This window comes from Streptomyces sp. NPDC002784 (genome assembly GCF_053592135.1).
This window is the reverse complement of sequence record NZ_JBSFVD010000004.1, coordinates 1-110,546: the sequence shown is the minus strand read 5'-3', so window position 1 is coordinate 110,546 and position 110,546 is coordinate 1. Positions and strand designations below refer to the sequence as shown.

Annotated in this window: 111 protein-coding genes, 1 tRNA gene and 1 rRNA gene (1 of these 113 running past the window's edge); 55 read left to right on the top strand and 58 right to left on the bottom strand. The window is 71.7% G+C overall.

Going from position 1 to position 110,546, the window contains the following annotated elements:
- Window positions 1-894 carry the 3' portion of an NAD(P)-binding protein gene (locus ACWD1Z_RS10450; RefSeq protein ID WP_451117334.1) on the top strand. It extends 267 nt beyond the left edge of the window, so only the last 894 of its 1,161 coding nucleotides appear in the window; its start codon lies beyond the left edge, outside the window; the stop codon is at window positions 892-894.
- 74 nt (window positions 895-968) lie between these two features.
- Entirely contained in the window at window positions 969-1,949 is a 981-nt protein-coding gene (locus tag ACWD1Z_RS10445) for a zinc-binding dehydrogenase (RefSeq protein ID WP_451117332.1), read from the top strand.
- A 155-nt stretch (window positions 1,950-2,104) separates the two neighbouring features.
- Here the strand turns inward: ACWD1Z_RS10445 and ACWD1Z_RS10440 are convergent, their stop codons facing one another.
- Entirely contained in the window at window positions 2,105-3,508 is a 1,404-nt protein-coding gene (locus tag ACWD1Z_RS10440; protein ID WP_451117330.1) for an NAD(P)/FAD-dependent oxidoreductase, read from the bottom strand.
- Between the two features lie 96 nt (window positions 3,509-3,604).
- On the opposite strand from ACWD1Z_RS10440, the gene ACWD1Z_RS10435 reads away from it, so the two are divergent.
- The gene (locus ACWD1Z_RS10435) at window positions 3,605-4,411 is read left to right on the top strand and encodes an aminoglycoside phosphotransferase family protein (protein WP_451117328.1); all 807 of its coding nucleotides are present in this window, start codon (window positions 3,605-3,607) and stop codon (window positions 4,409-4,411) included.
- 9 nt (window positions 4,412-4,420) lie between these two features.
- Window positions 4,421-4,894, top strand: a complete 474-nt coding sequence (locus ACWD1Z_RS10430; RefSeq protein ID WP_451117326.1) for an N-acetyltransferase family protein — start codon at window positions 4,421-4,423, stop codon at window positions 4,892-4,894.
- Here the strand turns inward: ACWD1Z_RS10430 and ACWD1Z_RS10425 are convergent.
- Window positions 4,878-6,539, bottom strand: a complete 1,662-nt coding sequence (locus tag ACWD1Z_RS10425; RefSeq protein ID WP_451117325.1) for an HEXXH motif domain-containing protein — start codon at window positions 6,537-6,539, stop codon at window positions 4,878-4,880. The genes ACWD1Z_RS10430 and ACWD1Z_RS10425 overlap by 17 nt on opposite strands.
- The gene (locus ACWD1Z_RS10420; protein ID WP_250071863.1) at window positions 6,536-6,712 is read right to left on the bottom strand and encodes a hypothetical protein; all 177 of its coding nucleotides are present in this window, start codon (window positions 6,710-6,712) and stop codon (window positions 6,536-6,538) included. The genes ACWD1Z_RS10425 and ACWD1Z_RS10420 overlap by 4 nt, the downstream gene beginning before the upstream one ends.
- 180 nt (window positions 6,713-6,892) lie before the next feature.
- Between ACWD1Z_RS10420 and ACWD1Z_RS10415 the strand changes: the two genes are divergently transcribed.
- The 3 genes from ACWD1Z_RS10415 to ACWD1Z_RS10405 all read left to right on the top strand — a co-directional run bounded on the left by ACWD1Z_RS10415 (window position 6,893) and on the right by ACWD1Z_RS10405 (window position 9,944).
- Window positions 6,893-7,849 carry an effector-associated domain 2-containing protein gene (locus ACWD1Z_RS10415; protein ID WP_451117323.1) on the top strand — a complete coding sequence of 319 codons (957 nt, stop codon included), beginning with the start codon at window positions 6,893-6,895 and terminating at the stop codon, window positions 7,847-7,849.
- A gap of 119 nt (window positions 7,850-7,968) precedes the next feature.
- Entirely contained in the window at window positions 7,969-8,145 is a 177-nt protein-coding gene (locus ACWD1Z_RS10410; protein ID WP_451117321.1) for a hypothetical protein, read from the top strand.
- Window positions 8,146-8,162: 17 nt separating this feature from the next.
- Window positions 8,163-9,944, top strand: a complete 1,782-nt coding sequence (locus tag ACWD1Z_RS10405) for an HEXXH motif domain-containing protein (RefSeq protein WP_451117319.1) — start codon at window positions 8,163-8,165, stop codon at window positions 9,942-9,944.
- Between the two features lie 6 nt (window positions 9,945-9,950).
- On the opposite strand, the gene fxsT is transcribed toward ACWD1Z_RS10405, so the two are convergent.
- The 3 genes from fxsT to ACWD1Z_RS10390 all read right to left on the bottom strand — a co-directional run bounded on the left by fxsT (window position 9,951) and on the right by ACWD1Z_RS10390 (window position 15,865).
- Window positions 9,951-13,889: an FxSxx-COOH system tetratricopeptide repeat protein gene (gene fxsT / locus ACWD1Z_RS10400; RefSeq protein WP_451117317.1), complete on the bottom strand. Its 3,939-nt coding sequence runs from the start codon at window positions 13,887-13,889 to the stop codon at window positions 9,951-9,953.
- Window positions 13,890-14,242: 353 nt separating this feature from the next.
- Window positions 14,243-15,673 (bottom strand): VMAP-C domain-containing protein, encoded by a 1,431-nt coding sequence (locus ACWD1Z_RS10395; protein WP_451117315.1) that lies wholly within the window; start codon window positions 15,671-15,673, stop codon window positions 14,243-14,245.
- A gap of 118 nt (window positions 15,674-15,791) precedes the next feature.
- Window positions 15,792-15,865, bottom strand: a tRNA-Thr gene (locus ACWD1Z_RS10390).
- Window positions 15,866-16,070: 205 nt separating this feature from the next.
- On the opposite strand from ACWD1Z_RS10390, the gene ACWD1Z_RS10385 reads away from it, so the two are divergent.
- From ACWD1Z_RS10385 to ACWD1Z_RS10375, 3 genes are all read left to right on the top strand, one after another.
- Window positions 16,071-17,207, top strand: a complete 1,137-nt coding sequence (locus ACWD1Z_RS10385; RefSeq protein WP_451117313.1) for an ABC transporter ATP-binding protein — start codon at window positions 16,071-16,073, stop codon at window positions 17,205-17,207.
- A gap of 191 nt (window positions 17,208-17,398) precedes the next feature.
- Complete coding sequence (locus tag ACWD1Z_RS10380) at window positions 17,399-17,854, top strand: hypothetical protein (protein WP_451117312.1); 456 nt, start codon at window positions 17,399-17,401, stop codon at window positions 17,852-17,854.
- Window positions 17,855-17,961: 107 nt separating this feature from the next.
- Window positions 17,962-18,693, top strand: coding sequence for a nucleotidyltransferase family protein (locus tag ACWD1Z_RS10375; RefSeq protein WP_389418073.1), 732 nt, complete (start codon window positions 17,962-17,964; stop codon window positions 18,691-18,693).
- Between the two features lie 115 nt (window positions 18,694-18,808).
- Here ACWD1Z_RS10375 and ACWD1Z_RS10370 read toward each other — a convergent pair whose 3' ends face one another.
- The 6 genes from ACWD1Z_RS10370 to ACWD1Z_RS10345 form a co-directional block, all read right to left on the bottom strand.
- Window positions 18,809-20,416, bottom strand: a complete 1,608-nt coding sequence (locus ACWD1Z_RS10370) for a DoxX family membrane protein (RefSeq protein ID WP_451117310.1) — start codon at window positions 20,414-20,416, stop codon at window positions 18,809-18,811.
- A 117-nt stretch (window positions 20,417-20,533) separates the two neighbouring features.
- Entirely contained in the window at window positions 20,534-21,475 is a 942-nt protein-coding gene (gene rlmB, locus ACWD1Z_RS10365) for a 23S rRNA (guanosine(2251)-2'-O)-methyltransferase RlmB (RefSeq protein ID WP_451117308.1), read from the bottom strand.
- Window positions 21,476-21,563: 88 nt separating this feature from the next.
- On the bottom strand, window positions 21,564-22,964 hold the full coding sequence (gene cysS / locus ACWD1Z_RS10360) for a cysteine--tRNA ligase (RefSeq protein ID WP_451117306.1): 1,401 nt from the start codon (window positions 22,962-22,964) through the stop codon (window positions 21,564-21,566).
- A 52-nt stretch (window positions 22,965-23,016) separates the two neighbouring features.
- Window positions 23,017-23,514 (bottom strand): 2-C-methyl-D-erythritol 2,4-cyclodiphosphate synthase, encoded by a 498-nt coding sequence (gene ispF, locus ACWD1Z_RS10355; protein ID WP_451117304.1) that lies wholly within the window; start codon window positions 23,512-23,514, stop codon window positions 23,017-23,019.
- Window positions 23,504-24,265, bottom strand: a complete 762-nt coding sequence (ispD, locus tag ACWD1Z_RS10350; RefSeq protein ID WP_451117302.1) for a 2-C-methyl-D-erythritol 4-phosphate cytidylyltransferase — start codon at window positions 24,263-24,265, stop codon at window positions 23,504-23,506. The genes ispF and ispD overlap by 11 nt, the downstream gene beginning before the upstream one ends.
- A gap of 283 nt (window positions 24,266-24,548) precedes the next feature.
- On the bottom strand, window positions 24,549-25,031 hold the full coding sequence (locus tag ACWD1Z_RS10345) for a CarD family transcriptional regulator (RefSeq protein ID WP_003953493.1): 483 nt from the start codon (window positions 25,029-25,031) through the stop codon (window positions 24,549-24,551).
- 636 nt (window positions 25,032-25,667) lie between these two features.
- Between ACWD1Z_RS10345 and ACWD1Z_RS10340 the strand changes: the two genes are divergently transcribed.
- The gene (locus ACWD1Z_RS10340) at window positions 25,668-26,351 is read left to right on the top strand and encodes a DUF461 domain-containing protein (RefSeq protein ID WP_451117300.1); all 684 of its coding nucleotides are present in this window, start codon (window positions 25,668-25,670) and stop codon (window positions 26,349-26,351) included.
- A 71-nt stretch (window positions 26,352-26,422) separates the two neighbouring features.
- Here ACWD1Z_RS10340 and ACWD1Z_RS10335 read toward each other — a convergent pair whose 3' ends face one another.
- Window positions 26,423-27,103 (bottom strand): response regulator transcription factor, encoded by a 681-nt coding sequence (locus ACWD1Z_RS10335; RefSeq protein WP_127179272.1) that lies wholly within the window; start codon window positions 27,101-27,103, stop codon window positions 26,423-26,425.
- Window positions 27,100-28,377: a sensor histidine kinase gene (locus ACWD1Z_RS10330; RefSeq protein ID WP_451117297.1), complete on the bottom strand. Its 1,278-nt coding sequence runs from the start codon at window positions 28,375-28,377 to the stop codon at window positions 27,100-27,102. The genes ACWD1Z_RS10335 and ACWD1Z_RS10330 overlap by 4 nt, the downstream gene beginning before the upstream one ends.
- A 233-nt stretch (window positions 28,378-28,610) precedes the next feature.
- On the opposite strand from ACWD1Z_RS10330, the gene phoU reads away from it, so the two are divergent.
- The 3 genes from phoU to ACWD1Z_RS10315 all read left to right on the top strand — a co-directional run bounded on the left by phoU (window position 28,611) and on the right by ACWD1Z_RS10315 (window position 29,946).
- Window positions 28,611-29,300, top strand: coding sequence for a phosphate signaling complex protein PhoU (gene phoU, locus ACWD1Z_RS10325; protein ID WP_351982500.1), 690 nt, complete (start codon window positions 28,611-28,613; stop codon window positions 29,298-29,300).
- 102 nt (window positions 29,301-29,402) lie between these two features.
- Complete coding sequence (locus tag ACWD1Z_RS10320) at window positions 29,403-29,567, top strand: hypothetical protein (RefSeq protein WP_451117295.1); 165 nt, start codon at window positions 29,403-29,405, stop codon at window positions 29,565-29,567.
- 130 nt (window positions 29,568-29,697) lie between these two features.
- Entirely contained in the window at window positions 29,698-29,946 is a 249-nt protein-coding gene (locus tag ACWD1Z_RS10315) for an SCO4226 family nickel-binding protein (protein ID WP_451117294.1), read from the top strand.
- A gap of 87 nt (window positions 29,947-30,033) precedes the next feature.
- Here the strand turns inward: ACWD1Z_RS10315 and ACWD1Z_RS10310 are convergent, their stop codons facing one another.
- Complete coding sequence (locus ACWD1Z_RS10310) at window positions 30,034-30,795, bottom strand: phosphoglyceromutase (protein ID WP_451117292.1); 762 nt, start codon at window positions 30,793-30,795, stop codon at window positions 30,034-30,036.
- 151 nt (window positions 30,796-30,946) lie between these two features.
- On the opposite strand from ACWD1Z_RS10310, the gene ACWD1Z_RS10305 reads away from it, so the two are divergent.
- Window positions 30,947-32,203, top strand: coding sequence for an MDR family MFS transporter (locus tag ACWD1Z_RS10305; RefSeq protein ID WP_451117290.1), 1,257 nt, complete (start codon window positions 30,947-30,949; stop codon window positions 32,201-32,203).
- Between the two features lie 16 nt (window positions 32,204-32,219).
- Here ACWD1Z_RS10305 and ACWD1Z_RS10300 read toward each other — a convergent pair whose 3' ends face one another.
- Entirely contained in the window at window positions 32,220-32,663 is a 444-nt protein-coding gene (locus tag ACWD1Z_RS10300; protein ID WP_308293237.1) for a DUF2000 domain-containing protein, read from the bottom strand.
- 49 nt (window positions 32,664-32,712) lie between these two features.
- On the opposite strand from ACWD1Z_RS10300, the gene ACWD1Z_RS10295 reads away from it, so the two are divergent.
- Window positions 32,713-33,525, top strand: a complete 813-nt coding sequence (locus ACWD1Z_RS10295) for an AraC family transcriptional regulator (RefSeq protein ID WP_451117288.1) — start codon at window positions 32,713-32,715, stop codon at window positions 33,523-33,525.
- Here ACWD1Z_RS10295 and ACWD1Z_RS10290 read toward each other — a convergent pair.
- Together ACWD1Z_RS10290 and mshA are read right to left on the bottom strand one after the other, a co-directional pair.
- Window positions 33,522-34,019 carry a YbjN domain-containing protein gene (locus ACWD1Z_RS10290; RefSeq protein WP_451117286.1) on the bottom strand — a complete coding sequence of 166 codons (498 nt, stop codon included), beginning with the start codon at window positions 34,017-34,019 and terminating at the stop codon, window positions 33,522-33,524. The genes ACWD1Z_RS10295 and ACWD1Z_RS10290 overlap by 4 nt on opposite strands.
- Window positions 34,012-35,349 (bottom strand): D-inositol-3-phosphate glycosyltransferase, encoded by a 1,338-nt coding sequence (gene mshA / locus ACWD1Z_RS10285; RefSeq protein WP_451117284.1) that lies wholly within the window; start codon window positions 35,347-35,349, stop codon window positions 34,012-34,014. The genes ACWD1Z_RS10290 and mshA overlap by 8 nt, the downstream gene beginning before the upstream one ends.
- 250 nt (window positions 35,350-35,599) lie before the next feature.
- Between mshA and ACWD1Z_RS10280 the strand changes: the two genes are divergently transcribed.
- The 4 genes from ACWD1Z_RS10280 to ACWD1Z_RS10265 all read left to right on the top strand — a co-directional run bounded on the left by ACWD1Z_RS10280 (window position 35,600) and on the right by ACWD1Z_RS10265 (window position 39,725).
- Window positions 35,600-36,004, top strand: coding sequence for a CPCC family cysteine-rich protein (locus ACWD1Z_RS10280; RefSeq protein ID WP_451117282.1), 405 nt, complete (start codon window positions 35,600-35,602; stop codon window positions 36,002-36,004).
- 19 nt (window positions 36,005-36,023) lie between these two features.
- The gene (locus tag ACWD1Z_RS10275) at window positions 36,024-36,845 is read left to right on the top strand and encodes a class I SAM-dependent methyltransferase (protein WP_451117281.1); all 822 of its coding nucleotides are present in this window, start codon (window positions 36,024-36,026) and stop codon (window positions 36,843-36,845) included.
- Between the two features lie 185 nt (window positions 36,846-37,030).
- Entirely contained in the window at window positions 37,031-38,104 is a 1,074-nt protein-coding gene (locus ACWD1Z_RS10270) for a C40 family peptidase (RefSeq protein ID WP_451117279.1), read from the top strand.
- A 283-nt stretch (window positions 38,105-38,387) separates the two neighbouring features.
- Complete coding sequence (locus ACWD1Z_RS10265) at window positions 38,388-39,725, top strand: PP2C family protein-serine/threonine phosphatase (RefSeq protein WP_451117277.1); 1,338 nt, start codon at window positions 38,388-38,390, stop codon at window positions 39,723-39,725.
- Between the two features lie 27 nt (window positions 39,726-39,752).
- On the opposite strand, the gene ACWD1Z_RS10260 is transcribed toward ACWD1Z_RS10265, so the two are convergent.
- From ACWD1Z_RS10260 to ACWD1Z_RS10230, 7 genes are all read right to left on the bottom strand, one after another.
- The gene (locus ACWD1Z_RS10260) at window positions 39,753-40,088 is read right to left on the bottom strand and encodes a DUF2516 family protein (protein WP_389418053.1); all 336 of its coding nucleotides are present in this window, start codon (window positions 40,086-40,088) and stop codon (window positions 39,753-39,755) included.
- 132 nt (window positions 40,089-40,220) lie between these two features.
- Window positions 40,221-40,877, bottom strand: coding sequence for a hypothetical protein (locus ACWD1Z_RS10255; RefSeq protein WP_451117275.1), 657 nt, complete (start codon window positions 40,875-40,877; stop codon window positions 40,221-40,223).
- Window positions 40,878-40,963: 86 nt separating this feature from the next.
- The gene (locus ACWD1Z_RS10250) at window positions 40,964-41,470 is read right to left on the bottom strand and encodes a helix-turn-helix domain-containing protein (RefSeq protein ID WP_451117274.1); all 507 of its coding nucleotides are present in this window, start codon (window positions 41,468-41,470) and stop codon (window positions 40,964-40,966) included.
- Window positions 41,471-41,558: 88 nt separating this feature from the next.
- On the bottom strand, window positions 41,559-42,458 hold the full coding sequence (locus tag ACWD1Z_RS10245) for an RNA polymerase sigma-70 factor (RefSeq protein ID WP_451117845.1): 900 nt from the start codon (window positions 42,456-42,458) through the stop codon (window positions 41,559-41,561).
- A gap of 28 nt (window positions 42,459-42,486) precedes the next feature.
- Window positions 42,487-43,686: an NAD(P)/FAD-dependent oxidoreductase gene (locus tag ACWD1Z_RS10240; RefSeq protein ID WP_451117843.1), complete on the bottom strand. Its 1,200-nt coding sequence runs from the start codon at window positions 43,684-43,686 to the stop codon at window positions 42,487-42,489.
- Window positions 43,687-43,824: 138 nt separating this feature from the next.
- A complete protein-coding gene (locus ACWD1Z_RS10235) occupies window positions 43,825-44,748 on the bottom strand; it encodes an RNA polymerase sigma-70 factor (RefSeq protein ID WP_451117272.1) in 924 nt (307 codons plus the stop codon).
- Window positions 44,749-44,892: 144 nt separating this feature from the next.
- A complete protein-coding gene (locus ACWD1Z_RS10230) occupies window positions 44,893-45,231 on the bottom strand; it encodes a winged helix-turn-helix transcriptional regulator (protein ID WP_451117270.1) in 339 nt (112 codons plus the stop codon).
- Between the two features lie 42 nt (window positions 45,232-45,273).
- Between ACWD1Z_RS10230 and ACWD1Z_RS10225 the strand changes: the two genes are divergently transcribed.
- Window positions 45,274-46,167 (top strand): NAD(P)-dependent oxidoreductase, encoded by an 894-nt coding sequence (locus tag ACWD1Z_RS10225; RefSeq protein WP_451117268.1) that lies wholly within the window; start codon window positions 45,274-45,276, stop codon window positions 46,165-46,167.
- Between the two features lie 18 nt (window positions 46,168-46,185).
- On the opposite strand, the gene ACWD1Z_RS10220 is transcribed toward ACWD1Z_RS10225, so the two are convergent.
- The 5 genes from ACWD1Z_RS10220 to ACWD1Z_RS10200 all read right to left on the bottom strand — a co-directional run bounded on the left by ACWD1Z_RS10220 (window position 46,186) and on the right by ACWD1Z_RS10200 (window position 52,828).
- On the bottom strand, window positions 46,186-48,195 hold the full coding sequence (locus ACWD1Z_RS10220) for a HelD family protein (protein WP_451117266.1): 2,010 nt from the start codon (window positions 48,193-48,195) through the stop codon (window positions 46,186-46,188).
- Between the two features lie 40 nt (window positions 48,196-48,235).
- A complete protein-coding gene (locus ACWD1Z_RS10215; protein ID WP_451117265.1) occupies window positions 48,236-48,853 on the bottom strand; it encodes a TetR/AcrR family transcriptional regulator in 618 nt (205 codons plus the stop codon).
- Window positions 48,854-48,882: 29 nt separating this feature from the next.
- Window positions 48,883-51,051, bottom strand: a complete 2,169-nt coding sequence (locus ACWD1Z_RS10210) for a phosphotransferase family protein (RefSeq protein WP_451117263.1) — start codon at window positions 51,049-51,051, stop codon at window positions 48,883-48,885.
- Between the two features lie 179 nt (window positions 51,052-51,230).
- Window positions 51,231-51,977, bottom strand: a complete 747-nt coding sequence (locus ACWD1Z_RS10205) for an HAD family hydrolase (RefSeq protein ID WP_451117261.1) — start codon at window positions 51,975-51,977, stop codon at window positions 51,231-51,233.
- On the bottom strand, window positions 51,977-52,828 hold the full coding sequence (locus ACWD1Z_RS10200; RefSeq protein WP_451117841.1) for a winged helix-turn-helix domain-containing protein: 852 nt from the start codon (window positions 52,826-52,828) through the stop codon (window positions 51,977-51,979). The genes ACWD1Z_RS10205 and ACWD1Z_RS10200 overlap by 1 nt, the downstream gene beginning before the upstream one ends.
- Before the next feature lie 178 nt (window positions 52,829-53,006).
- Here ACWD1Z_RS10200 and ACWD1Z_RS10195 point away from each other — a divergent pair, with 178 nt between their 5' ends.
- Complete coding sequence (locus ACWD1Z_RS10195) at window positions 53,007-53,195, top strand: hypothetical protein (protein WP_451117259.1); 189 nt, start codon at window positions 53,007-53,009, stop codon at window positions 53,193-53,195.
- Between the two features lie 36 nt (window positions 53,196-53,231).
- Here ACWD1Z_RS10195 and ACWD1Z_RS10190 read toward each other — a convergent pair whose 3' ends face one another.
- The 3 genes from ACWD1Z_RS10190 to ACWD1Z_RS10180 form a co-directional block, all read right to left on the bottom strand.
- The gene (locus ACWD1Z_RS10190; RefSeq protein WP_451117257.1) at window positions 53,232-54,140 is read right to left on the bottom strand and encodes a GntR family transcriptional regulator; all 909 of its coding nucleotides are present in this window, start codon (window positions 54,138-54,140) and stop codon (window positions 53,232-53,234) included.
- 275 nt (window positions 54,141-54,415) lie between these two features.
- The gene (locus ACWD1Z_RS10185; RefSeq protein WP_451117255.1) at window positions 54,416-55,660 is read right to left on the bottom strand and encodes a GNAT family N-acetyltransferase; all 1,245 of its coding nucleotides are present in this window, start codon (window positions 55,658-55,660) and stop codon (window positions 54,416-54,418) included.
- A 73-nt stretch (window positions 55,661-55,733) separates the two neighbouring features.
- On the bottom strand, window positions 55,734-56,345 hold the full coding sequence (locus tag ACWD1Z_RS10180; protein WP_451117253.1) for an RsiG family protein: 612 nt from the start codon (window positions 56,343-56,345) through the stop codon (window positions 55,734-55,736).
- 159 nt (window positions 56,346-56,504) lie between these two features.
- Here ACWD1Z_RS10180 and dtd point away from each other — a divergent pair, with 159 nt between their 5' ends.
- Window positions 56,505-56,930: a D-aminoacyl-tRNA deacylase gene (dtd, locus tag ACWD1Z_RS10175; protein ID WP_451117252.1), complete on the top strand. Its 426-nt coding sequence runs from the start codon at window positions 56,505-56,507 to the stop codon at window positions 56,928-56,930.
- Between the two features lie 11 nt (window positions 56,931-56,941).
- Here dtd and ygfZ read toward each other — a convergent pair whose 3' ends face one another.
- From ygfZ to ACWD1Z_RS10145, 6 genes are all read right to left on the bottom strand, one after another.
- A complete protein-coding gene (gene ygfZ, locus ACWD1Z_RS10170; RefSeq protein ID WP_451117250.1) occupies window positions 56,942-57,907 on the bottom strand; it encodes a CAF17-like 4Fe-4S cluster assembly/insertion protein YgfZ in 966 nt (321 codons plus the stop codon).
- A 10-nt stretch (window positions 57,908-57,917) separates the two neighbouring features.
- Entirely contained in the window at window positions 57,918-58,367 is a 450-nt protein-coding gene (locus ACWD1Z_RS10165) for a Fur family transcriptional regulator (protein ID WP_451117248.1), read from the bottom strand.
- A gap of 32 nt (window positions 58,368-58,399) precedes the next feature.
- Window positions 58,400-58,975, bottom strand: coding sequence for an FABP family protein (locus ACWD1Z_RS10160; RefSeq protein ID WP_451117247.1), 576 nt, complete (start codon window positions 58,973-58,975; stop codon window positions 58,400-58,402).
- Window positions 58,976-59,181: 206 nt separating this feature from the next.
- The gene (locus tag ACWD1Z_RS10155) at window positions 59,182-60,042 is read right to left on the bottom strand and encodes a hypothetical protein (protein WP_451117245.1); all 861 of its coding nucleotides are present in this window, start codon (window positions 60,040-60,042) and stop codon (window positions 59,182-59,184) included.
- Window positions 60,039-60,683: a hypothetical protein gene (locus ACWD1Z_RS10150; RefSeq protein ID WP_451117243.1), complete on the bottom strand. Its 645-nt coding sequence runs from the start codon at window positions 60,681-60,683 to the stop codon at window positions 60,039-60,041. Before ACWD1Z_RS10150 ends, ACWD1Z_RS10155 begins: the two co-directional genes overlap by 4 nt.
- 1,073 nt (window positions 60,684-61,756) lie before the next feature.
- A complete protein-coding gene (locus tag ACWD1Z_RS10145; protein ID WP_451117241.1) occupies window positions 61,757-62,518 on the bottom strand; it encodes a hypothetical protein in 762 nt (253 codons plus the stop codon).
- Between the two features lie 102 nt (window positions 62,519-62,620).
- Between ACWD1Z_RS10145 and ACWD1Z_RS10140 the strand changes: the two genes are divergently transcribed.
- Window positions 62,621-62,983 (top strand): DsrE family protein, encoded by a 363-nt coding sequence (locus ACWD1Z_RS10140; protein ID WP_451117239.1) that lies wholly within the window; start codon window positions 62,621-62,623, stop codon window positions 62,981-62,983.
- Between the two features lie 33 nt (window positions 62,984-63,016).
- Here ACWD1Z_RS10140 and ACWD1Z_RS10135 read toward each other — a convergent pair whose 3' ends face one another.
- The 8 genes from ACWD1Z_RS10135 to ACWD1Z_RS10100 form a co-directional block, all read right to left on the bottom strand.
- Entirely contained in the window at window positions 63,017-63,283 is a 267-nt protein-coding gene (locus tag ACWD1Z_RS10135; RefSeq protein ID WP_451117237.1) for a DUF3099 domain-containing protein, read from the bottom strand.
- An 86-nt stretch (window positions 63,284-63,369) separates the two neighbouring features.
- On the bottom strand, window positions 63,370-63,657 hold the full coding sequence (locus tag ACWD1Z_RS10130; RefSeq protein ID WP_315885701.1) for a DUF1416 domain-containing protein: 288 nt from the start codon (window positions 63,655-63,657) through the stop codon (window positions 63,370-63,372).
- Between the two features lie 34 nt (window positions 63,658-63,691).
- Entirely contained in the window at window positions 63,692-64,537 is an 846-nt protein-coding gene (locus tag ACWD1Z_RS10125; RefSeq protein ID WP_451117236.1) for a sulfurtransferase, read from the bottom strand.
- A 125-nt stretch (window positions 64,538-64,662) separates the two neighbouring features.
- Window positions 64,663-64,743 (bottom strand): Ms5788A family Cys-rich leader peptide, encoded by an 81-nt coding sequence (locus ACWD1Z_RS10120; RefSeq protein ID WP_350751515.1) that lies wholly within the window; start codon window positions 64,741-64,743, stop codon window positions 64,663-64,665.
- Window positions 64,744-64,941: 198 nt separating this feature from the next.
- Window positions 64,942-65,667: an LmeA family phospholipid-binding protein gene (locus tag ACWD1Z_RS10115; protein ID WP_451117235.1), complete on the bottom strand. Its 726-nt coding sequence runs from the start codon at window positions 65,665-65,667 to the stop codon at window positions 64,942-64,944.
- A gap of 116 nt (window positions 65,668-65,783) precedes the next feature.
- The gene (locus ACWD1Z_RS10110; protein ID WP_451117233.1) at window positions 65,784-66,965 is read right to left on the bottom strand and encodes a hypothetical protein; all 1,182 of its coding nucleotides are present in this window, start codon (window positions 66,963-66,965) and stop codon (window positions 65,784-65,786) included.
- Window positions 66,966-66,968: 3 nt separating this feature from the next.
- Window positions 66,969-67,223: a MoaD/ThiS family protein gene (locus ACWD1Z_RS10105; RefSeq protein WP_451117231.1), complete on the bottom strand. Its 255-nt coding sequence runs from the start codon at window positions 67,221-67,223 to the stop codon at window positions 66,969-66,971.
- Window positions 67,224-67,281: 58 nt separating this feature from the next.
- Window positions 67,282-68,154 carry an alpha/beta hydrolase gene (locus ACWD1Z_RS10100; RefSeq protein WP_451117229.1) on the bottom strand — a complete coding sequence of 291 codons (873 nt, stop codon included), beginning with the start codon at window positions 68,152-68,154 and terminating at the stop codon, window positions 67,282-67,284.
- A gap of 173 nt (window positions 68,155-68,327) precedes the next feature.
- Here ACWD1Z_RS10100 and ACWD1Z_RS10095 point away from each other — a divergent pair, with 173 nt between their 5' ends.
- The 7 genes from ACWD1Z_RS10095 (at window position 68,328) to ACWD1Z_RS10065 (ending at window position 75,873) form a co-directional block, all read left to right on the top strand.
- Window positions 68,328-69,107, top strand: coding sequence for a response regulator transcription factor (locus tag ACWD1Z_RS10095; RefSeq protein WP_451117227.1), 780 nt, complete (start codon window positions 68,328-68,330; stop codon window positions 69,105-69,107).
- Window positions 69,108-69,191: 84 nt separating this feature from the next.
- On the top strand, window positions 69,192-70,214 hold the full coding sequence (locus tag ACWD1Z_RS10090; RefSeq protein ID WP_451117226.1) for a LacI family DNA-binding transcriptional regulator: 1,023 nt from the start codon (window positions 69,192-69,194) through the stop codon (window positions 70,212-70,214).
- Window positions 70,215-70,296: 82 nt separating this feature from the next.
- A complete protein-coding gene (locus ACWD1Z_RS10085; protein WP_451117224.1) occupies window positions 70,297-71,283 on the top strand; it encodes a S1C family serine protease in 987 nt (328 codons plus the stop codon).
- 10 nt (window positions 71,284-71,293) lie between these two features.
- On the top strand, window positions 71,294-71,467 hold the full coding sequence (locus ACWD1Z_RS10080) for a hypothetical protein (RefSeq protein ID WP_451117222.1): 174 nt from the start codon (window positions 71,294-71,296) through the stop codon (window positions 71,465-71,467).
- Between the two features lie 81 nt (window positions 71,468-71,548).
- Complete coding sequence (locus ACWD1Z_RS10075) at window positions 71,549-72,286, top strand: response regulator transcription factor (protein WP_451117220.1); 738 nt, start codon at window positions 71,549-71,551, stop codon at window positions 72,284-72,286.
- Entirely contained in the window at window positions 72,283-73,716 is a 1,434-nt protein-coding gene (locus ACWD1Z_RS10070; RefSeq protein WP_451117218.1) for a sensor histidine kinase, read from the top strand. Before ACWD1Z_RS10075 ends, ACWD1Z_RS10070 begins: the two co-directional genes overlap by 4 nt.
- A gap of 81 nt (window positions 73,717-73,797) precedes the next feature.
- A complete protein-coding gene (locus tag ACWD1Z_RS10065; RefSeq protein ID WP_451117216.1) occupies window positions 73,798-75,873 on the top strand; it encodes a pectinesterase family protein in 2,076 nt (691 codons plus the stop codon).
- A 95-nt stretch (window positions 75,874-75,968) separates the two neighbouring features.
- Here ACWD1Z_RS10065 and ACWD1Z_RS10060 read toward each other — a convergent pair whose 3' ends face one another.
- Window positions 75,969-77,783 carry a bifunctional metallophosphatase/5'-nucleotidase gene (locus ACWD1Z_RS10060; RefSeq protein ID WP_451117214.1) on the bottom strand — a complete coding sequence of 605 codons (1,815 nt, stop codon included), beginning with the start codon at window positions 77,781-77,783 and terminating at the stop codon, window positions 75,969-75,971.
- A 167-nt stretch (window positions 77,784-77,950) separates the two neighbouring features.
- Between ACWD1Z_RS10060 and mshD the strand changes: the two genes are divergently transcribed.
- The 13 genes from mshD to pstB all read left to right on the top strand — a co-directional run bounded on the left by mshD (window position 77,951) and on the right by pstB (window position 91,051).
- Window positions 77,951-78,877: a mycothiol synthase gene (gene mshD, locus ACWD1Z_RS10055; RefSeq protein ID WP_451117213.1), complete on the top strand. Its 927-nt coding sequence runs from the start codon at window positions 77,951-77,953 to the stop codon at window positions 78,875-78,877.
- A 99-nt stretch (window positions 78,878-78,976) separates the two neighbouring features.
- On the top strand, window positions 78,977-79,363 hold the full coding sequence (locus ACWD1Z_RS10050; protein WP_389418014.1) for a GntR family transcriptional regulator: 387 nt from the start codon (window positions 78,977-78,979) through the stop codon (window positions 79,361-79,363).
- Window positions 79,360-80,262 carry an ABC transporter ATP-binding protein gene (locus ACWD1Z_RS10045; RefSeq protein WP_451117211.1) on the top strand — a complete coding sequence of 301 codons (903 nt, stop codon included), beginning with the start codon at window positions 79,360-79,362 and terminating at the stop codon, window positions 80,260-80,262. Before ACWD1Z_RS10050 ends, ACWD1Z_RS10045 begins: the two co-directional genes overlap by 4 nt.
- On the top strand, window positions 80,259-81,254 hold the full coding sequence (locus ACWD1Z_RS10040; protein WP_451117209.1) for an ABC transporter permease: 996 nt from the start codon (window positions 80,259-80,261) through the stop codon (window positions 81,252-81,254). The genes ACWD1Z_RS10045 and ACWD1Z_RS10040 overlap by 4 nt, the downstream gene beginning before the upstream one ends.
- A gap of 89 nt (window positions 81,255-81,343) precedes the next feature.
- Entirely contained in the window at window positions 81,344-81,559 is a 216-nt protein-coding gene (locus ACWD1Z_RS10035; protein WP_451117207.1) for a hypothetical protein, read from the top strand.
- Window positions 81,556-82,455: a hypothetical protein gene (locus tag ACWD1Z_RS10030; RefSeq protein WP_451117205.1), complete on the top strand. Its 900-nt coding sequence runs from the start codon at window positions 81,556-81,558 to the stop codon at window positions 82,453-82,455. The genes ACWD1Z_RS10035 and ACWD1Z_RS10030 overlap by 4 nt, the downstream gene beginning before the upstream one ends.
- A 320-nt stretch (window positions 82,456-82,775) precedes the next feature.
- On the top strand, window positions 82,776-85,007 hold the full coding sequence (locus tag ACWD1Z_RS10025) for an RNA degradosome polyphosphate kinase (RefSeq protein WP_451117203.1): 2,232 nt from the start codon (window positions 82,776-82,778) through the stop codon (window positions 85,005-85,007).
- Window positions 84,988-86,118 carry a CHAD domain-containing protein gene (locus ACWD1Z_RS10020; RefSeq protein ID WP_451117201.1) on the top strand — a complete coding sequence of 377 codons (1,131 nt, stop codon included), beginning with the start codon at window positions 84,988-84,990 and terminating at the stop codon, window positions 86,116-86,118. Before ACWD1Z_RS10025 ends, ACWD1Z_RS10020 begins: the two co-directional genes overlap by 20 nt.
- Window positions 86,119-86,164: 46 nt before the next feature.
- The gene (locus tag ACWD1Z_RS10015) at window positions 86,165-86,596 is read left to right on the top strand and encodes an NUDIX hydrolase (protein WP_451117199.1); all 432 of its coding nucleotides are present in this window, start codon (window positions 86,165-86,167) and stop codon (window positions 86,594-86,596) included.
- Window positions 86,597-86,909: 313 nt separating this feature from the next.
- Window positions 86,910-88,034 carry a phosphate ABC transporter substrate-binding protein PstS gene (pstS, locus tag ACWD1Z_RS10010; protein ID WP_451117197.1) on the top strand — a complete coding sequence of 375 codons (1,125 nt, stop codon included), beginning with the start codon at window positions 86,910-86,912 and terminating at the stop codon, window positions 88,032-88,034.
- Window positions 88,035-88,138: 104 nt separating this feature from the next.
- Complete coding sequence (pstC, locus tag ACWD1Z_RS10005) at window positions 88,139-89,143, top strand: phosphate ABC transporter permease subunit PstC (protein ID WP_451117195.1); 1,005 nt, start codon at window positions 88,139-88,141, stop codon at window positions 89,141-89,143.
- Window positions 89,140-90,192, top strand: a complete 1,053-nt coding sequence (gene pstA, locus ACWD1Z_RS10000; RefSeq protein ID WP_451117193.1) for a phosphate ABC transporter permease PstA — start codon at window positions 89,140-89,142, stop codon at window positions 90,190-90,192. Before pstC ends, pstA begins: the two co-directional genes overlap by 4 nt.
- Window positions 90,193-90,274: 82 nt before the next feature.
- The gene (pstB, locus tag ACWD1Z_RS09995; protein ID WP_383310389.1) at window positions 90,275-91,051 is read left to right on the top strand and encodes a phosphate ABC transporter ATP-binding protein PstB; all 777 of its coding nucleotides are present in this window, start codon (window positions 90,275-90,277) and stop codon (window positions 91,049-91,051) included.
- Between the two features lie 171 nt (window positions 91,052-91,222).
- On the opposite strand, the gene ACWD1Z_RS09990 is transcribed toward pstB, so the two are convergent.
- Together ACWD1Z_RS09990 and ACWD1Z_RS09985 are read right to left on the bottom strand one after the other, a co-directional pair.
- Window positions 91,223-92,221: an anion permease gene (locus ACWD1Z_RS09990; RefSeq protein WP_451117190.1), complete on the bottom strand. Its 999-nt coding sequence runs from the start codon at window positions 92,219-92,221 to the stop codon at window positions 91,223-91,225.
- 9 nt (window positions 92,222-92,230) lie between these two features.
- On the bottom strand, window positions 92,231-92,851 hold the full coding sequence (locus ACWD1Z_RS09985; protein ID WP_030043659.1) for a DUF47 domain-containing protein: 621 nt from the start codon (window positions 92,849-92,851) through the stop codon (window positions 92,231-92,233).
- Between the two features lie 188 nt (window positions 92,852-93,039).
- Here ACWD1Z_RS09985 and ACWD1Z_RS09980 point away from each other — a divergent pair, with 188 nt between their 5' ends.
- On the top strand, window positions 93,040-93,372 hold the full coding sequence (locus ACWD1Z_RS09980; protein ID WP_451117188.1) for a metal-sensitive transcriptional regulator: 333 nt from the start codon (window positions 93,040-93,042) through the stop codon (window positions 93,370-93,372).
- Between the two features lie 9 nt (window positions 93,373-93,381).
- Here ACWD1Z_RS09980 and ACWD1Z_RS09975 read toward each other — a convergent pair whose 3' ends face one another.
- Window positions 93,382-93,570, bottom strand: a complete 189-nt coding sequence (locus ACWD1Z_RS09975) for a hypothetical protein (protein ID WP_451117187.1) — start codon at window positions 93,568-93,570, stop codon at window positions 93,382-93,384.
- Window positions 93,571-93,668: 98 nt separating this feature from the next.
- Window positions 93,669-94,484, bottom strand: a complete 816-nt coding sequence (locus ACWD1Z_RS09970) for a hypothetical protein (RefSeq protein WP_451117185.1) — start codon at window positions 94,482-94,484, stop codon at window positions 93,669-93,671.
- A gap of 473 nt (window positions 94,485-94,957) precedes the next feature.
- On the opposite strand from ACWD1Z_RS09970, the gene ACWD1Z_RS09965 reads away from it, so the two are divergent.
- Complete coding sequence (locus tag ACWD1Z_RS09965; protein ID WP_451117184.1) at window positions 94,958-96,487, top strand: FAD-binding oxidoreductase; 1,530 nt, start codon at window positions 94,958-94,960, stop codon at window positions 96,485-96,487.
- 9 nt (window positions 96,488-96,496) lie between these two features.
- Here the strand turns inward: ACWD1Z_RS09965 and ACWD1Z_RS09960 are convergent, their stop codons facing one another.
- Entirely contained in the window at window positions 96,497-97,207 is a 711-nt protein-coding gene (locus ACWD1Z_RS09960) for a phosphatase PAP2 family protein (protein ID WP_451117182.1), read from the bottom strand.
- 149 nt (window positions 97,208-97,356) lie between these two features.
- Window positions 97,357-98,301, bottom strand: coding sequence for a C40 family peptidase (locus ACWD1Z_RS09955; RefSeq protein WP_451117838.1), 945 nt, complete (start codon window positions 98,299-98,301; stop codon window positions 97,357-97,359).
- Window positions 98,302-98,554: 253 nt separating this feature from the next.
- Here ACWD1Z_RS09955 and ACWD1Z_RS09950 point away from each other — a divergent pair, with 253 nt between their 5' ends.
- Window positions 98,555-98,908, top strand: coding sequence for a DUF1330 domain-containing protein (locus ACWD1Z_RS09950; RefSeq protein WP_451117180.1), 354 nt, complete (start codon window positions 98,555-98,557; stop codon window positions 98,906-98,908).
- Here ACWD1Z_RS09950 and ACWD1Z_RS09945 read toward each other — a convergent pair.
- The gene (locus ACWD1Z_RS09945) at window positions 98,905-99,663 is read right to left on the bottom strand and encodes a PIG-L deacetylase family protein (RefSeq protein ID WP_451117179.1); all 759 of its coding nucleotides are present in this window, start codon (window positions 99,661-99,663) and stop codon (window positions 98,905-98,907) included. The two genes, ACWD1Z_RS09950 and ACWD1Z_RS09945, sit on opposite strands and share 4 nt — an antisense overlap.
- Before the next feature lie 22 nt (window positions 99,664-99,685).
- Window positions 99,686-100,591 (bottom strand): oxidoreductase, encoded by a 906-nt coding sequence (locus ACWD1Z_RS09940; protein ID WP_451117177.1) that lies wholly within the window; start codon window positions 100,589-100,591, stop codon window positions 99,686-99,688.
- Window positions 100,592-100,689: 98 nt separating this feature from the next.
- On the opposite strand from ACWD1Z_RS09940, the gene ACWD1Z_RS09935 reads away from it, so the two are divergent.
- From ACWD1Z_RS09935 to ACWD1Z_RS09900, 8 genes are all read left to right on the top strand, one after another.
- The gene (locus ACWD1Z_RS09935) at window positions 100,690-101,283 is read left to right on the top strand and encodes a TetR/AcrR family transcriptional regulator (protein ID WP_451117176.1); all 594 of its coding nucleotides are present in this window, start codon (window positions 100,690-100,692) and stop codon (window positions 101,281-101,283) included.
- A gap of 84 nt (window positions 101,284-101,367) precedes the next feature.
- Window positions 101,368-102,432: a hypothetical protein gene (locus tag ACWD1Z_RS09930; RefSeq protein WP_451117174.1), complete on the top strand. Its 1,065-nt coding sequence runs from the start codon at window positions 101,368-101,370 to the stop codon at window positions 102,430-102,432.
- Between the two features lie 353 nt (window positions 102,433-102,785).
- Window positions 102,786-103,094: a hypothetical protein gene (locus ACWD1Z_RS09925; protein ID WP_019526682.1), complete on the top strand. Its 309-nt coding sequence runs from the start codon at window positions 102,786-102,788 to the stop codon at window positions 103,092-103,094.
- 166 nt (window positions 103,095-103,260) lie between these two features.
- The gene (locus ACWD1Z_RS09920; protein ID WP_451117172.1) at window positions 103,261-104,070 is read left to right on the top strand and encodes a hypothetical protein; all 810 of its coding nucleotides are present in this window, start codon (window positions 103,261-103,263) and stop codon (window positions 104,068-104,070) included.
- On the top strand, window positions 104,060-105,385 hold the full coding sequence (locus ACWD1Z_RS09915) for a hypothetical protein (RefSeq protein ID WP_451117170.1): 1,326 nt from the start codon (window positions 104,060-104,062) through the stop codon (window positions 105,383-105,385). Before ACWD1Z_RS09920 ends, ACWD1Z_RS09915 begins: the two co-directional genes overlap by 11 nt.
- Window positions 105,382-106,941 (top strand): SCO6880 family protein, encoded by a 1,560-nt coding sequence (locus tag ACWD1Z_RS09910; protein WP_451117168.1) that lies wholly within the window; start codon window positions 105,382-105,384, stop codon window positions 106,939-106,941. The genes ACWD1Z_RS09915 and ACWD1Z_RS09910 overlap by 4 nt, the downstream gene beginning before the upstream one ends.
- Before the next feature lie 6 nt (window positions 106,942-106,947).
- A complete protein-coding gene (locus ACWD1Z_RS09905; protein ID WP_451117166.1) occupies window positions 106,948-108,357 on the top strand; it encodes an ATP-binding protein in 1,410 nt (469 codons plus the stop codon).
- A 13-nt stretch (window positions 108,358-108,370) separates the two neighbouring features.
- Entirely contained in the window at window positions 108,371-109,834 is a 1,464-nt protein-coding gene (locus ACWD1Z_RS09900; RefSeq protein ID WP_451117164.1) for a type IV secretory system conjugative DNA transfer family protein, read from the top strand.
- Between the two features lie 2 nt (window positions 109,835-109,836).
- On the opposite strand, the gene ACWD1Z_RS09895 is transcribed toward ACWD1Z_RS09900, so the two are convergent.
- Both ACWD1Z_RS09895 and rrf read right to left on the bottom strand, forming a co-directional pair.
- Window positions 109,837-110,382: a GNAT family N-acetyltransferase gene (locus ACWD1Z_RS09895; RefSeq protein WP_451117163.1), complete on the bottom strand. Its 546-nt coding sequence runs from the start codon at window positions 110,380-110,382 to the stop codon at window positions 109,837-109,839.
- Between the two features lie 71 nt (window positions 110,383-110,453).
- Window positions 110,454-110,546: ribosomal RNA gene (gene rrf / locus ACWD1Z_RS09890) — 5S ribosomal RNA — on the bottom strand; the annotation flags it as partial.

Sequence of the window (110,546 nt, the reverse complement as noted above, 5' to 3'; positions counted from 1 at the left end):
CACAAGGGCGCGCTGCGCCGCACCCCGCCCTTCGGCATGCTCAAGCTGCTGCGCCGCGGGCTGCCCCAGGCACCCGTCGACGTGGACTTCCTGACCTGGGCGACCGAGATCGCCGGTGAAGAGGGCGCCCGCGCCGCCGCCCACTATTCGGCCGTGGCCCTCTTCCACCACGACCCCGGCGCGCTGTCCGCCGCCTTCGTGCAGGAGCGGCTGCGCCGCGCCACCAAGCTCCCCCCGGAGGCGCACTACCCGCGCGGCGGCTGGGGCAGTGTCGTCGGGCGGATGGCCGACCACGCCTGGAACCTCGGGGTCCGGATCGAGACCCTGTCCCGCGTCGACGCCCTCCCGACCGACACCCCGGTCATCGTCGCCACCTCCCTGGACTCCGCCCGGCGGCTGCTGAAGGACGACACCCTGACCTGGCCCAGCGGCCGGACCGCACTGATCGACCTGGCGGTACGCACCCGGCGCGGGGACGCCTTCGTCGTGTCCGACCTGGACCGCCCGGGGTGGATCGAGCGGTTCACCGCGCAGGACCGCACCCTCGCCCCGGCCGGCGAGCAGCTGATCCAGGGGCAGATCCCGCTCGGCCCGAAGGAGTCGAAGGCCGCCGGGATCGCCCGGGCCGAGCACCTGCTGGACCTCGCCTTCGACGGCTGGCGGGACCGTGTCACCTGGCGCCGGGAGGCGCTCGCGCACGGCCGTACCGGAGCCGTGGACCTGCCCGGCACCAGTTGGCGGGACCGCCCCGCCATCGACCGGGGCGACGGCGTCTACCTCGCGGGCGACCAGGTCGCCGCGCCCGGGGTGCTCTCCGAGGTGTCCTTCACCAGCGCCCTCACCGCGGTGTCGCTGGCTCTCGGACAGAACTCCCTTGACCTCAAGCATGCTTGAGGTTGAAGAGTGGTCACTCGAACGAGCCACAAAGTGACCGAGTGACCACGTGACCGAGTGATGGGGAACCCCTGATGCACGCCATCCGTCTGCACGCCTTCGGCCCGGCCGAGAACCTCACCTACGAGCAGGTCGAGGACCCCCGGCCGGGCCCCGGCCAGGTCCGTATCGCCGTCGCCGCGGCCGGGGTCCACCTCCTGGACACCGCGCTGCGCGAGGGCGCGCAGGGACCGGCCCCCACGCCGACGCCGCTGCCCACCATTCCCGGCCGGGAGGTCGCGGGCGTGGTCGAGTCCCTCGGGGACGGCGTGGCCGAACCGTGGCTCGGCAGGCGGGTGGTGGCCCACCTCGGCTTCGCGCCCGGCGGATACGCCGAACTCGCCGTCACCGATGCCGAACGGCTGCACGAGATCCCGGAGAACCTGGACTTCGCCGAGGCGGTCGCGATGATCGGCACGGGCCGTACGGCGATGGGGATCCTCCAGTTCGCCGAGCCGGGACCGGACTCCGTGGCCGTCGTCCCGGCGGCGGCCGGCGGCATCGGCACCCTGCTCGTGCAGTACGCCAAGAACGCCGGCGCCACCGTCGTGGGCCTCGCCGGCGGCCCGGAGAAGGTGGCCCGCGTCCAGGCGAACGGCGCCGATCTCGCCGTCGACTACACGGACCCCGACTGGCCGCAGAAGGTCCGCGCCTGGCTGGGCGGACGCGCGGCCACGGTGGTCTTCGACGGGGTGGGCGGCGACGCGGCCCGGGAAGCCGTGGCGCTGCTCGGACCCGGCGGCAAGCACATCGTCTTCGGCTGGTCCGGCGAAGGCATCCAGGGCGGCGAGCCCTATCTCGTCGAGGGCGTCTCCGAACAGGTCCTGGGCCCGGTGATGCTGGCCAGGGCGGGCGGCCCCAACCCGGTCCGCACCCTGGAACTACGGGCCCTGACCGAGGCAGCCGAAGGCCGCCTCACCCCAGCAGTCCACCGCTTCCCCTTGCCAGAAGCCGCCACCGCCCACCGAGCCCTGGAATCAAGGGCAACGGCGGGAAAGGTCGTACTGGAGCCGTAGAGGCAAGAAGATCCCGGCCCCAAAGAACCCAGGGCACCACCAGTGCCCTCAGGGGCGCGGGGAACTGCGCGACCAGCCACCCCCCACCCGCACCCGACACCCAACCCCCCGCGGCACCCCCGTAGTCGCCCCCGCCCCAGCCAAGCGCTCAGCGCTCAGCGCCCCGCCACCCGATCCGCAACCCGCGCCAGCCTCGACGGCTCCGCCCGACGCGTAACCGTCTCCCGCCGATCCGCCGCCCGGTACACCGCGTACATGCCCTGAACCCCGAGCCACCGCAACGGCTCCGGCTCCCACTTGCGCACCTTGTGCCCCACCCACGGCAGATCCGTCAGCTCGGTACGCCCCCCTTGCCCCGAGTCCTGCTGCACCAGATCCCGAAGTGTCCGCGCCGCCAGATTCGCCGTAGCCACCCCCGACCCGACGTACCCGCCCGCCCAGCCCAGCCCCGTGGACCGGTCCAGCGTCACCGTGGCGCACCAGTCCCGGGGCACCCCCAGCACCCCCGACCAGGCATGCTCCACCCGCACCCCGGCCAGCGAAGGGAAGAAACCGACCAGGATCTCCCGCAGCGCCTCGATCGTCGCCCCCTGCGTCCGCCCGTCGTTGTCGGTGGCCGAGCCGAAGCGGTACGGCACTCCGCGCCCCCCGAGCGCGATCCGCCCGTCGGCCGTGCGCTGGGCGTACATGTAGGCGTGGGCCATGTCACCGAGCGTCTCGCGCCCCTCCCAGCCCACTGACGCCCACTGCTCGTCGGTCAGCGGCTCGGTGGCGATCATCGAGGAGTTCATCGGCAGCCAGGTCCGCCGCTCACCCTTGAGCGCGGCGGTGAAACCCTCGGTGCAGCGCAGGACGTAGGGCGCGCGGACGGTGCCGTACGGCGTCACCGCGTGCTTGGACCGGATCTCCGTCACCGGCGTCTGCTCATGGATGACCACCCCGAGCGCCTCGACGGCCGCCGCGAGCCCCTTCACCAGCTTCACCGGATGCACCCGGGCGCCGTGCGGGGTCCAGGACGCCCCCACCGCGTCCGCGACCCGGATCCGCTCGGCGCTCTCCCTGGCGCCGTACAGCTCCCGGTCCTTCTCCCCGAACGCCAGCTCGGCCTCGTGGAAGGCCCTCAGCCGCGCCAACTGGGCGGGCGTACGGGCCACTTCGAGCACCCCGCCCTGGTGCACATCGGCGTCGATGCCCTCCGCGGCGGCGACGGCGACGACCTCGTCGACGGTGTCGTTCATGGCCCGCTGCAGCCGTACGGCGGCGTCCCGCCCGTGCAGCGCGGCGTACCGGTCGCGGCCCGCGATGCCGTTGTACAGCCAGCCGCCGTTGCGCCCGGAGGCGCCGTAGCCGCAGAACTTCTGCTCCAGGACGGTGATCCGGAGGAAGGGCGCCGCCTTCTTCAGGTAGTACGCGGTCCACAGCCCCGTGTACCCGCCGCCGACGATCACCACATCGGCCGAGGCGTCCCCGGGCAGCGGCTCCCGCACCGCAGGGAGGCCGTCGTCCGCGTACCAGAAGGAGACGCCGCCGTTGACGACATCGCTGACCGAGCTGCTCATGACCTGGACGTTAACCCGGGGCGACAGCCACTGTCTCCTTCGGATTCCGTCGAAAACGCCTGGAGGGCGACGCGGGCCCGGCGCTACCGTCACCCCGTGACCGCCGACCTCGCCGACCGCGCCGAACGGTTCCTCCAGCAGTGGGAGCTGCGCCCGGACGGCCCCCCGATGAGCGGCCGTTGCGCCCTGGTCCTCCCCGTGCTGCAGGCGGACGGCACCCCCGCCGTGCTCAAGCTCCAGGACGTCGACGACGAGACCGTGGGCGAGCCGGTCGCGCTGCGGGCCTGGAACGGCGACGGCGCGGCCAGGCTCCTGGACGCCGACAACGGCACCCTCCTGATCGAACGGCTCGACGAGAACCGGGACCTGGACGGCCTCCCCGACACCCGTGCGGCCACCCTGGTCGTCGCCGGGCTGCTCGCCCACCTGACCGCCACCCCCGCCCCGCCGGAGCTGCGCCGCCTCGCCGACATCGCGCCGAGGCTGCTGGACCGCGCGACGGCCGTGCTCCCTTCGCTGCCGGACCCGGCCCTGCTCAGGGACTGCGCGGCCGCGGTGCGGGAGGTCGCGGACGAACCCGGCGACCGGCTCCTGCACTGGGACCTGCACTTCGAGAACGTCCTGGCCGCCGAGCGCGCCCCCTGGCTCGCCATCGACCCCAAACCCCTCGCGGGCGACCCCGGTTTCGAGCTGCTGCCCGCGCTGTGGAACCGCTTCGACGCCGGCGAGGTCCGCTGGCGCTTCGACGCGATGACGGACGTCATGGGCCTGGACCGGAGCCGGGCGCGCGCCTGGACGCTGGGCCGGGTGCTGCAGAACGCGGTGTGGCAGCTCGAGGAGGGCGAGCCGCCGCTGCCCGAGCAGCTGGAAATCGCCGAACGCCTGCGCGGCCTCAGCGGTTAACCTCCGGGCATGATCCGCACCGCGACCCCCGCCGACATCCCCGTCATCCACTCCCTCGTCCGCGAGCTGGCCGAGTACGAGAAGGCCCCGGACGAGGCCAACGCGACCGAGGAGCAGCTCCACGAGGCCCTCTTCGGCGAACGCCCCGCCGCCTACGCCCATATCGCCGCCGACGACACGACCGGCGAACCGGTCGGCTTCGCCCTGTGGTTCCTGAACTTCTCCACCTGGCGCGGCGTCCACGGCATCTACCTGGAGGACCTCTACGTCCGCCCCACCGCCCGCGGCGCGGGCCACGGCAAGGCCCTGCTCACCGAGCTGGCCCGGATCTGCGTGGAGCGCGGCTACCAGCGCCTGGAGTGGTCCGTCCTGGACTGGAACACCCCGTCCATCGCCTTCTACGAGTCCCTGGGCGCCCGTCCGCAGGACGAGTGGACGGTGTACCGGCTGACGGACGAGGCGCTGCTCACGCTGGGCGGCTGAGCAGGCCCCGGGCCACCGCCAGCGGATCCCCGCCGAGTTCGGCGTGGACCGCCATGACCAGCTCGGGCCGGTCCAGCAGCGCCTCGCCCGCCGGGTCCCCGGCCGCCCGGGCCGCGAGCCCGAGTCCGACCCAGGTCTCGGGGTCGCCCCGGCCGCGCAGGACGCGCTCCCGGCAGGCCCGCAGCGCGCCCGCCGTGTCCCCGGTGACCAGGGCGACGTCCTCGGGGCGGGCGCCCTCCACGGTGGCGCCGGGGTCCTCGCGCAGGGCCGCGAAGCCGTCCGGGTCGGCCAGCAGCCAGCGCAGCAGCACCGCCCGGGTGTCGAGCCCGCGCGCCGGAGCGCCGGGGACCAGCTCCGGTTCCCCCGGCACCGGCTGGCGGCCCTCCGCGTGTGCGCGTACCACCCGCGGGTCGGGGCGCAGGTGATACGCACGCCAGGTGGCCCGGTGATCGGCCGCCGCGAGCTCGGCGGCGACCCGGGCCCGCGTCTCCACCGGCTCGGCCAGCCAGGGCGCGAGCCGCCCCGCCAGCTCGGCCACCAGCCGCCGTCCCAGCTCGGTCAGCCCGTCCGCGGCGGCGATCCCCCGCAGGGCGTGCGCGGTCTGGGCCCGCCACAGCGCGAACTCGAAGCGCCCGAGCGGGTGTTCGCGGCGCCGCCAGAACCCGGTGACCCCGAAGAAGGCGTACACCCCCTGCAGCAGCCCGCCGAGCGGCCGCGGATCGTCCCGCCACGGCGCGTAGTACAGCCGCCGGCCGCCGCCCTGGTCGTCGTAGAGCGTGAACAGGTGCATGAAGGCGCTGAGTTTGTTGTGCTGGAACTCGTGCACCAGCGTCGAGGCGAGCTGTTCGCCGTCGTCCGGGACGGAGGCCAGGGCCGCGCCGAAGGCGTCCCCGGAGGAGGCGCTGTGCGGGCGGAAGCGTTCGGCGCGTGGACGGGGCACGAGGGTCACCAGGCCGTCCCCCAACGCCCGGGCCTCCTCGGCGTCCAGGGCGTTCAGGATCTCCCAGGCCGCCGAGAACAGCTCCTGCCACACCTCGGCGGCGACGGGCTCGGTGGGGGCGGGGGTGCGCAGGGTGCGGTACGGGTCGGCGTCGTCCAGGAGCAGCGCGCATCCGTCGGCGTTCAGCCGGGTCAGGGGGTGCCAGTCGGGTCCGTCGAGCGGGCGTCCGGCGACGAGCACGCGCCCTTCGGCGGCGGTCACTTCCACCGCGTCCGCACCGGACACCCGCAGGGCTCCGAGGGCGGGCAGTACGGCCCACCCGTCCCGGACGGGGATGACGGTACGGAAGTCCAGCCCGGCCCGGATCGCCGCGCTCGCCGCGACGGCGTGCAGATAGCCGGTGTCCGGAGGGCTGTCCCCGGCCGCCGTACCGCGCAGCCGCCGCAGGGTGTGCGCCGCCCACACGCCGACGGACGGATAGGCGAGCAGTTCCTCGAAGGCGGTCTCGTCCGCGGACCGGGCCCGCATCAGCAGGTGCCAGGCATCCGTCGGCGGCTGTGCGGCGGAGGCGTCCAGCAGGGCGCGGACGACCAGCAGCCGCCAGCTGCGTTCGCTCGCCCGGAGCGCGGCCACGGCCGCGGGCCCGCCCCCGCCGCCGAGGAGTTCGTCGAAGGAGCCGGCGGCGAGGACGTGCGGGGCGGTCACGCTTCGTCGCGCTGCGGGTTGTAGCCGCCGAGGCTGCCGGCCGGGTCGTCGATACGGCTGAGCAGTCGCCGCAAGGAGCCGTCGGCGGCCGGGAGAAGGGGGAGGGAGGGCCAGGCGTCCAGCGGAACACCGCTCAGGTCGACCAGCTCGGACTCGACTCCGGACTTGTCCATGACCCCGTCCATTTCACTGTTTCAGGTGTTTTACGTGGTTTCCAGCGCGACCCTAGTGCATCACGCGCACCGCACGGGTTCACGTCCGCCGAATCCGCCCGGATCGAGTGACGCGACGGTGGTGGGGGTAGGCACCCGACGGGACGGAAGTCGCCTGACAGAGCGAGGAGTTGCGCAGCGGTGGGGCCTGATCCGGAGCGGGTGGCGCAGGTGCGGACCGGCGGCGGCCTCGGCCTCCGGCGCGGTTCGGGGTACCTGGTGGGCGACCGCTGGGTTCTCACCTGCGCCCATGTCGTCGGCGACGCGCGGGAGACGGCCGTACGGCTCAACGGCAGGGAGGCCGCACCGGCCCGCGTGGCGCTCGCCTCCGACAAGGCCGACGTGGCGCTGCTGGAGATCACGCGCCGGGTGGCGGACTGCGAGCCGCCTCCCTACGGCGCCGTACCGCAGACGGCCACCGCCCTGCCGTTCACCGCCAGCGGGTACGCCGGTCCCCACGGCGCCTGCCGCACGGGCGGAACCATCTCGGCCCTCCCCCACCACCACAGAGGCATCCTCGAACTCGCCGTCGAGCCGCCGGGAGAGGACCCCGGCTCCGGTCGTTCGCCCTGGGAGGGCATGGCCGGCGCCGCGGTGTGGCACGACAGCACCCTGATCGGCCTGGTCGGCACCCTCCTCCGGGGCGACGGCCCGAGCCGTCTTGCCGCTGTCCGCGTGGACCACTGGTACGCGCTGCTGACCGGCACCGAACTGGCCCTGCTGCACCAGCACGCCGGACTGCCCGCGACCCCCGCCGAGCTGAACCGCATCGCCGCCCCGGTCACCCTGGCGCACCTGCCCGAGAATCTCCCCCTGCGCGAACTCGACGGCCTGGTCACGGCGTTGACCGCGCTGCCCTCGGTGAGCGACCGCAACGGCCTCGCGCTGATCCTCGACGGCATCGACCCGGTGATCTCGGCCATGAGCCCGCGCTCACCCGCCCTGCGCCCGGACGTGTTCGCGATCCTGCGCACCTGTCTTCGCTATCGCGGGACCTTGGACCAACTCCTGGAAGCGATACGGTTGGTGGAGGGCGATTCCGTAGGGGTGGCCCGAATGGACCAGGAGGCGGTGGAGTTGTCCCGGCGCCATCGCTGACCTGATATCGCGGCGCCGCACCGGCGCGGTGTTTCATCGCCTGTACGGCGGGCCATTATCAGGAGGATGTGAGCAAGCCCGCACCACAAGTGCAGCCGGGGGGAAGGGGTTTGGCCGTCATGGAGCCGTCTGTGGCCGCCGTCGAGTCCAACCTAGTCGATCTCGCGGGGGTGTCTCTTGAAACGCTGCGCTCCATGGACTGTCAGGTTCTCGCCGGATCCCTGGAGGAGCTGCGGCAGCGCATCGACCTGGCGCAGGCGAGCGTCAGCGATTTCAACGCGGAGCGGTACGACTGAGGAGGCCAGGGCCGCCGATGCGTGCTGAGCCCCCGCTCCCCCATCACCGTCTGCCGTCGTCCGGCCTGGAGGAACTGAGCTGCGGCGAGGGCGGTCCGGCCACGATCGACCTGCTCCTAGGGGCCGAACGGAGCCGACGACTGCTGCTCTTGCGGATGCTGGACGACGCGACCGACCTCGGCCCGGCCTGGGAACTGCTCAGCAGCGCACAGCACCACGCACCCGACGTGGTCGACGAACTGCTGATGTACCCGCAGACCGGAATGTGGCTGGCCACGGCGCTGCGTCGGCTGCGCGGCAGCGCTCAGCAGGACGATACGCCGCTGTGGGTGGTGCTGGGCCATGCAGCCTGCCTGGCCGCCGCCGCGGCGCTACGCGCGGAGCTGGACTTCTCCATCGAGGTCCCGATGCGTCACGGCCGGGTACCACTGCCCACCCTGGGCTGTGCCGAACTGCCCACCACCGATCCGTGGACGACGGCGACGGTACGACGAAAGGCGGGCCGCGCGGTCGTCACGGCACCGGGCGCCACGGTCTCCGTGCCGACCTCACCGGACACCCCGGCGCCGGGCTGGCACCCCCTCCGCCGACTGTTGCTCGGCCCTCCGGCCCACCACCTCTCCCTGACCCTGGACGACGTCGACCCGTACCGGACCTACCCCCGGCCGACCGAGCCGCGCCCGCTGTCCGCGGAGGCGGCCGAGGAGTGGGGGCGCGTGTTGGAGCGGGCCTGGACCCTCCTGCTGGACGAACAGCCGAGGACCGCGGAGGCGATGCGCCGGGGGCTGCTGTCGCTCACACCGGGCCCGGCGAGGGAAAGGTTTCGGCCACGCAGTGTGACAGCTGGGGATGCGTTCGGCGGCGTCGAATCCTCGGAACCGGACGACGTCGTTCAACTGGCGGTGACCCTGGTGCACGAGTTCCAGCACACGAAGCTGGGCGGTCTGCTGCACCTGACGCCGCTGCTGACCGAGGAGACGGCCGAGGCCCCCGAGCTCTGGTATGCCCCTTGGCGGGACGACCCCCGGCCCCTGGACGGCCTGATGCAAGGCATCTACGCCTTCGTGGGCATCGCCCGCTTCTGGCGCACCCACCGCCTGGCCTCGGGCGCGGCGACACCCATGGCGCACTTCGAGTTCGCCCTGTGGCGCGCCCATGTGACGACGGCCCTGCGCCAGGTCCACCGCCATGAACGCCTCACGCCGATCGGCGCACAACTGCTGGACCGCCTCTACGCCTTGTGCACGCGCTGGCTGGACGAACCGGTCCCGGAAGTCCCCCTCACCCTGGCCCGCGTCTGCGCCGCCGACCATGCGACCCGCTGGCGTGCCCACCACCTGCGCCCGCCACGTCACGCGGTGGAGGAGGCGACCCTGGCGTGGCTGTCCGGCGCCCCGGCTCCGCCGCGCTCCCTGGCGGCCACCCCCGAGGTGACGACGGACGAGTCGGCTCGCTGGCTGGACACCCTGGCGGTCCTGACCCGCCACCGCCTGTCGGGAGAGGACCCGGAGAAGGCGGCGGCCACGGTGACCGGAGCGCTGCGGGCGGACGCCCTGCTGGCCGCGGGGGAGGCACCGGCGGCCCGGGAGGCCTACACGGCCCACCTGCTGGCCGACCCGGACCACCCCACGGCCTGGTCGGGCCTGTCCCAGGCGCTGACCCTCATGGGGGCGTCCCCCACGGCGGCCCACTTCCTGCGCCACCACCCGGAACGGGCCCGCGCGGTGCACCGGGCCGTGACCACGGCCACCGGAACACCGCCGGACCCGGTCGCCCTGGCGGCCTGGCTGGCGTCGTAGCGCCGGTTACAGCGGCATCGGGTCGATGTCGCAGTTGGCCCGCTCCCGGGCCCGGGCCTGCACCGTCGCCGGGTGCGGGGCCGGCTCCGCCGCCCGCAGCCGGGGGGCGTCCAGGACCTGTTCCATCCGGGCCAGCGTGTCCGCCCGCAGCAGCTCCGCCTCGTCCTCCAGACCCAGCGCCGCCAGGTCCAGGGAGAGGTTCGCCGCGCACACCAGCGCCGTCGGATGGTTCTCGCCCAGCCGGCCGCGACTCAACTCCAGGGTGCGCTCGCCCAGTTCACGCGCCTCGGAGACCTGACCCAGCACGCTCAGATCGCTGGCCAGGTTGATGGCGCAGGCAAGGGCGATGGGATGGCTCTCGCCCAGCCGGCCGGTCAGCGACGCCAGCGCATCCTCGTCCAGGGCCCGCGCCTCCTCGGCCCGGCCCAGCAGCCGCAACGTCACCGCGAGGTCCACATCGGCGGCCAGCACATGGGGATGGTCGGCCCGGAACACGCGGCGGAAACGCTCGCTCGTCTTCACGCCCCGATCCCTCGCCGCCTCCAGCTCGCCGTTGTGCCGCAGCGCCACCGAAAGCGCCAGCGCGGCGGTGAGGGATTCGGGGTGGGTGTCGCCGTACCGCCGGGTGAACTGGTTGAAGGACTCCCGCGCCAGCTCCAGTGCCTTCTCGTGGTCGCCCTCCTTGCGGCACGCCTCACCGAGCTGCCGCAGCGACTGGAGAGTCGAGGGGTTCCCGGCACCGAACGCGGGCCGGAATCCGTCGACAACCGCCTCCTGCAGGGACCGCGCACCGACATAGTCCCCCGTCTCACGGACATCGATGGCGATGGATCCCTGGGTGATGAGCGACTGGTGGTGATCAACCCCGTACAGCCGTGTCTTCAGTGCGTGCGTGTGCCGGTCCAGCTCCAGTGCCCGCTGGAAATCACCCACCAGACGCAGGCTCACCCCGAGGTTGTGCGCAGTGCCCAGGGTCGTTGGATCGTCCTCACCGAACGCGCGCCGGGCCCGGTCGTAGGCCATCTCGTCCAGTGCCACGCCGGCGGCGAAGTCGCCCTGGGCACGGCGTACCGCCGCCTCCAGGTTCATCGTCTCCAGCGCGTCCTCGCGGGTGTCCTCAGGGCCCTCGGGCGCGGTACGGGCGTAGATGTCCTTCAGCTGGGAGACCAACCGGGAGGCGTCGTCGTACCGGCCGACCTTCAGGTACAGGAAGCACAGCCACCAGCCCATCAGCCGGGTCTGTTGGTCCTCCTCGCCGAACAGCGACTGCCATGTCTGCCAGGCCTGCTCTGTGAACTCACGGGCCACCGTGTGGTCACCCCAGTACCAGAGGTACTTGGCGATGTTCATCACGAGCTCGCGAACCCACGGCTGGTCCGACTCGATCGCGTTCGAGGCGATGACATGGCCGTACAGCTCGGCGTATCGGGGCCAGTTGGCCGATTGGTTGGGACCCTTGGGGTCGGCGGCGGCGAGAAGGGTGTGGGCCCCGTTGCGCATGCGTTTCTGTTCCTCGGCGGTCATGCGGTGGATCAGCACGGCCTGGACGAGGCGGTGCATTTCGATCGAGTTGGTGCGATGGTCGATGCGGGCGAGCGAGTAGCGGTTGATCTCACGGACGGCGCGGGCGAGCCGCATCGGGTCGTTCAGCGCCCGGTCCAGCTCGGAGTCGATGGTGGAGCCGCCGAGTCCGGAGAAGATGGACCGTGAGATCGGGTCCGGCGCGAAGAAGGAGCACAGCTGGAGCAGGCGGAGCGCGGCCAGGCTGCGTGTCTCCAGATGGTCCAGCGAGACGTTCCACGCGGCGGCGACCGGGAGCTGGTAGTCCGGCGGCGGCGAGACTTCCAGCAGTTCGGCCCGTTTGTGCTCGAACAGCCGCAGGTACTCCGACACCGGCATCCCGGTCTCCGCCCGCCAGGCCGCCGCCTGTTCCAGCGCCAGCGGCAGGTCCCCAAGGGCGTCGGCGAGGCGGTTCGCCTCGGCGTCGTCGAGGTCGTCGGGTCCGGAGCGGCGCAGCAGCTCGATGCTCTCCTCACGGGTGAAGACATCGACTTCGAGAGAGGGTCCGACCACGCTCCAGCGCCGGTTGCGGGAAGTGACGAGGATGGTGCCGCTGCCCCCGGTCGGGAAGTAGTCCCGGACCCGCTCCGGGCTGTCGGCATTGTCGAAGATCAGCAGCCAGCGCGAGTACGGCCGTCCTTCGCGCAACGCCTCCCGCACCGCCGGCCCGGCCACGTTGGCATCGGCGCTGGTGACCAGGCCGAGCCGCTGGGCCAGCTCCACCAGAGCCTGCCCGATCTGACCGGGACGCTCAGCAGCGATCCACCACACGACGTCGTAGTCCGACTGGTGGCGGTAGGCGTACTCGATGGCCAGCTGGGTCTTGCCGACACCGCCCATGCCGTGGATCGCCTCGGGCAGCACGGTGGTGGTGCCCTCGCGCAGCCGCTCGCTCAGTCGCTCCAGAAGGTCCACGCGGCCGGTGAAGTTCGGGTTGCGCGGCGGGATGTTGCCCCAGATGCGCGGCGTCGAACGCCCGCTCTCCACCGCGGGCTGCGTATGCGTGGCGGTCATGGCCGTGGCTCCTTCTGAAGTTGTCCCGGCCCCCGTCGGGGCCTGTTCGACGGCGGGGCGTCCGCTCTGCGGAACGGTGCGGGAGCCCACGCCCTTGCGCAGGCTCACGGAGTTCTGCCGGTCGTACTCGCGCAGGGCGCGCGCCAGGCGTTCGGCTCGGGGGAGGAACCGCCCGGACAGGGCGCGCAGCGCGGCCAGTTCGACGCGCAGGAAGGCGACATTGCGGCGGGTGACCGAGGGCACGTCGACCGTTTCGAGGAGTTCCTCGGGGGCGGGCAGGACGGGTCCGGCGTCCTGGGGCGCGGTGGCGAGCAGTCCGCGTACGTCGTGCAGCACCCGGGCGGTGTCCCTGCGCCGGGACAGCGCCAATAACTCCTGGCGGATGTCGGGCCCGAACACGAAGGCCACGTCGGCCGCGCGCTCGGCGTCCGCGCCGGCGGGCCGTACCAGACCGCTCATCAGCAGCTCGGCCAGATGGGCGGGTCCGGCGCCCGGCACCGAGGCGGTGACCGCGTTCATGACCGGCAGCGTCAAGGGCGCGGCCGCCAGCCGGGTGGCGAGGCTGAAGGCTTTCGGGGAGGCGGCGGCCCGGAAGTCCGACACCCGCTCCCAGGGCGGTACGCCGCTCGCCGGGTCGGGCACGTCCTCCACCCAGGGCACGGCCCGTGCCGCGTCCGCCCGGCGCTTCCAGTCCCGGGCGCGGACGCCGGACATCTCCACCCAGTCGCCGGTCCCCCGGGTCACCAGGTCCACCCAGCCGGACAAGGAGTGCTCGGTCGGCTCCAGGACGGGCACCGGGACCACACCGGAGCGGGCGTCCGGGGCGTCGACGGGTTCGAGGGGGGAGGCGCGCAGTTCCCAGCGCAGCGCGTCGTTCGCGGCCCAGGGGCGGGCGCTGCTGAACCGCATCCGGTTCACATCGAGGCCGGCCCGCGACCACAGGTTCTGGGGCAGCAGATGCAGCACCGCGAGGGGTTCGGTCCGCCCGAGCTCGCGCAGCAGCGGAAGCACCGCGTCCGACCGCCAGCCCGCGGCGAGCCCGTCGGTCAGCACCAGCACCACCCGGTGCTCGGAGGAGACGGGCGGCAGCTGCTCGAGCCGGATCCGAGCCGGCTCGGTGTCGTCCGAACTGAGCAGTCGTACGGTGCTGATCTCGCCCAGCCGATCCTCGCGGGCGAGATCGCCGGCCAGCTTCTCGACCGTCTCCCGCCACACCCGCATGGTCGCGTGGTCGTCCACGACCAGCAGCACGGACGGAGGGCCCGCGGACAGTGAGCGCGCCAGTTCGCTCAGGACGTGCGGCACGACGTCGAGTGACGCCTCGTCAGACGCCGTTTCCGCCGCTGATCGTGGGACATCGTCACACTGCATAAGCGCTCTCAGAGCGTCCGGTAAGGCCCGAGGACGAAAGGGGTACCGAAGAGGAATCCCGTACTCCGCGGGCATGCGTGACATCCACGTGCCAAGCCTGGCAGTGGTCTGCATACAGTGCAAGACGGCAGGCCACAGGGGGAGGGAGCACAAATGGGACAGTCGATCGGCGGATGAATCGGCGGATAAAACGCGCCCCCCTGCGGTGTCTGGCTCGCCGGTCTTTCTCGCGTCCAGCGTGGCACCGCGCACAGTCGGGTGCAAGGCCGTCTGCCACTTGGCTGCGCGGATCGGCAACCGGCCCGCGCCGGGCGGCAGAAGGCGCCCGATCCCGCTCTGCGACGTCATCGCCGCTACACCGGCCCCGTGGGACCCGGCTTGCGCTCGGGATCGTCCAGCAGGATGGCCAGATGCCGGCCCACGTGCCCGTCCCAGCGCTCCGGTCCGAGGGCGAGCGCGTCGTTGCGCCACTTGCACACGCTCTCCGCCAGTGAGCCGAGCCCCCGGTCCTGGAGGATCTCGCCGATCGCGTCCTGGAAGCCGGCGTCGGAGCAGTCCGTGCGGTGCCAGATCATCGCGGGCACCCCCGCCCGCAGCCCGGCGAGCACCTCCCGGCGCCCGGTGCCCGAGTCGTCGCCCGGCGGCTCGCTGAGCACCAGGCACACCGCCTGCCGGTCCTCCTTCAGCTCCCGCTCCAGATGGAAGAAGTACGCCCCGTCCTGCGCCGGCCGGCCCCAGTGCGGATGGCTGTCCGCCGGGCGCTCCTTCAGCTGCCGCCACTTGTGGTGCCAGGCGCGGTGCCAGGCGGCACGCTGCAGCCTTTCGAGCGAGCGCACGAACACCGGGTAGTCCATGGCCAGCGGTGTCGGCTCGGGGTGGCCGGAGTCCTTCGCCCACCACTCCACCGGCTCGTTGAGCAGCTCCCACGGGAGCACGAACTCCAGGATCACCGGCTGGCGCAGGTCCGCCCAGCGCTCCTCGGACTCCTCGATCAGCCGCTCCACCGCGCCCGGCAGCTCCGCGCGGCCCAGATGGACGGTCTCGCCGCGCACCGGGTGCCAGCCCTCGGAGTCGGACTGGCGCCAGTGCGAGAGGTAGTAGCGGTCGGCCTCGTTGCGGTCCGGCTCGAACTGGATCATCAGATAGGCGGGCACCAGCGAGGGCGGGGGCTGCGGGAACTCCGAGTGCTGCCACTCCGCCAGCCGGTCCTCCACGCGCAGCTCCTGGGCCCGGCCGCGGTTGAACCGGCGCAGTTCCTCGGCGGCCTCCGCGCGGCCCTCCTCCATCAGCCGGTCGGCGGACAGCGCCAGGAAGGCCATGCTCGGCGGCAGCTCGCCGGCCGGGGAGTTCTCACCGGCCAGCCGGAGGAAGACCTGCCAGCCCGTCTGGCACCAGGACGGCAGCTCCTGCACCCGGGAGCGGCTGGCGCGCCGGGCCATGGCGGCCAGCTCGGCGGAGCGCACCGACTCCAGGACCGGCCGCAGCTGGCCGAGGTCGGCGCTGTTGAAGAAGTCGACGGCCTCCCACTCGTCCACGAGCGGCCATAACGCGGCGACCGAGGCCGACTGCTGTTCCACGTACTCCAGCGACCGCACCAGACACGCCGTACCGTCAACGGCGGTCATGCACGCCTTGACGACCTGGAGGAGCCAGGGCCGCAGCCGGTCACCGCTGAACGGCTCCACCGTCGAGCCCAGTTCGCCGGCGAGCATCTCCCGCCATAACTCGCGGCTGCTGGCCTGCTTCACCGTCGCCGACTCCTGAAGCGTGTCCACGATGGCCACGGCCAACTCATTGCGGACCCGTTCCGGACCTCTCACCCCGTGACCTCCCCAAGCCGGCGCGGTTCCGTCGTGCCGACCAGGGTACGGCCGCGGAGGGTGCCGCGGCAGGGGAAAGGAGAGCCCCCTGTCGGATTCGAACCGACGACCTTCGCTTTACAAGAGCGGCGCTCTGACCAGCTGAGCTAAGGAGGCGCGCACGTACGTGCCCGAGCAGTGTACCCAGGACCGGGAGTGCCCCAGTCGAAAATTTCCGCGAAGTTCACAGGGGTCCGGGTACTGACAGACCAGGTGAACGGCAGGTACCGTCCGAGGGCAGTCCACTCGTCTGGACTACACCACCACCTTCCTACAACGGATCGTCCGGCACGTTCCTGCCGGTAGAAGGGGGCCCTTCACCATGGCCACTGTTTCGTTCGACAAGGCGACCCGGATCTACCCGGGTTCCGAGAAGCCCGCCGTAGACGCGCTCGACATCGAGATCGAGGACGGGGAGTTCCTCGTCCTGGTCGGCCCGTCCGGCTGCGGCAAGTCCACCTCGCTCCGCATGCTGGCGGGGCTCGAGGACGTCAACTCCGGCGTGATCCGCATCGGCGACCGTGACGTCACCCACCTGCCGCCGAAGGACCGGGACATCGCCATGGTGTTCCAGAACTACGCGCTCTACCCGCACATGACGGTCGCCGACAACATGGGCTTCGCGCTCAAGATCGCGGGCGTCAACAAGGCGGAGATCCGCCAGAAGGTCGAGGACGCGGCGAAGATCCTCGACCTCACCGAGTACCTCGGCCGCAAGCCGAAGGCGCTCTCCGGCGGTCAGCGCCAGCGTGTGGCGATGGGCCGGGCGATCGTGCGTGAGCCGCAGGTCTTCCTCATGGACGAGCCGCTGTCGAACCTCGACGCCAAGCTCCGGGTCTCGACCCGTACGCAGATCGCCTCGCTCCAGCGCCGTCTCGGCATCACCACGGTCTACGTCACCCACGACCAGGTCGAGGCCATGACGATGGGCGACCGCGTGGCGGTCCTCAAGGACGGTCTGCTCCAGCAGATCGACTCCCCGCGCAACATGTACGACCGTCCGGCCAACCTCTTCGTCGCCGGCTTCATCGGCTCCCCCGCCATGAACCTGGTCGAGGTCCCGATCACCGACGGCGGTGTGAAGTTCGGCAACAGCGTCGTCCCGGTCAACCGTGACGCCCTCAAGGCCGCCGCCGACAAGGGCGACCGCACGGTCACCGTGGGCGTGCGCCCCGAGCACTTCGACATCGTCGAGCAGGGTGGCGGCGCCGCCACCGCCCTGGCCAAGAGCACCGAGGACGCGCCGGCCGGTCTCGCGGTCACCGTCAACGTCGTCGAGGAACTCGGCGCCGACGGTTACGTCTACGGCAGCGCGAAGGTCGGCGACGACATCAAGGACCTGGTCGTCCGCGTCAGCGGCCGCGCGGTCCCGGAGAAGGGCGCCACGCTGCACGTCGTGCCGCGTCCGGGCGAGACCCACGTGTTCTCGACCTCTACGGGTGAGCGTCTGTCCGACTGACTCGGCCAGGTGTGACGAGAAGGGCCCCGCGGACCGCCGCGGGGCCCTTTTTCGCTGTCGACAAATACCCCGGCATACCGCCCGTTTCGAGCAGTGAGCGTCAACCCCTTACCCAAAAAGAGGCACCTCTTCATCCCCCGAACCGGTGACTAAATGTCGCCAAATCATTACCGGGCGCTACCCTCACTCGCGTGAAGCACTCCACTAACCAACAGACGCGACGCGGCCGGGGCCCCGCCCATCGGATCGGCCGCTCCCTCGCCCTCGTCCTGCCCGTCGTCCTGGTGCTCTCCGGGACCCTCGCGGTCACCCGGGTCAACTGGTCGGGGACCCCCTCGAACTCGGTGCTCACGGCGTCGGACGCGTCGGTGTCGGACGCCAAGCCCGGCTCCCGCTCCCGCACCCCCCAGGACGCCCTGCGCGACCAGCTCATCGCCGAGCTCACCCGGGAGGACCCGGGCGTCGCGCTCACCCACCTCCAGCAGGCCGTCGACGGCCGCCCGGCGCTCGCCAAGCACTGCGCCTCCATCGCCCGCGCCCTGGGCCGCGCCGCGGTCCGCGTCTACGGCCCGGTACGCGCCCAGTCCTACGCCCGCCCGGTCTGCGACACCGCCTTCGCCACCGGCGTGGCAGCGGCCCACCGCTGACGAGCAAGGGGGGCGGGGCCGCGGGCCCCGCCCCCCTCGGCGCCGTACCCGCGCACAACACGCACCCCCCACCCCGGTGGGCCACAGGGCCACATACAGTTCGGCACATGACCGACCCGAACGCCGCCACCCGCCCCACGCAAGCCGTGATTCTCGCCGGAGGCCAGGGCTCCCGCCTGCGTCCGTACACCGACGACCGGCCCAAGCCGATGGTCGAGATCCCCGGCACCGGGACGCCGATCATCGGCCATCAGCTCGCCTGGCTCGCGGAGGAGGGCGTGACCGACGTGGTGGTCAGCTGCGGCCACCTCGCGGACGTCCTCAAGGAGTGGCTGGCGGGTGCCGAGCTGCCCTGCTCGGTGACCACGGTCGTGGAGACCGAGCCCCTCGGCCGCGGCGGCGGCCTCAAGTACGCCGCCGCGCATCTGCCCCACCCCGACCGGCCCTGGTACGCAACGAACGGCGACATCTGGACCCGGTTCTCGCTGCGGGACATGGCCGACTTCCACGCCGAGCGCGACGCCGTCGCCACCCTGGCGCTGGCCCGGCCCCGGATCCCCTGGGGCGCCGTGCAGACGGACGGCTTTGGACACGTCACCGACTTCATCGAGGCGCCGCCCACGACGTACGAGATCAACGCGGGGGTGTACGTCTTCTCCGCCGAGTTCGCCGGGATGCTCCCGGAGCGGGGGGATCACGAGCGGACCACGTTCCCGCGGCTGGCCCGGGAGCTCAGGCTCGCCGGCTTCCCGCTGCCTCAGGGCGCGTACTGGCGAGCCATCGATACGGCGAAGGACCTCACCGAGGCCGCGAAGGAGCTGTCGGCTCTCCGTTCCTAGCGCGGGCCGGTGAGGGCCGGTCGCGCGGTTCCCCGCGCCCCTGAGGGGGCGCGGGGAACGGTGGGTTCTGATGTGCTGCCGGTGGGCTAACCCAGGATCCCGCCCACCGGCCCGTCTACCCCAACAGGCCGCCTACGAGACCCGGTTCACCGGAGTTGTCTCCGCCTCCCGTGCCGCCCGGCGTGCCGGTGCCTCCGGTGGTGCCGCCCGAGGTGGGGCCCGAGGTGGTGCTGGGGGCCTCGTCCACCGGGGAGGACTGCTGGGGCGGCGCCTGGCCGCCGCCGGTGCCCTGGGTCTGGCTGGGCGTGCCCGCCGTGCTGGTCTCCCGCGTGGCCTCCGGGGTGGTGGCCGCCCCGGTCGAGGGCGCCGAAGTGGCGGCCTGGCTCGGGGCGGTGGAGGCCGACGGAGTGCGCTGCCGGCGCTCGCCGGGCTCCGAGGGGAGCGGGGAGCCGGGGAGTTCGTTGCGCGGGGCCTCGCCGGGGCCGGGGACGACCACGCGGTCGGCGTCGCGGACGGCACCGCCGAGCAGCGAGCCGATCAGCAGGGTCAGGCCGATGACGATGGCGGAGACCAGGGCGCCGCGGCGCAGGACGTAGGCGCGCAGGTCCCAGATGTCGGCGCGGGGGCCGAGGCGGCGCCAGGCACTGCCCGCGAGGCGGCCGTCCACGGAGTAGACGGGGGCGCCCGCGATGATCAGCGGCGACCAGGCGGCCAGGTAGATGATGTCGGGGGCGTCGTAGGCGGGGACGCTCTTCCAGCTGACGGTGACCAGCAGCGCGGCCGACAGCAGCGCGCCGACCACGGCGGCCACCCGCTGCCAGCAGCCCAGCACCGTGAGGACGCCCACGATCACCTGGAAGAAGGCGATCACCAGGCCGGAGCCGACGGGGTGCTCGAGCGCGAACTGGCGCAGCGGCTCGGCGACGTCCCAGGGGTGCAGGGTGTTCAGCCACTTCACCATCGAGCCGCGCTTGCCGCCGTCGAAGTAGACGGGGTCGCAGAGCTTGCCCATGCCGGCGTAGATGGAGATGAAGCCGAGGAAGATGCGCAGCGGGAGGAGGACGACGCCCAGGTTCATGCGGCGGCCCGGGTAGTAGGCGTGCCGCGCGGGGTCGTCCCCGTGCCGCCGGGGCCGGGAGCCGTCCTCCGGCTCCGCGAACTCCTCGTCGTCGTAGGCGCGTTCCTCGTCGTACGCGCTGCCGACCTGGCGCATGTCGGGCAGCAGCCGGGTGCCGTCGCCGTCGGGCGGGGTGCGCTGGGCGCCGACCACGGGGGTCTCGACGGTCTGCGCGAGATCGTCGTAACCGTCGTCGTGGTAGCCGTCGTTGACGTCGACGCGCGGGATGACCTGGGTGGCGCCCGCGTCGGCCGATTCGTCCGGGTGACCGACGCCGGCGCCCCGCACCGCCTGCAGGAGCCGGTGGGCGCCGGTGTCGTCGGGCGCCGACTTGCCGCTCCAGACGACGGCCCGACGACGGGCGGGGGTCCCGGTGCCGACCACGGGGACGCGGGCGGTGTCCTCGGTGGCGCTCAAGTGCCGTGCGATCCGCGGCGACTGGCTGCGCCTCGTCGATGCGCCCAACTGCACGCGGAAACTCGCATGATTGACGATGATCTGCGCCGGATCGCTCGGCACCTTCACCATGCTCAGCGCGGGAGCGTCGTCGAAACCCGACGAGCGGTCCCCCGTGGGTGTGCGGGGTGTTCTGGTGTCCACACTCATCTAACCGAGTGACGTGTGTTTTGGACACTGCTTTGACCTGCTGGATCTGTCCGGACCGCGTCAAGCGGGGCCTGGACGACCGGAACGCCCCGCACGGGCGACGGTACGGACGGATGTTCAGCCGCGCCGGCGCGCCGCCTCGTACAGCACGATGCCCGCCGCCACACCGGCGTTCAGCGACTCGGCGCCGCCGGGCATCGGGATCCGCACCCGGAAGTCGCACGTCTCGCCGACCAGCCGGGACAGGCCCTTGCCCTCGCTGCCGACCACGATGACGACGGGGCCGTGCAGGGCCGCCAACTCACCGACCTCGTGCTCTCCGTCGGCGGCGAGGCCGACGACGGCGATGCCCGCCTTCTTGTACGCCTCCAGGGCGCGGGTGAGGTTGGTGGCGCGGGCGACGGGGGTGCGGGCCGCGGTGCCGGCCGACGTCTTCCAGGCACCGGCGGTCATGCCCGCCGCGCGGCGCTCCGGCACGACGACGCCGTGACCGCCGAAGGCGGTCACCGAGCGGACGACGGCACCCAGGTTGCGCGGGTCCGTCACCCCGTCGAGGGCGACGATGAGCGGGTCCACGCCCTCGTCGTAGGCGGCGCTGGCCAGGTCCTCGGGGTGGGCGTACTCGTACGGCGGGACCTGGAGGACCAGGCCCTGGTGGTTGAGCCCGTTGGTCATGCGGTCCAGCTCGGGGCGGGGGGCCTCCATCAGGTGGATGCCGCCGCGCTCGCCGACGAGCTGGAGGGCCTCGCGGACCCGCTCGTCGTTGTCGATGAACTGCTGGACGTACAGCGTCACCGCGGGCACGCCCTCGCGCAGCGCCTCGACGACGGGGTTGCGGCCGACGACCATCTCGGAGGTGCCCTTGCCGCCGCGGCCGCGCGGCGCGGGACGGCGTGCCGTCTGCTTGGCCTTGGAGGTGGCGAGGCGGTTCTTCTTGTGCCCCTTGCGCATCTCGGCGGGCGGCGTCGGACCCTTGCCTTCCAGGCCCCGGCGTCGCTGGCCGCCACTGCCGACCTGCGCGCCCTTCTTGCCGGACATGCGGCGGTTGTTCGCGGCCATGACCTACCTGTCTCTGTGTGGCGGTGAAGTACGTACGTCTATGCAGTGTGCCGCCCGGAAGGCCGGGCGGCACAATCGATCACTGCGCTCAGCGCGCGGTCAGGCTCCAGCGCGGCCCGTGCGGACCGTCCTCGATGGCCAGTCCCGACTGCTTGAGCTGGTCCCGGATGGCGTCCGCGGTGGCCCAGTCCTTGCGGGCCCGCGCGGCCTCGCGCTGGTCGAGGACCAGGCGTACGAGGCTGTCGACCACGCTGCTGAGGTCCTCGCCGCGGTCGCTCTCGCCCGCCCAGTGCGGGTCCAGCGGGTCCAGGCCCAGGACGCCGAGCATGGCGCGCACCTCGGCGAGGCGGGCCACGGCGGCTTCCTTGTCGTCGGCGGCGAGGGCGGAGTTGCCCTGCCGGACGGTGGTGTGCACGACGGCGAGCGCCTGCGGGACGCCCAGGTCGTCGTCCATCGCCTCGGCGAAGGCGGTGGGCACCTCGGCGGCCGGTTCCACGGCGTGTCCGGCCAGCTCCACCACGCGCTGCACGAAGCCCTCGATCCGGGTGAACGCCGACTCGGCCTCGCGCAGGGCCTCCTCGCTGTACTCGATCATCGAGCGGTAGTGCGGGGTGCCGAGGTAGTAGCGCAGCACGATGGGGCGCCAGGCCTTGACCATCTCGCTGACGAGGACGGAGTTGCCGAGCGACTTGGACATCTTCTCGCCGCTCATGGTGACCCAGGCGTTGTGCACCCAGTACCGGGCGAACTCGTCGCCGTAGGCCTTGGCCTGGGCGATCTCGTTGTCATGGTGCGGGAAGATCAGGTCGAGGCCGCCGCCGTGGATGTCGAAGGCGGAGCCCAGGTACTTGTGGGCCATCGCCGAGCACTCCAGGTGCCAGCCCGGCCGCCCGCGGCCCCACGGCGTCTCCCAGCTCGGCTCGCCCGGCTTGGCGGCCTTCCACATCGCGAAGTCCCGGGGGTCCCGCTTGCCGGTCTCGCCCTCGCCGGAGGGCTGGAGCAGGTTGTCCAGCTCCTGGTTGGACAGGCGCAGGTAGTCCGGGAAGGACTTCACGTCGAAGTAGACGTTGCCGTCGGCCTCGTAGGCGTGGCCGCGCTCGATCAGGCCGCGCATCATCTCGACCATCTCGGTGACATGGCCGGTGGCGCGCGGCTCGTACGTCGGCGGGAGGCAGCCGAGCGCGGTGTAACCGTCGTCGAACGCGCGCTCGTTCTCGTAGCCGATCGACCACCACGGGCGGCCCTGGTCCGCCGACTTGGTGATGATCTTGTCGTCGATGTCCGTGACGTTGCGGATGAACGTGACGTCGTAGCCGCGGTACTCGAACCAGCGGCGCATGATGTCGAAGTTCAGCCCGGACCGGATGTGGCCGATGTGCGGGGCCGCCTGCACGGTGGCACCGCACAGGTAGATCGAGACACAACCCGGCGTGAGCGGGGTGAAGTCACGGATCTGCCGGGCGCTGGTGTCGTACAGGCGAATAGTCACGTGTCCAGGGTAGTAGGCGCGGGCGGGTGCCTCCGACGGTTGTGGACAACTGTCAGCCCGGTGTTCTGGCCACCAGCGCCGTCGCCACCGCCATCAGCCCTTCACCCCTACCGGGGAACCCCAGTCCGTCCGTCGTCGCCCCCGAGACGGAGACCGGCGCGCCCGCCGCCTCCGAGAGGACCTTCTGGGCCTCCTCGCGGCGCTTGCCGATCTTCGGGCGGGGCCCGACGACCTGGACCGCGATGTTGCCGATGGTGAAGCCGGCCGCGCGGACGATGCGCGCGGCCTCGGTGAGCAGGACGACGCCGGAGGCGCCCGACCACTCGGGCCGCCCCGTGCCGAAGTGCTGTCCCAGGTCGCCGAGGCCCGCCGCGGAGAAGAGCGCGTTGCACGCGGCGTGCGCGACGACGTCCGCGTCGGAGTGACCGGCGAGCCCGGTCCCCTCGCCCTCCCACTTCAGGCCCGCGCACCACAGCTCGCGGCCCTCCTCGAAGGCGTGGATGTCGGTGCCGATGCCGACCTGGGGCAGCAGGGGTGCCTCAGAAGCCATCGTTGAGCCTCCGGCGCGCCAGGACCGCCTCGGCGAGGACCAGGTCCAGCGGGCGGGTGACCTTGAAGGCCTCCTCGTGGCCGGGGACCACCACGACCTGGAGGCCGAGCTGTTCGACCATGCCGGCGTCGTCGGTGACGCGGTCGGTGACCGTCTCGTGGGCGCGGACCAGGGTCGTCCGGTCGAAGCCCTGCGGGGTCTGCACCGCGCGCAGCCGGGCCCGGTCCGGGGTGGCGACGACCCGCTCGGGCTCGTCCTCGCCGGCCGGCTCGACCTCCTTGACGGTGTCCGCGAGCGGCAGCGCGGGGACCACCGCGCCGGCGCCGTCCCGTACGGCCTCGATGACGCCGTCGACGGTGTCCACCGGGACGAGCGGGCGGGCCGCGTCGTGCACGAGGACGATGCCGTACTCGGGCGGCAGCGCGTCCAGGCCCCGCTTCACCGACTCCTGGCGGGAGTCACCGCCGGGGACCACCAGGAAGTCGGTGCGCTCCGGCAGGGCGTGCGCGTCGAGCAGGGACTTCACCTCGGCGGCGCCCTCGGGCGGGGCCACGACGACGACCAGGGAGACGGCTCGGGAGGCGGCCATGGCGCGCACCGCGTGGATCAGCATGGGAGTGCCGCCCAGCGAGCGCAGTGCCTTGGGGGCGCCGGGACCGAGGCGTACACCGCGGCCGGCGGCCGGGATCACGGCAGCCGTGGGGGTGGTCGCACGGGCCTGCGCGGGCGAAGGGCGCGATTCGTCAGACATCGGTTCCTGTCAGGTTTGTGTGCTGGCCTGGCGTGGGTATGGCCTGGGCAGTGCCGGGCGCGACGCCTTGACCGGACCCTTCCGTGACCCTGGTCGAGCCAGCTGCCCGGGCCCGGCACGCCAAGTATCGGGGGAACCTCCCCCCGAGGAGTGCACGAGGAAGTGCACGGCGTGAGACGGCACGCACCAGCGAACATGCCGCAGCGCCCGGCGACAGTGGATATGTCATCGGGCACCGCGGCATTTCAATGTGCTGAGTGGCTGAGCCTGCTGGCTGCGGGCGTCAGGACGCGAGGACCTCGTCGAGGAGCGCCTCGGCCTTGTCCTCGTTGGTGTTCTCCGCGAGGGCGAGCTCGCTCACCAGGATCTGGCGGGCCTTGGCGAGCATGCGCTTCTCACCGGCGGACAGTCCGCGCTCACGCTCACGACGCCACAGGTCACGCACGACTTCCGCGACCTTGATGACATCGCCGGAGGCGAGCTTCTCCAGATTTGCCTTGTAACGACGAGACCAGTTCGTGGGCTCCTCGGCGTACGGCGCGCGAAGCACCTCGAAGACCCGGTCCAGCCCGTCCTGGCCGACCACATCACGCACGCCGACGAACTCCGCATTGTCCGCTGGCACACGTACCGTCAGGTCACCCTGGGCGACCTTCAGCACCAAGTAGGTCTTGTCCACGCCTTTGATCTGGCGAGTTTCGATGGCCTCGATCAGCGCGGCCCCGTGATGGGGATAGACCACGGTGTCGCCAACCTTGAACGTCATGTGACAGGTACCCCTTCCGTGGCTATCCAGAGTAACACGGAAACGGCAGCTTCTGAATGGCGTTTTCGCAGGTCAGGGCATATCTCGGGGCTTGACAACAGCGACAGGAACGTGCTGCGCGGGCTGACCGGAACAAGAAATTCGCAGGTCGGAGCGGCTCTCCGGGCGAGGTGAAACGCGGCCGTCACACACATCCGGAGGCGCCGTCAAGCGGCCGAACATCCTGATATGTCCGGTTCCATGTGTGCGACTTCCGCTACTCCGTTCGGTGGCCGGAGGCGGGTACCGGACGATTCCGGAATTGATCACGAGGGGTCGGCGAGCACGGTCGGTGATCAATTTCCGGAGGGTCGCGCATTCCTTCACGGAAATTTCGCGCGCCTGTGTCGTGGGTATGCCCACGGGACTTATGTGAATGGCAGACAGCCGCGGAGCCAAAGTGACTCGTGGGTCACTTGTGAGCGACGGGACCGGTGAAGCGGGACGCTTCCGCGGGGCCGGCCGGAGACTCTTGTGGGGTCCAGGGGAGGGTCGGGTGCGGCGGGGCCGGAACGGCTCGGTAACCTAAGCGCGCTGACAGACACTTAGGGCGGCTTTATGCGCCCGCCCCGTTCGAGTCAAGGAGTTGCCGCCGCCGTGAGCAGCAGCCTTCGACGCGGCGTCATCGCCGCCGCCGCCATCACGTTCTCGATTCTTCCGCTCGCCGCGTGCGGAGCCGGCAACAACGCACAGACCCTGGAAGTCAAGCCGGACAACGCCGCCACCACGGTCGGCGACATCAAGGTCCAGAACGCCGTGATCATCACGCAGCCGGACCCCGAGGCGAGCGACCCGGCCGTGGTCGCCGCGACCCTCTTCAACGAGGGCACCCGCGCCCAGACCCTGGAGTCGATCACCATCGAGGGGGCGGACGAGCCCCTGGAGCTCAAGCCCGCCAAGGGCAAGAGCCTGTCCATCCCGGCCGGCGGCTCGCTCACCCTCGGTGGCTCGGGCAACGCCTCCGCCCTGCTCTCCGGCACGCCGGAGAACGTCAAGGACGGCAACGCCCAGCCGATGACCTTCACCTTCAGCGAGACCGGCGACGTGTCCCTGCGCGCCTTCGTCGTCCCGGCCGAGAGCTACTTCACCGGCTGGGGCCCCACCGAGGTCCCGAACGCGCCGGGTGAGGACACCGCGTCCCCGACGACGGAGCCGACGGGCGAGGCGACCGGCGAGGCCACGGGTGAGGCCACCGGCGAGCCGGCCGAGGGCGCCACCGGCACCCCGGCCGACGCCGCCTCGGCCTCGGCCACGGAGTCGCACGCCGCGGCCGGCCACTGAGCGGCCGTACGACGGAGAAGGGCGGGGCCCCCTGAGGGGTCCCGCCCTTCGTCGTACCGCCGTCAGACGGCTTACGGCTCGAACTTGTAGCCCAGCCCCCGCACCGTCACCAGGTACCGCGGCGCGCCCGGGTCCGGTTCGATCTTCGCGCGCAGGCGCTTGACGTGGACGTCGAGGGTCTTGGTGTCGCCGACGTAGTCGGCGCCCCAGACCCGGTCGATGAGCTGCATCCGGGTCAGGACGCGGCCCGCGTTGCGCAGGAGCATCTCCAGGAGGTCGAACTCCTTGAGCGGGAGGTCGACCTTCGAGCCGGAGACCGTGACCACGTGGCGGTCGACGTCCATGCGGACCGGACCCGCCTCCAGGGCGGCCGGGGTGACCTCCTCGGGCTCGCCGCGGCGGCGCAGGACGGCCCGGATCCGGGCGACCAGCTCCCGGGACGAGAACGGCTTGGTGACATAGTCGTCGGCTCCTATCTCCAGGCCGACGACCTTGTCGATCTCGCTGTCCTTGGCGGTCACCATGATGACGGGGACGTTGGAGCGGCCGCGCAGCTGGCGGCAGACTTCGGTGCCCGGCAGGCCGGGCAGCATCAGGTCGAGCAGGACGAGGTCGGCGCCGTTGCGCTCGAACTCGTCGAGACCGTCGGGCCCGGTGGACGCGACGGCGACCTCGAAGCCCTCCTTGCGGAGCATGTACGACAGGGCGTCTGAGAAGGATTCCTCGTCCTCGACGACGAGCACTCGGGTCACGGATGGACCTCCGGGGCGGAAAGCGTCTGGTACGCGGCTGACTCGGGGGGTGTGTCGTGGGACGGATCGGCGGGGCGCCCGGCCTCGGCGTCGAGGACGGGATGCTGCTGAGCTCGGTCGCGGGCCGCGCCCGCCTCCGGCAGTCTCAGGGTGAACGTGGAGCCCTGTCCCTCGGAACTCCACACCGTGACCTCCCCGCCGTGCGAGGCGGCCACGTGCTTGACGATCGCCAGCCCGAGCCCCGTGCCACCGGTGGCGCGGGAACGGGCCGGGTCGACGCGGTAGAAGCGCTCGAAGATGCGCTCCTTGTCCTTGTCGGAGATGCCGATGCCCTGATCGGTCACGGCGATCTCGATATGGTCGCCGCCCGGTGCGGTCAGCCGGCGTGCGGCGATCCCGACCCGGGTCCGGGCGGGCGAGTAGTTGACGGCGTTCTCGACGAGGTTGCCGAGGGCCGCGGCGAGCTGGCCGCGGTGGCCCCAGATGCTCAGGTCGGCGGTGCCGCCGGCCGCCATGGTGATCTGCTTGGTGCCGGCGGCGTGCCGGCAGCGGTCGACGGCCTCGGCCACCAGTTCGTCCACGCGCACAGGCTCGGCGTCATCCAGCGGGTCGTCGTTCTGCACCCGGGAGAGGTCGATCAGCTCCTGGACGAGGTTGGTGAGCCGGGTCGCCTCGATCTGCATGCGCCCCGCGAAGCGCTCCACGGCCTCCGGGTCGTCGGAGGCGTCCATGACGGCCTCGGACAGCAGGGAGAGAGCGCCCACGGGGGTCTTGAGCTCATGGCTGACATTGGCGACGAAGTCGCGCCGTACCGCCTCTATCCGCCGGGCCTCGGTGAGGTCCTCGACGAGCAGCAGCACCAGGCGGGAGCCGAGCGGCGCCACCCGGGCGGAGACCGCGAGGGCCTCGCCGCGGCCGCTGCCGCGCCGGGGCAGGTCCAGCTCGACCTGGCGTATCTCGCCGTCGCGCCGGGTGTCCCGGGCCATCTGGAGCATCGGTTCCACGGAGAGCCGTCCGCCGCGCACCAGCCCGAGGGCGTACGCGGCGGAGCTGGCCTTGACGACGGCGTCGGCCTCGTCCAGTACGACCGCGGAGGAGCGGAGCACGGACAGGACCGTGTCGACGCCGGGGGGCAGTACCGGATCGGTGTGCAGGGAGGTTCTGGTGGGTCGCGCTTGGTCGCGTTCGCTCCAGCGGAACGCCAGCATGGCGACCACGCCGGTGAGTACCCCGGCAATCGCTGCCGCTGCGGCGACCGCCGCGTTCACGTCCATGCATCCAGGTTAGGCACGGGTTCGGTCCAGGCCACAGCCATCCGAGTGCGAGCTCGAACACTCGTCGCCCAGAGTTCACCTTGGTGCCAGCAATGGTTCATTTGGGGTGGCAGAAACGGACGCGTGCAGGTCGGACGGTGAGAGCGTGGGGTGCGATAGCGCCGGTTCAGCAGGACGTGCACACTGGCCCCGGCCCCCGGAACCCCAAGAAACACGTACGAGAGGGAACCCTCATGCGGGACGCGTACCACGAGGAACTTGACTCGATCAGCGACAGCCTGGTGGAGATGGCCCGCCTGGTCGGGTCGGCGATCGGACGCGCCACGACGTCGATCCTCGATTCCGACCTGAAGCTGGCCGAAAGCGTGATCGAGGCCGACCAGAAGGTCGACGACCTCCAGCACGACCTGGAGGCGCGGGCGATAGCCCTGCTCGCCCGCCAGCAGCCGGTGGCGACCGACCTGCGGATCGTGGTCACCTCGCTGCGGATGTCCGCCGACCTGGAGCGCTCCGGCGACCTGGCCCAGCACGTGGCCAAGCTCACCCGGCTGCGTTACCCGGAGCGGGCCATTCCGCACGATCTGCACGCCACGATCCTGGAGATGGGCCAGCTCGCGCAGCGGCTGATGGCGAAGGCCGCCGAGGTCATCGTGACCAAGGACGTCGACCTGGCGCTCCAGATGGAGACCGACGACGACGCGATGGACCTGCTGCACCGCACGCTCTTCCAGCACCTGATGGACGAGCGCTGGAAGCACGGCATCGAGACCGCCGTGGACGTCACCCTGCTCGGCCGCTACTACGAGCGGTTCGCCGACCACGCGGTGGCCGTCGCCAAGCGTGTGGTGTTCCTGGTGACGGGCGAGCACGCGGACAACCTCCAGCAGGACATCGCGGCCGTGAAGGGCGTGGAAGGGGCCTGACACCGCTCGGGGGCGTGCGTGAGAGCCCCCGTGCGCCGTTGATGCGCCCAGTGGAGCGGGCATGCAATGGGGAACAGGCACCAGCCTCGACGAGGAGGGACCATGGCCGACTCCCCCAGTACGCCCGGCACCACACCCGACCCCACGCAGGAACGCCCGACCGAGCAGCCCGCCGAGATCCAGCACCTGATGCTGATCGGCGCGTGCGGCTGCGGCTCGGGCTGCCAGTGCGGCTGCCAGTCCGGCAACCCGTGCCAGTGCGGTTGAGTGCTTTTCTTCTTACGACGGTGAAGGGCTTACGACGGTGAAGGGCCCCGGCGCGGCTGCCGGGGCCCTTCGTCGTGCTCGCGGGCCGGTGGAGGCGCAGCATGGAAGGAGGACCGGAAGGAGGCGTGCCATGGCCCGGTTCATGGACGTACACCACGGGATGCAGGGCATCACGTCGGACCAGCTGCACGAGGCCCACAAGGCGGACCTCGCCATCGAAAGGGACGAGGGGGTCCACTTCGAGCGGGCCTGGGCGGACCCGGAGTCCGGGACCGTCTACTGCCTCTCCGAGGCGCCCTCGGCGGAGGCGGTGCAGCGCATCCACGAACGCGCGGGACACAAGGCGGACGAGATCCACGCCGTGCCGCTGACCGTCTAGCGCGGGAAAAAGCCCCCTACCAGGGGTGGAAACCGCTGGTAGGAGGCTTGCTCCGAGGTATTGGAGCGAGTTGCTCCGAGAGGGCTGCTACTTCTTCTTGCCCTGGTTCTTCACGGCCTCGATCGCCGCGGCCGCCGCCTCGGGGTCGAGGTAGGTGCCGCCCGGGTTCAGGGGCTTGAAGTCGGCGTCGAGGCTGTAGGACAGGGGGATGCCCGTCGGGATGTTCAGACCCGCGATGTCGGCGTCCGAGACGCCGTCCAGGTGCTTGACCAGGGCGCGCAGGCTGTTGCCGTGGGCGGCCACCAGGACCGTGCGGCCGGCCAGGAGGTCGGGGACGATGCCGTCGTACCAGTAGGGGAGCATACGGACGACGACGTCCTTGAGGCACTCCGTGCGGGGGCGCAGCTCCGGCGGGATGGTGGCGTAGCGCGCGTCGCCGGACTGGGAGAACTCCGCGCCGTCCTCGAGCGGCGGCGGCGGGGTGTCGTAGGAGCGGCGCCAGAGCATGAACTGCTCCTCGCCGAACTCGGCCAGCGTCTGGGCCTTGTCCTTGCCCTGGAGGGCGCCGTAGTGGCGTTCGTTCAGGCGCCAGGAGCGGTGGACCGGGATCCAGTGGCGGTCGGCGGCCTCGAGGGCCAGCTGCGCCGTACGGATCGCCCGCTTCTGGAGGGACGTGTGGACCACGTCGGGCAGGAGGTCGGCGTCCTTCAGGAGTTCGCCACCGCGGACTGCCTCCTTCTCGCCCTTCTCGTTGAGGTTGACGTCCACCCAGCCGGTGAACAGGTTCTTCGCGTTCCACTCGCTCTCGCCGTGGCGGAGGAGGATCAGCTTGTACGGTGCGTCGGCCATGAGAAGGAGCGTAATCGAACCTTCTGATCACTTGCGCCCCCGACCAGAAGGCGGACGGTTGACGGGATCTGTTAATTGAGTGGCCCCCGGCCGCCGGCACTTCGTAAGTTGTGGTGGCCGCTCGCGCCACTTACACCTCCGGGGGATCCCCATGTCTGTCGCCGCCCTGAGACGTGCCGCCCGGGAGACCGTCTCCGGGCTGCCCCGGGAGTTCTGGTGGCTGTGGACCAGCACCCTCGTCAACCGGCTCGGCGGCTTCGTCGCCACCTTCATGGCGCTGTACCTGACCCTGGACCGCGGCTACTCCGCCTCCTACGCCGGTCTCGTCGTCGCCCTGCACGGCCTCGGCGGGGTCATCTCCTCGCTCGCCGGCGGAGTGATGACCGACCGGCTCGGGCGGCGGCCCACGCTGCTGGTCTCGCAGACCGCCACCGCCGTCTCGGTGGCCGCGCTGGGGTTCGTGCACCACCCCGCCGCCATCGCCGGCGTCGCCTTCCTCGTCGGGATGGCCTCCAACGCCTCCCGGCCCGCCGTGCAGGCGATGATGGCCGACATCGTCCGGCCCGAGGACCGGGTGCGCGCGTTCTCGCTCAACTACTGGGCCATCAACCTCGGCTTCGCCGTCTCCTCCATGGCCGCCGGGTTCATCGCCGAGTACAGCTACCGGGCCGGGTTCCTCGCCGAGGGCGTCATGACCCTGGCCTGCGCGATCGTCGTCTTCCTGAAGCTGCCCGAGTCCCGGCCCGAGCGCACCGAGGCGGTGAAGGCGGAGGAGTCCGCCGTAGGACTCGGGACCGTGCTGCGGGACGGGCGGTTCATGGGCGTCGTGGGCCTGTCCTTCCTGATCGCCCTCATCTTCCAGCAGGGCTACATCGGCCTGCCCGTCGCCATGGGCGACGCCGGGTTCACCCCGGCCGACTACGGCATGGCCATCGCCGTCAACGGCGTGCTGATCGTCGTCCTGCAGATCCCGGTCACCCGGTTCATCGAGCACCGCGATCCCCGGCGGCTGCTGGTGATCTCCTCGGTGCTCGCCGGGTACGGCTTCGGGCTGACCGCCTTCGCCGGGTCCGTCGGTCTGTTCGCCCTCACCGTCTGCGTCTGGACCCTCGCGGAGATCGTCAACGCCCCGACCCAGACCAGCCTGGTCGTCCGGCTCTCCCCCACCCACGGCCGGGGCCGCTACCAGGGCATGTACACCATGTCCTGGGCCGTCGCCTCGCTGGTCGCGCCGCTGATGTCCGGGGTCGTCATCGACCGGTACGGCGCGGAGTGGCTGTGGGGGCTGTGCGCGGTGATCGGGACCGTCGCGGGGATCGGGTACGGCGTGCTCATGCGCCGCCTGCCGGCCCCGGAGACCCCCGCCGCGGCGCCGGCCCCGGCGCGCCCCGAGACCGCCGCCGCCTGACGCTCGGGAGTGCCCCTCAGGGGTGCATCCGGGCCCCCTTCAGCACCTTGTCCACCGCGTTGCGCGGCCCGTGCACGGCCAGCCCCACCAGGTCCAGGTCCCGCGTCGGCACGGCCCGTACGGCGGCCCGGTTGTCCCGGTCGTTGCCGGTGGCGAACAGGTCCGACGTGAACAGGGCGCGCGGCAGCGCCCGCGACAGCACGCGCGCGTGGGCCGCCGTCAGCGTCTCCTTGGAGCCCTGGAAGACCAGCACCGGCTGCCGGAACATCGGCAGGTACGCCACCCCGTCGGCGTCCTCGTAGGGCTCCCCGATCACCTCGGGGACCTGGGTGCCCAGGCCGCTGACGAGGAACGCGGTCACGTTCAGCCGCTGCCAGGGCTCCAGGTCCTCGCGCAGCAGCACGGCGATCTTCGTGTCGAAGCGGATCGGTTCGGCGGTGAGCGGGTTCGTCGCGTTCATGGACCGAGACTGCCGACCGCCGTACGGCCGCGTCTTGTACGTTCTTTGCATGGCCGCTCAGCGCGAGGTGACCGCCTGGCGTCCCCGGATCCCGGGTGTCGTCGAGGTCTTCCACGCGCACTTCACCGAGTACGCCTATCCGATGCACGTCCATGAGGCGTGGACGCTCCTCATCGTCGACGACGGCGCCGTACGGTACGACCTCGACCGGCACGAGCACGGCACCCCGCACGGCACGGTGACGCTGCTGCCGCCGCACGTCCCGCACAACGGCGCTCCCGCGACCCCGCACGGCTTCCGCAAGCGCGTCCTCTACCTCGACACCTCCCGGCTCGCCGCCGACCTCATCGGGGCCGCCGTGGACACCCCCGACCTGCGCGACCCGCTGCTGCGGCACCGGGTCGGCCAACTGCACACCGCCCTCGCCCGCCCCGGCGACGAACTGGAGGCCGAGAGCCGGCTGACGCTCGTCGGGGAGCGGCTGCGCACGCATCTGCGGGCGGGCCCGGCGGACGGCGCCCGCGGTGGCCCCGCCCTCGCCCGCCGTCTGCGCGAACTCCTCGACGAACGGGTCGTCGAGGGGCTCTCACTGCAGGAGGCGGCAGGACTGGTCCAGGCCCATCCCGCCCACCTGGTACGGGCGTTCAGCACCGCCTACGGCATCGCCCCGCACCAGTACCTGAACTCCCGCCGCGTCGACCGCGCCCGCCGCCTCCTCCTGGACGGCCGCCCGATCGGCGAGGTCGCGGCGGCGACCGGCTTCTACGACCAGGCCCATCTCACCCGCCACTTCCGCAAGCTGGTGGGCACGACCCCGGGAAGATACGCGGGGACGGGGGCTCGGCACGGTGAGCGCCCCTAGGACGACCCGCCCGGACGCTGGGTCAGGTGGGTGAAGGCGTCGAGGTTGCGGGTGGACTCGCCCCGGGAGACCCGCCATTCGTACTCCTTGCGGATGGCGCTCGCGAAGCCCAGTTCCAGCAGGGTGTTGAAGGCGCCGTCGGCGGCTTCCAGGGTCTGGCCGAGGAGGCGGTCGAGTTCGTCGGGGGTGACGGACGAGAGGGGCAGCTTGGCGGTGACGTAGACGTCGCCGAGCTGGTCGACGGCGTAACTGACGCCGTACAGCTTGAGGTTGCGCTCCAGGAGCCAGCGGTGGACGCCGGGTTCGTTCTCGTCGGGGTGGCGGATGACGAAGGCGTTCAGCGACAGCGAGTGACGGCCGAGCCGCAGGGAGAGCGTGGTCGACAGCTTGCGCGTGCCGGGGAGTTTCACGACGTAGGTGCCGGGGTCGGGGCTCTCCCACTCCAGCTCCGCGTCCTGGAGGAAGTCCTCGACGGCCTGCCGCGCATCACCCATGGTGCGAGCGTACGCGACGGCGGTGGGCCTGGGCCGCGGCCGTGTAGACGTCCGCGGTGGCGGCCGCCGCGGTGTCCCAGCCGAAGGACTGGGCGTGCCGGGCCGCGGCGGCGCCCATCCGGGCGGACAGCTCCGGCTGGTCGGCGAATTCGCGCAGCACGCGCGCGTAGGCGGCCGGTTGATGGCCCTGCACGAGGAAGCCGGTCCGTCCGTCGCGCACGGCCACCGGCAGGCCGCCGACCGCCGCCGCGAGCACCGGCGTACCGGACGCCTGTGCCTCTATGGCGACCAGGCCGAAGGACTCGCTGTAGGAGGGCATGACGAGGACCGAGGCGGCCCGGAACCAGTCCGCGAGCTGTTCCTGGCCGACGGGCGGGCGGAACCGTACGACATCGGCGATGCCGAGGCGGGCCGCCAGCTTCTGCAGGCCCTCGGGTTTGGCGAGGCCGCTGCCGCTGGGGCCGCCGACGACGGGCACGAGGATGCGGGAGCGCAGCTCGGGGCGTTCGTCGAGCAGGACGGCGACCGCGCGGAGCAGGACGTCCGGCGCCTTCAGGGGCTGGATGCGGCCCGCGAAGAGCGGGATCAGGGCGTCCTGGGGCAGGCCGAGGCGGGCCCGGGCGGCGGCGCGGCCGTCGGCGGGCGAGAAGCGGTCGAGGTTGACGCCGGGGTGGACCACGCCGACCTTGCCGGGTTCGGCGTGGTAGTGGCGGACGAGTTCGTCGGCCTCCTCCGCGGTGTTCGCGATGAGCCGGTCGGCGGCGGCGACGATCTGGGTCTCGCCGATGACCCGGGCGGCCGGCTCGGGGGTGTCGCCCGCGGCGAGGTTGGCGTTCTTGACCTTGGCCATGGTGTGCATGGCGTGCACCAGGGGGGTGCCCCAGCGCTGGGCGGCGAGCCAGCCGACGTGGCCGGAGAGCCAGTAGTGCGAGTGCACGAGGTCGTAGTAGCCGGGGCGGTGGCCGGCCCAGGCCTGCATCACGCCGTGGGTGAAGGCGCAGAGCTGGGCGGGGAGTTCTTCCTTGGCCAGGCCCTCGTAGGGGCCCGCGTCGACGTGCCGGACCAGGACGCCGGGGGCCATCTCCACGGTGGGCGGGAGGGCGGCGGCGGTGGCGCGGGTGAAGATCTCGACCTCGATGTTGATCGCGGCGAGGCGCTGCGCGAGCTCCACGATGTACACGTTCATGCCGCCGGCGTCGCCGGTGCCGGGCTGGTGGAGCGGTGAGGTGTGCACGGAGAGCATCGCGATACGGCGGGGCCGGCGGTGCAGACGCAACCGCGGGGGTGCCACCGCGGAGCGACGCCCGAGCCTGCCGACGTAGTGGCTCACGGGGCGTTCCTCCTCGCTGCGGGCATGCCTGAGGGAGGACGTGCGGGCCCTCCACGGGGGTGAACACCGGAAGGTCCGGCTCCATTTCCGGCCGGGGGTTCTTTGCCGAATCATTACCGCCAGTCGCTCAACCGTTCGACGGCAGGCTGCGTGGGCCGGGAACGGGGGCTGCGTGGCCCGGGAACGGGCGGCTGCGCAACCCCCGAGAAGAGGGCGCGGGCGCAACGGCCGCCGCCCTGCCCTCAGGCACATGCCGGACCTGGACGATCTCCTGTTACCCGCCGACGAGCGGCTCCCCTGTCCCTGCTGCGGCCATCTGACGCTCCTGGAGCTGTGGACCTACGAGATCTGCGAGGTCTGCCGGTGGGAGGAGGACCCCTTCCAGCTGCGCTTCCCGCACATCGACTTCGGCCCCAACCACGGGCTGAGCCTGATCGAGGCGCAGGCCAACTACCGGCGGACCGGCGCGGTGGCCGAGCAGGTGCGGCGCCGGGCCCGCCCACCAAAGGACGACGAGCCGGTGGACCCGGGGTTCCGCCCGGCCGACCCCGCCCGGGACCCCTTCGAGCAGGCGCCCGGGGGCCGGATGCCGGACGACCTGACCGTCCTCTACTACTGGCGGCCCACCTACTGGCGGCGCCACCTCGCCCGGTGAGCCGCATACCCTCGTAGACATGACAGCCCGCGCCCCCGCCGGCCCCGTGGGAACGGTGACGCGCGGGACCACCAACCCCAACCGCCTGCGCCGCATGGACCGCTGGATCGCGGCGACGCACGGCGCCGAGCTGCGGCGGGCCCCCGACCCCGTCGCGGTCGACCTCGGGTACGGCGCCGCGCCCTGGACGGCCGTGGAACTGCTGGGGCGGCTGCGTACCGTCGCGCCCCGCGCGCGTGTGGCCGGCGTCGAGATCGACCCGGCGCGGGTCGCGGCCGCCCGGCCCTATGAGCGCGAGGGGCTGGTCTTCCGGCACGGCGGTTTCGAGATCCCGGTCCCGGGGCGGCCGCTGCTGATCCGGGCCGCCAATGTGCTGCGCCAGTACGAGGAGGCCGAGGTCGCCGCCGTGTGGGAGCGGCTGTGCGCGCGGCTGGCCCCGGCCGGCCCCGGCTCGCGGGGCGGGCTGCTGGTCGAGGGGACCTGCGACGAGATCGGGCGGCGGCACGTGTGGGTCGCGCTCGGGCCGGAGGGGCCGCGGACGGTGACCTTCGCGACCCGGCTCGGCTCGCTGGAGCGGCCCTCGGACCTCGCCGAGCGGCTGCCGAAGGCGCTGATCCACCGCAACGTCCCCGGCGAGCCGGTCCACGCCTTCCTGCGGGACTTCGACCGGGCCTGGGCCGCCGCCGCGCCCTACGCCTCCTTCGGCGCCCGGCAGCGCTGGATCCGGGCGGTGCGGGAGCTGACGGCCGACTGGCCGGTGCTGGACGGGCCGGCGCGCTGGCGGCAGGGCGAAGTCACGGTGGCATGGGGGGCGTTGACGCCGGCGCGAGCACACCTGTGACGCACTGACCTGCGGGGAACGAACTGCGTATGTCGTTCGTCACATAGGCGGGGAGATCGTCGTGCGGGGGTGGGAGAGGGGGAAAGCAGCAGGGTGCGCGACCTCTGTCGTTTTCCGCGGCGGCATGGCACGATCCCCCAGGCATCCGTAAGTTACTGACGGTTAATCAGGTTGGGGGAAGTGGTATGGGTACGGGCAGGCGCAGCCTCATCACCGCCGCCGTCACCGTGGTCTGCGCGGTGACCGTGCTGGCGGCACCGGGCACCGCGTTCGCGAGTCCGACCCCGACACCGGTTCCGAGCGCGACCCCGACTCCGGCGACCACCAAGGACCTTGAGGCCGTACGCAAGAAGCTGGACCGGCTCTATCACGACGCCGCCGTCGCCACCGACGCGTACAACTCCGCCGAGGAGAAGGCCGAGCAGCAGTCCGCCGAGATCGTGGCCCTGGCGAAGAAGATCGTCAAGGGCCAGAAGAAGGTGGACGAGCTCAAGAAGCGGGCCGGCGCCGCGGCCGCCGCGCAGTACCGCAGCGGCGGACTGCCCGACGAGGCGCACCTGATGCTCAGCGACGACCCGCAGGAGTTCCTCGACGGCGCGGGCCGGGTGATCCAGGGCGAGCGCGCCACCAAGGGACTCCTCCGCGAACTGACCCGCACCCAGCAGGACTTGGAGCAGTACGCGAAGGACGCCTCCGCCCAGTGGGAGAAGCTGGAGGCCAACCGCAAGACCAAGGCCAAGGCGAAGGCGGAGATCAAGAAGCAGATCAAGGCCGCCGAGAAGGTGGAGTCGGAGCTGGAGGCGGAGGAGAAGGAGCGCCTCGCCGAGCTGGAGCGACGGGCCGCCCACCAGGCGCAGACCGCCTGGCTGGACTCCGGGATACTCGACGAGACCGACGGCAAGGCGTCCGCGCAGGGCAAGAAGGCCGTGGCGTACGCCACCGCCCAGCTGGGCAAGCCGTACGAATGGGGCGCCGAGGGGCCCGGCACCTTCGACTGCTCCGGGCTGACCTCCCAGGCCTGGGCGGCGGCCGGAGTGCCGATTCCGCGCACCTCGCAGGAGCAGTGGAAGCAGCTTCCGCGCATCGACATCGCCGAGATGCGCCCCGGCGACCTCATCATCTACAACGACGACGCCAGTCATGTCGGGATGTACGTCGGCGACGGCGCGATGGTGCACTCCCCGCGCCCCGGACGGACGGTGACCGTCGCGGGGGCCGGTTCCATGCCGATCCTGGCGGTCGTACGACCGGACGTATGAGACCGGAGTCACGCATACCGGGCCCCGGGGTGACCGGGGCCACGTGACGCACCGCACCCCAACGGCCGGGCAAACCGGGGGCGGGCGTGACGTTCGTCATCCCCCGGGGGCCGCCGCCCTGCCCAACTGCGGTACGGAACGCGGCATATGACAGTGGCCAGCCGCCGAACGGCGTGGCCTGCACCATTCCTTTGCGGTGCCGACTACCGCTATGGTCCCCGTCGGTGGGTCGAGGTCCCTCGTCCCCGCCATGCCCTCGGGGGGAGGGAAGGAACCCAAGACGATGCCCGTACCCGTACCGCGGCAGAGAGCGATCCCGGCCGTGGAGAGTGGTCAGGCTCAGACAGCCGCACCCACGGTCGGCGGCCCCTCGGCCGGAGAGGCCCCGCGCAAGGACGCCACGGTCGAGCACACCGAGCAGACGAGCGCGCCCCCCACCGGCGCCGCCCACACCCAGCTGACGCTGCTGCTCATCGAGGACGACCCGGGCGGCTCCACGGTGCTGCCCGAACTGCACGACCGGGCCGGCAGGCCGATCCGGGTGCGCACCGCCCGCAACCTCACCGAGGCCGCGCGGCTGCTCACCGACGACGTCCACTGCATCCTGCTGGACCTGGCGCTGCCCGCACCGGGCCGCGGCGACGACAGCGACGAGCTCGCCGTGCTCAAGCAGGTGCTGGAGCTCGCGCCGCGGCACGCCGTCCTCGCCCTCACCGCCTCCGGCGACGCCGAGCGCGGCGCGCAGGCGGTCCGGGTGGGCGCCCAGGACTATCTCCACCGCGACGAGCTGGACGGCCGGCTGCTGAGCCGCGCGATCCGGTACGCGGTGGAGCGCAAGCGCTCCGACTCCGCGGAGCGCCGGCTCGCCGAGGGGCGGGTGCGGGCGCAGGAGAACCGGCGCCTGGAGCGGGGCCTGCTGCCCACGCCGCTGCTGGACGGCTCGCCCCTGCGGTTCGCCGCGCGGTACCGGCCGGGCCGGTCGCGGGCGCTGCTCGGCGGGGACTTCTACGACGTGGTCCGCACCTCGGACGGCACGGTGCACGCCATGATCGGCGACGTCTGCGGACACGGTCCCGACGAGGCCGCGCTCGGTGTCGAGCTGCGGATCGCCTGGCGGGCGCTGACGCTGGCCGGGCTCTGCGGGGACCAGCTGCTCGGCACGCTGCAGCAGGTGCTGGAGCACGAGCGGTCGGACGACGAGATCTTCGCGACGCTGTGCACGGTGGACATAGCGCCGGACGGCCGCCGGGCGGGGCTGTGTCTGGCCGGGCACCCCTCACCGCTGCTGGCCCGCCCCGGGAGGGCGGCGCAGCTGCTGCCGTACGACAACAACGGGCCGGCGCTCGGGCTGCTGCCCGGGGCCCGCTGGCCCCGGATGCAGGTGGAGCTGGGTGCCGAGTGGAGCCTGATGCTCTACACCGACGGGCTGATCGAGGGCCGGATCGGCGCGGGCAAGGAGCGGCTGGGCCAGGACGGGATGGTGTCCATGGTCCGCCGGCAGCTGGCCGAGGGGCTGCGCGGAGAGGCACTGCTGGGGGCGGCGGTGAACGAGGTCCGGGACCTCAACGGCGGCGAGCTGACGGACGACGTGGCCGTGCTGCTGCTGGACCGGGTGCGCTGAGCGGGGGCCCGCTCCGGGCCGGCGGGGTCAGCGCCCGCCGTTCCACGGGCCGTAGGGGCCGTCGCTGCTCGAACCCCTGCGGGTGTTGCGGCCGCCGCCGGGCAGGGAGCGGATCGCCGGGCGGACGTCCACCATGTAGACGATCGTCGCGATGAGGCCGATGATCGGCAGGAACGACAGGATGTTGAAGATCAGGTTCACCACGAAGGCGAGCCCGAGGACGATCAGCCAGAACGGCTTGGTCTTCTTGTCGGCCGCGCGGTAGGCGTCCTCGCGGCGCGTGGCGGCGTCGATCAGCGCGAAACCGCTGAAAAGGATCAGGGCCATGCTCAGCAGCCACATGAAGTTTGCGAAGCCCTGCATCAGCACAACGTCCACCACCCGACTCGGCTCGTCCCTACGCGGTCACCGTACCCGCAACCGCAGGCCCGCTACCCGGTCAACGGGCCGAGCACCCGCCAAGTGCCCGGCCCGTCCGGTTATCGCCCGGCCCGACTACTTCGCGGGCGGGGTCGTCTTCTTGGCGGCCGGCTTGCGCGGGGCCGTCTTCTTCGGGGTGGGGGTGGGGGACTTCTTCGGCGCGGACGTCGCCTCGGGCTTCGCCTCGGCCGGCTTGTCCTCCTGCGTGACCTCGACGGGCTTGGCGTTCGGCTCCACGACGATGGCGAGCTCCTCGATCTCCTCGGCCGCCTCGCCGCGCCAGGTCCGCACGGCCTGCTCGCCGTGCTCGGCGACCTTCTCGTAGGTCTCCCGGGCCTTCACGGCGTACTCGGCGGCCACGCCGACCCCGCGCAGCGCGAAGTCCTGGGCACTCTCGCCGAACTTCTTCAGGTCGGCGTCGAAGGTGGTGCTGAGCTTCTTCAGGTCCCCGTCGAGGGAGCTGATGAACTCGCTGACCCTGGACTGCAGGGTCTCCTGCGTCTCCTTGACCCGGGTCTGCGCCTCCTTGGCGCGGGCGGCGGCCTTCTCCTGCACGGCCTTCGGGTCGGTGTTGCGCACGGCCTCGATCCGGGACGGGGCCTCGGCACGCAGCTGCTCGACCAGGCCGGGGACCTTCTTGGCCTGCTGGAAGGCCAGGTCGGCGGTGCCGGCGGCGAAGTAGAGCGGGGTCGGGTCACTGAGGGTCTTGCGGAGGTCGTCGGTGATGGCCATTTTGCTGGTCCTCCCGGGATTACTGCAGATGAGGGTGGGTGGGGGGGTTCCCGCGGTGCGCGTGCGACGGCGGCCGGTCGCCCGGCTCAGCCGGCCGGCCGCCGCGGCTCCTGCGGGTCTTCGGTGTCCGGTGCGCCGGCGTCCTTGCCGGCGGCCGGGGTGCGGGGGCCGTCGTCGAGCCGGACGGGCCCGGCGCCGGGGTCGGCGCCGGTGCCCGTCATGGCGTCGTCGTCCGCCGCTATCGCGAATCCGTTCTCCTTGCGGAAGGACTCGTAGATCTGGAGCAGCACCTGCTTCTGCTGCCCGGTCAGCGTGGGATCGGCGAGGATGACGGCGCGCGTCTCCACCTCGTCCCGGTCCCGCTCGGCGTCCAGGATTCCGGCCCGCACGTACAGCGTCTCGGCGGAGATCCGCAGCGCCTTGGCGACCTGCTGGAGGACCTCCGCGCTCGGCTTGCGCAGCCCGCGCTCGATCTGGCTCAGATACGGGTTGGACACCCCGGCGGCATCAGCGAGCTGCCGCAGCGAGAGCTGGGCGTTGCGCCGCTGCTCGCGCAGGTACTCACCGAGATTGCCGACGTTGAGCGTTGCCATGCCCCCACCTTGCACCACCCCCGCTAACTATTGCAAGCACCTGCTTGCAATAGTGCGCCATGTCATGCCGGGGCGGCGCCGGCGGTGTTCAGCGCAGCGTGAGGCGGTTCTCCGTGTCGATGTGGGTCAGCTTCTGCGGGTTGCGGACGTAGTAGAGGCCGCTGATGCGGTCGTCGTCCAGGCGGATCGCCATGATGCCGTCGGTCTCGCCGTTCACCAGGAGGGCGAGGGCCGGGTGGCCGTTCACCACGCAGGGCTCGTAGCCGATGGTGAACTTGGCCTTCCCGGCGCCGCCGATGATGTAGCGGCTCACCCGGTCGGCACCGACGATCGGGCGTACCGCGCCGCCCTGCTTGACGCCGCCGCCGTCGGCCATCAGGACCACGTCGGGGGCGAGGACGTCGAGCAGGCCCTGGAGGTCGCCGGTCTCGATGGTGCGCCGGAAGGACTCCAGCGCCGCCCGGGTCCGGCTCGCGGAGACCGCCTCGCGGGGGCGGCGGGCCTCGACGTGCTGCCGGGCCCGGTGGGCGATCTGGCGTACGGCCGCGGGAGTCTTGTCGACGGCCTCCGCGATCTCGTCGTAGCCGACGTCGAAGACCTCCCGCAGGACGAAGACGGCGCGTTCCGTCGGCGAGAGGGTCTCCAGGACGAGCATGAGCGCCATCGAGACACTCTCGGCGAGTTCGACGTCCTCGGCCACGTCCGGCGAGGTGAGCAGCGGCTCGGGCAGCCAGGGGCCGACGTAGGACTCCTTGCGGCGCTTCAGGGTGCGCAGGCGGTTGAGCGACTGCCGGGTGGTCATCCGGACCAGGTAGGCGCGGGCGTCACGCACCTGGTCCAGGTCCAGCTCGACCCACCGCAGCCAGGTCTCCTGGAGCACGTCCTCCGCGTCGGCCGCCGAGCCGAGCATCTCGTAGGCGACGGTGAACAGGAGGTTGCGGTGGGCGACGAAGATCTCGGTCGCCGGGTCGGTGACGTGCTCACTTATGATCGTTCTCTCCCCTGTGCGGCCCGCGTCAGGCCACGTGTCCGGCGGTGGCGTCAGCGCTCCGGGCCGCCAGCTGCTCGCCGCGCCGGGGGCCTCCCGAGACGTTGTGCAGGCGGTACGAGCCGGGCTTGGCCGCCTCGCCCGCCAGATGCCCGACGGTGCCCTTGCACACGAACTCCTTGACCCGCGCGCCGAGCCGGCCGCCGATGTGGAACCACACCGCCACGTCGTACCGGCGGGCGAACTGGAAGATGCCCGCCTTCCGTCCGAGGCTGATGCACTGCCCGGCGAAGACCTGGTTGAGGGTCGCCGGCTCCTCCCCCGCGATCCGGCTGAGCACGGTGTCCGCGGCCCGCGCGCCGAGGGGTATCGCGGCCTGGCAGCTCATCCGCACCGGCAGGTCCGACGGGGCGGCACTGTCGCCGGCCGCGACGATCCGTGCGTCGTCGACGCAGGTCAGCGTCTCGTCGGTGAGCAGGCGGCCGAGGGCGTCGGTGCTCAGCCCGCTGCGGGCGGCGAGATCCGGTACGCCGAACCCGGTGGCCCAGACCGTCACCGCGCTCGGCACCTCACGGCCGTCCTCCAGCCGTACGGCGTCCCGCGTCACGGCCGCCGCCGTGCTGCCGGGCCCGTCGAGGACGCTCACGCCGAGCCGTGCCATCAGCTTCGCCACCGAACGCCGCCCGCGCGCGTGCAGATACGGCCCGAGCTCCCCACCGCACACCAGCGTGACGGCCCGCCCCTCCTCCGCCAGCTCGGTGGCGACCTCGATGCCGAGCGGCCCGGCGCCCACGACGGTGACCGGGGCGGAGACGGGCGTGTCGTCCAGCTCGCTCCGCAGCCGCTCCGCCTCCTCGAGGGTGGCGATGGGACGGGCGAACTCGGCGGCACCGGGAACGCCCAGATCGGGGCTGCTGCTGCCGACGGCGTACACGAGGTAGTCGTACGGGACGCTGCCCCCGGACGCCAGCTCCAGCCGGCGCCCGGCGGCGTCGATCCGCTCGACGGAGTCGACGACCAACCGGACCTCCTCGGCCAGCACCTCCCGGTACTCGACGACGGCGTCGTCGGACCCGCCCACCAGCTGGTGCAGCCGGATCCGCTCGACGAAGCCCGCCCGCGGGTTGACCACCGTCACGTGCACGTTCCCGTGCCGCGTGAGCCGGTTGGCCGCCATCACCCCGGCGTACCCGCCTCCCACGACCACGACCTCGACGTTCTCGGCCACGAAAGCCACGATGCCTCCTCGATTGCAGGGATCCGATTGCCGGGATCCGATTGCCGGGATCCGATTGCAGGATCCGATTGCAGGGATCCGGCCTTCAGACACCGGGCCCGGGGCGGCTGTGACAGGACGTGAGCCAGATCACGCCTCCGCCCGGCGGGCCCGGTTCGCCTCCCGCATCACCGCCCACGCGTCCGCCACCGGGCCCACGTGGGTCAGCTTCTCGGGGTTGATCACCGAGCGGATCGCCCGGACGCGGCCGTCGGCGATGTCGATCGCCATGATGTTGATGACCTTGCCGTCACGGTCCCGGAAGATCACCCCGGGCTGCCCGTTCACCTCGTGCGGCTCGGCCGTGACGCCGATCAGCTCGAACGGCCGGGCCATCGCGACCAGCAGCCGCGCCACGTTCTCGGCGCCCATGATGGCCCGCGCCCACTGCGGAGCCTTGCCGCCGCCGTCGCCGGCCATCTGCACATCGCCGGCCAGCAGCTCCCGCAGCCCGTCCACGTCCCCCTCCCGGAACGCGTCGAAGAACCGTTCCGCCAGCGCCTCCCGCTCCTTGCGGTCCGCCTCGAACCTCGGCCGCCCGGCGTCCATGTGCCGCCGCGCCCGTACCGCCAGCTGACGGCACGCCGGCTCCGAGCGGTCCACCGCCGAGGCGATCTCCGGGAAGCCGAACCCGAACACGTCCCGCAGCACGAACACCGCCCGCTCCAGCGGGGTGAGGCGCTCCAGCAGGACCAGCGCCGCCATCGACAGGGAGTCCGCCAGCTCCGCCGACCGCTCCGGGTCCTCGTAGGGGTCGTTCAGCAGGGGCTCGGGGAACCAGGGGCCGACGTACTGCTCCCGGCGCACCCGTGCCGAGCGCAGGACGTCGATGGAGATCCGGGTGACCACGGCCGACAGGTACGCCTTCGTGGACGCCGGGCGCGTCCCGACGCCCTCCCAGCGCAGCCAGGTCTCCTGCACCGCGTCCTCCGCCTCGCCGACGCTGCCGAGAATCCGGTAGGCGATGGCGAACAGCAGCGTCCGCAGCTCCTCGAACTCCTCCGTGCGGGTCACGCGGCTCCTTCCCGAGCGGCCCGGTCGCCGCCCACCCTTGAGACGAGACAGCCCCACCCGGCTGTGACACCGGGGGCGGCCGTACCCACTTTTTTGTGCGTACTTGGCAGCACCGCGCCCGCCCGCGAAGCTGAACGCAGGTGATCAGGAAGCCGCCAGCCGCTCCAGCCGGCGGTGACCCCAGTCGGAGAGGGGGCCGAGGAGTCCGGAGAGTTCACGGCCGAAGCCGGTCAGCGAGTAGACCGTCTTCAGCGGGAGTACGTCGTGCACCTCCCGGTGCACCAGTCCGTCCTCCTCCATCTCGCGCAACGCCTGCGTCAGCACCTTCTCGCTGAGTCCGGGCAGCCGGCGCCGCAGTTCAGCGGGCCGGTGCGGGCCTGATTCCAGCAGCCAGAGCAGGCTCGTCTTCCACTTGCCGTCGATCACCGCGATGGCGGCGGTCACTCCGCAGACGTTCGGATCCTGAGCACGGCTGCGCGTCATCATCGCCCCTTTTGTTCACACATGTTCACGTATGGGAGAAGCATGTCCACGTACGACGACCAGTCTGCCGTCACCGTCCTCGGCCTCGGTCCGATGGGTCGCGCCCTGGCCGGCGCCTTCCTGGACGCGGGGGTGGCCACCACCGTCTGGAACCGCACGCCGGGCCGGGACCGGGACCTGGTCGCCCGCGGGGCCAGGGCCGCCGCCACCGCCGCCGAGGCCGTCGCCGCCGCACCCCTGACCGTCGTCTGCGTCGTGAACTACGACGCCTCCGACGCGATCCTGCGGCAGGACGAGGTCACCGACGCCCTGAAGGCCCGTACGGTCGTCAACCTCACCGCCGACACCCCCGACCGCGCCCGGGACACGGCCGGCTGGGCCGCCGCGCACGGCATCCGTTACCTGGACGGCGCGATCATGACCCCGGCGCCGAGCATCGGGACCCCGGAAGCCGTCTTCATCCTCAGCGGCCCGAAGGACCTCTACGACCGCCACCAGCCCGTCCTGTCCACCCTCGGCGGCACCCACACCCACCTCGGCGAGGACATCGGCCGGGCCGCCGCCTACGACATCGCCCTGCTCGACCTCTTCTGGACGGCGATGGCCGGTTACGCGCACGCCCTCGCGGTGGCCCGCGCCGAGGGCGTCACCGCCCGTGAGCTGGCCCCCTTCGCGCAGGGCATCGGCGCGATCCTGCCGCCGCTGTTCGCGGAGTTCGCCGGGGACACCGACGACGGCACCTACTCGGGCGAGATCAACCCCATCACCTCGGCCGTCTCCTCCATGGCCCACATCGTCCACACCGCCGAGTCCCACGGCATCGACGCGAGCCTGATGCGCGTCGTCGAGGGCCAGGCCCGCCGGGTGGTCGCCGAGGGCCACGGCACCGACGGCTACCTCCGCGTCACCGACCTGCTGACCCGGCACACCCACTGACCCACCGCGCCGGCCCCCTCAGAAGGGCAGCGCCCGCGCGTGCACGACCTCCAGCCGTGACACCGCGCGGGTCAGCGTCACGTACAGCCGGTGCAGGCCGCGTGGCTCGGACTCCGCGATCGTCGCCGGCTCCACGACGACCACGTGGTCGTACTCCAGGCCCTTGACCGCGCTCGCCGCGATCACCGTCACGCGCGGGGTCAGGACGCCGGCCCGGGTGAGGGCCGCGTGCAGGGGGGTGACGTCACGGTCGGCGGCGATGACACCGATGGCGCCCTCCCGCGCGTGGGCGTCCCGTACCGCGGTCACGACCGTCCCGGGCAGGTGCCCGGGGCTCGTCCGGCGCAGGGTCAGCTCGCCGTCCGCGCGCAGGGAACGGGCCGCCGGGACGTCCACGCCGAGGCGGGGCAGGAGCCGGTTGGCCAGTTCGGCGACGGCCGCCGGCAACCGGAAGCCCGTGGTCAGCGGCACCAGGGCCGCGTCCGGCTTGCCCAGGTGCCCGAGCAGGGTGCTCCAGGAGCGGGCCGCCCAGGGGGTCGTCCCCTGCGCCAGATCCCCCAGCACCGTCAGCGAGCCGAAGGGCACCCGGCGCGCGATGGCCCGGCACTCCATGGCGGACAGGTCCTGCGCCTCGTCGACGACGACATGGCCGTAGCCCGGCGGATGGTCGAGGAGCCCGGCGAGTTCGTCGAGGAGGACCAGGTCCGCCGGGGACCAGCGCGCCGACCTGAAGGACCTGGGCGGCTTCGCCCACAGCAGCGCCTTCTGCTGCTCGGCGTCGAGCAGCCCGTCGCCCGCCGCCGCCAACGCCGCCGGATCCGTGAGGAGTTCGGCGAGCAGCTCCTCCGGCCGTACCCGGGGCCACACCGCGTCGACGTACGGCCCGGCGCCCCGCGCCCCCGACATCCGGCGCACCCAGGCGTTCGGCCGCGGGCCCGCCCGCCGCTCGGCCTGCCGGCGCAGCGCCGCCACGATCCGCGTCCGCACCCGCTCCCGCCCCCGGTCGTACGGCAGCTGGTCGGCGCGCACCTCCCGTACGATCCGCGCGAGTTCGTCCTCCGCCACCCGCCACCGGTACGAGCCGTCCGGCACGACCAGCGCACCCGCCCCCTCCCCGGCCACCCGTGCGTACAGCGCCCGGCGCAGCACGTCCGCCATCCGCGCGTCGTGCTTGAGCACGGCCGCGCGCTCCTCGTCGGCTCCGGTGACCGGCTGCCGGGCGATCTCCTCCAGCAGCGTCGACTGACGTACGCCCGCCTCGCCGAGCGCGGGCAGCACCTCGGAGACATAGCCGAGGAAGGTGCGGTTGGGGCCGAGGATCAGCAGGCCGGAGCGCTGGACGCGGTGGGGGTGGGTGTAGAGGAGGTAGGCCGCCCGGTGCAGGCCCACCGCGGTCTTCCCGGTGCCCGGGGCGCCCTGCACGCAGATCGAGACGGCGAGATCGGCGCGGACCAGGTCGTCCTGCTCGGACTGGATGGTCGCGGCGATGTCCCGCATGGGCCCGACCCGGGGCCGCTCGATCTCCCGCGTGACGATCTCGCTGACCCGCGACTCCCCCCGGCCGAGGTGTTCGTCCTCCAGTCCGGTGAGGTCGGCGGAGTCGCCCCGGCTGCCCGGCGCCCATCCGAACCGCCGCCGTACGGCGACGCCCTGGGGATCACGCGCGCTCGCCTGGTAGAAGGCGCGGGAGACGGGCGCGCGCCAGTCGACGGCGAGGGGCGGGGCGGCCGGATCCTCGGTGATCCGCACCCGGCCGACGTGATAGCTCTGCCCGGCGTGCGAGCCGTCGCCGAAGTCCAGCCGCCCGAAGAACAGGGGCCCTTCGGGCAGCTCCCGCATCTCCTTCGCCCGGCTGCGCAGCCGGTACCCGAGCACTTCGGCATCGGCCCCGGAGGCGGAGACGTCCTCGCCCACGACGACCTGTTCATCGGCCCCGGCGACCATCGCGTCGAGGGCGGCACGGCAGCGGTCGTGGTGGGCGCGTTCGGCGCGGAGAAGGTCATCGAGGGCGGGCTCGGCGGATGTCATTCCACCAAGCGTACGCGAAAACGTAACCGAGTTAAATTTATTACCGAGACTCATGCAGCGGGGGCAGCGCCGCCGCCAACAGCCCGAACGCCCGCTCGGCCGCCGCCACCGCGTCCCCCCTTACGTCCTCCAGCCGTTCCCCCGCCGCGATCCGCCGCCAGTTCTCCAGCGCGAGGATCCGCTGCACGGCGAGGATCTGCCCCGCCGCCAGCCGCGCGTCCAGGTCCCCGCCGAGCGCCTCGGCGAGCGCGGCCTCGGCCCGCTGCTGGTGGAGGTACGCGCGGGCGACCAGCGAGGGAGTCCCGTACAGCAGCGAGTGGAAGGCGAGCACCTGCGGATGGTCGTTGAGCCCGGTCACCGGATCGCACCGCTCCAGCCCGGCGAGGAAATGCCGCCGCAGCGCGTCCACGGGCGACCCCGCCGCCTCCGCGACCACCCGCGCCGCCTCGTCCTCGTGATCGGAGATCCGGTACAGGACGAGGTCCTCCTTCGCCGGGAAGTACCGGAAGAGCGTCGGCTTGGAGATCTCCGCCGCGGCGGCCACCTCCGCGACCGACACCGCGTCGAAGCCCTTCTGCAGGAACAGCCGGATCGCCACCTCCGACACGGCCTCGTACATCCGCCGCTTCTTCCGCTCCCGCAGCCCGCTCTCGCTCATGGCCCGAGCCTACGCAGGTGCCCGTCCCCTCAGGTCAGGGCGCGGGGCAGGTGCGGGTTCGGCCGGTGCGGCAGGCCGAGGGAGCCGATGGCGGCGGCGAGGGTCATGGCGTACGAGTCGACCGCGCGCCGGACGTTGGGCGCGTCCAGGCTCTCCCCGGTCACCAGGCGGTCGAGGTCGATGTAGGCGGAGCGCACGATCTCGATCCACCGGTAGACCCGCCAGTCCCGCCGCCAGCCGTCCGTGCACTCCGGGCCGAGCCGCTCCGCCCAGCGCCGGAACATCCGGTCGCGGATCTCCGGCCGGGTCGGCGTGAGATGCATGTGCCGGACCAGGTCGTACAGCGGATCGCCGACGACCGCCATCTCCCAGTCGATGAGGGTCAGCGCGAACTCGTCGCAGCGGCGCACCAGGTTCCACGGGTTGAGGTCGCCGTGCAGCAGGGCGGGCCGGCGTTCGCCGACCCGGTGGCGGGCCAGGATCTGGCGCAGGCGCGGGGCGTCGGGCAGGCCCAGCAGCCGGGCGAGCCGCTGGGACTCCTGGGGCAGCTCGGCCACCAGCAGGACCAGCTGCTCGCTGAGCCACGCGTAGAAGCGCCCCTCACCCGCGGCCGGGTCGACCTCCCGGTAGTTCACCCGCGTCAGCGCGCAGAGCTGGTCGACGAGCCGGTCCGCCTCGTGCGGCCGCAGCCCGTGCACGGGATGGGCGGGCGGCCGCCCGATGTCCCGCGGGCCCTCGTAGGTGTGGATGGCGAAAGGTTCCCCCTGATAACTCGTGCCCAGGGCCAGGAACTTCGGCGCCGCCACCTCGGCCCGCGACCGCTCGATGGCCCGCAGCACGGCATGCTCGCTCAGGAAGCCGCGCTCCCGCCGGCAGGCGTTGGCCACCTTGCGCCGCACGACCACCGGGAAGTCCACCCCCGGCACCCGCACCACCGAGTTCAGATGCCCGGTGCCCTTGAAGACCCGCCCGGCGGGCGCCGCGCCCTCCGCGTACAGGGCCTCGCGCACGGCCGAGCGGGGGAACCGCGGATGCTCCGCCACCCGGTGCACCGGGTCCCAGTCCCGGATCCGGGCGTGCAGACCGAGCCCGCCGGTCCTGGCCTCCCGCCAGCGGAACAGGATCCGCCCGATCTCCGGCTCGCCCGGGATGTTCCTGAGCCCCAGCGGCCGGGCCGCCCGCTCCAGCGCCCCGCGCACCCGCGCCGCCGCCGCGTGCAGGCTCTGCTCGTCGGTCAGGTCCCGCAGCGAGGCCGCGGCGCGCACGACGTCCGGGTAGAGGGACTGCGCCCGCTCGAAGTCGACGTAGTGGCCGAGGTCCCGGGTCAGGCCGTTGACGGCGGCGGGCCGCACCCGCCGCATCGCCTCGGCCCACGCCTCGACGACCTCCTCCCACTGATGGGAGGGGTAGCGCATCCGCACCAGATGCGTGGCGAGGTCGTGCAGCGGATCGCCGTAGCCGGCCAGCTCCCAGTCGACGCAGAACAGCGGCGGCTCGGCGGCGAACGGCAGGATCAGGTTCGCGCGGTGCAGATCGGTGTGGAGCAGGGCGTACGGCCGCCTGGCCATCGACGGGACCCGCTCCGCGAACCGGAGCAGGGCGTCCTCGGGGATGCCGAGGGCGGCGAACAGGCCGCCGAAATCAGGGCGGTTGGGCCTGCGGATCTGCTCGTCCGCGAGGTGCGCCAGCGTCCGCAGGAAGCCCTGGCTGTCCTTGTCGTTGCGCGGCCGGCCGGCGGGGAGGCGGGGCAGGGCCTCGCGGCGCACCTGTGCCATCCGGGCGAACACGTCCGCCAGCGCCTTCACGAGCAGGGTGTCGAGCGGCTTGCCGTCCGCGCACACGGCCGACAGCGCGGTGCCCTCCACATAGCTGTGGATCGCGAAGTCCGGTCCCGTGGCGAGGCATTGCGGGACGTGCGGCAGCAGCCGGCCCACGGCCCCGAGGATCTCCGTCTCGTCCTGCCAGGTCCTGATCACCACCGGCAGCGCCCCCGGCCGCCGCATCCGCACGGTCACCTGCGTACCGGGCGGGCGGCCGAGCCTGCGGGCCATGTCCTCGGTGAGCGGCAGGACGTAGTTCCGGTGGTGGTGCCCGCTCGTGGCCCGGCCCCGCCGCGCGGCCTGCGCCACGAAGGCCCGGACGGCGGCGTTCGCTGCGCGTTCCCCGGAGAAGGGACCGGGAAGAGGTGGTGCGCCCACGGGCCGCTCCGGAATTTCGCGCAGGACACGGAAGGTATGGCAAACGGTAAGTGCGGGTTGTAGCAGGCACGACCGGAGGCGGGCTGGAGTAGCCACATCGGGTGGTGTGCGGCTGTTCGCGCAACACCCGTCGGAGAGTGTTCGCTCAGCGGTGCGGCGAAGCCTAGCGCACGCCGGGGTCAGCCCAGCTGCTTCACGGTCTGCAGCACCGGCTCCAGCGAGTCGACGATCACCAGGGCCCCGGCCTCGCGCAGCAGGCCCGCCTTGCGCTCGTTACGCGCGTAGCCCAGGAACGGAACACCCGCGGCCTGCGCGGCGAGGAAGTCCGTGGCGGCGTCGCCGATCATCAGCGCCGAACCGGGAGCCGCGCCCATCGCGTTCAGGGCGCGGCCGAGGCAGTGGGGATCGGGCTTGAGGAGGTTCAGCTGCTGGGTGCGGCCGTAGATGTGCGGGCTGAAGCACGGGGTGAGGTCCCGGCTCGCGAGATAGGCGCGCACCACCCGCGGGGAGTTGTTGGTGGTGATGGCGAGCCGGGAGCCGACGGCGGTCCAGGTGCGGATCAAGGGGTCCGCGTACGGGGTCGGCGTGGCGGTGGAGGTGGCCTTCAGCTCCTCATTGGTCAAACGTTCCTCCAGATCGATGACCAGGTCGCTGTTCGGGTGCCGGCGGTCCACGGCACGCAGGACGATCTGCGGGTCGAGCGTCTTGCGTTCGTCCTGGGTCAGCAGATCGCGCAGACCGCGCCCTGCCAGCCACTCGACCAACTCCGTCGCCACCCGCTCCGCCTTGTGCCGGGCGAACAGCCCGCAGACCGGCCCGTCGAAATCCCAGAGCACCACACGGGCCTTCGCGATCAGGTCCCGCAGTGCGTCGGGGTCGTGCTCGGTCCGCTCGGTCACCGCTTCAGTCCGCGTCTCAGAGGTCACTAGGAGAGTGTCAGGTCCTTGGTGATGGTTTCCCAGAGGGCGTCGAACCACTTCTGCGATTCCTCCACGAAGGCCTGGTCGCGCTCCGCGGCCCGCCGGGCGAAGGAGAACAGCAGGGACTGGGCGCCGACCGCGTCGTACATCTCCAGGGTGCGGCTCTCGTACTCCTCCTCGCGCTCGGTGACGACGTAGTAGCCGAGCAGCGCCTCCTCGCCGTTGAGCAGGTACAGCTTCAGCGGCGGGGTGAAGGGCAGCGCGCGGAAGGCGACGTGCACGTCGATGCCGTGGGTGGCGCGGACCGCCTGGAGGTTGTGGCGCAGCACCTGGGCCTGGGCGTTGCGGATGCCCAGCCAGCGCCGGTGCAGGGAGTCGTCGTCGGCGTCGCCCTCGATCAGGACCGGGAAGGCGAGGGTGATGTCCCGGGACGGCAGCAGGATGCGCACGTCGACCGACTCCGGGCGCAGGGTGCCCTCGTGGATCCGGCGCAGCGGGTCGCCGAGGGCCAGCATCAGGGTCTCGGCGGAGTGGCAGACGACGTCCACGCGCACGTGCCGGGCGGCGAACGCCTCCACCAGGCGCGGGGCGAGTCCGACCATGGTCGGCTGGGGCTCGCCCCGGGCCGGGGCGGGAGCGGCGATCCGCGGGGGGCTGCCCTTGCTGACATTGCTGAGCAGGCCGTCCTCCTGGAGCGCGCGCAGGGCCTGGCGGACGGTGCCGCGTTCCACGCCGAACTCCTCGGCGAGTTCGGCCTGGGTGGGCAGCCGGTCCCCCGCCTTGAGATCGCCGGTACGGATCCGTTCCCGCAGGATGTCGGCGATCTCCTGCGGCGAGAGCCTTCTGCTGCCGTTCACTGCCACGTTCTCCTGAGTCACGACCGGACGCTACAACTCCGCTCCATCCAGCGGGAGTTGTACGCGACTTGTTTATGAGTGGTAACCAAGTGGGGACAACCTAAGCAGAGTTGGTACCAACTTGGCCGAGTTGGCGGAAGCTTTACCTCAGGTTGGGACATCAGAAGGGGGAACCACCGTGCCAGTCCTCGCCCTCCTCGCCGCAATCGTGGTCGTCGGCATCGAACAGACTATCGAAGTCAAGTACGGCACCACCGGCATCGTCGGACTGCTCCTGCTCACCATCGGCATCAAGGCCAAGAGCCCGGCCGTCAGCTCCGCCGGAGCCGTGGTGCTGGCCCTGCTGGTCTCGGGGCCCGCCCTATGACCGCACCGCATCCGGGTCACACCCCGTGGGGGATGATCAGCTCGTGAGCTCCAGCTCCGAACTGATCGTCTCCCACAGGGAGTTGAACCACAGATTGGACTGCTCCACGAACGTGGTGTCGCGCAGCCCGGCGCCCTGCTCGAAGGCGAACAGCATGGACCGGGTGCCCTCGGCGTCGTACATCTCCAGGGACTCGTGGTCGACCTCCTCCTCGCGGCGCGTCACCGTGTAGTACGCGAACAGCGCCTCCGCGCCGTTGAGCAGGTACAGCTTCACCGGCGGGGTGAAGGGCAGCGCGCGGAAGGTGACCCGCACGTCGATGCCGTGCGTCGCCCGCAGCGCCAGCAGATTGTGCCGGAGCACCTGGCCCTGGGCGTTGCGCTGGGCGAGCCAGTGGCGGCGCAGCCGGCCCGCGGCCGAGGCGTCCACGGGGGCCGGGAAGGCGAGGGCGATATGACGGCTCGGCAGCAGGACGCGGACGTCGACCTTGGCCGGTTTCAGCCGTCCGGCGTGGATCTGGCGCAGCGGTTCACCGATGGCGAGGGTGAGGGAGATCGCGGTCAGGCACAGGGCGTCGATCTCCACGTGCGGGGCGGCGAAGGCGGCCCCTATCCGGGGCGCGAGGGCCACCGTGGTGGGCAGCGGCGGGGCTCCGGGGCCGGTCAGCGCCCTGGCCAGGTCGGGGGCGACGGTGGCCGGGCTGCCCTTGGACACATTGGTGAGCAGCCGCTCCGACTGCAGGATCCGCAGCGCCTGGCGTACGGTCCCCCGCTCCACGCCGAACTCGTGCGCCAGCTGGGCCTGGGTGGGCATGCGCTGGCCGGGCCGCAGTGCGCCGGATCTGATCCGGGCGCGCAGCTCGTCGGCCACCTCACGATGTGACGTCTGTGGCCGAGGCGACCTCTTCCGCCCAGTGGCGGAGGCGTGTTTCGGGTCCACGGCCAAACAGTACAACTTCCCGCCATCTTTGGGCAGTTCAGCGGAAGGTGGTTATGAGCCGCTCCCATGCGGTGATAAGTACAGAGAAGTTGGTCGCCAACTTGAGCAACCTGGTCGCATATTCACGGGGTTGGCGGTCCTAGATCCACATCGGCCGGCCGGGTTCCCTTCCGGAGGGGAGCCGGGAGCCCGGGCGGCCGGCACCACCGATCAACAACCACAACTGAACAGCACGCTACGGATGAGCACGCAGGACAAGGCCTGTCACCGGCGGGAGGAGCTCAGAACAGGTCCGGGCACCAAGGCCGCCTGGACGTACGCAGCAGGGCGTCGGCCAGTCGGGCGGCGCCCGCTCGTTCTTCCACCGCCCGGCCGAGCGCGGCCAGCCGTACGGCGGACTCGTCGCCGAGCCAGAGCGTGGCGAGGTCGGAGAGGGTCAGGGTGAGGTCGGCGCCGCCGGTGGTGGCCGCGCAGGCCCCGGCGCCGTTCGCGTCCGCCTCCACCCGGTACCGCCCGCCGCCGTCGACGACGTCGAGCACCAGTGACCCCGCCCCCGCGTACGTCCGCGCCTCCATCGCGCGGACGACGTCGAGGATCCGCACCCACAGCCAGTCGGCCTGGCTGGAGATGCGGGCGCCCCGCGGGTCGGGGAAGAGATGCGGAACCAGGTCGTCGGGGGCCCGCCAGCCGGTCTTGACGGTGGTGATCCAGTCGATGGAGCACAGATACCGCCACAGGGCCCGCTCGGCGGCCGGCGAGACCGCCATCAGCCACTTCACCTTCGCGGTGTTCAGCGGCTGCTTGCCGTCGCCCCAGTGATCGTCGGAGGTGTACGCCACCATGCCCTCCACCTCGCCGGCCGGTGAGCGGTAGACGGCGTAGTGGGGTTCGAGGAAGGCGTGGAAGAACTGGACGGCGCCGGTGGTGACCTCCCACCACAGGCCGTCGCGGCTGACGGCGCCGGGCTGGGTGCGGCGCAGACGCTCATGCAGTTCGGGGCCCAGCTTGCGGACGTCGGAGGCGTCGACGAGGTCGATCCGGCCGCCGTCCCCGGGTCCTGACCAGCGGGGGTCGAGGCCGGTGCGGGGCACGTCGATCGTCCACTCGGCCATGGTGGTGGCGGGGCCGAAGCCGTAGCGGCCGTAGATCGGGTACTCGGCGGCGATCAGGGTGGCGACGACGTCCCCGCGCTCCTGGGCGGCGGCCAGGTCGCGCTCCATCATCCGGCCGAGGAGACCTCGGCGGCGGTGGGTGGGGGAGACGGTGACGTTGGTGACGGCGTCGGCCCGGACGGCGGCGCCGCCGACGGCGGTGAGCTGCTGGTCGAAGGAGCGGAAGGTGGCGACGCAACGGTCACCGTCGAAGGCGCCGAGGAGCCTGCCGGGGACGAACCAGGGCTTCCTGGCGGCGAGTTGGTCCTCGGAGAGGGTGGGTTCGCGCAGGAAGCCGATGTTCACGGCCCGGTTCCAGTCGGTGAACTCGGCCTCGGTGATCGGTCGGACGTCGATGTCAGCGGCGCGGGTCATGGACTCACGTTAGGCGCGGGCCGGTGGGGGTGTCGCGGCGATTTCTCCGGCCCTCGTCACCCCCGCGCACGGCTCACAGCAGCAGATCGTCCACCTGCGCCTCCCCCTCCCGGTACCGGCGGGCGATCTCCGCGCTGCAGTCGTCCGCCGTGCGCTGCAGGGCGTGGCGGCGCAGCGAGACCTGCTGTTCGTAGCGGACCAGCCGGGCCATCGCTTCGGTCAGCTCCAGGTCCGTGCGGGCGCCGAGGTCCGACAGTTCGACCTCCGCCAGCATCTCCGCCGCCAGCCGCCGGTACTCCTCGCTGTGCGGCGTGCCCAGTGTGACGTGGCGGGCCGAGGAGCGGTGGCGGGCCGGGGCGTCCCGGAGGATCTCCGGCAGCCGCTCCACGACGGACGCGGCGCCCAGCGGCGAGCGCCGGGCCAGCTCCGCCCGCAGGATGTCGATCCGCCCCTGGAGCAGCCGCCGTACATAGCTCAGGTCCGCCTCGTCGCGCTGGGCGGCCCGGCGCAGCGTGCGCAGCTCGGGCAGGCGCAGCGGCAGCAGATCGCGCCCGGGCGGATCGGCGGCCGGCCGCGGCTGCTGTTCCGCCGCGGTGCGCTGGGCGGGCGGGCGGAGCCGGTTCCGGCCGCCCGCGTGGGTCAAGGAGACAACCCCAGGGGGCTGCCCCGTACTCGGTGTGCTCATGTGCCTCTACCGTCCCCTCGACCGGCGTGTGGGAGCATCGTGCCACCCCAAGTGGCCGCTATGTGACCGAGTGCCCCCGATCGGCCCCAGATGGGGGGTTAAGGAGCAAAAAAGAAGCCCTTCGCGGGCCGCTTCCGGCCGCACGGCATGATGGGGCCCATGCGTGCAGTGGTGCAGAGGGTGGACGGCGCGAGCGTCGTCGTCGAGGGACGGACGGTCGGGGAGATCGACGGGGAGGGCCTGTGCGTCCTCGTGGGAGTCACCCACGAGGACACCAAGGAGAAGGCGGCCCAACTGGCCCGCAAGCTCTGGTCGATCCGCATGCTGCGCGACGAGAGGTCGTGCAGTGACATCGACGCCCCGCTCCTGGTCATCAGCCAGTTCACGCTCTACGGCGACGCCCGCAAGGGCCGCCGCCCCACCTGGAACGCCGCCGCCCCCGGCGAGGTGGCCGAGCCGCTGGTCGAGGAGGTCGTCGCCCAGCTGCGCGCCCTCGGCGCGACGGTGGCGACGGGCCGCTTCGGCGCGCAGATGCGCGTCTCCCTCACCAATGACGGCCCGTTCACCGTCCTGCTGGAGATCTAGTCCTGACGGGGCTACGGCTCTACGACGACTTCCTGCGCCGCGGCCGTCTCCCCGGCCACCAGCGGCGCGTCCGTCGGCACGTTCCGCTTCACCAGCGCGAGCGCGACCGGGCCCAGCTCGTGGTGGCGTACCGGCGTCGTGATGAAGCCGATCTTGCGGCCGTCGGGCCCCTCCTCCGCGAGCCGCAGCTCCGTCCCGGCGGCCGGCAGGTGGACGTCGCTGCCGTCGAGGTGCAGGAAGACCAGCCGGCGCGGCGGCTTGCCGAGGTTGTGGACCCGGGCGACCGTCTCCTGGCCGCGGTAGCAGCCCTTCTGGAGGTGGACCGCGCTGCCGATCCAGCCCAGCTCGTGCGGGATCGTGCGGTGGTCGGTCTCGAAGCCGAGGCGCGGGCGGTGGTGCTCGACGCGCAGGGCCTCGTAGGCGAGCAGCCCGGCCGCGGGGCCGGTCTTCTCGGCGTAGGTCTCCAGTTCCGCACGCGGCAGGAAGAGATCACGGCCGTACGCCGTCTCGCGGACGACGACGCCGTCCGGGACCTCGGCGATGGACCCGGCGGGCAGGTGCACCACGGCGATGTCGGCGGTCCGGTCGGTGACCTCGACCTGGTAGAAGAACTTCATCGACTCCAGGTACGCGATCAGCGCCTCCTGGGTGCCGGGCTCCACATGGGCCCACACCGTGGTGCCGTCGTCCACCAGGTACAGCGCGTGCTCGATGTGGCCGTGCGCGGAGAGGATCAGCGCCTCGGTGGCCTCGCCCGGGGGCAGCTCGCTGACGTGCTGGGTGAGCAGCAGATGCAGCCAGCTCAGCCGGTCCGCCCCGGTCACGGCGACGACCCCGCGGTGCGAGAGGTCGACGAAACCGGCGCCGCCGGCGAGGGCGCGCTGCTCACGGAACAGATCGCCGTAGTGGGCGGCGACACCTTCGTCCACGCCCTCGGCGGGGACGGCGCCGGGCAGGGTCAGCAGAGGGCTCTTCATAAGCGCAAGCCTACGACTCGGTAGTTGAATTCTTCAGCGAGCTCTCGCGGGAGCAGTCGGCGCACCGCCCGAAGATCGCGAAGTGCTTCATGTCGGTCTCGAAGCCGAAGGTGTCCCGCAGCTTGGCCGTGAAGTCGGCCGCCACCGACACGTCCGCCTCGATCACGTTGGTGCAGTCGCGGCACACCAGGTGGATGTGGTGGTGCCGGTCGGCGAGGTGGTACGTCGGCGCGCCGTGCCCGAGGTGGGCGTGGCTGACGAGACCCAGCTCCTCCAGGAGCTCCAGGGTCCGGTACACCGTCGAAATGTTGACCCCCGACGCCGTCTTCCTCACTTCCACGAGGATGTCGTCGGGGGTCGCGTGCTCAAGGGTGTCCACGGCTTCGAGCACGAGTTGCCGCTGCGGCGTCAGCCGGTAGCCGCGCTGCCTGAGGTCGCTCTTCCAGTCGGTGCTCACCACACCGACGAGTCTAGAGCTATCTCACGACAGGCCTACTTGAAGAATGCGATCCCGTCGTCGGGCATGTCGTCCGGGAGGGCCTTGGCCCAGCGCTCGACGTCCTCGGGGGTGACGACCTTCTTCAGGTGCGCCGACATGTAGGGGCGCAGCTCGACCTCGGGGGTCTGCTTCTCACCGACCCACATCAGGTCGCTCTTGACGTAGCCGTACAGACGCTTGCCGCCGGTGTAGGGGGCGGAGGCGGCCGTACGGGCCACGGCGTCCGTGACCAGGTCGATCTGGGGCTTCTTGTCGGCCAGCTCGCCGTACCAGATCTCGATGACGCCGTCGTCGCGGGTCATCGTCACCTCGACCTTGCGGTCGGCGTCGATCCGCCAGAAGCCGTGCTCGGACTCCAGCGGCCTGACCTTGTTCCCGTCGTTGTCCAGGACCCAGGTGTGGGACCGGTACTCCAGGAAGTCCCGGCCGTCGTGCGTGAAGGCGACCTCCTGTCCGAAGTTGCACTTCTCGGAGCCGGGGAAGTCGTGCACGCCCGCGCCGGCCCAGTTGCCGAGCAGGAAGGCGAGCGGGACGAGGTCCTTGTGGAGGTCGGACGGAATCTCGATCATGGGTGGCAGTTCCTAGACGGGGGTCAGCGCTGGCCCTGGTACAGCTTCTTCACGGTCAGTCCGGCGAAGCCGAGGACGCCGATGGCGACCAGAACCAGCAGGATCTCGAAGAAGAGGATCACGGGACGCTCCTTGGTGAGCTACAGGGCGATTGCCAAAGGCCGGGCCCCAGCTTACGCGGCCGGGGCCCGGCCCACCGGGCGAGGTCAGCTCAGCAGCTGGCTCTGCAGGATGACGGTCTGCCGGAAGGGGACGGTCAGCGCCTTGCCCTTGCGGGACTGGACGACGAGCGCGAGGACGTCACCGGCGGTCACGTACGCCTGCCTGACCTGCTGGGCACCGTACGGCTCGGCCTCCGCGTAGACGTACCGCATGATCTCCGGGAGCTGCTTGACCTGCGCGAAGTCCTCGTCGTACTCGGAGAACGCGTCGCCGCGCACCCGGTAGACCGGGCCGCCGGCCGGGGCGATGCTGCCGGACGTCAGCTCGTCCACGACCTCCGCGGTGCCGAACTGCAGCAGGTACACCCGGGTGCTGGTGCCGTCGGTGGTGGTCCAGCCGCGGGCGGCGATGTGCCGCAGGCCGTGGTCGACGAGCTTCTGCCCCAGCTCCTCGCGCTCCGCCCGATCGGGGAAGAGCGACAGGAACTCCTTCGTCGCCAGCCAGCCGTCGTCGCCGCGCAGCGCCGTATTCTCCGTGGCGCCCTCCGGCGCGGGCAGGAGCAGGGCGCGCAGGTCGGCGTGGTGGGTGCCGGCCGGCTTGCCCTCGGCGAGCGGACCCGGGCTGCCGGAGGGCAGCGGGGGCCGGGTGAGCGTGGGGTAGTCCCAGCGCCCGTCCGAGGCGGTCGCCAGGCCCGGTACGTCGGTCCGCTCCATCCGTGTGATGCCGTACGCGGACGCGGCACCGACGGCCGCGAAGACGGTGACGGCGGCGGTCCAGCGCAGGACGGCGCGCAGCACCCGGCGGTCCTTGGGAACCTTGGCGGCCGGGGCCGGGACGGGCGGTGGTACGTCGGACTCCGCCCGGTCGATGACCATCACGGGCGCCTCGTCTTCGTGCACGCTCATACTGCCTTCCCGGGCTCGGCGATGCGGTCGAGCTGGGCGCGCAGCAGGTCCGCGACGCCGTCGGTGTCCAGTGGTCTGACACCGTCCGCGGTGACGGTGATCAGTACGTCGCCCTGATAGGCGGAGCAGTACAGGTAGTCCAGGGCCGTGTCCTCGTCCTTCGGGGACAGGAAGCAGCGGGCGTTCTTGTGGCCCTTGATCTTCGGGCCGTCCCGGAAGAAGCCCAGGGAGTCGAGGAGCTCGCTCTGGAAGGCCGAGGTGCCCTGGACGGTGGAGCGGTTCTCCATCTGGGACAGCACGATGCTCGCGGTGAACGCGCCGCCGTTCTCCGTGTCGACGTAGCTGCGCATCGCCATGCCGGTGATCCGTGCCTTGTCGATCTGCTCCTCCAGCTGCCGGCGCTGGGTGCGGGGCAGATCGCGCAGGGACTCCTTGCGCAGGGCGGTGGCCTGGGCCCCGCCGAGCGACACGTCGGAACCGAACTCCCCGAGGTCGGGACCCCGGTCCCACCCCCGGGTGCCGTACGGCACGAGGCTGCCGGCGAGCCCGGAGGGCCGTGCCGCCCGGCTCTCACGGGCGGACCCGTCACCCTCCGGAAACACCCACACAGGCGCCCCGGCATCCCGCTCGGCCCCGCGCACGGTCACGACGGTATGCCCAACTCCGCCAACCACGGCCGCAACCAACAACAGAACCCCAGCAACACCGAAAACCCGCCCAAGCCGAGGAGCCTTCCTGCCCCCCGAACCCTGCCCGACGCCTACGCACCCGACCTCGGCGGTCGCGGCTGCGGCCTCGGGCCCGACCTCGGGCTCGGCCCCGGTCACGGTCGCAGGTTCGGCTCCTGAGGCAGGCGCATTCACGGACTCGGACCCGGTCGCGGCAAGGATCTCAACCCCAGCCCCGACCACGCTCGCGGTCCCAGCCCCGGACCCGGGCTCGGATCCGATCGCGGTCGTGGTCGTGGTCGTGGTCGTGGTCGCGGTCTCAGCCTCGGACCCGGGCTCGGACCCAATCGCGGTCTCGGTCTCGGTCTCGGAACCGGTCTTGGTCCTGGACTGGGGCTCGGACCCGATCACCTTCGCGGAGCCGGACCTGGCCGGAGCCCCGGACTCGGTCCCGACCCCGGTCCCGACCCCGGTCGCGGGAGCGGTCGCGATTGCGGCTTCGGCGTCGGGCCCAGGCTCGTGCCCGGACCCGACCGCGGTGCTGGACCCGGCGGTCGCGGTCTTCGTCACGGTCCCCGACTCGGATCGAATCGCGGCCGCGGCCTCAGCTCCGACCTCGACCCCGGACTCGGTCACGGTCCCGGTCCCGGTCCCGGCCCTCGTCCCGCTCTCAGCCTCGGAGTCGGACCCGGACCCGGACCCGGCTGCGGCCTCGACCTCCATGGCGGTCGCGGGCTCGGACTTGGTCGTGGTTGCCGCTGCGGCCGCCGCTGCGGTCCTGATCCTGGATTCGGTTCCGGTTTCGGCCTCGATGCCGGTCTCAGGCCGGGTCCCGGGCGCGGTCTCGACGCCGTCCTCGTTCCCGGGCTCGGTCGCCTTCTCGGTTGCGGTTCCGGGTTTGGTCGCCGACTCGGGCCCGGGGCCGGTCGGAGTTTCAGTCCCGACCTCTGTCCCGGGGCCGGGCGGAGTCGCAGCAGCGACCTTTGCCCCGGGCTCGGCGGCGGCGTTTGAGGCGGTTCCGGGGTCCGGGGCGGTTTTTGGGTTGGTCACAGCCGCTCCAGTTGGCGTTCGGCCAGGGTCAGGATGGTCTTCTTGGTGATCGGGGCCGGGCCGGTGACCCAGATCTCCACGGCTATGTCGCCGCGCCAGGCGTGGGCCTCTGCCTCGTAGAGGGGCGCGTAGCCCGGCTCGGACTCCGGGACCGTGTGGACGTAGGCCATGCCGTCCTCGGTGCCCGGGACGGTCCAGCTGTCGGTGTTCTCGTCGCCCCCGGACCAGGCGGCGCTGCCGTCGGCCCAGTACTGGCCGTGCCGCACGGCGTTCCGGGCGGCCATCAGCTCCTCCTGCCGGTACTGGACCAGCCGGATCTCGACGCTGTACGAGTCGGTCTCCCAGGCAGTGGCGGCCGCGCGGCGGAAGGTGGAGGCCATGTTCCGGAACGCGCCTTCCGGCTCACCGTAGGTCTCGGCGTAACCGGCCAGGTCCATCCAGCCGTCGGAGCCGTCGAGCCACTGGACCTTCTTCGCTCCGGCCGGCTTCTTCAGCAGCAGCTTGCGCAGATCGCCGTCGGTCCTGACCTGGCGATCCTGCGCGGCGGACAGCGGCGCCGGGCCCTTGCCCCGGGCCTGCGTCAGCTCCGGCTGCGAGAGCGACGGCAGCCGTGTCGGCTCGCGGTCGGCCTGGACGAGATAGCCGGCGCAGGTGCCGGCCACCAGGCCGAGCAGGGCCGCGCCGGTGAGCAGCAGCGCCGTACGCCCACGGCGGCGCGGCCGGGACGGCTCAGCGGCCGCCTCTTCGGGTACTTCCACAACGTCCCCCCACAGAACGTGAAGCACGCATTCCGTATGCGCGCTCACAGGAGACCCATGGCCAAAGCTCTTGGTTGTAGGAGAGTTGATTACGATTCAGCCATGGCGAAGAAGCTCGTGATCAAGGTGACGGCCGGAGCGGACGCCCCCGAGCGCTGCTCCCAGGCGTTCACGGTGGCGGCAGTGGCCGTCGCCAGCGGGGTCGAGGTCTCCCTGTGGCTGACCGGGGAGTCCGCGTGGTTCGCCCTCCCCGGCCGGGCCGCCGAGTTCGAACTGCCGCACGCGGCCCCGCTGCCCGACCTGCTCGGCTCGCTCCTGGCGGGCGGCCGGGTGACCCTGTGCACGCAGTGCGCGGCACGCCGGGACATCACCGAGAAGGACGTCCTGGACGGCGTACGCATCGCGGGCGCGCAGGTGTTCGTCCAGGAGGCGCTGGGGGACGAGACGCAGGCGCTCGTCTACTGAGACCTACCGAGAGCTGCCGAGACCTGCCGAGACCTACGGAGACCGCGGACGGTTCCTGCCGTCCAGTTCGTCCCACCACTCGTCGGACTTCGGGTCACCGGAGGGGTCGTCCCACCAGCGGTCGTCGGGACCCCGCCGGTTGGCGATCACCGCGGCCAGCGGCGGGATCACCATCGCCACCAGGCACATGCCCACCGCCACCGGCACCGACCACAGGCGTACGACGGCCCAGGCCAGGACGAACAGCACGATGCAGCTGCCCATCATGGCGAAGTACAGACGACGCCGCCGTGCGTACATACCTCCAGGGTAGGTCCGGACAGGCGGAAGGGCCGCACCCCGGCGTCCAACCCGGGGGTGCGGCCCTTCGGCCGTTCAGGGGTGCCTCAGACCGCGATCGCGACCTCCGCCAGGCCGCCCTGCTGGGCGACGACGGTACGGTCCGCGGTGCCGCCGGGCACCAGCGCCCGCACGGTCCACGTGCCCTCGGCCGCGTAGAAGCGGAACTGGCCCGTGGCGGAGGTGGGAACCTCCGCGGTGAACTCGCCGGTCGAGTCCAGCAGCCGGACGTAGCCGACGACGGGCTCGCCGTCCTTCGTCACCTGGCCCTGGATGGTGGTCTCACCGGGCTTGATCGTCGAGGCGTCGGGGCCGCCGGCCTTCGCTCCGCACATGTCGAATCTCCTGAGGGGTCTGGAAGGTCGGGGCTTACTTGTTCGCGCCGAGCTCGATCGGCACGCCGACGAGGGAGCCGTACTCGGTCCAGGAGCCGTCGTAGTTCTTGACGTTCTCCACGCCGAGCAGCTCGTGCAGCACGAACCAGGTCAGCGCCGAGCGCTCACCGATCCGGCAGTAGGCGATGGTGTCCTTGGCCAGGTCCACCTGCTCCTCGGCGTAGAGCTCCTTGAGCTCGTCGTCCGACTTGAAGGTGCCGTCGTCGTTGGCGTTCTTCGACCACGGGATGTTGCGGGCGGACGGGACGTGACCCGGGCGCTGCGACTGCTCCTGCGGCAGGTGGGCCGGGGCGAGCAGCTTGCCGGAGAACTCGTCGGGCGAGCGCACGTCGACCAGGTTCTGCGAACCGATCGCGGCGACCACGTCGTCCCGGAAGGCGCGGATGGATGTGTCCTGGGCCTTGGCCTTGTACTGGGTCGCCGGACGCTCGGGCACCTCGGTGCCGTCGACCAGCTCGCGGGCGTCCAGCTCCCACTTCTTGCGGCCGCCGTCGAGGAGCTTGACGTTCTCGTGGCCGTAGAGCTTGAAGTACCAGTAGGCGTAGGACGCGAACCAGTTGTTGTTGCCGCCGTAGAGGATCACCAGCGTGTCGTTGGCGATGCCCTTCGCCGACAGGAGCTTCTCGAAGCCCTCCTGGTCGATGAAGTCGCGGCGGACCGGGTCCTGCAGGTCCTTGGTCCAGTCGATGCGGATCGCGTTCTTGATGTGGTTCTTCTCGTAGGCGGACGTGTCCTCGTCCACCTCCACGATCGCGATGTTGCTGTCGTCCAGGTGCTCCTGGAGCCAGTCGGCGTCGACCAGGACGTCGCTGCGGCTCATGCTTGTTCTCCTCCGGGGCAGTTGCGGCGGGGCGTGCAAGTGAGAGGGGTGCGCGTTCCGGGTGCGGCGGCGCACGAGTGCCCTGGGCAGGGCGGCGGGGGATGCGAGGAGTCGGCGCTCTTCGCTCAGAAGGGGCGACAGAGCATGGCGGCGACGCGGCACAGGTCTACTGCCCGCCGCTTCGTGAGATCCGCCTGTCGCTTCATAGCTGCGATCGTAGGGAGAGACGGCCATGCGTGTCACCGGTGTGTCGCATGCTGAGACACGATCGTCCGGGATGTGGGATGAATGAGGGGCCGGGCCCCGCCCCGTACGGCTTTGGGCCCCCTGTATCCGTCGTCACATCTACGCTGCGGACGGCGCCGTCTCGCCCCTCGGACACCGGGCGTTCACCAACGGGCGTATTACCCCGCGAGCCGGACGTTCGAACCCCGCACCGCGATCTCCACGCCGTTCTCCGCCGCCTCGACCTTGTCCAGCTGGATGCCGCCCGGCAGGCCGTCGATCCGCTGCTCGAAGTCGGTGATCGAGCGGACCTCGCCCTCCGCCACCTCGACGACCAGGTTCGGCAGGTTGTCGGCGTGCACCTTCACGATGTCGCCGTCGACGGTGACCGTGCTGAGCACGGGGTAGGTCCGCGCCAGGCCCGCGGCCTCGACCTTGACGTTGACCTTGATCTTGCCGTTGCCGCCGTCGGAGAGGCCGACGACCTCGGCGGTCGCCCCGGGGAAGATCTGCCGCGGTTCCGACTCGGCGGCCTTGAGCAGTTCGTCGTAGGAGATGCTCGCGGTGCCGGTGGCGGTGGCCGCGGTGGCGGAGCTGTAGTCGCCGGAGAACCGCACGCCCTTCATGTTCGCCTGGAGATCGTCGATGCGGATCGTCTCGCCGGTGCCCGCGGTGGCCTCGTAGTCCGCTATGCCGATCTCGACGTCGTCCAGTTCACGGCCGGCCGCCTGGGTGAGGAAGGGGAAGCCGTTGATGGACACGTCGGGGGTGGTGGCGAGGTTCTCCGTGTTCTTCAGTTTCTCGGCGACCTCGTCCTCGGCGAACCCGACGGCCAGCCGGTCGGCGAGCACGAAGAGGCCGCCGAGCACGACGACGACGATCAGCAGTATCCGCAGTGCGCGCATTGTCGGTTTCCCCTACCCAGGCGGTCACGACGACCGGGTGGCCGCCCTGGGGGGAGAGTAACCCCGCGAGGTCCGGGGCCCGCCGGATTGTCGATCACCTGTGACAGGCGACCGCGCTATCCCAGCGCCCGTCCCAGCACGTAGACCGCCGGCGCCGCGGCCGCCAGCGGCAGTGCCACGCCCGCGGTGAAGTGGACGAACCTCGACGGGTAGTCGTAGCTCGCCACCCGGTGGCCGATCAGCGCGCAGCCGCCCGCCGCCGCGCCGAGCAGCGCGCCTCCGGCGCCCACGTCCGTCAGCCCGCCGACCGCGATGCCCGCACCCGCCGCGGCGAGCAGGGAGACGATCACCGAGGCCGGGGTGGGCAGCGGAAGGGCCCGGGCCACCAGGGCGACCGCCACCGCCGCCGCGCCCACCGTCACCGCGTCCGCCGCCGCGGCCAGGTACCCGGCCGCCACGATGGCCAGGGCCGCCGAGGCGACCGTCGCCATCAGGCCGTACATCCGCTCGTCCGGGTCGGCGTGGGAGCGGAGCTGGAGGACCAGGGCCAGCAGGACCCAGACGCCGAGGGTGCCGAGGATCGCCGAGGGGGCGCGGTCCGCGACCAGCAGCGCCACGTCCGCCGTCAGGGCGCCCGCGAAGGCCAGCGCGATGCCCTGGCGGGCCGGCCACATGCCGTTCAGCCGGAACCAGCCGGCCGCGGTGACGGCCTGGAGGACGACCAGCGGGACGAGGAGGGCGTACGTGCCGATCGCGGCGGTGCCCGACAGGAGCAGTCCCAGCAGGGCCGTCAGCGCCGCGGGCTGCATGCCGGGCTCGATGACCGGCGAGCGGCCCTCCAGGCGCGCCCGCTGGGCGTCGGTGACGCGGGCGTTGCCGCCGACGGTGGCCGGGCCGTAGCCGGACTCGCCGGCCGCGGGGTCCGGGGCCGGCGTCCGGGCCGGTTCCGGGGCGGGGGCCTCCGGGGGCAGCGGGGCCGCGTAGGGCTGGTACCCCTGCTGGGGCAGGTACGCCGTCTCCGCCGCCGACACCGGTGCCTGGACCTGCGTCTCCCAGGTCTGCCCCTGCCACTGCTGGGTGTACTGCTGGGCGGCCTGCGGGTCCTCGTACCCCTGCCACCCCTGCTGCGCCTGCTGCTGCCCGTACGGGTCGTAGGCGTCGTACCCGCCCTGATACGCCTGGTCGCCCTGGTACGCCTGGTCGCCCTGATACGCCTGCTCGCCCTGGTACCGCGGGTCGCCCTGGTAGGGCTGCTCACCTCGGTAGGGCTGTTCGCCGTGGTACGGCTGGTCGGTCATCGCTCATCCTCCTGCGAACGGCGGGAGCACCTCGACCGTGCCGCCGTCGGCCAGCCGTACCGTCTCATGCTCGCGGGTACCCACGGGGTCCCCGTCGATGAGGAAGGAGCATCGCAGCAGGACGCGCGAGAGTTCCCCGGGGTGCCGCGCCCGCACCGCGGCGAGCGCGTCCGCGAGCGTGGCCGCCTCGTACGGCTCCGCCGCGACCCCGGCCGCGGCCTTCGCGGCGGCCCAGTAGCGCACCGTGACCTTTGCCATCCCGTTCCTCTGTCCCTTCGGCCGCCGGCAGGTTTCCGCTCCTGCCGACAGGGCCAGGCTAGCCCGCCCGGCCGACGGCCCAGTGACCGATGCGGGCCAGCAGGTCGTCGGTGGCCGCGTGCTCGGCGTGGCCCATGCCCGGCTCCAGCCAGAGTTCGCCGTGGTCACCGGCGGCCTCGGCCAGCATGCGCGGGTGGTCGAGCGGGAAGTAGCCGTCGCGGTCGCCGTGCACGATCAGCAGCGGGGCCGGGGCGATCCCCGGCACCGACTCCACCGGGGACAGCGGCACCGGGCTCCAGTCCCGGTGGTGGATGCGGGTCCGCAGTCCGTAGCGGCCCACCAGGCGGCCCTCGGGGCGGGTTACCAGCCAGTGCAGGCGCCGCATAGGGGCCGTGCCCCGGTAGTACCAGCGGGCGGGGGCACTGACCGAAACCACCGCGTCCGTACGCGCTTCCGTGCGCCCCTCGCGCATCGGGCCCCCGGGTCCGTACAGCGCCCCGTGCCGCAGCACCACGGACCCGCCCATGGAGAAGCCCACCGTCACCACGCGCGTGTGCCCGAGACCCCGCGCCCACGCCACCGCGGCCGCCAGATCGAGCACCTCCCGGTCCCCCACCGTCGACCGCCCGCCCGAGCGGCCGTGGCCCCGGAAGGAGAACGTGACCACGGCCCCGTACTGCGCGAACGCGGTCGCCACCCGGCGCACGTGCGGGCGCTCCACATCACCCGTGAAGCCGTGCGCGACCACGAACACCGGGCCATCGGAAGGTGTCGTTCCGGCGTTGTATACGGGCCGGCCCGGTTCGTATACGGAATCGATGGCCACGCCGTCGTCGGTGCGCAGAAACGTCCGCATAGGGGTGCGTCTGGTCGTCTCAGAGTTCGGAACAGGCGTCGAACGCGCCACATGACCTGCCGGACCAGTCCTCATGTGGGCTATTGTGCTGGGCAGAGGACTCGGGCAGCGAAGCCCCCGGGTCCTTTTGTGCTTTCGGAAGCGTTGTATACGACGCGGGAAACCGCAGGTGTACGGAGCCTTCGGGAGGCAGAGCTGTACCGCTGTGCCGCAAACGTCCTCGCAGGGACCGAGGAGGAACCAGACGTATGAGTTCTCTGCTGCTCCTGACCAATGCCCTCCAGCCGTCGACGGAGGTGCTCCCGGCTCTCGGCCTGCTCCTGCACAACGTGCGAGTGGCCCCGGCCGAGGGCCCCGCCCTCGTCGACACCCCGGGCGCCGACGTCATCCTGATCGACGGCCGCCGTGATCTGCCGCAGGTGCGCAGCCTGTGCCAGCTGCTGCGCTCCACCGGACCCGGCTGCCCGCTCATCCTCGTCGTCACCGAGGGCGGTCTCGCCGCCGTCACCGCCGACTGGGGCATCGACGACGTGCTCCTGGACACCGCAGGACCGGCGGAGGTCGAGGCACGGCTGCGGCTGGCCATGGGCCGCCAGCAGATCGTCAACGACGACTCCCCCATGGAGATCCGCAACGGCGACCTCTCCGTCGACGAGGCGACCTACTCCGCGAAGCTCAAGGGCCGGGTCCTCGACCTCACCTTCAAGGAGTTCGAGCTCCTCAAGTACCTCGCCCAGCACCCGGGCCGCGTCTTCACCCGCGCGCAGCTGCTCCAGGAGGTCTGGGGCTACGACTACTTCGGCGGCACCCGCACGGTCGACGTGCACGTCCGGCGCCTGCGCGCCAAGCTCGGCCCCGAGCACGAGTCGCTGATCGGCACGGTCCGGAACGTGGGTTATCGATTCGTTACGCCCGAGAAGGGCGAGCGCGGCGCCGAGGAGCCGCGGGCCAAGGCGGCACCGCAAAAGGCGGAGGATGCGGACGAGACGGCCGTCCTGGACGGTGTCGAGGTCAGTGCGGACGCCTAGGACTCCCGGACCGCGCTCGGGCGGGGTGCAGCCGAGCTGCTTCACGCCCTGCCCAGAGCGGGTCCATCCGCGTAGACTCCGCGCGTGGCCAAGGTAACCAGGGATGATGTGGCGCGGCTGGCAGGAACCTCCACTGCCGTCGTCAGCTATGTCATCAACAACGGACCCCGGCCGGTTGCCCCGGCCACCCGCGAGCGTGTCCTCGCCGCGATCAAGGAGCTGGGGTACCGGCCCGACCGGGTCGCCCAGGCCATGGCCTCGCGGCGCACGGACCTCATAGGCCTGATCATCCCGGACGCGCGCCAGCCCTTCTTCGGGGAGATGGCGCACGCGGTCGAGCAGGCCGCCTCCGAGCGCGGGAAGATGGTTCTCGTCGGCAACACCGACTACGTCGGCGAGCGCGAGGTCCACTATCTGCGGGCCTTCCTGGGGATGCGGGTCTCCGGTCTGATCCTGGTCAGCCACGCGCTGAACGACCTGGCCGCCGCGGAGATCGACGCCTGGGACGCCCGGGTGGTACTGCTCCACGAACGCCCCGAGGCGATCGACGACGTCGCCGTCGTCACCGACGACCTCGGCGGCGCCCAGCTCGCCGTCCGGCATCTGCTGGAGCACGGCTACGACTACGTCGCCTGTATGGGCGGCACCGCCGAGACCCCCTCGGTCGGCGACCCGGTCTCCGACCACGTCGAGGGCTGGAAGCGCGCGATGGAGGAGGCCGGCCTCCCCACCGAGGGACGGCTCTTCGAGGCGCCGTACAACCGGTACGACGCCTACCGGATAGCGCTGGAGATCCTCGCCGGGCCCCGGCGTCCGCCGGCGATCTTCTGCTCCACCGACGACCAGGCGATCGGCGTGCTGCGGGCCGCCCGGGAGCTGCGCATCGAGGTGCCGGGCGAACTGGCCGTCGCCGGCTTCGACGACATCAAGGAGGCGGACCTGGCGGATCCGCCGCTGACCACGATCGCGAGCGACCGGTCCGCCATGGCCCGGGCCGCGGTCGACCTGGTGCTGGACGACGGTCTGCGAGTCGCCGGGTCCCGGCGGGAGCGGCTGAAGGTGTTCCCGTCGCGGCTCGTGGTCCGGCAGTCCTGCGGCTGCCCGTAACCGCCTTTACAACGGGCATACGAGGTTCTGTCGGGCTTCTCAGGAAGCGCTCAGGGAGCTCTCATCGTCGGGCGACAAGCTCATGGACATGACCGAGAGCTTCCGCCGCGACGGCGAGTACGAGCAGCACGCTTCGGCCTCCGTGCACCCGGAATGGCCGCCTCCGCCGGCACACCAGCCGACGCCCCGGGCCGAGGACGCCCCGCGCGGGAAGCGGGCCCGCGGCCCCCTCGCCCTCCTCGCCGCCGTCGCCCTGGTGGCCGCGGCCGTGGGCGGCGGGAGCGCCTACGCCGTCCAGGAGCTGACCGGCAGTGACACCGTCGCCGCCGGCACCACGACCACCAGCGTGGTGCCCGCCGCCAAGAAGGGCGACATCGCGGCCATCGCCGAGGCGGTCAGCCCCAGCATCGTCGAGATCAGCGCGGCGTCGAACTCCGGTGAGTCCACCGGCTCCGGCGTGATCATCACCAGCGACGGCGAGATCATCACCAACAACCACGTCATCTCCGGCGCCTCCTCGATCAAGGTGACGACCAGCGACGGCAAGGAGTACAGCGCCGAGGTCGTCGGCACCGACAGCGGCAAGGACCTCGCGCTGATCAAGCTCGCGGACGCCTCGGGACTGCAGGCGGCGAGCCTCGGCGACTCCGACGGCGTCCAGGTGGGTGACACGGTCGTGGCGATCGGCTCGCCCGAGGGCCTGACCGGCACCGTGACCAGCGGCATCGTCTCCGCGCTCGACCGCGATGTCACCGTCTCCACCGGCGAGGGCCAGCAGCAGCAGGGCGGCGGGGGCTGGCCGTTCGAGTTCGGCGGCCAGGAGTTCAACGGCGACACCGGCTCGTCCACGACGACGTACAAGGCGCTGCAGACCGACGCCTCGCTGAACCCGGGCAACTCCGGCGGCGCGCTGATCGACATGAACGGCGACATCATCGGCATCAACTCCGCGATGTACTCGTCGGCTTCGGCCTCCTCCGACGCCGGCAGCGTCGGCCTCGGCTTCGCCATCCCGGTCAACACCGTCAAGTCCGACCTCGCGAAGCTGCGGTCGGGTTCCCAGAACTGAGGGGTACGTCATGATCAAGCAGGTCTCGCACAGGGCCGCCGCCGACACCGACCCGGCGCGCTTCACGCTGGCCCTGGAGGTGGCGTACGAGCTGCACGCCCCCGCGCCGCCCCGGGCCGCCGAGCTGGCCACGGGCCGTACGGCCACCCGCCGCGCCCACCGCCGTACGCCCGCACGGGCCTGACCTGTCCCTCAACGCACCCGCTGGGAACATGCGACGCTGAAGGCGTCGACCCGTCCTTCCGCACCCGAGGAACCCGAGCCCATGAGCCCCGCCGATGGCGACCGTGACCCCCAGCGCATCCTGATCGTCGACGACGAGCCCGCGGTGCGGGAAGCCCTCCAGCGCAGTCTCGCCTTCGAGGGGTACGCCACGGAGGTGGCCGTCGACGGCGCGGACGCCCTGGAGAAGGCGGCGGCGTACCGTCCCGACCTCGTCGTCCTCGACATCCAGATGCCCCGCATGGACGGGCTGACCGCCGCGCGCCGCATCCGGGGGGCGGGCGACACGACGCCGATCCTCATGCTGACGGCCCGCGACACGGTCGGCGACCGGGTCACCGGGCTCGACGCGGGCGCCGACGACTACCTGGTCAAGCCGTTCGAACTGGACGAGCTGTTCGCCCGGGTCCGCGCCCTGTTGCGGCGCAGATCGTACGCGGCGGCGGCCGGGGCGGGGGCGGTCCAGGAGGACGAGGCCCTCACCTTCGCCGACCTGCGCATGAACCTGGCGACGCGGGAGGTGACACGGGGCGGGCGGCCGGTGGAGCTGACCCGCACGGAGTTCACCCTGCTGGAGATGTTCATGGCGCACCCGCGCCAGGTGCTGACGCGGGAGCAGATCCTGAAGGCGGTGTGGGGCTTCGACTTCGAGCCGTCGTCGAATTCGCTGGACGTGTACGTGATGTACCTGCGGCGCAAGACCGAGGCGGGCGGCGAGCCGCGGCTCGTGCACACGGTGCGGGGTGTGGGGTACGTGCTGCGGCAGGGCGGCGCGGAGTGAGAAGGGTGCTACGGCGCTTTCGGGCGCTGCCGATCCGGTCCCGGCTGGCGCTGCTGGTGGCGGCGGCGGTGGCGTTCGGGGTGGCGGCGGTTTCGGTGACCTGCTGGTTCATCGTGCAGGGGAAGCTGTACGAGCAGGTGGACAGCGACCTCAGGGACATGGTGAAGCGGCCCGGCACGGTGGCGTCGCTCCTTCAGAACTGCTCCCCGACTGCGCAGCCGGGCACCGGGGGGCGGTGGATTCCCAAGGACTACGTCCAGCTGATCAAGGAGGAGGGCGAGCCCTGTGTCGACCCCAACTCCCTGGGCATCGTCAAGGTCACCAGCTCCGACAGGGACGTGATCAGGGCTGCCACCCGCGACGAAGCGACCGTTCGCAACGGCAGCGACGAGGACGGCAACTCCGTGCGCGTCCTGACCTTGTACCTGGGCGTCGACTCGGCCGACTCACAAGGCGTCGCCCTGCTCGTGGCGACCCCCCTCAAGGGCACCGAGTCGACCCTCAACGACCTCGCCCTCATCCTCCTCCTCGTCTCCGGCATCGGAGTCCTCGGTGCCGGAGCCGCCGGCCTCGCCGTCGCCCGCGCGGGACTGCGCCCCGTGGACAAGCTCACCGAGGCCGTCGAACACGTGGCCCGCACCGAGGACTTGAACGTGCGCATCCCGGTGGACGAGGACAGCGAGGACGAGATCGCCCGCCTCTCCCGCTCCTTCAACTCCATGACCTCCTCCCTGGCCAGCTCCCGCGAGCTCCAGCAGCAGCTGATCGCCGACGCGGGCCACGAACTGCGCACCCCCCTCACCTCCCTGCGCACCAACATCGAACTCCTCACCCGCAGCGAGGAGACCGGCCGCCCCATCCCCCCGGAGGACCGCAAGGCCCTGCTCGCCTCGGTGAAGGCGCAGATGACGGAACTGGCCGCCCTGATCGGCGACCTCCAGGAACTGTCCCGCTCGGAGGGCCAGCGCGGCGAACGCGTCCAGGTGGTGCCGATGGAGGACACCGTCGAGTCCGCCCTGCGCCGGGCACGGCTCCGCGGACCGGAGCTGACGATCAGGGCCGACCTCCAGCCCTGGTACGTCCGCGCGGAGCCCACCGCGCTGGAGCGCGCGGTGGTGAACATCCTGGACAACGCGGTGAAGTTCAGCCCCGAGGGCGGCACCATCGAGGTGCAGCTCGCCGACGGCGTCCTCAGCGTCCGCGACCACGGCCCGGGCATCCCGGCCGAGGAACTCCCGCACGTCTTCGACCGCTTCTGGCGCTCCCCCAGCGCCCGCGCCCTCCCCGGCTCCGGCCTCGGCCTGTCCATCGTGGCCCGTACGGTCCAGCAGGCGGGCGGCGAGGTGTCGCTGGCCCGCGCGGAGGGCGGCGGCACGATCGCGACGGTGCGGCTGCCGGGGGCGCCGACGCCCCCGCCGGACCTGCCGTAGGTCCGCGGCAACCTTCCCGCCCGCCGTGGCGACTCCACGTCGACCCGCCCCGTACCTGCCGGATCGAAACGGAGCCGACGCATGGACGCCCCCCACGCCTCCCCCGAGGACCACCCCCGCCGCAAGCCGCGGCACCGCAGAAGGAACACCGTGCCGGCGGTCGGGCTCCTGCTGGCCCTGACCGCGGCCGGAGTCGTCGCCTACACCCCCTTCCTGGGTGACGACGCCCAGTCCACGGCCTCCGCGGCTACCGCCCCCGCCTGGGCGACCGCCACCGCGGACGGCTTCGCCTCCGTCGACTCGCTCGGCCAGAACGGCACCTACGGCGGCCGGGACGGCAGGACGGTCACCGTGAGGACGCTCGCGGAGCTGGAGAAGTACGCGACCGCGGCCGAGCCGTACGTCATCGTCGTAGTGGGGACGATCACCATGAACCCGGTCGGGAAGGAGATCAAGGTCGCCAGCGACAAGACGATCGTCGGCTCCGGGACCTCCGGGCAGATCGTCGGCGGCGGCTTCTTCCTCGGCACCGGCGTGCACAACGTGATCATCCGGAACCTGACCATCCGGGACTCGTACCAGGGCGTCCGGAACGACAAGGACCACGACTTCGACGCCGTCCAGATGGACGGCGCGCACCACGTCTGGATCGACCACAACGACCTGCGTCACATGGCGGACGGCCTGATCGACGTCCGCAAGGACAGCACGAACATCACGGTCTCCTGGAACAGGCTGAGCAACAACAACAAGACGTTCGGCATCGGCTGGACCGAGAACCTCGTCACCGACATCACGATCCACCACAACTGGTTCCGCGAGACGGAGCAGCGCAACCCGTCGACGGACAACGCGGCCCACGCGCACCTGTACAACAACTACCTGGAGGACGCGGCGGGCACCGCCATCAACTCCTCCTACGGCAACTACGCGCGCGGCCGGACCAGGATGGTCCTGGAGAACTCCTACTTCCAGGGCGTCAAGAACCCCGTCATCAAGGACAGCACGGCGGCCATCGTCCAGAAGGGCAACACCTTCGCCGGCACGAGCGGCCGCAACGAGTCCGGCGGCACCGCCTTCGACCCGAGGGCGCACTACGCGTACACGCCGGACCGGACGGCGGACGTGCCGGCGCTGCTGAAGTCGGGGACGGGCCCGCGCAGTTCCGTCGGGACCACGACCACCCTGGCGGCCGCCGCGACCACGCTCACGGTCGCCAAGGACGGCAGCGGCCAGTACGCCACGGTCCAGGCCGCCGTGAACGCCGTACCCGCGAACAACCCCTCCCGGGTGGTCATCGCCGTCAGGCCGGGCACGTACCGCGAGACGGTCAAGGTCCCGGCGAACAAGCCGCACGTCACGATCCAGGGCACGGGCGGCAGCCGCAAGGACACGGTGATCGTCCACGACAACGCCTCGGGCACCCCGAAGCCGGACGGCTCGGGCACTTACGGCACCTCGGGCAGCGCCACGGTCGCCGTGGAGGCGGACGACTTCCAGGCCCGCAACCTCACGATCACGAACGACTTCGACGAGGCGGCGAACCAGTCCCTGAGCGGGCACCAGGCAGTCGCCCTGCGCACGGCCGCCGACAGGGTCTACCTCGACTCGCTCATCGTCGACGGCGACCAGGACACCCTGCTGCTGGACACGGCGGCCAAGGACAAGCTGGGCCGGGTCTACGTCCGCAACTCCTACATCACCGGCAACGTCGACTTCATCTTCGGCCGGGCGACGGCCGTGATCGACCAGTCGGTCATCACGCTGAAGAAGCGCTGGAACGGCACGTCAGCGGGTTACATCACCGCGCCCAGCACCGCCGCCGACCGCAAGGGCATCCTGATCAACCGCTCGGCGGTCACCGGAGACGTGACCGCGGGGAGCTTCTACCTCGGCCGCAACTGGCACGCCGGCGGCGACGCCGCCCTCCGCCCCCAGACAACGGTCCGCGACACCACCCTGAGCGCCGCCGTGAAGTCCACCCCCTGGTCCGACATGGGCGGCTTCCCCTGGAAGAACGACCGCTTCGCGGAGTACCGGAACACGGGCCCGGGCGCGGGCCCCGCAACCAGCGACCGCCCCCACCTCACCGACCTCCAGGCAGCGGACCAGGAGGTCACGGACTGGCTGGGCGACTGGACGCCCACGGCTTCCTGAAACACGGCCGAGGCGGGGCCCGGAGAGGAAGATCCCCGGACCCCGCCTCGTGGCGGTTCGGCCTCAGCTCTGGTTGACGGCCGCTTCTTCGCGACTCAGCTCACGATCGTGATCCGGTTCGCCGTCGGCGGCGCGAGGGGGTTGCCCGCCGAGGAGTTGGCCGTCAGGTACTGCTCCAGGGCCGTCAGGTCGTCGGCACCGACGAGGTCGTTGGTGCCCTGGCCCAGGGTGGTGAAGCCGTCGCCGCCGCCCGCGAGGAAGCTGTTGGTCGCGACGCGGTAGGTGGCGGCCGGGTCGATCGCGGCGCCGTCGAGCTTGATGGAGTCCGTCACCACCCGGTCGGCACCGGTCTTCGTCAGGTCCAGCGTGTACGTCAGACCCGCCGACGGCTGCAGGATCTTCGGCGCGCTCGCGTTCGCGCCGCTGACCTGCTCCTTGAGCACCTGGATCAGCTGCGTGCCGGTGAGGTCCTGGAGGTTCACCGTGTTGGAGAACGGCTGGACGGTGAAGCCCTCGGCGTAGGTGACCACGCCGTCGCCCTCGGTGCCCTTGGCCGCGTAGGTCAGCCCGGCCCGCACCCCGCCCGGGTTCATCAGCGCCAGGTCGGTCCCGGGGTCCAGCTGCTTGCCGTGGGCGAGCTGCGCGTCGGCGATGAGGTCGCCCATCGGGGACTCGGTGCCGGTGCTCGGGACGTCGGCGGAGATGTAGCCGATCGCGCGGTTGCCGACCGGCGCCGCGAGACGGTTCCACTCGGTGATCAGGTCGGTCATGTCGGGCGCCTTGGCGACGTCCCGGGTGACCACGTGGTTCGTCGCCTGCACGGCCGTACGGGCGATGTCACCCGTCCAACGGTCGTACGTCAGCGTCGTGTCCGTGTAGAGGCGGCCGAAGGAGGCGGCCGAGGTGACCGTGCGCGGCTTGCCCGACGGGTCGTTGATCGTGCAGGCGTAGGCCGCGTGGGTGTGGCCGGTGACCAGCGCGTCGACCTGCGGGGTGACGTTCTTGGCGATGTCGACGATCGGGCCCGATATGCCGTCCCCGGCGCCCGGCGAGTCGCAGTCGTAGTTGTACGCCGCCGAGGCCGGGGCCCCGCCCTCGTGGATCAGCGCGACGATCGACTTGACGCCCTGGCGCTGCAGCTCGCGGGCGTACTTGTTGATCGTCTCGACCTCGTCCTTGAACTTCAGGCCCTTGACGCCCTCCGCGGAGACGACACCCGGGGTGTCCTCCAGGGTCACGCCGATGAAGCCGATCTTGACGTCCTTCTTCTTCCAGACCCAGTACGGCTTGAGCAGCGGCTTGCCGGACTTCTCGTTCAGGACGTTCGCCGCGAGGTAGGGGAAGTCGGCGCCCTCGAACTCCCGGTCCTCGACATAGCAGCCGGCGGTCTCGTGGCAGCCGCCGTACTGCAGGCGCTTGAGCTCCGCGGGACCCTCGTCGAACTCGTGGTTGCCGACGCTGGTGACGTCCAGGTCGAGCTTGTTCAGCGCCTCGATGGTGGGCTCGTCGTGGAACAGGCCCGAGATCAGCGGGGAGGCGCCGACCATGTCGCCGCCGGCCGCGGTGACAGAGTACGCGTTGCCCTGGCGGGCCTGACGCAGGTGGGTGGCGAGGTACTCGACACCGCCCGCGTTGATGGCCTCGGTGGTGCCGTCCTCCTTCAGGTGGGTGACCCGGCCGGAGGAGCCGGACGGCGGCTCCAGGTTGCCGTGCAGGTCGTTGAAGGACAGCAGCTGGACGTCCTGGTAGCGGCTCGAGTGGCCGCCCTTGCGGTCGCCCTCCTCCGCGGTGGCCGTCGCCGGCAGCGCGGCGGCCAGGGCGCCCGCCGTGGCGAGGCCCGCCGCCGCGGTGAGGATCAGATGCGTCCGGTGTCTGCGGCGGTGCTCCGGCTGAGTGGACATGGCTGGCATACGCCCCCCTCTGTGAGTCGTACGAGCGGAAGAGAGTCATGAGAGGGCGGTGATCGCCCGGGGCGCAGCCTAGAGTCAACGCGCGTAGCGCGGAAGGAGGTTCCGGGTTACATCCTGGTTTCCCTTTTGCCGCCGGTCCGGCCTGGCCTCGGCTTACCCTCGTACGCATGACCAGCGACGACACCGTACGGCCCGGTGGGGGCCGCTCCATCGAGACCCACTCCGCACTCTCCCCCGACCGCACCGAGGCGGTGCTCGCCCTGCTCGCCGAGGCCGCCCTGCGGGACGGCCAGCAGGCGGTGTCCGAGCAGGGACGGCTGCAACTGCGCGGCGGCGAGCGCGAGGGCGTCTCGCATCTGCTGCTCACGGTCGACTCCGAACTCGTCGGGTACGCCCAGCTGGAGGACACCGATCCGGTGGAGGCGCCGGCCGCCGAACTGGTCGTCCACCCCGCGCACCGCGGGCACGGCCACGGGCGGGCGCTCGGCTCGGCCCTCCTCGCCGCCTCCGGCAAGCGGCTGCGGGTGTGGGCGCACGGCGGGCACTCGGCGGCCCGGCATCTGGCGCAGGTGCTGGGTCTGACGCTGTTCCGTGAACTGCGGCAGATGCGGCGGTCCTTGGCGGACCTGGATCTGGCCGAGCCGGTATTGCCCGCGGATGTGACGGTACGGACCTTTGTGCCCGGACAGGACGACGCGGCGTGGCTCGCGGTGAACGCCGCCGCGTTCGCCCACCATCCCGAGCAGGGTTCTCTCACCCAGCGTGATCTCGACGACCGGATGGGCGAGCCGTGGTTCGACCCCGCGGGGTTCTTCCTGGCGGAGCGGGCGGGGGAGCTGGTCGGCTACCACTGGACCAAGGTGCATGCCGAGGAGGGGCTCGGCGAGGTGTACGTCCTCGGCGTGCGGCCGGGGGCGCAGGGGGGCGGGCTGGGGAAGGCCCTGACGGCGGTGGGTCTGCGGCACCTCGCGGGGCGGGGGGTGCGGGACGCGATGCTGTATGTCGACGCGGACAACAAGGCGGCGGTGTCCGTGTATGAGGGGATGGGGTTCGTGACGTACGAGACGGATTTGATGTACCGGACGGAGACGTAGCGCGGGAGGGGGGCGCGGGGGGCCCGGAACCACGCTTGACTTTCGGGCCCCCCTACACCACCCTTTCACTACTCAATTAGTGAAAGGGTGGTGGACGGAGTGGTCGAGTACCGCATCGACCGGCGCAGTGGCGTCGCCACCTACCTGCAGATCGTCCAGCAGACCAAGCAGGCCCTGCGCCTGGGGCTGCTGGCGCCAGGGGACAAGCTCCCCACGGCGCGGGAGGTGGTGGAGGCGACGGCCATCAACCCGAACACGGTGCTGAAGGCCTACCGCGAGCTGGAGCGCGAGGGCCTGGTCGAGGCCCGCCGCGGCCTCGGCACCTTCGTGACGAGGTCGCTGGGTGCCGCGCCCGCCGACTCCCCGCTGCGCGGCGAACTGACGGACTGGGCGGCGCGGGCCCGCGCGGCGGGCCTGGAGCACGACGACGTGGCGGCCCTTTTCACCGCCGTACTGGAAAAACACTTCAAGGGGGACGAAGCATGAGCGAGATCGCCATAGAGGCGGCGGGACTGAGCAAGAGATTCCGTCGGCGACTGCGCCCGCGAGGGCGGACCACCGGTCTGGAGCGGCTCGACTTCCGGCTTCCCGCCGGAGCCGTGTGCGCCCTCGTCGGCCCGAACGGCGCCGGCAAGTCCACCCTGCTCGCCCTCGCCGCCGGGCTGCTGCGGCCCAGCGGGGGCACCGTCACCGTCCTCGGCACCACCCCGGCCGCGGCCCGCGAGCGCCTCGCCTACGTGGCCCAGGACAAGCCCCTGCACCCCCAGCTCACCGTCGCCGCCACCCTGCGGCTCGGCCGCGAACTGAACCCCCGGCGCTGGGACGGCGCCGCCGCCGAGCGGATCGTCGCCGACGGCGACCTGGACCCGGACGCCAGGATCCGCACCCTCTCCGGCGGCCAGCGCACCCGGGTCGCCCTCGCCCTGGCCCTCGGCAAGCGCCCCGAACTGCTGCTGCTGGACGAGCCGATGGCCGACCTCGACCCGCTCGCCCGGCACCAGCTGACCGGCACCCTGATGGCGGACGCCGCCGAACACGGCACCACGGTTGTCATGTCCTCGCACGTGGTGGCGGAGCTGGAGGGCTCCTGCGATCACCTCCTGCTGCTCGGCGCCGGCCGGATCCGGCTCGCCGGGCCCCTGGAGGACGTGCTCGCCGCGCACACCCTCGTCACCGGCCGCGCCGGGGACTCCCTCGCCCCGCACACCGTCGTCGAGTCCCGCACCACCGGACGCCAGCTCACCGCGCTGATCCGCCCCGAGGGCCCGGTCGCCCCCGCCTGGCAGCCCACCGAGCCGACCCTGGAGGAGCTGGTCCTGGCCCACCTGCGCTCCCCCGACGCCCCGGCCCTCGCCTTCCGCGACACCCAGGAGGCGGCCGCATGACCGCCGTGACCGTGCGGGCGACCGCCACCGCCCCCCGCTCCCGCGGTTCCCGCGGGCTGGTCCGGGGACTGCTCCGGGTGCACCGGTCGGCGCTGCTGTTCTGGCTGATGCTGGTGGCGGTGGCCGCGGGCGCACTGCTGTGGGCGTACGGCCCGGGTGCCGACGCCGCCTGGGCCGAGTACCGGGACGCGGGCTGCGGCTCCGGGGAGCCGAGCCTGGGCTGCGACCTCACCGGCCCCGCCTTCGCCCGGTACGACGACATCCTCGCCGCCGGCGGCACCCTGCTCGGGCTCGCGCCGCTGCTCATCGCCGCCTGGGCGGGCGGCGCGCTCATCGGCCGCGAACTGGAGAACGGCACCGCCCAGTGGGCCTGGGTCCAGTCCGTCTCCCCCGCGCGCTGGCTGGCCGCCAAGCTCGCGGTTCCGGCCGCCCTGCTCACCGCCGGCATGCTGACGCTCACCCTGCTGCACCGGCTGGTGTGGGGGTCCTCGGGCGAGAGCCTGCACCGGATGATGGGCTGGCGCACCTGGCACAGCGTCTACCTGGCCAACGGCACCACCGCCACCGCCTACGCACTGCTGGGCCTGGCCGTCGGCGCCCTGGTCGGCCTGCTCCTGCCGCGCGCCCTGCCCGCCCTCGCGGTCGCGCCCCTGGCCGTCCTGGCGCTCTCCGACCGGCTGGACGCACTGCGCCCGCACCTGTGGCCGACGGACCTGGTGACCGCCACGGACGACTACCCCGAGCACGTCGGCCTGATCGTCGAGGGCGGCGCCCTCACCAGCGACGGCGCCCACGTCCCGATCCCGGACTGCATGGGCACGCAGGGCTGCCTCTCCGAGCGCGACATCACCGGCTTCTACGCCTACTACCACCCCGCCGACCACTTCTGGCCCCTCCAGCTCGTGGAGACCGCCCTCGTCCTCACCGTCACGGCCGCCGCGGTGTGGGCCTGCTTCGCCCTACTGAAGCGCCGCACGGGAGCCGCCACATGACCCCCCTGACCGCCACGCCCGTCCCCACGCCCCGGCGGACGCCTGCGGACCTGGTTCGCGCCGCTGAAGCGCCGCACCAGAGCCGCCACATGACCACCCCGACCGCCACGCCCGGCCCCACGGGCCACCCCACCCGCCGCATGACCACCCTCACCGCCGTGGCCGCCCTTGCGGACCGTCCCACCCCCCGCACAACCCCCCTCACCACCACACCCCTCCCCCCGAGCCACCCCACCCCCCGCCCCGGCGGACGGCCGCGGGCCCGCTTCGCGCCGCTGAAGCGCCGTATCGGAGCCGCCGCATGACCGCCCTCACCGCGACCGCCGTCCCCGCGGGCCGCCCCGCCCTCCGGCCCGGTGGACTGCTCTGGGCCGTGCTGCGGCTGCACCGCACCGCGCTGGTCCTGTGGGGCCTCGCCCTGTTCGCGGCCGCCGCCTTCCTGGTCCGGCTGGCCGCCCTCGCGGACGAGGCCGAGCGCGGCAGCGGCGCCTGCGCCATCCCGGCCCACGACGGGCTGCCGTCCTGCGCGGCGGTCGACGCGATCACCGCGGACGAGACGTACTCCACCGGCATCGCCCTCGTCACCGGCGCCCTGGCCTTCCTGATCTTCCCGGTGGCCGCCTGGGCGGGCGGCGTGCTCATCGGCCGTGAGCTGGAGAACGGCACCGCCCAGTGGGCCTGGACGCAGTCCGTCTCCCCCACGCGCTGGCTGGCCGCCAAGCTCGCCGTCCCCGCCGCGCTGCTCACCGCGGGCACGAGCGCCGTGGTCCTGCTGGGCGCATGGGCGCGCGGGGAGGACAACCCGAACCTGGTCGGGGACTGGTACCACCCGGACGTCTTCGTCGGCACCGGCCCGACCGCCGTCGCCCACGCCCTCGCCGGGCTCGCCCTCGGCGCCCTCGCCGGGATGCTGTTCGCACGGGCACTGCCCGCCGCCGGGGCCGCCCTCACCGCCTCGCTGGTCCTCTTCAACCTGCTGGAACGCCATCGTGAAGACCTCTGGCCGACGGTCACCCGCGACAAGGCCGGCTGGGAGGTGCCCCGCTCGGCCATGCCCGTCTCCTCCACCCAGACCCAGGTCAGCGTCCACCCCCGGTCGCACTTCTGGCCGCTGCAGTACGTGGAGAGCGGCATCCTCCTCGCCGTCGCGGCCGTCGCCGTGCTGACCGCCTTCCGACTGCTGCGCCGTCGGACCGTCTGAATCTCCGGGACCGGACGTCCCTCCTACGGGGGGAGGGACGTCCGGTCCCGGCATGCGGACGTCCGGGAGCCGCCGCCCGCACGTCCGGTCCCGGCATGCGGACGTCCGGGAGCCGCCGCCCGGTGTCCCGCACGCCATGTCTCCGTAACCATTGGTTCAGATGGGCTTGCGACGCTCACCGAATGAAACCCGCCGTGCCAGAGCCTTCGCCGCCTCCCGAGGGGGCCGCGGGGAACGGGGACGCCCGACGTCTCGCCGCCACGCTCCCGCCCGCGTCCTCCGACGCGCCCGTTCCCCTGGGAACGCGGAAGAATGGGTCCATGAGTCAGCAGAACGCCCAGGCACAGGTCCAGCACGCGCAGCCGTCCGTCGGTTCCATAGCCGCCCACCGCTCGCGCACGGTGGCCGGTTCGGTCTCCGACCTCGAACCCGACATCGACTCCGACCTCGACGCCTACGAGGAGGCGCCGACCGAGGGCGCCCCCTTGCCCCAGGGACGCTTCCTCGACCGGGAGCGCAGCTGGCTGGCGTTCAACGAGCGGGTGCTCGAACTCGCCGAGGACCCCACCACACCCCTGCTGGAACGGGCGAACTTCCTGGCGATCTTCGCCAGCAACCTGGACGAGTTCTTCATGGTCCGGGTGGCCGGCCTGAAGCGCCGCATCCACACCGGCGTCGCCACCCGGTCCGCCTCCGGGCTCCAGCCCACCCAGGTGCTGGAGATGATCTGGGCCCGCTCCCGCGAGCTGATGGCCCGGCACGCCGCCTGCTTCCACGAGGACGTCGCCCCCGCGCTCGCGGAGGAGGGCATCCACCTGGTCCGCTGGAACGAGCTGACGGAGAAGGAACAGGCCCGTCTGTTCACCCTCTTCCGGCACCAGATCTTCCCCGTGCTGACCCCCCTCGCCGTCGACCCGGCCCACCCCTTCCCCTACATCTCCGGCCTCTCCCTGAACCTGGCCGTCGTGGTGCGCAACCCCGTCAGCGGGCACCGCCACTTCGCCCGCGTCAAGGTGCCGCCGCTGCTCTCCCGCTTCCTGGAGTCCAGCCCCGGCCGCTTCGTCCCCATCGAGGACGTCATCGCCGCGCACCTGGAGGAGCTCTTCCCGGGCATGGAGGTGCTGGAGCACCACGCCTTCCGCGTCACCCGCAACGAGGACCTGGAGGTCGAGGAGGACGACACCGAGAACCTCCTCAAGGCCCTGGAGAAGGAGCTCATGCGGCGCCGCTTCGGGCCGCCGGTGCGCCTGGAGGTCGAGGAGTCCATCGACCGCGAGGTCCTGGACCTCCTGGTGCGCGAGCTGAAGATCAGCGAGGCCGAGGTGTACCCGCTGCCCGGCCCGCTGGACCTGACCGGAATGTTCCGGCTCGCCTCCCTGGACCGGTCCGAGCTGAAGTACCCGAAGTTCGTCGCCGGCACCCACCGCGATCTCGCCGAGGTCGAGTCGGCGACCGCGCCCGACATCTTCGCCGCGCTGCGCAACCGGGACGTGCTGCTGCACCACCCCTACGACTCCTTCTCCACCTCCGTGCAGGCGTTCCTGGAGCAGGCCGCCGAGGACCCGGACGTCCTCGCCATCAAGCAGACCCTGTACCGGACCTCGGGCGACTCCCCGATAGTCAACGCGCTCATCGACGCGGCCGAGGCCGGCAAGCAGGTGCTCGTCCTGGTCGAGATCAAGGCCCGCTTCGACGAGCACGCCAACATCAAGTGGGCGAAGCGTCTGGAGGAGGCCGGCTGCCATGTGGTCTACGGCCTGGTCGGCCTGAAGACCCACTGCAAGCTGTCCCTGGTGGTCCGCCAGGAGGGCGACACGCTACGGCGCTACAGCCACGTCGGCACCGGCAACTACCACCCGAAGACGGCGAGGCTGTACGAGGACCTGGGCCTGCTGACCGCGGACCCGCAGGTCGGCGCGGACCTCTCGGACCTGTTCAACCGCCTGTCCGGCTACTCGCGCCGGGAGACCTACCGCCGCCTGCTGGTGGCCCCCAAGTCCCTGCGCGACGGCCTGATCTCCCGGATCAACAAGGAGGTCCAGCACCATCGCGCGGGCCGCCCGGCGTTCATCCGGATCAAGGTCAACTCCATGGTCGACGAGGCCCTGATCGACGCCCTGTACCGCGCGTCCCAGACGGGCGTGCCGGTCGATGTCTGGGTGCGCGGCATCTGCGCGGTGCGCCCGGGTGTGGCGGGCCTGTCGGAGAACATCCGGGTCCGCTCGATCCTCGGCCGCTTCCTGGAGCACTCCCGGGTCTTCGCCTTCGGCAACGGCGGCGAGCCCGAGGTGTGGATCGGCAGCGCCGACATGATGCACCGCAACCTCGACCGCCGCATCGAGGCACTGGTCAGGGTCACCGACCCGGCTCACCGGGCGGCCCTCAACCGGTTGCTGGAGACCGGCATGTCCGCCGCCACGGCCTCCTGGCACCTCGGCCCGGACGGCGAGTGGACCCGGCACGCGACCGATGCGGAAGGCCAGCCCCTGCGGAACGTCCAGGAGATGCTCATAGACGCCCGGAGGCGCCGGCGTGGCACAGCAACACCTTGACCCGACGAACTCCACGGCCGGGCCGGTGACCGGGGAGGCACTCGAGGCATACCTGCGTAGCCAGGCCATGGAGTTCCTCCGTGCGCTGCGGCTGCACCGGGAGTCCGGCGGCGACTCAGGAGCTCCGGGGCGGGCGAGGTCCCGGCCCGGGGAAAACGGTTCGGCGGAGTCGGTGGACGCGGCCCGCGCCCTGCGCCGCTCGGCCCGCCGCATCAGCGGCAGCCTGCACACCTTCCGCACCTTCCTGGACCCCGACTGGTCGGAACGCATCCGCCCGGAACTGGCCTGGCTGTCGGGCACCCTGGCCATGGAGCACGCCTACGCGGCCCGGCTGGAGCGCCTGCTGCTGGCGCTGCACCGCCTGTCGGGGGCGACAAGCTTCCCGGCGCAGGCCACCGACGCGGCCGCGAGCAGCCCGGCCGGCACCCCTGACCCGGCGGCGGGCGGCCGGGCCGGGGCGGCGCCCCCCGCGGAGCGCGGCAACCTGACCGTGGGCGCGGCGAAGGCGGGCGCCCTGCTGGAGCGCCAGCTCACCCTCGCCCGGACCAGAGCCCACAGCACCGCCCTCCAGGCGCTCGGCTCCAGCCGCTTCCACGCGGTCGCCGACCACATCGCCGTACTGGCGAGCGAGGTCCCCCTCACCACCGCGGCCCCCACCGCCGACCTCCACCCCCTGGCCGCCGCGGCCGAGGAACGCCTCACCGACGCGGTCGGCGCCCTGCCCCTGGTCACCGCGGGCAACCCGTACAACGCCGAGGCCCTCGTCCACGGCCTCTCCCCGGACCCCGCCCCGCACCCCCAGGACGCCCCCTGGCACCAGGTCCGCCTCCTGCTCCGCCTGCACCGCTACGCCCGCGAGTGCCTGCTCGGCGAGGGCGCCCCCGTGGACGTACGCCTGCTCACCGCGGGCCAGGCCCTGGACCGCCACCGCGACGCCTCCGAGGCGGCGGCCGCGGCGGCCGCCGCGGCCCGCACCCCGCGGATCGCCCCGGCCACGGCGTACGCGCTCGGGGTGCTCCACGCCGACCAGCGGCACGAGGTGGAGGCGGCCCGCTTCACCTTCCAGCAGTGCTGGGGGACCTGGCAGCTGCGGAAGGTCAGCGCCCCCTGAGGGGCACCGAGCACTGGACCGAGCACAGGAAGGAGGCCGCGCCCCGGTGACCGCGACGAACGATTCCCCGGTCCGGGCGGCCGGCTGTGTGCTGTGGCGCCGCTCCCCGGTCGACGGCGAGCTGGAGGTCTGCCTCGTCCACCGGCCGAAATACGACGACTGGTCGCACCCCAAGGGCAAGCTGAAGCGCGGTGAGGAACCGCTCGCCGCGGCCCTGCGGGAGGTCGAGGAGGAGACCGGCTACCGGGCCACGCCCGGCGGCGAGCTCTCCACGCTGACCTACATGGCAGGCGGCCGCCCCAAGGAGGTCCGCTACTGGGCGGCCGAGGCCGGCCCCGGCACCTTCGTGCCGTCCACCGAGGTCGACCGCATCGTCTGGCTGCGCCCGGAGGCGGCCCGCCTCCGGCTGACGCAGCCCCGGGACCGGGAGCTGATGGACGAGCTGGTCATCCCGGCCGAGCGGGGCAACGGCCGGTGACTGGGCCGAATGTGCGGTCCCTCGGCACACGCCGGGCGCCTGCATCGCGTCCGGAGTCACCCGATTGCGTAGGGTAACCATTCGAGGCCCGGGTCGGGATCGCCCCGTGTCCTCAACGTAAGCGTTCCGTGACCTCACCGCACCGTCCCCAGGGGTTCACCCCTCGTTCATTTATGGCCATCGGCGCCTTCACCTCTTCTGCCTAATTTCGGCCTTACGCGGTGTGGCGCGTGGCTCGGCCAGGCGCCCGCATCTCACAGACTTCGCACGCCGCCGGATTCAGGACGGCGGCTCCTGGAAGGAACTCCCTCAAGTGAAGCTTCAGCGCATGAACCGGCGGGCCCTCGCTCTCGGTGCTCTCGCCGTCTCCGGCGCCCTGGCCCTCACGGCGTGCGGCTCCGACGACACCGGTGACAGCGGCAGCAGCGACTCCACCACGAGCACGCAGGCCAACAACATCAAGTGCGACGACGCCAAGGGCCAGCTGCTGGCCGACGGCTCGTCCGCCCAGAAGAACGCGATCGACGCCTGGGTCAAGCAGTTCACCGCGGCCTGCAAGGGTGTCCAGATCAACTACAAGGGCGGCGGCTCCGGCGCCGGCATCACCGCGTTCACGCAGGGCACGGTCGCCTTCGCCGGCTCCGACTCGGCGCTGAAGCCGGAAGAGGTCACCGCCTCCAAGGAGGTCTGCTCCGGCGGCCAGGGCATCGACCTCCCGATGGTCGGCGGCCCGATCGCCCTCGCGTACAACGTCGAGGGTGTCGACGACCTCGTCCTGGACGCGCCGACCCTGGCGAAGATCTTCAGCGACAAGATCAAGAACTGGAACGACCCGGCGATCGCCAAGCTGAACCCCGACGCCGAGCTGCCCGACCTCAAGATCCAGGCGTTCCACCGCTCGGACGAGTCCGGCACCACGGACAACTTCACCAAGTACCTCACCGCCGCCACCCCGGAGAACTGGAAGTACGAGGGCGGCAAGGCCTGGACCGCCCCCGGCGGCCAGTCCGCGTCCGGCTCCTCCGGTGTCGCCCAGCAGGTCAAGCAGACCGCCGGCGCGATCAGCTACATGGAGCTCTCCTACGCCAAGGACACCTCCGTCGTCGCCATCGACACGGGCGCCGCCGAGCCGGTCAAGGCCTCCGTCGAGACCGCCACCGCCGCCATCGCGGACGCCAAGGTCGTCGGCACCGGCAAGGACCTGGCCCTGGAGCTCAACTACGCCACCAAGGCCGACGGTGCCTACCCGATCACCCTGGTGACGTACGAGATCGTCTGCGACAAGGGCAACAAGGCGGAGACCCTGCCGACCGTCAAGGCGTTCCTCGGCTACATGGCCAGCGAGGACGGCCAGAAGATCCTCGCCGAGAACGACTACGCCCCCATGCCCGACGACATCATCGCCAAGGTGCGCGAGACCATCGCGGGCCTGAGCTGACCTGAGTGTGCGGCCCGGCCCCCCACCGGGGCCGGGCCGCACCGTCCGGTGCACCGCCGCCAGGAGCCCTCCACCACGCAGGGCGCCGCAGACCGGAGAACCCGATGGACATAACCACCAAGAACACTCCCGCACCCTCACCACCGCAGCCGTCCGAGGCCGAGCTCAAGCGCAACGCCCGCGGCGCCACCCGTCCCGGAGACCGGATCTTCCTCGGTCTCGCCCGTGGCTCCGGCATCTTCCTGCTGGTGATCATGGCCGCCATCGCGGTCTTCCTCACCTGGCGGGCCGCCGTCGCCATCAGCAAGGACGAGGGCAACTTCCTCACGACCTTCGAGTGGAACACCACCGGCACCGAGCCGGTCTTCGGCATCGCGGTCCTGGCCTACGGCACGATCGTCTCGTCGATCATCGCCATGGTCATCGCGGTCCCGATCGCCGTCGCCATCGCGCTGTTCCTCACCCACTACGCCCCGCGCAGGCTGAGCGGTCCGATCGCGTACGTGATCGACCTGCTCGCCGCGGTGCCGTCCATCGTGTACGGCCTGTGGGGCGCCCTGATCCTCGTACCGCACATGGACGGCCTGTTCGGCTGGCTGGACGACTACTTCGGCTGGACCGGCGTCTTCGACTGGGAGGGCGGGCCCGCCCGCTCGATGCTCACGGTCGGCATCCTGCTCGCGATCATGATCCTGCCGATCATCACCAACGTGAGCCGTGAGGTCTTCCGCCAGGTCCCGCAGATGCACGAAGAGGCCGCCCTGGCCCTCGGCGCCACCCGCTGGGAGGTCATCCGCATGGCGGTGCTGCCCTTCGGCCGCTCCGGCGTGATCTCCGCCTCGATGCTCGGCCTCGGCCGCGCGCTCGGCGAGACGATGGCCGTCGCCACCGTGCTCTCCCCGGACTTCCTCATCCACGGCAGCCTGCTCAACCCGGGCGGCGGCACCTTCGCCCAGAACATCGCCAGCAAGTTCGGTGAGGCCAACGAGTTCGGCCGGGACGCGCTGATCGCGTCCGGTCTGGTCCTGTTCGTCATCACCCTGCTGGTCAACGGCGCGGCCCGATGGATCATCGCTCGCCGCAAGGAGTACTCGGGGGCCAACGCATGAGCACCGTCGTCAAGCACCCCAGCTCCCTGCAGGGCGCCCGGCTGCCGAAGTGGTCCCCCGTGGCCATCGCGGCCGGCTCCCTCGCCGTCTCCATCGGCCTGAGCCTGGCCGCCGGCTTCGACAGCAAGATCCAGTGGGGCCTGATCGCCGCGCTGCTCTTCGTCTTCGGTACCTACGCCCTCGCCGCCCGCGTCGAGGGCACGCGCCAGGCCAAGGACCGCATCGCGACCTCGCTGGTCTGGGTCGCCTTCCTGATCGCCGTGGTACCGCTGGTCTCCCTGGTCTGGTCGACCGTGCAGCGCGGCGTCAAGGTCTTCGACATCTACTTCCTGACCCACTCCATGGGCGTCGTCGCGGACACCGAGCCCGGCGGCGGCATCTACCACGCCATCATCGGCACCATGGAGCAGGTCGGCATCGCCACCCTGATCGCGGCGCCGGTCGGTGTGCTCACCGCGATCTACCTGGTCGAGTACGGCCGCGGCAACCTCGCCCGCGCCGTCACCTTCTTCGTCGACGTGATGACCGGTATCCCCTCGATCGTCGCCGGTCTCTTCATCCTCAGCATCCTGCTGATCTTCGAGATGAGCTTCTCGGGCTTCGCGGGCGCCCTGGCCCTCGCGATCCTGATGATGCCGGTCGTGGTCCGCTCCACGGAGGAGATGCTCAAGCTCGTCCCGAACGAGCTGCGTGAGGCATCCTTGGCTCTGGGCGTGCCCAAGTGGCGCACCATCCTGAAGGTGGTCCTGCCGACGGCCGTCGGCGGTATCACCACCGGTGTGATGCTGGCGGTGGCCCGTATCGCGGGTGAGACCGCCCCGGTTCTGCTGCTGGTGTTCGGCAACCCGTTCATCAACAACAACCCCTTCGAAGGGGCGCAGGCGTCGCTGCCGCTGTACATCTACCAGCAGTACGCGAACAGCGCGGGCTCGGAAGCGGCGTACGACCGCGCCTGGGCGGCGGCCCTCACCCTGATCGCCATCGTGATGCTCCTCAACCTCGCGGCCCGCGGCATCGCCCGCTGGAAGGCCCCGAACACCGGTCGCTGATGCATCTGTGCGCGGCTCCCCGCCGCGCGGCGGCCAGACAGCGACCGATCGCAAGACTTTCCTGAAAGAAGCAGTGATACCCATGGCCAAGCGAATCGACGTAAGCGGCCTCAGCGCCTACTACGGCTCCTTCCGTGCCATCGAAGACATCTCGATGACCGTCGAGCCCCGCTCCGTGACCGCCTTCATCGGCCCCTCCGGCTGCGGCAAGTCCACCTTCCTGCGCACCCTCAACCGCATGCACGAGGTCACCTCCGGCGGCCGGGTCGAGGGCAAGGTCATGCTCGACGACGAGAACCTGTACGGCGCCGGCGTCGACCCGGTCTCCGTGCGGCGCGAGGTCGGCATGGTCTTCCAGCGCCCGAACCCGTTCCCGACGATGTCCGTCTACGACAATGTCGCGGCCGGCCTGAAGCTGAACGGCTCGTACAAGAAGTCCCAGCTCGACGACGTCGTCGAGAAGTCCCTGCGCGGCGCCAACCTCTGGAACGAGGTCAAGGACCGCCTGAACAAGCCCGGCTCGGGCCTGTCCGGTGGTCAGCAGCAGCGGCTGTGCATCGCCCGCGCCATCGCGGTCGAGCCGAACGTCCTGCTGATGGACGAGCCCTGCTCGGCCCTGGACCCGATCTCCACGCTGGCGATCGAGGACCTGATCGGCGAGCTGAAGGAACGGTTCACGATCGTCATCGTGACCCACAACATGCAGCAGGCGGCCCGGGTCTCGGACCGCACCGCCTTCTTCAACCTGGCGGCCGTCGGCCAGCCCGGCAAGCTGATCGAGATCGACGACACGGAGCGCATCTTCTCCAACCCGTCGGTCCAGGCCACCGAGGACTACATCTCGGGCCGCTTCGGCTAGGCCGGCCCGCAAGACCCCTCGCGGTGCTGCATGGCGGTGCCACCGCGAGGCAGATAAGGGCCCGCCCCCCGGCTCCCGGGGGGCGGGCCCGTGTCGTTTCCCGCGGCGGCAGACCCGTGCGCCGGTCTGCTGATTCGTTTCTTCAGTACGTCGGTCCGGCCACCCGCTCCGCTACAGGAACGCGAGGTGCACGACCCCGAACGCCGCCGCGGCCACCAGCGCCGCGGCCGGCATGGTGATGAACCAGCCGAGGACGATGTTCTTGGCGACTCCCCAGCGCACGGCGTTCAGCCGCTTGGTCGCGCCGACGCCCATGATGGCGGAGGTGATGACGTGGGTGGTCGAGATCGGCGCCTTGAACAGGAACGCCGTGGTGAACATGATCGCCGCGCCGGTGGTCTCGGCCGCGAAGCCCTGCGGCGGGTCCAGCTCGATGATCTTCCGGCCCAGGGTGCGCATGATCCGCCAGCCGCCGGCGTACGTGCCGAGCGACAGCATCACCGCGCAGACGATCTTCACCCAGATCGGGATCGGATCGCCGTAGTCCTCCACATCGGCGATGACCAGGGCCATCACCACGATGCCCATGGTCTTCTGCGCGTCCTGCAGACCATGGCCGAGGGCCATGCCCGCCGCGGACACGGTCTGCGCGATCCGGAACCCGCGCTTGGCCTTGTGCGGATTGGACCGCCGGAAGATCCACATGATCGCGGTCATGACCAGATAGCCGACCCCGAGCCCCACCAGCGGCGAGATGAACATCGGGATGACGACCTTCTCCAGCACCCCGTGCCAGTACACCGTGGTCCCGCCGGCCAGCGCGGCGCCCACCATGCCGCCGAACAGGGCGTGCGAGGAGGAGGACGGCAGGCCGAAGTACCAGGTGATGAGGTTCCAGGTGATGGCGCCGACCAGCGCCGCGAAGAGGATTCCCATCCCCTTCGAGCCCTCGGGCGTCTCGATCAGGCCCTCACTGACGGTCTTGGCGACACCCGACCCCAGGAAGGCGCCGCCGAGATTCATCACCGCGGCCATGAGCAGCGCGGCCCGAGGAGTGAGCGCCCGGGTGGAGACGGAGGTGGCGATGGCGTTCGCCGAGTCGTGGAAGCCGTTGGTGTACGTGAAGAACAGCGCGACCGCGATGGTCACGACCAGAGCGAAGGTCTCCATGGAGGCGCCTCAGGACTCCTTCACGGCGATCGTCTCCACCGTGTTCGCCACGTGCTCGAACGCGTCGGCCGCCTCCTCCAGGACATCCACGATCTGCTTGAGCTTGAGCACCTCGATGGCCTCGTACTTGCCGTTGAAGAGCATGGCGAGCAGCTTGCGGTGGATCTGGTCGGCCTGGTTCTCCAGCCGGTTGACCTCGATCCAGTACTCGGTGAGGTTGTCCATGGTCCGCAGGTTCGGCATGGCCTCGGCGGTGAGCTCGGCGGCCCGGGCCAGCACCTCGATCTGCTGCTCGACGCCCTTGGGCAGTTCTTCGACGTTGTAGAGGACGACCAGGTCGACGGCCTCCTCCATGAAGTCCATGATGTCGTCGAGGGACGACGCGAGGTTGTAGATGTCCTCGCGGTCGAAGGGCGTGATGAACGAGGAGTTCAGCTGGTGGAAGATCGCGTGCGTGGCATCGTCACCGGCATGTTCCGCGGCCCGCATACGCTCTGCGATCTCGGCCCGGCCGGCGGTGTCCGCCCCGAGCAGTTCCATGAGGAGTTTCGAGCCCGTGACGATGTTGTCCGCGGACGCGGCGAACATGTCGTAGAAGCTCGTCTCCCTGGGGGTCAGACGAAAGCGCACGTGTGGTCCTCGGGGTGCTTCGGTTTCGGTCAGGCTGATGCTAGGCGCATCATCCGGCCACGGCTAATGGGCCGTCCCCCAGTGTCGCCCATCAGGCACAGTGATCAGCACGGGGGCGTACCAAGGGCCCTATACCCAGCAAAGTTCGGTACGATATACCCAGTAGGGGTATATGTCTGGAGGACGCGATGACGACGACCGAGGCCGGCGCCACGGCGCCCTCCGAGCATGAGCACGCCACGCACGGCTACCACAAGCAGAAGGAAGAGCACCTCAAGCGGCTGCGCCGGATCGAGGGCCAGATCCGGGGCCTGCAGCGGATGGTCGACGAGGACGTCTACTGCATCGACATACTCACGCAGGTCTCGGCGTCGACGAAGGCGCTGCAGTCCTTCGCCCTCCAGCTGCTGGAGGAGCACCTGCGCCACTGCGTCGCGGACGCGGCCGTGAAGGGCGGCGAGGAGATCGACGCGAAGGTGGAAGAGGCGACGAAGGCGATCGGCCGTCTGCTGCGGACCTGAGGCCGAAAATCATCGGTCGGGGGAGCCGGAACCACGGGCGTCCCGCTCCTCCGCGACCCGGAGCACCTCGTCGATGCTCTCCATGCTGAGCCGGTCCTCGGCGGCCGAGGCCGCGATGATGAGCTCCCCGCACAACTCGATCTCGGCGAGGGCCACGTGGTCCTGAACTGCCGTACCGCCGACCGGAGCCACGCGCATCACCTCTTCTCTGCCGTTACCGACTTCCTAGAGTAGGGAGCGGCCTACACACCGCGCATGGCACGGACGGGCTAGTCCTTGACGACCGTCGGGGACCCTCACTCCTCGGCGATGCGTCCGGCGTAGATGTCGTCGCGGGCGGGCAGCCGTACGTCGACGGGGACGCCGAAGTCGAAGAGCAGGGTGGTCGAGGCCACGGCGACGGCGTCCTTGCGCTGCCCGTTGACGAAGCTGAACCGATGCCGGATCTTGCGGATGCGCCCCTCGTCGTCGAGGTACACGTCGAACGGCACCTGGGCGGTGGCGAACCCTTTCGCCGCGGCGGCGAGCGCGCCCCGCGATCCGTCGGAGGCGAGATCGGCGGCGCGCCGCAGGTCGGCGGTACCGCGGTAGTGGGTGACGGCGGCCCCGCCGAGCCGCTCCTCCCCGACGAGGGTGACGGACCGTACGCCCAGGAGGAGTTCGGCGGCGGTGAAGGGGTCGGTGGCACCGCCGGTGACCAGATTTCCGTCCGCCATGGAAGCGGTCTCCACCCGGACCCACTTGTCGGCGGGCACCCCGGCGCCGCGGTTCTTCATGAAGAGGGCGCCGGGCGCGAGGAGTTCGGTGATGGGGCGGTGGGCGGAGTCCCCGGCGGGATCCTGGGGCAGCAGCACCTTCAGCCGCCCGACCTGCCGGCGGAAGTCGTAGACGCCCTCGCCGCGGATGGTGACGCGGGTCCCGCCGGTGGCCATCTCCATGGACGTACGGGCCTTGGAGCTCCGGGCCTCGACCAGCACGGAGGCGGCCCGCCGCACGACCTCCGCGGGCTCCCCGCCCCGCCCGTCGTCAGGGGCGGTCCCGCAACCCCCCACACAGGCCACGACCCCCGCCGCGACCACGGCTCCCCGCCGCCTGAACCGCCGCTCCGCCATCGCCTGCCTACCCCCCAGCGGGTACGTCCGTCACGGGCCCCTCGTCGTCGTCCCTAACGACGACCGGGAGCCCCCCGTAACGCACCCCGACGCCCATAGAAACCCTTTACCTGCCCTCGGTACGGTTGTCCCCGTGGCACACGAAGAAGCCCCGCCCGCGCCCCCGCCCCACCGCACAGCCACGATCGAACAGGGCCCGTTCTGCGCGGCCCAGTGCACCTGCGGCTGGAAGGGCCCGGCAAGAAGAGCCAGAAGCCAGGCCAGAAGAGACGCGGAGGCCCACACCACTCCCAGCCCGTCCGGCGTTTGAGGACGAGACCCGTTCAGGGCCGACAGCGGGGGTCTGGGGGCGGCAGCCCCCAGGGATGGGGACGGGTAGGGGCGGCGGGGGCGAAATCACCCCATAGCCGCACCCGACATGGAACCCCCACCCCCACCACCCCGTCTCGTTCCACGTAACCCCGGGAGGCGACATGGAACGGCGCACCTTCATCGCCGGCGGCGCAGCCGCTCTCACAGCAACAACAACCGCCGCCTGCACAGGCACCGGCACCCGCCCCCCACTGCGCACCACCAGCGCCACCACCCCCAACACCCCCAGAGGCTGGTCCGCCCTCGCCCGTGCCCTGGACGGCCCCCTCGTCCGCCCGGGCGACCGCACCTGGCCCACCGCCCGCCAGCTCTACAACACCCGCTTCGACACCCTGAAGCCCGCAGCCATCGCCTACGTCGCCCACGAGGCCGACATCCGCACCGCCCTCGCCCACGCCCGAGCCCACGACCTCCGCGTGGCGATCCGCAACGGCGGCCACTCCTACGCGGGCTGGTCCTCCGGCAACGGCCGCCTCGTCATAGACGTCTCCCAGCTCAACAAGATCCGCGCCTCCGGGGGCACCGCCGTCATCGGCGCCGGCGCCAAACTCATCGACGTCTACCGCGGCCTCGCCGCCAAGGGCGTCACCCTCCCCGCCGGCTCCTGCCCCACCGTCGGCATCTCCGGCCTCACCCTCGGCGGCGGCCACGGCGTGGTCTCCCGCGCCTACGGCCTGACCTGCGACAGCCTCACCCGCGCCACCCTCATCACCGCGGACGGCAAGCAGCTGACCGCCGACGCCACCACCAACACGGACCTCTTCTGGGCCCTGCGAGGCGCCGGCAACGGCAACTTCGGCATCGTCACGGAACTCCGGTTCAAGACCCACCCCGCCCCCCAGGCCGTCACCGCGTACCTGTCCTGGCCCTGGCCGAGGGCCGCTGCCGTACTGAAGACCTGGCAGGAATGGGGCCCCGCCCAGCCCGACGAGATCTGGTCGTCCTTCCATCTGGCGAACGCCACCGGAGGCACCCCGACCGTCTCGGTCACCGCCTTCTCCCTCGGCACCTACGGCGAACTCCAGAACGCCGTCGACCGCCTGGCCGACCGCGTCGGCGCCTCCGCCACCAGCGTCGCCCTGCGCCGCCGCTCCTACGAGGAGTCGATGGAGCTCTACGCCGGCTGCTCCTCCTTCGCCACCGACGCCCAGTGCCACCTCCCGGGCGCCACCCCGGGCCGCTCCCCGCAGGGCGCCCTGGGCCGCGAGACGTACGCCGCGAAGTCCGACTTCTTCGACCGCTCGCTCTCCCCGGCCGGCATCCAGACCCTGCTCAGCCGGATGAAGTCGGTCCGCGGCGGCTCCGGCAGCGTCGCCCTCACGGCCCTCGGCGGCGCGGTCAACCGCGTCCCGCCCACCGCCACGGCGTTCGTGCACCGCCGCTCCCGCATGCTCGCCCAGTACATCGCCGCCTGGCGGGCGGGCACCAGCGGCGCCACGGCCCGGTCCTGGCTGACCGAGGCCCACACCGCGATGCGGCCGTACGCGTCCGGCGCGGCGTACCAGAACTACACGGACCCGGGCCTGAAGAACTGGCGCGAGGCGTACTACGGCGACGCGGCCCCCCGCCTGACCCGGCTGAAGAGGCAGTACGACCCGGAGGGGTTCTTCTCCTTCCCCCAGGCGCTGTGAGGGGCGGCCTCAGGCGGCCAGGTCCCGCTCCGCGGCGTCGGCGCTCTCCGCGCGCGCCCCGGGGACGAGGGCGTCCCGTCCGTCGTACGAGGGCTCCTTGCGGGAGCGGATCAGCCATCCGGCCCGGGGCGACCGCTCGATCGCCTTCGTCAGCGGGGTCAGCAGTGCCGCGGCGACCGGGGACAGCAGCAGCGTCACGGCCGTACCGAGCGCGAACCCGCCGATGACGTCGGTCGGGTAGTGCACGCCCATGTAGACCCGGCAGAAGCCTTCGAGCAGTGCGAGGCCGATGCCGAACAGCCCGAACCTGCGGTGGGCGATGAAGAGCCCGACCCCCATGGCCATGGTGATCGTCGCGTGGTCGCTGACGAAGGAGAAGTCGGTCTTGCCGGAGACCAGGACGTCCAGGCCCTGGTGGTCGAGGAAGGGCCTCGGCCGTTCCACGAAGCCCCGTATCGGGACGTTCACCAGCACCGCGAGCCCGGCCGCGAGCGGCGCCCACACCAGCGCGGCGACGGACGGGGCGGCGTCCTCCCCGCCCCGCCTGCGCACCGACCACCAGCACCACAGCACCAGCAGCACCATGGCGATGAGCAGCCCGTACTCACCGACGTACGCCATCACGCCGTCGAACCACTGCGGTGCGTCCTTGGCCAGGCCATTGATGTCATAGAGCAGGTCGACGTCGGGGTTCGACCCGGATGCTGCGAGTCCAGCCATGGTGCTGCGGCCCCTTCGTCGTGTCTCCCGCTACGTCATCAGGAACGCACGGCTCCTGTTGATACGTTCCACGCTCCACTGAATGATCACTCAGACGTTATCGAAGAGAGACACATCGCCGCAGCTCAGGGGGTGGGTTCACGCTGCGCTCACACCTCGGTGGGGAGCGCTTTCGCGCCATCCTCGGTGACCCGGGTGGCTCCGAAGTAGTCAGGGGTGTCGATCGGGTCGAACCGGATCACAGCACCTGTTCTCGGGGCATCGATCATGTACCCGCCACCGACATAAATCCCCACATGGCGGATGGCCCGCGAGTTGGTGAGGTCGTCGGAGAAGAACACGAGGTCCCCGGGGAGCAGCTCGTCCCTGGCCGGATGCGGTCCCGCGTTGTACTGGTCGTTGGCCACACGCGGCAGCGAGATCCCGACACTTTCGTACGCGGCCTTGGTCAGTCCGGAACAGTCGAACCGGCCGCCGTCCTCCGCGGTGCCGTCCCCGCCCCACAGATAGAGCGTCCCGAGTTGCTTCTGCGCGTAGGAGATGGCCCCTGCGGCCTGCTTCGAGGGGTCGACCCGCCCGACGGGCGCGGCGAAGCTGTCCTGGAGGGTCGTGATGGTCTTCACGTAGTTCTGGGTCTCCCGGTACGGCGGCACGCCCCCGTACTTGATGACCGCGTACGCCCCGGCGTTGTAGGCGGCGAGCATGTTCTTCGTCGCGTCGCCCGGCACGTCCTTGACGTAGGAGGCGAGTTCGCAGTCGTACGACGCGGCCGACGGGATCGCGTCCTGCGGGTCCCAGACGTCCCGGTCGCCGTCGCCGTCGCCGTCGATGCCGTGCGTGGCCCAGGTCCCGGGGATGAACTGCGCTATGCCCTGCGCGGCAGCCGGGCTCTGCGCCTTCGGGTTGAAGCCGCTCTCCTGGTAGAGCTGGGCGGCGAGCAGCGCCGGGTTGATGGCTGGGCAGAGGTTGCCCCACTTCTGCACGAGCGCCTGGTAGGCGGCGGGCACCGCCCCCTTGGCGAGCGCCTTGGCCCCGCCGCCGATGCCGTTGGCGAGGTTCCCGGCGACGACGTACACCCCGACGACGAGCAGCATCACGAAGCTGAGCCCCGCCGCGAGAGCGGCACCCGCCACGATCCATGCCTTACGCACCGTCAACCGCCCCTCGCCCGCCGGGAGTCCGCCCGCGTCAGTCTAGGAGCTTCCCACGGGAATTCCGGCGCAACCAGGGCCCGTCCGGGCAGCCGGCCCCGAAGCATTACCCGAGAGGTCATCGACCCGGGTCATGCCCCGCTGACACGATCGTGGACGTAAGGAGCCCGACCGCCCGAACGGAAGGACGCCCGACATGACCGCGTACGCCATCGCCCATCTCCGGAAGATCACCCCGCACCCGGAGATCGCCGAGTACATCGAGCGCATCAGCGCCACCTTCGAGCCGTACGGCGGCCGCTTCCTCGTCCACGGGCGGCGGCACGAGACGATGGAGGGCGACTGGGCCGGGGACGTGGTGATGATCGGCTTCCCGTCGATCGCCGAGGCCCGCCAGTGGTGGGACTCGCCCGCCTACCAGGAGATCGCCCCCTTGCGCGCCCGGCACATCGAGGGCGACATCATCCTGGTCGAGGGCGTGGCGGAGGACTACGACCCGGCCACCACCGCGAAGGCCCTGCGGGACTCCCTGCCTTCCCAGCCTTCCTAGGCGCGCAGTGCGCTCTCGCCGGTTCGCGCGCCGGTCATGAGTTCATGGCGGATGAACCACTCCGTGCCGAGGATTCCCTCACGTACCTGTGCCGGGAGCGCGGCGAGCAGGCCCGGCGCGGCCCCGCGCTCGGCCTCGCTGCGGTGGGCCCGTACGGCCGCCCACTTGCGCTGCAGCCAGGGGCGGACGTCCACGGTGGTGGTGACCCACTCGTCCGGCACCGTCCGCATGCCCTTGCCGGCCTCGGCGAAGTCGCCCAGCACCCGGACCGCCGAGTGCGGGTGGGTGGCCAGATACAGCGCCCGCGGCCGCCAGGGGGCGCCGGCCTCCGGGTACAGCCGCTCAAGCCCCGCCGCCTGCACGGCCAGCATGGTCAGGCGGTGGGTGTGCACATGGTCCTCGTGGCCGGTGATGCCGCCGTACGCGTCGTGGGTGACGACGATGTCCGGGCAGAACTCCCGCAGGTGGGCGACGAGTCGTCCGACCGCCTCGTCCAGCGGCGCGTCGCACAGCCGGGGGCTGCCGGGGGCCGACTCGGGCACGCGGGAGTCGGCGTAGCCGAGCATCCGGGGCTGCTCGGGGATGCCGAGGAGGCGCAGCGCTTCGGCGAGTTCGGCGCCCCGGTGGGTGTGCTCGGCCCAGGTCGCCGTCACCACCGCCGTAGGAGAGCCCTCCGCGGCATTGCGGGCCAGCACTCCGCCCGCGGACAGCGACTCGTCGTCCGGGTGCCCGAACACGGCGAGCAGACTCGGCATCGATCGGCCACCTCCACGGGGCTCAGGCCACCTGCAGTTCCAACGGACACACCACACCCGTGAGTTCCTCTGAGACCGTCCACAGTCGCCGGGCCGTGGCCGGATCGCTCGCCGCCCGGGACCGGCTCACCAGGGTGGGGCCGCCGCGCCACTCGCCCCGGCCGTCGGGGCCGACGTAGGAGGCGCCGGGCAGGTCCTGGGTGGCGGCGTACAGGGTCGGCAGGGCGCCCGCCCGGTCGCTCTGGGCCACGTACCTGTTGGAGAACCGCATCGCCAGCCGGGCCACCCGGCTCGCGGCGTGGCTCTGGAGGTTGGTGGCCGAGTACCCGGGGTGGGCCGCCAGGGCGCGGACCCGGGAGCCGGACTCGGTCAGCCGGCGCTGGAGTTCCAGCGTGAACAGCAGGTTCGCCAGCTTGGACTGCCCGTAGGCGCCCCGCGGGCCGTAGGCCGCGTCGCTGTTCAGGTCGTCGAAGTGAATCGCCTCGTCGCCCCAGCGGTGGGCGGAGGAGGAGACGGTGACGACGCGGTCGGTGACGTACGGCAGGAGCAGGTTCGTCAGGGCGAAGTGCCCGAGATGGTTGGTGCCGAACTGCATCTCGAAGCCGTCCTTGGTCCGCTGCCGCGGGATCATCATCACGCCCGCGTTGTTGATCAGCACCTGCAGCGGGCCCTCCCACCCCGCGGCGAACTCCCGCACGGACGCCAGGTCGGCCAGGTCGAGCCGCCGCACCTCGGTGCTGCCGGACACGGCCGCGGCGGCGGCCCGGCCGCGCTCAAGGTCCCGCACGGCGAGGACGACATGCGCGCCCGCCCCGGCCAGCGCCTGGGCGGCGGTGAGACCGATGCCGCTGTTGGCACCGGTGACGACGGCCGTACGGCCGTTGAGATCGGGCAGGTCGGTCACGTTCCACTGCTGCGTCTGGGTCATACCCCCGAATGTAGGCGCCGACAACAATGCTGTCAATGACAACAATGCTGACGCCGACAACAAAGCTGACGATGACAACATCCGGCTACGATGGCCCCATGCCCGAAAGCCGCCCCTACCACCACGGAGACCTGCGCTCCACCCTGCTCGCCGGTGCCGAGCGCACCCTGCGGACGAAAGGCGTCACCGCGCTCTCCCTGCGCGAACTGGCCCGCGAGGCCGGCGTCAGCCACGCCGCGCCCGGCCGCCACTTCAAGGACAAGCAGGCCCTGCTCAACGCGCTCGCGCTCGCCGGTTACGACCGCCTGGAGCAGACCCTCCGGGCCGCCGACGACCCCGCCCTCCCCCTCGAACCCCGGATCACCTCCCTGGCCCGCGCCTATCTCCGCTTCGCCCTGGACAACGCCGAGCTGCTGGAACTGATGTACGCCCGCAAGCACGACCCCGACGCCTACGAGCAGATGGCGTCGGCGATCGACCGCACGGTCGGCACCCTGGAGCGGGTTCTGGCCGACGCCCAGCGGCGCGGCGAGATCGTCGAGGGCGATCCCGCCCAGCTCACCCTCATCGCCGGCGCCAGCCTGCACGGACTCGCCGCCTTCGCCGCCGGCGGCATGCTCGCGCCCGAGGAGGCCCTGGCCGGCCTGGAGGACCTCGTCCACACCCTCCTGCACGGCCTCAAGCCCCGCTGACGGCATCCCCGGGACCGCCGCCGGGAACCGAACGCACCCGGCCGACAGTCACTCCCCGTAGGGGATCGAGGGACGGGGGACGGCATGAACCAGGTGCGCTACGGCGAGCAGTCATGGAATCCGCTGGCACGGACCGTGGCACTGACCGAGGAGGCGCTGCGCAGGGGCGGCCGGACCACCCCGCTCGGCGAGCTGAACCTCGCCGCCATGGCCGACGCCTACCGGCGCGGGTACTGGCTCGGCGGCGGCGGGACGGAACGCCCGCTGAACCGGCTGCCGGAAGGCCCCGGGACCGTCCCGGTCACCCGGCTCACCGGCACCTGCACCCCGCTGAAGCTCCGTCAGGCCGCCCCATTCGCACGCGAGCTGGGCGAGCTGGCGGTACGGCGGTGCGGCGGGCCCGGGCAGGTGGCGGCGCTGGCGGACCGGGCCCGGTCCGAGGGCGTACCCCTGTGGATCGCGCGCCGGTACGCGCCGGGGCCGGCCGGACCGGTCACCGTCACCGTGGACCGGAAGCTGGTGCGCGTGGACGTATGGGGACCGCACGCGCCCGTCGTACGCGTCCGGGCCCCCAACGGCTTCAGCTCCAGGACCACCGACCCCTCCCAGGGCCTGCGCGTGACCGTCGGCACGGTCACCGCGCAGCCCCTCCTCAGCAGGAAGCTCCGCAAGTCGAAGAACTACGTGGAGCTGCGGCTGCCCGGACAGCACTGGGTGCTGCGCCGGGAGAACGCGACCAGCTCGTGGCTGCTGCGCGACGAGCGGCGCGTCGCCCTGCTGAGCCGTCCCCCGCGCAGGCAGACCCCCGATCCGCACACCGTCCTGGTGCCCCTCTCCCCGGTGCACCACGAGAGCGCCGACCCGCTGGACGCCGTCATGGCGCACGTCTTCGCCGTCACCTTCGGACTCGGGGACACGACCGGCTCGGCCCGGTTCCGCTCGGAGCGCCGCCGCAGCTACGAGGGCGAGCCGTTCGCCCCCGACGAGACCTGGGACCGCCCCTGGTTCAGCAACCTCGGCAGGGGCCGCGACGACAACGAGCCCGGCGGCAGCGACGGCTGGGGCTCGGACGGCGGCGACGGAGGAGACAGCGGAGGCGACGGCGGGAGCGGGGGCGGTGACGGCGGCGGGGGCGGCGGGGGCGACTAGGTCCCACCGGCTCACCGCGGACCGCCGCACGATCGGAAGATAGCCTTCACCCGGGGAACATCTCCCCGACCCGTCACCCGACCGGCCGTCAGAAACCGTACGAGTCGGGCGAGTAGCCGTAAGAGGGGTCAACGACGGAATCGCACAGCAGGTTCCGCTCCCACTTCGTTGCCCGGCGTGACCAGCCGTGATACACAGAGTGACGATACGACTCCTCACAAGGTATTCGTACGAAACCCGCCAATCAATGACGCCAAGTCGACATACGACGGCGTCATCGTCAGCGAGAATGAGGCCTGACCTCTGCGCCCACGCAGGGGATACGGAACTACCCACCAGGGGCGGTGACTTACATGCTCTTTGCGGCCGACGAGGGAGACATCAACACCATCATCGGGGGGATCGCTCCGGACTGGGGCCCCTTCGGCAGCCTGGGCAACGAAGCCAAGGTGATGATCGAGGTGGTGATGGCAGTGGCCATCCTGCTGTGCCTCGGCATCGCCATCTGGGGGGCGGCCAAACAGCGCATCGGCGCCACTGCCCTCCGGGACACCTTCAGCGCCGAGCAGGGCAAGGGCCTCATCATCGCGGGCCTGACGGGAGTCTTCATCATCGGCTCCCTCGGCACGCTCTTCACCATCGTGTACGGCATGGCCGTGTAGCAACGATCACCCCTCCCCTCCCACCCCCCGTCGTGCCCACCGGCTGAGGTTGCGTTTCCCTGATGTCGAGTCACCACACCGCGCCCGCGCGGGAACCAGCACGGCTACCGTCGTACTCCAACGGCTTCCACGGCTTTGGGTACGACGGTGAGGGGGCGTACGCGGCATGAGTCTCGGAGACGAGCGGGAGGCCTCCGGCGGTTACGGAGGCACGGGCCAGACCCGCACACGGCTGCCCGAGGGCGGCGGCGACACGTACGGCACCCCACGACGAGCCGGCCGCTCGTCGCCCCGGAGCCTGGTCACGGTGGTCGGCGTCGCAGTCCTCCTCATCGCGGCAATCGCCTTCGCGAACCGCGGAGGAGACGATTCATCACCCAACCCGAACCCCGAGAACAAACCCCAGGCAGCGGCTACGGCGGCTAGCGGGGAGCGGCCGGTGGAAGCGGGCTTCGCGCAGGATGAGCAGGGGGCGCAGAGTGCGGCGGCCAATTATGCGGTGACGCTGGTGTCGGCCGACATGCTCAAGCCGGCCCGGCGCTCCGAGATCGTGCGGCAGGTTTTCGTCACTGACAAGCAGGCGGAGCTGGAGGACAAGTTCAACGCCGCCTACTCCACGGAGTTCCTGAGCAATCTCGGCCTCGACGAGAACGGCAACTCCACGGGGGGCAACACGTACGTCTCCCGCACGATGCCGATCGGCACCAAGGTCACGAGCTACTCGGACACCGCCGCGGCCGTCGAGGTCTGGTGCACCGGCGTGTTCGGCACGGCAGGTGAGGGCTCCACCGACCCGGTCAGCAGCGACTGGTTCACCATGACCCTTCAGCTGCGCTGGGCGGACAGCGACTGGAAGGTCGACAGCTTCGCCCAGAAGGACGGGCCCGCGCCGGTCCCCGGTGACAACAAGGCGTCCAGCGCCGACGAGATGGCCAAGGCCGTCGAGGAGTACGGAGGCTTCACGTATGCCCGGTAGCCCGCACCGCGTACTGAAGGTCGCCGCCGCTCTCACCGCCGTACAGGCAGCGGCTGTGCTGATGGCCACGCGCGCCGTGGCCGCACCCACACCGTCCCCGACCCCGTCGGACGACAACTGTGACCTCATCGTCGGCCCCGCCAAGGACTACTGCGAAAGCGACAACGGCTCGGGCCGCTCCGGCGGATCCTCCACCCTCGACCCCACCACCACCCTCGACCCCCTCTCCTCCCTCGCCAAGGGCTGCGCCGACGCCGCCGCCTGGACCGTCGGCAAGCTCAGCGAGGCCGTCAAGGACACCGCGACCGTCGACTTCACGAACCCCAAGTTCCTCCAGCAGTACGCGGTCGTGTTCGCGGCGTCGACCATCCTCACCCTGCTGCTGTGGCTGCTGGCGGTCGCCAAGCGCGCCGTGCGCGGCGTACCCGTGACCACCGCCATCAGCGAAGCGATCGGCTTCCTCTGGCTCACCGTCCTCGCGTCCGCCTTCACCCCCCTGATCCTCTACACCGTCGTCTCCGCCACCGACGGCATCTCCGAGGTCCTCGCGAAGACCACCGGCGACCAGACCGACACCTTCTTCGGCACCTTCTCCGGCGCCCTGGAGAAGGGCGAGGACATCGGCGGCGGACCGATCATGCTGATCGTCGTCTCCCTCGTCAGCATCCTCGCCGCCGGAGTCCTCTGGCTGGAGCTCGTCATCCGCGCCGCCCTGCTGTACGTCGGCGCCCTGCTCGGCACCGTCGTCTACGCGGGCCTGGTCGACAAGAACCTGTGGGGCCACGTCCGCCGCTGGGCGGGCATCATGATCGCCGTCATCCTGGTGAAGCCGGTCATCGTGATCGTCCTCGGCCTCGCCGGAGCACTCTCCGCCGACGACGGCCCCGACGCCTTCTCCGCCGTCGTCTCCGGCCTCGCCATCATCCTGCTCGCCATCTTCGCCTCGGCGATGATCTACCGTTTCGTCCCGGGCTTCGGCGACGAGATCGCCGGCTCCCGCAGCAACCGCATCATGCAGGGCGCCGAGAGCAAGGCCGCGGCCGTCATGAGCTCCCCCGCGACCCTCGTCGCCCAGGGCATCAAGACCCACAGCACCCGGGCCGACAGCAACGGCCAGTCCGCCGGAGGCCCCCGCCCCGCCAACCAGGCGGCCGGCGGAGTCGCCGCGCACAGCTCCCGCACCGCGAACGGAGGCGGCGGATCTGTCCCCTCCGCCGCACCCGTGCCCCGCTCCGGCGGCAGCGCGTTGAACACGCCTCACGCCAGCAACACCCGCAACAGCAGTACCAACCGCACGGGAGGTGAAGGGCGTTGACGACCGAGTCCCACGTGTCCCATCCGGTCACGCCCCGCCGTACATATCTGATCGGCCGCGCCCGGCCGAACGCGATCGTCGGCCGCAATCGCGAGACCGGCGAGATCGCACTGATCATCGGCGGCGCGTTCCTCGGCATGATGTGCGGGCTCCTCGTCCCCGTCCTCTCCCTGCGCATCGTGCTCCTCATGGGCTTCCCGCTGCTGGCGCTGGCCGCGGTCTACGTGCCGTACAAGCGCCGGACGTTCTACAAGTGGTTCGAGATCAACCGCAGCTTCAAGCGCACCGTGCGCCGGGGCACCGTCTACCGCTCGGCGGTGATGGAGGCCGGCATCCGGATCGACGGGCGCGAGGTGGAGATCGGCCCGCCGCCCGGCATCGGCCGGATCACCTGGCTCGCCGCCCCCTTCGGACCCGACGAGATCGCCGTACTGCTGCACGCGGACCGCAGAACCGTCACCGCCGCCATCGAGATCGAGGGACCGGGCGTCGGTCTGCGCGACTCCGAGGACCAGGAAGCCCTCGTCGACCGCTTCGGCACGCTCCTCAAGCACGTGGCCAACGGCGACGGCTTCGTCACCCGCATCCAGATGCTCGCCCGCACCCTCCCCGCCGACCCCGACGCCCACGCCAAGGACGTCGCCGTACGCGGGGACGACAAGGCACTGCCGTGGCTCCAGCAGTCGTACGACCAGTTGCAGTCGATGGTGTCCACCAGCAGCGAGCAGCACCGCGCCTACCTCGTCGCGTGCATGCACTACACGCGCGAACTGGCCGCCGAGGCGCACGCCATGGCCCGGGCCGCGCGACCGCAGCACGGCCGCAAGGTCGACAAGGACGCCGGGCTCGCCGTCGTCATGGCCCGTGAGCTCACCGACATCTGCTCACGGCTGCAGGAGGCCGACATCCGCGTACGGCAGCCGCTCGGTCAGGGGCGGCTGGCTTCGCTGATCCACTCCATGTACGACCCGGACCACCCGATCGACCACATCCAGGCGATGACCAAGCGCAACGCCTGGCCGGCCGAGCTCGACGCCATGGAGCCCACCTACCTCCAGGCCAAGACCCGCGAGTCCTCCACCCGCGCCCCCTGGTGCCACGCCACGGCCTGGGTGAAGGAGTGGCCGATGACCCCGGTCGGCGTGAACTTCCTCGCCCCGCTGCTGGTCCACACCCCGGACGTCATCCGCACGGTCGCCGTCACGATGGACCTCGAACCCACCGAGATCGCCATCGAGCGCATGCTGACGGAGAAGACCAACGACGAGGCGGAGGCGTCCCGCGCCGCCAAGATGAACCGGACCGTCGACCCCCGCGACATCGCCGCCCACAACCGCCTCGACCAGCGGGGAGAGGACCTGGCGAGCGGTGCGGCCGGCGTGAACCTGGTCGGCTACATCACCGTCTCCTCCCGCTCCCCCGAAGCCCTGGCCCGCGACAAGCGGACCATCCGGGCCTCGGCCGGCAAGTCGTACCTGAAGCTGGAGTGGTGCGACCGCGAGCACCACCGCGCCTTTGTGAACACGCTCCCGTTCGCCACCGGCATTCGAAGGTAGGGCCGTATGCGGGATCCGATGTCCATCCTCACCGACGCCTTCACCTCGTTCCTCTTCGGCAAGGTCGAGACGACCCGCCCGCCCGTGCGCACCTCGACCGGCCAGGCGCAGGCCGTCTACCTGCCGACCGCCGCGCCCGGCCTCGGCGACTCGGGCGTGATCATCGGCCGCGAAGTCTACTCCGGGAAGGGGTACATCTACGACCCCTTCCAGCTGTACGGCCAGCAGCTCCCGGCGCCGCACTGGCTCGTCCTCGGCGAGTCCGGCAACGGCAAGTCGGCACTGGAGAAGACGTACGTCCTGCGCCAGCTGCGCTTCCGCGACCGACAGGTCGTCGTGCTGGACGCGCAGGGCGAGGACGGCGCCGGCGAATGGAACCTCATCGCGCAGGAGCTGGGGATAACTCCCATCCGGCTGGACCCGATGGCGGCGCTCGACCAGGGCATCCGCCTCAACCCGCTCGACCCGGCGATCACGACGACCGGGCAGCTCGCGCTGCTGCGGACCATCATCGAGGTCGCGATGGGCCACGGCCTCGACGAGCGCTCCGGCTTCGCGCTCAAGGTCGCCCACGCCTACGTCAACGAGACCATCGTGGAACGCCAGCCGGTCCTGACCGACATCGTCGAGCAGCTACGGCACCCCGAGCCGGAGTCGGCCGAGGCGATGAACGTCGACATAGACGATGTACGGGCCTGGGGACTCGATGTCGCCCTGGTACTGGACCGCCTGGTCGACGGTGACCTGCGCGGCATGTTCGACGGCCCGACGACGGTCGGCATCGACCTGGACGCCCCGCTGATCGTCTTCGACCTGTCCCACATCGACCGCAACTCCATCGCGATGCCGATCCTCATGGCGATCGTCGGGGTCTGGCTGGAGCACACCTGGATCCGCCCCGACCGGAAGAAGCGCATCTTCCTGGTCGAGGAGGCCTGGCACATCATCAACAGCCCCTTCGTGGCCCAGCTGTTCCAGCGGCTGCTGAAGTTCGGCCGACGGCTGGGGCTGTCCTTCGTGGCGGTCGTCCACCACTTGTCCGACGTCGTGGACGGGGCGGCGGCCAAGGAGGCAGCGGCCATCCTGAAGATGGCGTCGACCAGGACGATCTACGCCCAGAAGGCGGACGAGGCGAGGGCCACCGGCCGGGTGCTCGGGCTGCCCAGATGGGCGGTGGAGATCATCCCCAGCCTCACCCCGGGTATCGCCGTCTGGGACGTCAACGGCAATGTCCAGGTGGTCAAACACCTGGTCACGGAGACCGAACGGCCGCTGGTCTTCACCGACCGCGCGATGACCGAATCGTCCGCCGACCACTTGCACGAAGACGCCCTGCGCGCCGCCGAGCTGGAGGCGGAGGAGCGGGCGGCGGCCTTCGTGGAACAACACCTCGGCGACGAGTCGACGGTGGCGTAAAGGGGGCGACGGCGTGCGCGCAGACGACCGGCGGCAGGAGACAGCGGGCGGCATCCCCGACGGGCTGGTGCTCGGCCTCCTGGCGTTCCTGCTCGGCCTGACCACGATGGTGTGGACGGCGACCGGTCTGGCCGGTCTGCTCGCCCACGGCGCCTGGCCGACCGGCGTCACCTTCGCCCGCACCCCGCTCGCCCTGCGCTACCTCTTCGGCGCCCCGCAGGACATCACCGGCGCCTGGCCGGAGACACCGGAGGCGGAGCTCTCCGGGTACGGGCTGTTCTGGGGGCTGTTCATCGGCCAGCTGATGGTGCTGATCGTGCTCACCGTGTTCGTGATGGGGACGGTGACCCGGTGGCGTGCGGTCAGGGCACGGCGGCGGGAGGAACGGCCGGCCCCGCCCGAGCCGGAGCCGATCCCGGAACCGACCCCGGAACCGGTGCCCCGGCCGATTCCGGCGCCGGTCCAGCACGAGGTACCCGCACCGAGACCCGAGCCGGTCCAGCAGCCCGCCGCTCCCGCTGCCGCACCCACACCCCCGACGCCGCTACCGGCCTGGGAGAGGGTCTTCGTGGCCCCTCGGGAGACCCGGCACACCACCGCGACCCAGGCCGTACGCGACGCGGAGGGCCCGGCGCTGGTCATCACCTCCAACCCGGCCGTCTGGCAGGACACCAAGGACGCCCGCGCCAAACTGGGCCCGGTCCACCTCTACGACCCCGCCCACCTCTGCGACACGCCGTCCCGCCTCCACTGGTCGCCGACGACGGGCTGCGAGGACAAGCGGACGGCGGCGGCAAGAGCGGCCGCGCTGCTCGCCCCGGTCCGACCCACCGCGAAGATCGACCAGGCCGTGGCGGACACCGCCGAAACCCTCTTGCGCAGCGCCCTGCACGCCGCCGCCATAGACGGCCGTACGATCCGGCACGTGCACCGCTGGTCCCAGGGCACCCACCTCCAGGACGCGGTCCGCATCCTCCGCACCAGCCCGAAGGCCGCCCCCGGCGCCGCCGGTGAACTGGAAGCCGCCCTGACCGCGCACCCCGAACGCCGGGACATGGCCCAGCAGCTGACCACGCGGGCGCTGTCCGCCCTGTTCACGGTGAACATCCGCGAGGCGTGCACCCCGAACCGAACTGATGCGCTCGCATTGGATTCCTTCGTGAACGAGGGGGGCACGCTTTATGTGGTGGGTGAATCCATCGAGGATCCCCGCACGAACCCGGGCGCGATGCCACTGCTGACCGCCCTGGCCTCCAGCGTGGTCGAGCGCGGCCGGCACATGGCCGAACGGTCATCCTCCGGTCGCCTCGACCCACCACTAACGCTCGTCCTGGACGACGTCGCGGCCGTCGCCCCGCTGCCCCAGCTCCCCGAGCTGCTGGCCACCGGCGCGGACCGGGGCCTGCCGACCCTGGCCCTCCTGCGGTCCCGGGAACAGGCCCGCGCCCGCTGGCCGCACGACGAACTGCCGGTGTAGCCCTACTCCGGCTCGATCGCGAACTCCAGCTCGATCGCGCCCGGCGTCTGCGGCAGCGGCACGGTGACCCCGGTCGGCTCGAACCCCACCTTCCGGTACAGCCGCTGCGCCCGGCCGTTGTCCTCGTGCACGATGAGCCGCACCCGCTCGGCGCCCTGCGCCCACGCCCACTCCAGGCCGGCGTCGAAGAGCACCTCGGTGAGCCCGATGCCCCGGTGCTCGGGCTGTACGAAGACTCCGACGAGATGCCCCTGCTTCCGCTCGACGGGGAACCCGGCCCAGTCGGTCGTCCCGGCCTCCTCGATCAGCACGGTCAGCGTCCCGACCCACTCCCCGTCCGGCCCCTCGGCGATGATCTGCTGCGCGCCGGACGCCCCTTCGGCGCTTCCCGCGGCACGTTCCCGCCAGAACGAGTCGGGATGGGCTGCGGCCGCCTCGTAGGTCTCCAGGAAGGCGAGATGCGCCACGGGGTCCTGAAGGGCGGCAAGCCGCAGAGCCTTGGCCCGCGGCCACTCGTCGGCGTGTATGGAACGGACCTTGTAGTTCATGCCGAACACCGTAGCCGAAACGCAGAAAACCCCCGTACCGAATAAACGGTACGGGGGTTCTCTCACAATTTGTTCGGCGGCGTCCTACTCTCCCACAGGGTCCCCCCTGCAGTACCATCGGCGCTGTAAGGCTTAGCTTCCGGGTTCGGAATGTAACCGGGCGT

Excerpts from the sequence above, each read along its gene's own strand:
- ACWD1Z_RS10445 (WP_451117332.1), top strand. The coding sequence starts at position 969 with ATGCACGCCATCCGTCTGCACGCCTTCGGCCCGGCCGAGAACCTCACC.
- ACWD1Z_RS10440 (WP_451117330.1), bottom strand. The coding sequence starts at position 3,508 with ATGAGCAGCTCGGTCAGCGATGTCGTCAACGGCGGCGTCTCCTTCTGG.
- ACWD1Z_RS10430 (WP_451117326.1), top strand. The coding sequence starts at position 4,421 with ATGATCCGCACCGCGACCCCCGCCGACATCCCCGTCATCCACTCCCTC.
- ACWD1Z_RS10420 (WP_250071863.1), bottom strand. The coding sequence starts at position 6,712 with ATGGACAAGTCCGGAGTCGAGTCCGAGCTGGTCGACCTGAGCGGTGTT.
- ACWD1Z_RS10410 (WP_451117321.1), top strand. The coding sequence starts at position 7,969 with ATGGAGCCGTCTGTGGCCGCCGTCGAGTCCAACCTAGTCGATCTCGCG.
- ACWD1Z_RS10405 (WP_451117319.1), top strand. The coding sequence starts at position 8,163 with ATGCGTGCTGAGCCCCCGCTCCCCCATCACCGTCTGCCGTCGTCCGGC.
- fxsT (WP_451117317.1), bottom strand. The coding sequence starts at position 13,889 with ATGCAGTGTGACGATGTCCCACGATCAGCGGCGGAAACGGCGTCTGAC.
- ACWD1Z_RS10385 (WP_451117313.1), top strand. The coding sequence starts at position 16,071 with ATGGCCACTGTTTCGTTCGACAAGGCGACCCGGATCTACCCGGGTTCC.
- ACWD1Z_RS10375 (WP_389418073.1), top strand. The coding sequence starts at position 17,962 with ATGACCGACCCGAACGCCGCCACCCGCCCCACGCAAGCCGTGATTCTC.
- ACWD1Z_RS10370 (WP_451117310.1), bottom strand. The coding sequence starts at position 20,416 with ATGAGTGTGGACACCAGAACACCCCGCACACCCACGGGGGACCGCTCG.
- rlmB (WP_451117308.1), bottom strand. The coding sequence starts at position 21,475 with ATGGCCGCGAACAACCGCCGCATGTCCGGCAAGAAGGGCGCGCAGGTC.
- ispF (WP_451117304.1), bottom strand. The coding sequence starts at position 23,514 with ATGGCTTCTGAGGCACCCCTGCTGCCCCAGGTCGGCATCGGCACCGAC.
- ispD (WP_451117302.1), bottom strand. The coding sequence starts at position 24,265 with ATGTCTGACGAATCGCGCCCTTCGCCCGCGCAGGCCCGTGCGACCACC.
- ACWD1Z_RS10345 (WP_003953493.1), bottom strand. The coding sequence starts at position 25,031 with ATGACGTTCAAGGTTGGCGACACCGTGGTCTATCCCCATCACGGGGCC.
- ACWD1Z_RS10330 (WP_451117297.1), bottom strand. The coding sequence starts at position 28,377 with ATGGACGTGAACGCGGCGGTCGCCGCAGCGGCAGCGATTGCCGGGGTA.
- phoU (WP_351982500.1), top strand. The coding sequence starts at position 28,611 with ATGCGGGACGCGTACCACGAGGAACTTGACTCGATCAGCGACAGCCTG.
- ACWD1Z_RS10320 (WP_451117295.1), top strand. The coding sequence starts at position 29,403 with ATGGCCGACTCCCCCAGTACGCCCGGCACCACACCCGACCCCACGCAG.
- ACWD1Z_RS10315 (WP_451117294.1), top strand. The coding sequence starts at position 29,698 with ATGGCCCGGTTCATGGACGTACACCACGGGATGCAGGGCATCACGTCG.
- ACWD1Z_RS10310 (WP_451117292.1), bottom strand. The coding sequence starts at position 30,795 with ATGGCCGACGCACCGTACAAGCTGATCCTCCTCCGCCACGGCGAGAGC.
- ACWD1Z_RS10305 (WP_451117290.1), top strand. The coding sequence starts at position 30,947 with ATGTCTGTCGCCGCCCTGAGACGTGCCGCCCGGGAGACCGTCTCCGGG.
- ACWD1Z_RS10300 (WP_308293237.1), bottom strand. The coding sequence starts at position 32,663 with ATGAACGCGACGAACCCGCTCACCGCCGAACCGATCCGCTTCGACACG.
- ACWD1Z_RS10295 (WP_451117288.1), top strand. The coding sequence starts at position 32,713 with ATGGCCGCTCAGCGCGAGGTGACCGCCTGGCGTCCCCGGATCCCGGGT.
- ACWD1Z_RS10290 (WP_451117286.1), bottom strand. The coding sequence starts at position 34,019 with ATGGGTGATGCGCGGCAGGCCGTCGAGGACTTCCTCCAGGACGCGGAG.
- ACWD1Z_RS10280 (WP_451117282.1), top strand. The coding sequence starts at position 35,600 with ATGCCGGACCTGGACGATCTCCTGTTACCCGCCGACGAGCGGCTCCCC.
- ACWD1Z_RS10275 (WP_451117281.1), top strand. The coding sequence starts at position 36,024 with ATGACAGCCCGCGCCCCCGCCGGCCCCGTGGGAACGGTGACGCGCGGG.
- ACWD1Z_RS10270 (WP_451117279.1), top strand. The coding sequence starts at position 37,031 with ATGGGTACGGGCAGGCGCAGCCTCATCACCGCCGCCGTCACCGTGGTC.
- ACWD1Z_RS10265 (WP_451117277.1), top strand. The coding sequence starts at position 38,388 with ATGCCCGTACCCGTACCGCGGCAGAGAGCGATCCCGGCCGTGGAGAGT.
- ACWD1Z_RS10260 (WP_389418053.1), bottom strand. The coding sequence starts at position 40,088 with ATGCAGGGCTTCGCAAACTTCATGTGGCTGCTGAGCATGGCCCTGATC.
- ACWD1Z_RS10255 (WP_451117275.1), bottom strand. The coding sequence starts at position 40,877 with ATGGCCATCACCGACGACCTCCGCAAGACCCTCAGTGACCCGACCCCG.
- ACWD1Z_RS10250 (WP_451117274.1), bottom strand. The coding sequence starts at position 41,470 with ATGGCAACGCTCAACGTCGGCAATCTCGGTGAGTACCTGCGCGAGCAG.
- ACWD1Z_RS10230 (WP_451117270.1), bottom strand. The coding sequence starts at position 45,231 with ATGACGCGCAGCCGTGCTCAGGATCCGAACGTCTGCGGAGTGACCGCC.
- ACWD1Z_RS10225 (WP_451117268.1), top strand. The coding sequence starts at position 45,274 with ATGTCCACGTACGACGACCAGTCTGCCGTCACCGTCCTCGGCCTCGGT.
- ACWD1Z_RS10220 (WP_451117266.1), bottom strand. The coding sequence starts at position 48,195 with ATGACATCCGCCGAGCCCGCCCTCGATGACCTTCTCCGCGCCGAACGC.
- ACWD1Z_RS10215 (WP_451117265.1), bottom strand. The coding sequence starts at position 48,853 with ATGAGCGAGAGCGGGCTGCGGGAGCGGAAGAAGCGGCGGATGTACGAG.
- ACWD1Z_RS10185 (WP_451117255.1), bottom strand. The coding sequence starts at position 55,660 with ATGACCCGCGCCGCTGACATCGACGTCCGACCGATCACCGAGGCCGAG.
- ACWD1Z_RS10180 (WP_451117253.1), bottom strand. The coding sequence starts at position 56,345 with ATGAGCACACCGAGTACGGGGCAGCCCCCTGGGGTTGTCTCCTTGACC.
- dtd (WP_451117252.1), top strand. The coding sequence starts at position 56,505 with ATGCGTGCAGTGGTGCAGAGGGTGGACGGCGCGAGCGTCGTCGTCGAG.
- ygfZ (WP_451117250.1), bottom strand. The coding sequence starts at position 57,907 with ATGAAGAGCCCTCTGCTGACCCTGCCCGGCGCCGTCCCCGCCGAGGGC.
- ACWD1Z_RS10160 (WP_451117247.1), bottom strand. The coding sequence starts at position 58,975 with ATGATCGAGATTCCGTCCGACCTCCACAAGGACCTCGTCCCGCTCGCC.
- ACWD1Z_RS10155 (WP_451117245.1), bottom strand. The coding sequence starts at position 60,042 with ATGAGCGTGCACGAAGACGAGGCGCCCGTGATGGTCATCGACCGGGCG.
- ACWD1Z_RS10140 (WP_451117239.1), top strand. The coding sequence starts at position 62,621 with ATGGCGAAGAAGCTCGTGATCAAGGTGACGGCCGGAGCGGACGCCCCC.
- ACWD1Z_RS10135 (WP_451117237.1), bottom strand. The coding sequence starts at position 63,283 with ATGTACGCACGGCGGCGTCGTCTGTACTTCGCCATGATGGGCAGCTGC.
- ACWD1Z_RS10130 (WP_315885701.1), bottom strand. The coding sequence starts at position 63,657 with ATGTGCGGAGCGAAGGCCGGCGGCCCCGACGCCTCGACGATCAAGCCC.
- ACWD1Z_RS10125 (WP_451117236.1), bottom strand. The coding sequence starts at position 64,537 with ATGAGCCGCAGCGACGTCCTGGTCGACGCCGACTGGCTCCAGGAGCAC.
- ACWD1Z_RS10120 (WP_350751515.1), bottom strand. The coding sequence starts at position 64,743 with ATGAAGCGACAGGCGGATCTCACGAAGCGGCGGGCAGTAGACCTGTGC.
- ACWD1Z_RS10115 (WP_451117235.1), bottom strand. The coding sequence starts at position 65,667 with ATGCGCGCACTGCGGATACTGCTGATCGTCGTCGTCGTGCTCGGCGGC.
- ACWD1Z_RS10110 (WP_451117233.1), bottom strand. The coding sequence starts at position 66,965 with ATGACCGACCAGCCGTACCACGGCGAACAGCCCTACCGAGGTGAGCAG.
- ACWD1Z_RS10105 (WP_451117231.1), bottom strand. The coding sequence starts at position 67,223 with ATGGCAAAGGTCACGGTGCGCTACTGGGCCGCCGCGAAGGCCGCGGCC.
- ACWD1Z_RS10100 (WP_451117229.1), bottom strand. The coding sequence starts at position 68,154 with ATGAGGACTGGTCCGGCAGGTCATGTGGCGCGTTCGACGCCTGTTCCG.
- ACWD1Z_RS10095 (WP_451117227.1), top strand. The coding sequence starts at position 68,328 with ATGAGTTCTCTGCTGCTCCTGACCAATGCCCTCCAGCCGTCGACGGAG.
- ACWD1Z_RS10085 (WP_451117224.1), top strand. The coding sequence starts at position 70,297 with ATGGACATGACCGAGAGCTTCCGCCGCGACGGCGAGTACGAGCAGCAC.
- ACWD1Z_RS10080 (WP_451117222.1), top strand. The coding sequence starts at position 71,294 with ATGATCAAGCAGGTCTCGCACAGGGCCGCCGCCGACACCGACCCGGCG.
- ACWD1Z_RS10075 (WP_451117220.1), top strand. The coding sequence starts at position 71,549 with ATGAGCCCCGCCGATGGCGACCGTGACCCCCAGCGCATCCTGATCGTC.
- ACWD1Z_RS10065 (WP_451117216.1), top strand. The coding sequence starts at position 73,798 with ATGGACGCCCCCCACGCCTCCCCCGAGGACCACCCCCGCCGCAAGCCG.
- ACWD1Z_RS10060 (WP_451117214.1), bottom strand. The coding sequence starts at position 77,783 with ATGCCAGCCATGTCCACTCAGCCGGAGCACCGCCGCAGACACCGGACG.
- mshD (WP_451117213.1), top strand. The coding sequence starts at position 77,951 with ATGACCAGCGACGACACCGTACGGCCCGGTGGGGGCCGCTCCATCGAG.
- ACWD1Z_RS10045 (WP_451117211.1), top strand. The coding sequence starts at position 79,360 with ATGAGCGAGATCGCCATAGAGGCGGCGGGACTGAGCAAGAGATTCCGT.
- ACWD1Z_RS10040 (WP_451117209.1), top strand. The coding sequence starts at position 80,259 with ATGACCGCCGTGACCGTGCGGGCGACCGCCACCGCCCCCCGCTCCCGC.
- ACWD1Z_RS10035 (WP_451117207.1), top strand. The coding sequence starts at position 81,344 with ATGACCACCCCGACCGCCACGCCCGGCCCCACGGGCCACCCCACCCGC.
- ACWD1Z_RS10030 (WP_451117205.1), top strand. The coding sequence starts at position 81,556 with ATGACCGCCCTCACCGCGACCGCCGTCCCCGCGGGCCGCCCCGCCCTC.
- ACWD1Z_RS10025 (WP_451117203.1), top strand. The coding sequence starts at position 82,776 with ATGAGTCAGCAGAACGCCCAGGCACAGGTCCAGCACGCGCAGCCGTCC.
- pstC (WP_451117195.1), top strand. The coding sequence starts at position 88,139 with ATGGACATAACCACCAAGAACACTCCCGCACCCTCACCACCGCAGCCG.
- pstA (WP_451117193.1), top strand. The coding sequence starts at position 89,140 with ATGAGCACCGTCGTCAAGCACCCCAGCTCCCTGCAGGGCGCCCGGCTG.
- pstB (WP_383310389.1), top strand. The coding sequence starts at position 90,275 with ATGGCCAAGCGAATCGACGTAAGCGGCCTCAGCGCCTACTACGGCTCC.
- ACWD1Z_RS09990 (WP_451117190.1), bottom strand. The coding sequence starts at position 92,221 with ATGGAGACCTTCGCTCTGGTCGTGACCATCGCGGTCGCGCTGTTCTTC.
- ACWD1Z_RS09980 (WP_451117188.1), top strand. The coding sequence starts at position 93,040 with ATGACGACGACCGAGGCCGGCGCCACGGCGCCCTCCGAGCATGAGCAC.
- ACWD1Z_RS09975 (WP_451117187.1), bottom strand. The coding sequence starts at position 93,570 with ATGCGCGTGGCTCCGGTCGGCGGTACGGCAGTTCAGGACCACGTGGCC.
- ACWD1Z_RS09970 (WP_451117185.1), bottom strand. The coding sequence starts at position 94,484 with ATGGCGGAGCGGCGGTTCAGGCGGCGGGGAGCCGTGGTCGCGGCGGGG.
- ACWD1Z_RS09965 (WP_451117184.1), top strand. The coding sequence starts at position 94,958 with ATGGAACGGCGCACCTTCATCGCCGGCGGCGCAGCCGCTCTCACAGCA.
- ACWD1Z_RS09960 (WP_451117182.1), bottom strand. The coding sequence starts at position 97,207 with ATGGCTGGACTCGCAGCATCCGGGTCGAACCCCGACGTCGACCTGCTC.
- ACWD1Z_RS09955 (WP_451117838.1), bottom strand. The coding sequence starts at position 98,301 with ATGCTGCTCGTCGTCGGGGTGTACGTCGTCGCCGGGAACCTCGCCAAC.
- ACWD1Z_RS09950 (WP_451117180.1), top strand. The coding sequence starts at position 98,555 with ATGACCGCGTACGCCATCGCCCATCTCCGGAAGATCACCCCGCACCCG.
- ACWD1Z_RS09945 (WP_451117179.1), bottom strand. The coding sequence starts at position 99,663 with ATGCCGAGTCTGCTCGCCGTGTTCGGGCACCCGGACGACGAGTCGCTG.
- ACWD1Z_RS09940 (WP_451117177.1), bottom strand. The coding sequence starts at position 100,591 with ATGACCCAGACGCAGCAGTGGAACGTGACCGACCTGCCCGATCTCAAC.
- ACWD1Z_RS09935 (WP_451117176.1), top strand. The coding sequence starts at position 100,690 with ATGCCCGAAAGCCGCCCCTACCACCACGGAGACCTGCGCTCCACCCTG.
- ACWD1Z_RS09930 (WP_451117174.1), top strand. The coding sequence starts at position 101,368 with ATGAACCAGGTGCGCTACGGCGAGCAGTCATGGAATCCGCTGGCACGG.
- ACWD1Z_RS09925 (WP_019526682.1), top strand. The coding sequence starts at position 102,786 with ATGCTCTTTGCGGCCGACGAGGGAGACATCAACACCATCATCGGGGGG.
- ACWD1Z_RS09920 (WP_451117172.1), top strand. The coding sequence starts at position 103,261 with ATGAGTCTCGGAGACGAGCGGGAGGCCTCCGGCGGTTACGGAGGCACG.
- ACWD1Z_RS09915 (WP_451117170.1), top strand. The coding sequence starts at position 104,060 with ATGCCCGGTAGCCCGCACCGCGTACTGAAGGTCGCCGCCGCTCTCACC.
- ACWD1Z_RS09905 (WP_451117166.1), top strand. The coding sequence starts at position 106,948 with ATGCGGGATCCGATGTCCATCCTCACCGACGCCTTCACCTCGTTCCTC.
- ACWD1Z_RS09895 (WP_451117163.1), bottom strand. The coding sequence starts at position 110,382 with ATGAACTACAAGGTCCGTTCCATACACGCCGACGAGTGGCCGCGGGCC.